Source organism: Nucisporomicrobium flavum (assembly GCF_016464385.1).
In the GTDB taxonomy this organism is placed as follows: Bacteria; Actinomycetota; Actinomycetes; order Mycobacteriales; family Micromonosporaceae; genus Actinoplanes; species Actinoplanes flavus_A.
The window spans coordinates 113006-228348 of sequence record NZ_JADMLH010000002.1; the positions used below are offsets into that span (position 1 = coordinate 113006).

The following is a 115343-nucleotide window of genomic DNA, read 5'->3' on the forward strand; positions in this document are numbered from 1 at the left end:
GCGCGACGCCCGAGACGCTGGCGACCCGGTACGTGGGGCGCGCCGCGACGCCGGAGACGGTCAACCTCATCGCCCACAAGCTGGGCTTCTACGACCCGATCTGGGTGCAGTACGGCCGCTGGGTCAAGGGCATCTTCCTCGGCTCCGAGTACGACTACGGCAGCGGTACGGAGCACTGCCCGGCGCCCTGCTTCGGCTACTCGTTCATCACCCGCCAGCCGGTGTGGCCGGACCTGCTCGACCGGCTGCCGGTGACGCTGTCGCTCGCCGTGGGCGCCGCGCTGCTGTGGGCGTTCTTCGGCGTCTCGACCGGCGTGATCTCCGCGCTGCGCCGGGGCTCCCTGCTGGACCGCGCCGCGATGACCGTCTCGCTCGCCGGCGTCTCCATGCCGATCTTCTTCACCGGCCTGATCGGCCTGCTCGTCTTCAGCTACAAGCTGGGATGGACGGCCTCGGGCGGTTCCTACACCCCGTTCACCGAGAATCCCGCCGACTGGTTCTATGCGCTGTTGCTGCCGTGGATCGTGCTCGCCTTCCAGTTCTCCGCCCAGTACGCCCGGCTCACCCGGGCCGGCATGCTGGAGACGCTCGGCGAGGACTACATCCGTACGGCGCGCGCCAAGGGCCTGCCGGAGAGTGCCGTGAACGTGCGGCACGGCCTGCGGGCCGCGCTGACCCCGCTGCTGACCATCTTCGGTCTCGACTTCGGTCTGCTGCTCGGCGGCGCCGTCCTCACCGAGCAGGTCTTCTCCCTGCCGGGGCTGGGCAAGTACGCGGTCGACGCGATCACCAACAACGACCTGCCGAAGGTGCTCGGCGTGACGATGATGGCCGCGCTCTTCGTGGTCGTCGCCAACCTGATCGTCGACCTGCTCTACGCAGTCGTGGACCCGCGAGTGAGGATCAGCTAGTGGCAGCCGAACCCTTCCTCGAGGTCAAGGACCTGAAGATCTCGTTCCCGACCGACGACGGCCTGGTCAAGAGCGTCGACGGGCTGTCGTTCCGGCTGGAGCGCGGCAAGACGCTGGGCATCGTCGGCGAGTCGGGTTCCGGCAAGTCGGTCACCAGCCTGGGCATCCTGGGCCTGCACAACAAGCGCAACGCGCAGGTCTCCGGCCAGATCTGGCTGGACGGCGAGGAGCTCGTCAGCGCGGCGCCGGAGACCGTACGGGCCCTGCGCGGCGCCAAGATGGCGATGATCTTCCAGGACCCGCTGTCCTCGATGCACCCGTTCTACTCGATCGGGCACCAGATCATCGAGGCGTACCGGGTGCACCACCGGGTCTCCAAGCAGGTGGCCCGCAAGCACGCGATCGACATGCTGGGCCGGGTCGGCATCCCGCAGCCCGCACGCCGCGTCGACGACTACCCGCACCAGTTCTCCGGCGGTATGCGCCAGCGCGCGATGATCGCCATGGCGCTGGTGAACGACCCGCAGCTGCTCATCGCCGACGAGCCGACGACCGCGCTGGACGTGACGGTCCAGGCGCAGATCCTCGACCTCATGCACAACCTGCAGGAGGAGTTCAACTCGGCGCTCATCGTGATCACGCACGACCTGGGCGTGGTGGCCGAGCTCGCCGACGAGGTGCTGGTCATGTACGGCGGCCGCTGCATCGAGTACGGCACCGCCCGGACGATCTTCGAGGAGCCGGAGCACCCGTACACGTGGGGTCTGCTGGGTTCGATGCCCCGCATCGACCGGCCCAACCTGGACCGGCTCGTGCCCATCCCGGGTCTCCCGCCGTCACTGATCAACCTGCCGTCCGGGTGCGCGTTCCATCCGCGCTGCGCCTACGAGCCGCGCACCGGCGGCCTGGGCACGACCTTGACGCCGGAGCTCACGGTCGCCGGCCGGCCCGGGCACCTGGTCCGCTGCCACTTGCCCACCGCCGAGCGTCAGCGGATCTGGCGTGAAGAGGTCAAGCCGAAGCTGGAGGCGCAGTGAACGACGAGAGCGGCGCGGCGGCGATCCCGGCCGACCCGACCGGGCGCACGGCGGTGCCGGCGGACCCCATGGCCGGCGCTGCGGCCTCGGCGGAGGCGGCGGGACCGACGGAGGCCGTGCGGTTGAGCGACCCCGTGCCGGCCGAGGTGATGCGGGAGGAGCGGGCCGTCAAGGGCGAGCCGCTGCTGTCCGTCAAGGGCCTCGAGAAGCACTTCCCGATCACCAAGGGCCTCCTGCGCCGCCAGGTCGGCGCGGTGCGTGCGGTCGACGGCGTGACGTTCGACGTCTACAAGGGTGAGACGCTCGGCCTGGTCGGCGAGTCCGGCTGCGGCAAGACCACCACCGGCCGCCTGCTGACCCGGTTGGTCGAGCCCACCGGCGGCTCGATCGAGTTCGACGGCCGGGACATCGCCCATCTGCGTCAGGGCAAGCTGCGCCCGATGCGGCGGGACATGCAGATGATCTTCCAGGACCCGTTCTCGTCGCTGAACCCGCGGCACACCGTCGGCACGATCGTCGGGGCGCCGTTCCGGATCCAGGGCGTCAAGACCGAGCACGGCGTCAAGCGCGCGGTGCAGGACCTGCTCAAGCTGGTCGGGCTCAACCCTGAGCACTACAACCGCTACCCGCACGAGTTCTCCGGCGGCCAGCGCCAGCGCATCGGCATCGCCCGGACGCTCGCGCTGCGACCGAAGCTGATCATCGCGGACGAGCCGGTGTCGGCGCTCGACGTGTCGATCCAGGCGCAGGTCGTCAACCTCCTCGACGACCTGCAGAACGAGTTCGACCTGACGTACGTGTTCATCGCGCACGACCTGTCGGTGGTCCGGCACATCTCCGACCGCGTCGCCGTCATGTACCTCGGGAAGATCGTCGAGATCGCCGAGCGGGAGAAGCTGTACACCAGCCCGCGGCACCCGTACACGGTCGCCCTGATGTCGGCCGTCCCCGTCCCGGACCCGGCGCGCCGCGACCGGGCCCAGCGCGAGCGGGTCCTGCTCACCGGCGACGTGCCGAGCCCGATCAACCCGCCGTCGGGTTGCCGGTTCCGGACCCGCTGCTGGAAGGCGCAGGACATCTGCGCCAAGGAGGAACCGCCGCTGATCCCGCGCCTCGGCGACGCGGCCTCGCACCAGACGGCCTGCCACTTCCCGATCGTCGAGGGCGAGACGGTCGAGGGCCGGCGCCCGGTGAGCGCGCCGACCCCCTGAAAGATCAAGAACAAATCGATGTCGTAGCTCGGTGGGTGGCGCGGACCGTCGCTCCCGCCGAGGCCGGGGCCGGGGCCCAGCATTCGCTGGCCCTGGCCCCTTCATTCTGCGTGAGTGGGGAAGATCAACCCCAATTGATCTGCGGGGACGGGTAGAAGTTGACACCCTGCAGCGTCCACCGCGGACCGTACGCGCCCAGCCGGGCCGAGAATGACGTCCAGTCGTGCGTCGACGCCGGGGACCAGCCGAGCTCGGCGATGGCGGGCAGGCGGGGGAACGCCATGAACTCGATGTCGTCCAGGCTGCGCAGGGTCTCCGACCACAGTGGCGCCTCGACGCCGAGGATCGCGTTCTCGCCGACGCCGGTCACGCGGGTCGCCGGGTCCCAGCCGTACGCGTCGGCGACCTCGATGTAGGCGGCCCAGTCCAGGCCCAGCGGGGTGCTCGGGTCGTACTTCATGTCCAGGTACGCCTTGTTCGCCGGCGACATCACGACCTTGGTGCCCCGGGTGACCGCCGCCGCCACGGTCGGGTTCGTGGTGGCGGTGTCCCAGAACTGCGCGACTGCCTTGTTCGAGGCGGGGGCCTTGGTGATCTCGTTCCAGCCGTACGCGGTCTTGCCGTACTTGGCGACCAGCGGCAGCACCCGCTGCTGGAACGCCACGTAGTCCGCCTCGGGCGTGGCGTGCGCCTCGTCACCGCCGATGTGCAGGTACGGCCCCGGCGTCATGGCGGCCAGCTCGCGGATCACGTCCTCGACGAAGCGGTACGTCGTCTCCGAGCCGATGCACAGCGAGCTGTACCCCACCTCGGTGTCGGTCCGCGGCGGCGGCGCCACCCCGTCGCAGGTCAACTCCGGGTACGCGACCTGCGCCGCGTTCACGTGCCCCGGCATGTCGATCTCCGGCACGATGGTCACGTAACGCTTCGCGGCGTACGCGACGATGTCCTTGTACTGGGCCTTCGTGAGAAATCCGGGACCCTCGCCGTCGACTCCGGTCCCCGCGCCGCCGCTGACCGCGGTGAGCTTCGGCCAGCTGTCGATCTGGATACGCCAGCCCTGGTCGTCGGAGAGGTGCAGGTGCAGGTGGTTCACCTTGAACCGGCTGATCTCGTCGACGTACGCCTTGATCTCGTCCGGGGTGTGGAAGTGCCGCGCCTCGTCCAGCATCGCCCCCCGGTACGCGAACCGCGGGTAGTCGAGAATGCTGCCACCGGACACGGTCCACGACCGCCGGACCACGGTCGGCGAGTCGATTTCGACGGGCAGCAGTTGACGCAACGTCTGCGCGCCGGCGAAGAGGCCGGCGGGGTTGTTTGCCCGGATCGTGACGGCCTGCCGGGTCACGTCGAGGCGGTAGCCCTCGCTGCCCAGGCGGCTTTCGCGAGCACCCAGCAGCAGCGAGATGCTCGGCAGCCGCCGGGGCGCGACCGGCAGGACGGGAAGCGCATAGCCCGTCGCCGGCCGCAGGTCCCGGGCCAGCTGTTCGCCGACCGCGCGGGCTGCGGGCGAGCCGGGCTGCGTGCGGATCACAGTGAGCGGGCCGAGGTGAAACGTGGCGCCCGCGTCGGGGCTGACCTGGACCGGTGCCGGGAGGACGCTGGAAAGGGCCGGGGTGGCGGACGATGCGGCCGCTTTCGGGGCGGCTTGGGCGGCGGCTGCCGGTGCGGCTTGGGCGGCGAGCAGCGGGAGGCTCACCGCCGCCGCGGTGAGCAGGCGAGACAGAGCGGATTTGGCCATGCCCGACGCTACATAGGCCGCTCTCGATCTGTAAAGGTTGTTGCGGATCAGCCCTCGGGCCGGTTGAGGATGCCCACCGCGACGGCATGCACCGCGTCCAGGTCGGCCGGATCCTTGAGCTGCGCCTTCGCGCCGGTGACGGTGTACCACTCGTCGGCGTCCTTGTACTGGGCCCGGACGACGACCTGGCCGCCGGAGAGCTCGGTACGCAGGGTGAGGTCGCCGGTGACGACGCCGACCTCGTCGGTCATGACGCCGCCCTGACCGGCGACGATGTCGGTGGTCCGGCTGTCGGCGCCCGCCCCACCCGGCGCGGCGCCCGCCCCACCCGCCGCGGCATCCGCCGTGCCCGCCGCCTGCGTCGCGTCCGCCGCGGGTGTCGCGGGCTGCGTCGCGTCGGCGTCGGTCGCGGTGGGCTCGGGTGCGCTCGCCTGGGCCGTGGCCGGCTGGGCCGGCGTCTCTGCGGCGGCCGGGCGGTCGGCAGAGCCCTGCGGCGACTCGCTCCCCGCGGCCGGCGTGGCCGCGGGCGGCGTGGCCGCGGCCGGTTGGGCCGGTGTCTCCGCGGCCTCGGGACGGGCGGCGGCTGCCGGCTGGGGCGCCGCGGGCTGGGTCGCGGCAGGTTGCGGTGCGGCGGGCTCGGTCATCAGCAGTTCCTCAGCATGTCGGTGAGGGCCTTCTTCTCGGCGGTCGTCACTGTGAGCTTCCACTGCGACTTCACCTCGATCCAGTCCTCGGCGTACTGGCACCAGGCGGCGGTCCGCTGGGGCTTCCAGGTCGACGGGTCCTGATCACCCTTTGACCGGTTGGACGCCGCCGAAACCGCGATGAGCTGCGGATCGTCGACATCGTTGGCGAAGTCTCCGCGCTTGTCGTCGGTCCACGAGCTGGCACCGGAGCGCCACGCGTTGGCCAGCGGCACCATGTGGTCGATGTCGACCTTCGCCGGGTCGGTGATCCGCAGGCCGTCGTACGCGCTGATCCACGTACCCGCGACCACGTTGCAGCCGGACACCTTCACCTTGGTGCCGTCGCGCTTGAGCACAGTGTCGCGGACGTCGCAGTTGTCGCCGGTGCTGCGCCAGTGCGGGAACCTGTCCCGGCTGTACCGGGCCATCGAACCGGACCTGGCAACGGTGAGCTTGTCCAGCGCTGCCTGGGCGGTCTTGGCGTCCCGAGTGGAATTGGTCGTCTTGCCGCCCGGTTTCGAGCCGGGTTGGTCGGTGACGGTCACCTCGCACCCGGCGGCGGTGACGGCAGTGAGGGCTAGCAGGGCGACGGTGACGCGCACCGTCCGGCGGGGGGTGGGGCGAGGGGGCACGAAGCAAGCGTATGCAACGAACGCCCGCTTCGCCCCGCCCATCACCCCCGCCCGAATCGTCCCGCGTGCCGCCGGCTCGTGACCGGCGCGTCAGGGCCGCCGGCTCGTGGCCGACCACCGTCTCAGGGCCGCCGGCTCGTGGCCGGCCACCGCGTCGGGGCTGCCGGCCGATGGCCGGCTCCTCCGTGGGACGTCACCGGCTCGTGGCCGGCCGTCCGATGTGTCCGTGGTATCCGCGCTCCGCGCCTGCTCCCGCTTGTGGCCGGCGGCTGCGGTATGGGTCCGGCTCGTGGCCGGCTTCTGCGTCGGGGGTCCGGCTCGTGACCGGGCTCGGCGCGCCGCCGGCTCGTGGCCGGCGGCGTACCAGGAAAGGCTCCGTGGATGGCGCCCGCTCAGCGGACGCGGTTCACCGCGCTGGTCACGGCCTTGATCGAGGCCGTGACGATGTTCGCGTCGAGGCCTACGCCCCACACCGTGCGGTCGTTGATCTCGCACTCCACGTACGCGGCGGCCTGCGCGTCCTCACCGGACGTCAGGGCGTGCTCGGCGTAGTCGAGGACGCGGACCTTGATGCCCAGCGGCTCGAGGGCCTGCACGTACGCGTCGATCGGGCCGTTGCCGAGGCCCACGACCGGGCGGCGGGTGTTGCGGTGCCGCACCTCCGCGTCGATCTCGACCTTGCCGTCCACGGTGGCCGTCGTGTAGCGCTCCAGCTCGATGATGCCGAACTGCTGGTGGTCGACGAGGTACTCGCTCGCGAAGATGTCCCACATCTGCTGCGGGCCGACCTCGCCGCCCTCGGCGTCGGTCACGTGCTGCACCACGCCGGAGAACTCGATCTGCAGCCGGCGCGGCAGGTCGAGCTTGTGCTCCTCCTTCATGATGTACGCCACGCCGCCCTTGCCGGACTGCGAGTTGACCCGGATGACGGCCTCGTACGTGCGCCCCAGGTCCTTCGGGTCGATCGGCAGGTACGGCACGCCCCAGGCGTACTTGTCCACGTCGACACCGGCCGCCGCGGCGTCCTCCTGCAGCGCCGCCAGGCCCTTCTTGATCGCGTCCTGGTGCGAGCCGGAGAACGCGGTGTAGACGAGGTCGCCGACGTAGGGGTGCCGTTCGTGCACCGGCAGCTGGTTGCAGTACTCCACCGCGCGCTTGATCTCGTCGATGTCCGAGAAGTCGATCATCGGGTCGATGCCCTGCGAGAACAGGTTGAGGCCCAGCGTGACCAGGTCCACGTTGCCCGTGCGCTCGCCGTTGCCGAACAGGCAGCCCTCGACGCGGTCCGCGCCGGCCAGCACGCCCAGCTCGGCGGCGGCCACGGCCGTACCGCGGTCGTTGTGCGGGTGCAGGCTGAGGATGATGCTCTCGCGGCGCGGCAGGTGGCGGTCCATCCACTCGATGCTGTCCGCGTACACGTTGGGCGTGGCCATCTCGACGGTCGCCGGCAGGTTGATGATCAGCGGGCGGTCCGGCGTGGGGTCGATGACGTCGATGACCGCCGAGCAGATCTCCAGCGCGTAGTCCAGCTCGGTGCCCGTGTACGACTCCGGCGAGTACTCGTAGAAGATCTCGGTGTCCGGGGTGTGGATCTCCGCGTACTTCTGGCAGAGCCGGGCCCCGGTCGTCGCGATGTCGGTGATGCCGGCCTTGTCCAGGCCGAAGACGACGCGGCGCTGCAGCGTCGAGGTCGAGTTGTAGAAGTGCACGATGGCGCGCTTGGCGCCGCGGATCGACTCGAACGTGCGGTCGATCAGGTGCTCGCGGCACTGGACCAGCACCTGGATCGTCACATCGTCCGGGATCAGGTCCTGCTCGATGAGCTGGCGGACGAAGTCGAAGTCGGTCTGGCTGGCGGCCGGGAAGCCGACCTCGATCTCCTTGTAGCCCATCGCGACGAGCAGGCTGAACATGCGCCGCTTGCGCTCGGGGGACATCGGGTCGATCAGGGCCTGGTTGCCGTCGCGCAGGTCGACCGCGCACCAGCGCGGGGCGGCCTCGACGCGCCGCGACGGCCATCGGCGGTCGGGCAGGTCGACGGCGAACTGTTGCTGATACGGGGTGTAGCGCTCGAACGGCATCCGGCTGGGACTCTGCCGGGCGATCGGATCGGCGTTCACGTCGCTGGACATGCGGGCTCCTGTGCAGGTTGGTCAGTTCACGAGGACCGACCGGCGCGCGTCAACTCCGCGACGAGGTGCCGGCCTCAGATGGGGCCTCGTCGCGGCAGCGAAGGAGAAGCGCGTTCCACATGTCAAAAGTCACCCTAGGCGGTCGGCTCGCCCGGCGCTAACTCTACGCCCGGATCGTGAGAAACCCCCGCTCAGCTCACCCGGCCGAGGGAGCGGTCGATGGCTGCTGGGAGGTCGCGGACGAGGTCACGGGCGGGGTGGTGGGCGGCGGGGACGACATGCCCATCGGCTCGCCGCCGGCCACCGGGCCCGGCAGGTCGACCGTCGGGGGCGCGGCTGCGGGCGTACCCGAAATCGTCAATGTCCCGAAATCCACCCGCGCGGCCGTCAGCAGGCCGTCGTCGCTGTAGCAGTAGATGCCGACGTCGACGGGCGCGGCGAGCGACGCGGAGATGCCGTCGACCGAATAGCACTCGCCGGACGAGCCGGGCAGCGGCTGCGCGCCGGTCACGGAGAGCGCGGCCTGACGGTCGGTGAAGACGGACAGCCACTGCCGGAACACCCGCTGCACCTTGGGGTCGTACCGCTTGGGGAGCTGCTTGCCCTTGTCGGCGACGTGGATGCAGTACGGCGCGACCGGGTTCGTGGCGGACGGGATGGCGCACTGGAAGACGCCCGCCTCGGTCTGCACCACGGAGACGTCGGCCGTACCGCCGAGGGCGCCGCCCGGGATGTCGACCCGCCAGCTTCCGTCCGTGGCGACCGTGGCCATGACCGACCTCTGCGCCTGACCGGCCACGTCGAGCGTGTAGACGGCCGTGTACTGGCGATCGATGGCCAGCGCCGCGTGGGCGGCGAGGCCGATGCGCGCGTCGTCGTCCTCGGGAGGCGCCGAGGCGGTCGTCGGGGCGGGTTTCACCGCGGGCGCCGCGTCTGAGCACGCGGCGACGCCGGCGATCAGCAGGGCGGCGGCCAACGCGGACAAAGCACGCGAGGCGGGACGGGAGCGCATCGCGACATTCTCGCCTCCGGACCCCGCGTACGAGTCGATGCAAGGACCCGAACCTTCCCGGCGTGTCGTGGGGTGGTGTGCCGCACAGGCCGGAATCTGGGATCGCGTGTCAGCGATGCCGGCCTGCGCCGCTAGGCTGGTCTGCGATTGACGCGACCGACGCCGCCGGCCGGATGAGCCCGGCGGCGTCGGCACGTACAGGCTGGTACGGCGTTGGGAAGGGAGTCGGCTGCCGTGGCTCTGGTGGTGCAGAAGTACGGCGGTTCGTCCGTGGCCGATGCCGAGCGCATCAAGCGCGTGGCGGAACGCATCGTGGACGCCCGCAAGGCCGGTGACGACGTCGTCGTGGTGGTGTCCGCGATGGGCGACACCACCGACAACCTCCTCGACCTGGCCAACCAGGTGAGCCCGCTGCCACCCGGCCGCGAGCTGGACATGCTGCTGACCGCCGGCGAGCGCATCTCGATGGCGCTGCTCGCGATGGCGATCCACAACCTCGGCTACGAGGCCCGGTCCTACACGGGCTCCCAGGCCGGCGTGCTGACCACCTCGGTGCACGGCAAGGCGCGGATCATCGACGTGACGCCCGGCCGGCTGCGGACCGCGCTCGACGAGGGCGCGATCGCGATCGTCGCCGGCTTCCAGGGCGTCTCCCAGGACACCAAGGACATCACCACGCTGGGCCGCGGCGGTTCCGACACCACGGCGGTCGCGCTCGCCGCGGCGCTCAACGCCGACGTCTGCGAGATCTACACCGACGTGGACGGCGTCTTCACCGCCGACCCGCGGATCGTCCCGAACGCGCGCCACATCAAGCAGATCACGTACGAGGAGATGCTCGAGCTGGCGGCCGGCGGGGCCAAGGTGCTGATGTTGAGATGCGTGGAGTACGCGCGCCGGTTCAAGGTGCCGATCCACGTACGCTCGTCGTACTCGAACAAGCCCGGCACTGTCGTCACCGGATCGATGGAGGACCCGAACGTGGAACAAGCGCTGATCACCGGGGTCGCCCACGACCGGAGCGAGGCCAAGATCACGATCGTCGGCGTGCCGGACGAGCCGGGCGCCGCCGGGCGCATCTTCGAGACGGTCGCCCAGGCCGAGATCAACATCGACATGATCGTGCAGAACGTGTCGACCGAGGGCACCGGCCGCACCGACATCTCGTTCACGCTGCCCAAGGCCGATGGCCCCACCGCCATGGCCGCGCTGGACAAGATCAAGGAACAGATCAAGTTCAAGAGCCTGCTCTTCGACGACCACGTGGGCAAGGTGTCGCTGATCGGCGCCGGCATGCGCTCGCACCCGGGCGTCGCCGCGCAGTTCTTCGCCTGCATCGGCGAGGCCGGCGTCAACATCGAGATGATCTCCACCTCGGAGATCCGGGTCTCGGTGGTCTGCCGCGACAGCGACCTCGACACCGCGGTCCGCGCGGTCCACGACACCTTCGAGCTGGGCGGCACCGAGACCGCCGTCGTGTACGCGGGGACCGGCCGGTAGCGGCGCATGGGGTCGCCGCAGCCCACGCTCGCGGTCGTCGGAGCCACCGGTTCCGTCGGCACGGTGATGCGTGAGCTGCTCACCTCCCGCCGCAACGTCTGGGGCGAGATCCGCCTCGTCGCGTCGGCCCGCTCGGCCGGCAAGGAGCTCGCCTGCCGCGGCGAGCAGCTGACCGTCCGCGAGCTCACCCCGGAGGTCTTCGACGGCGTCGACGTGGCGATGTTCGACGTGCCCGACGACGTCTCGCTCGAGTGGGCGCCCGTGGCCGTCGCCCGCGGCGTGACGGTGGTCGACAACTCGTCGGCGTACCGCATGGAGCCCGACGTCCCGCTGGTCGTGCCCGAGGTCAACCGCGAGGCGCTGCGCCGGCGCCCGCGCGGCATCGTCGCCAACGCCAACTGCACCACGATGGCCATGATCATGGCGATCGCCCCGCTGCACCACGAGTACGGGCTGCGCGAGCTGGTGCTGGCCTCGTACCAGGCGGTCTCCGGCGCGGGCCAGATCGGCGTGGACGTCCTGCACGACCAGCTCAGCAAGGTGGCCGGCGACCGTACGCTCGGCTCCCGCCCGGGCAACGTCCGCCAGGCCGTCGGCGACGACCTCGGCCCGTTCCCGGCCCCGCTCGCCCTCAACGTCGTGCCCTGGTCGGGCGCCCTCGCCGCCGACGGCTGGTCCTCCGAGGAGCTCAAGCTCCGCAACGAGTCCCGCAAGATCCTCGGCCTGCCCGACCTCAAGGTCTCCGCCACCTGCGTCCGCGTCCCGGTCGTGACCGGCCACTCCATCGCGGTGCACGCGGTCTTCGCCTCCGAGCTGAACGCCGAGGAGGCCCGCCAGGTCCTCCGCAACGCCCCGGGCGTCATCCTGGTCGACGACCCGGAAGCCGGCGAATTCCCCATGCCCATCGACGCGGTCGGCACCGACCCCTCCTGGGTGGGCCGCATCCGCCGCGCCATGGACGACCCCCGAGCCCTCGACCTCTTCATCACAGGCGACAACATGAGAAAAGGCGCGGCGCTCAACACGGTGCAGATCGCGGAGCTGCTCGCCGAGGAATTCAGCAAAGCCTGACACTGTGGCGAGTCAGCTGAGCTCGGGCGTTGCTATGGCCTGTCGCAACGCCCAGCCGGCCCTATCGAGGTAGTTCTTCCACGCTGTCTGGCTGCGAGCCTCTTGTGGCGCGGGAAACGGAATTTGGACGGCCAATAGGTCACACGGTTCGGCCGCATTGCCGCGGCCGCGTCGCCACCCCTTCGTCTTGCCCAATCCCGGGTAGACCAGCGCCGCTCGGGTAGCGGCCTCTCCCCGGTGCTGGACGAGATGGGTGTACGCGAAGATCTGGTACTGGTCATCGCGTGAGGGCCAGGCGCCATCGGGCGGCGTCTTGTACTTGGCATCGACAACCCAGAGGTGGCCGCCGAGCCGCGCAACGTTATCGGGTCGACTGCCGGTTCCCTTGCCGGTACTTGTCAGCCAAGGATCGCTCGTGAGGCCGACCGGCTGCACTGAATGGTGAAACAACTCGGTGAAGCCGGCGCGGCGCATCGCCTCCGTAACGATGCGCTCCCAGAGCCGGTGGGTCGGTACGGCCAACTCGATAGCGTCGGTGAGTCTGGCGTCGGCGTATTGCGGACTGTGCTCCTTCTCGTCGAGCAGGGTCAGCGACATCTGCAGCGCCGGCAACCACGGTTGGTCCAGGCGCGAAAGCCGAAGCCGATGTCCCAGCAGTCGGGCCTTGGCGCTGGGCAGAGCGGTCACCTCACTGAAGGCTCGGCGTAGCGATACGGCGTCTTGCTCGAGCGCGGCGGCCGAATATTCGCCGTCGAAGGGGGACCGGAGGGCGAACCCGTCGGCTATCTGCTCGAGGGCCGCCGTAATGATGCCCAAGAGCACCGTTGATTCGGTGAGCTCGTTGTACGAGACCGTGAGGCGGGGATCGCCCGTCGCGACGTGCTGGGCGATGGAGGTGGGGGAAATCCTGCCGCGGATGGTCCCGCCGACACTCGTGACGCTTCGGTATCCCCGTCGGGCCGAGTGGGCTAGTTCGAGCACCTCCTTCAGCAGCCGCCGGCATAACAGAGGCCGGTGCAGCGGTGAGTGCGTCAATGCCCCGTCAAGCTCGTCGGACTCGGGAAACAGCACCTTCAGCCGGTCAAAAAGCATCACCAAGTCCGTCACGGAGGCGTCGCCTGCCGTATCCACCGGCACAGCTGCGCTAAGCCGAGCAGGGCTAGGCAGTATGTCCATGGTGAGGAGGGCGCTGTCGCCCCAGGACGAGTCAGGGTCCCTATCCTGGCTGACCTGAAGGCACCTCATCAGCAGCCGGTCGAGACCGCTGTCCGAGGTGGCGACATGCCACCGATCCGTTTCGTAGAGCGCGACGCTTTGGTGGCCGCCGGCCGGCCATTCGCTCGACTGGACTACCTTGCTCCGCCCCGCTGGGCGCCATGCTTTCGGCAACACACCGATGGTGAGCTGCCGATCCCGGTCACCCACCGTCGTGAAACCGATGGTGCCGCCCCGAGGCGCCGCCGCGAGGGTGATGGTCATGCGGGCGATTCGTCGTCGTCGGCTACGACCTCGTCGGGAGCCACGACGGCGACGCGCTCCTCGATGCGCGCTCCTCGCGACAAGCCGACGCCCTCCACCGCAATTCGGAGGTCGAGAGCGCTCATCAGAAACTCGTCTAGCTGGTCCAAGGCGACGACCGCGGTTGCGGCCGGCGTCTGGTCGGCATGGCGGGCGAGCCAAGCGTCCCTCGTTCGAACGCTCAGGAGGTCCTCCCCGCCGAACGAGCGTACGGAGTCGATGAGTTGCGGAAGGATGGCGTAACGCCATTGCGTTTTGAGCTCCTCGATGCCCGCGTTGAGGTCGGCGGAGGCCGTGAGGTTCGCCGCTAGCGCATAGAGGTAGGAGTGGCCAATCATGGCGTCGGGCCCGAGGCAGGGGCGAAGCGCGTTCTGGTTAAGGTCCGTAAGAACCTGGGCAGACCTGGCGAACAATTCCCGAGTAGCCGCCGGCTGGGTCTCCGTCAGGATGTTGGCCTCCGGCATCTGCGGCTCCAGGCGATGGAAGGCGAACCGCCGGCGGATCGCGGCATCCAGCGGAGCGACGGACCGGTCGGTCGTGTTCATCGTCGCGATGACGTAGACGTTGTCCGGGACGAAGAACTTCCGGCCTGAGTACGGCAGGGTCACCGGCGTCGCGGCCTGCCAGTCGCGAGCCTCACGCGGGAACGCTCGTGCCTCCGGACCAAACGCCACATGAGTCCCTCGGCGTGACTTATCCAAGGAGAGGAGAAGATCGCCGAACACGCTGGGTACGTTGCAGCGATTGAGCTCGTCCAGGAGAACAAGCACATCCTTGTGGGGCGTTTCCACCGCTCGAGCGCACACCGAGAGGAAGAACCCATCTCGGATACCAAAGCCGCCCGTCCCTTCGGGCTTCTCGTCGAAGTACAGCTGGGTCGCATCCCCGCTGTGCTTTACCTCGGGGCGAAGGCCTTCGACGAAGTCTTCGTACGAGCTGCTGGGGTGGAGCACCGTGGCGCAGAACGGGACGCCGTCGAAGTCGATCAGGTCCCGACCTGTCATGTGCTTCCAGTCGTCGGCGACCTGCTCGACGGCGTACGTCTTGCCGGTGCCGGGCACGCCCTCCAGGACCACATTCTTGAACGATCGGAGCGCGCTAACGATGGGGTTGCTGGGCTCCCGTTCGCCCATGACCCCGCTCTGCTCCTCGGCGACGTAGTGCTCGTGGGTGACGATGTTGTCGAAAAAGTCGGGGATCCGCTGGTTGAGGAACTCGAGCAGGGTGAACAGGTACTCCGGCTTGACCGAGTACACGTAGCCCAACTTCACGTTGCCGTTGGTGGCGAAAATTCCCGAATCAACATCATTGTGCCGTCCCGGAATGTCATCCCGGGCGATGCGCTGCTCCAGCTCTCGGTAGTCGACTGCGCAGAGGTAACCGTCGTTGATCCAGGTGTCGCGGCTGAGCGCTTTCGGTTGCGGAGCGACGGTGGGAGCGGCGGCGACCGTGCCAACGGCTCGGATCCAGCCATTGACATAGTGGATGGTCCGTTGGCCGACGCGGAGGTTATTGACGTTCTTGTGGTGGCCGAGCTCGCGGCCCACCTTGTCGGTGAGCGGCGCCCAGACGAAGCCACCGTCCCGTTCGATGCTGTAGCTTTCGCCCTGGTTGACCCACCAGATGCCGTTGAAGGGAAGCACCTCAAAGCCCAGCCGGCCAAGCCGCGAGATGGCTTCCGTTGCATCGAACTCGTGCGGCTTCAGGGCGACGCCATGCTCGGTTCTCCGATAAGCGACGCCGAGCACGGCCTTGGGATCGTAGAAGCGGCCCTCGTGACGGAGCAGGTAGGTTGTGGCGACCCCGTACCCGTATCGGTCGAGAAACTGCATCCTGCCGAGCTCGTCGAACTCCTGCAGGGTGGCTAGAACGGCAGCGTCGTCGATGTCGGGTAGCGCCATGGATACAGCCTAGGGGCCGCTCATCGAACCGCCGGGAAACCTGCCGAGGTGAAGACCTGTAGGTTCGATAATCGCGGTTGTGTCCTGGGTCACACTGTATGGGACAGCGGTGAGATTGACGATCTTCTAGTGTGCTGCTCCTGACTTCTAGGAGCACCGTGAAACTCGTACGCATCGTCGCGGCCGTTGTTGCCGCATCGGCGGCCTCCGCCACTTTCCTCGCGATGACTCCGGCGGATGCCGGGCAGCGTCCCGTGCCCCCGGCCGGCGACCCCTCCGCGCGCCCCTGGTCCCCCAAGGTCAAGGCCCACGCGGCCCGGGCCCGGGCCGGCGCCGCCAACCCCGGCGCCGCCCAGGCCGGCGCCGCGGACGCCGGAGCCGCCCAGGCCGGTGCCGCGAACGCCGGAGCCGCCCAGGCCGGCGGCGCGGACGCCCACGCCATGTCGTCCGAGCTGCCCGGCGCCGCCGAGATCGTCCGGGACGGGATCACGCTGCTGCACCTGCGCACGTCCGTGACCCGGACGCCGGTGACCGGCAGCGGCGCCACGCGGTCCGATTTCGACGGTGACGGGCGGGATGACATCGCCGCGTTCAGCACCGGTGGCGTGATCGTCACGTACTCGTCGGCTCCCGCGGTGGACCGGCTCGTCACCGAGATCCCGGGCGGGACCGGCTGCGGGTGCTTCGGCGTCGAGCTGGTGACCGGGAACTTCAACGGCGACAAGTACGACGACCTGGCGATCGCCGACCCGAGCGAGGCCGACCTGCGCGCGATGGGGTATTTCGCGGGCGCTGTGTGGGTTTTCCCGGGCGGGCCGTCGGGATTGAAGGTCGACGCGGTCAAGCATTTCAACCAGAGCACCTCGGGGGTTCCAGGCGCCTCGGCGACGTCGGACTGGTTCGCCGATTCGCTGGCGGCCGGGGACGTGACCGGTGACGGCCGGGACGAGCTGCTGATCGGCATCCCGGGCAAGAAGGTGGGCGGCAAGAAGGAGGCCGGCGCCGCCGTCGTGCTCAAGGGCAGCACGAGCGGGGTCGTCGCGACCGGCGCGAAGTGGATCGACCAGAACAGCTCGGGCGTGCCGGGCGGTGCCGAGACCAATGACCACTTCGGTGGTGGCCTCGCCATCGGGAAGATCAACAAGGACAAGTACCGGGACGTGGTGATCGGCGCGCCGCAGGAGGACGACGGTCAGGCGTGGATGGGCAGCGGTTCCGTCACGCAGTTCTGGGGGAGCAGCGCCGGCGTCTCGTCGAACAAGGTCACGGTCGTGAGCGGCTCGTCGACCGGCGCGGTGGCCGAGGCCAAGGACGCCGTGGTCTGGTACCTCGGCGGCGTCCTCGCCATCGGGGACACCAACGGTGACGGGTACGGCGAGGTCGTCGTGGGTGACTCGGCGGCGCAGGCGAACTGGGAGATCAACGGCGGCGTGGTCGTGACGCTGAAGGTCGGCGGCTCCGGCATCACCACCAAGGGCATGGTTCTGCTGTCGCAGCACGACCGGAGCATCGCGGGCTCCTCCGAGGGGGACGACTACTTCGGCGATGCGATCGCCGTCGGCGACGTGACCCAGGACGGCATCGCCGACGTGCTGGTCGGGGTGCCGGGCGAGGACATCGGCGGCACCACGGACGCCGGCGAGGTGGTGCTGCTGCGCGGCTCGCGCAACGGGCTGACCGGTTCCGGCTCGTGGTCGCTGTCGCAGTCCTCGGGGGGTGTCCCGGACGGCCCGGAGAAGGGCGACGCCTTCGGCGCCGCGGTCTCGCTGCTCAACCTCAACGGCAAGAACGGGCTCGACGCCGCCGTCGGCGCGCCGGGCGAGAGCGTCTCGGGCGACGCCGCGGGCTGGGCGTCCGGCACGGTGACGAAGTTGTACGGCGGCAGCAACGGCCTCGGCGGCGGCTCCGTCGTCAGCGGCCGCTCGCTGGGCGTCGTGGAAGCCTCCTACGGTTACGTGGCCCACCAGTGAGGAACGTACGCATGCGCATCGCGCTGTCCGCCGCCGTGGCGGGACTTCTGACCGCCGGCGGCACCCTGATCGCCGGCCCGGCGTCGGCCGCGTCCTCCGGCGTCGCTAAGGTCGTCGGCGACACGAAGGTCCAGTACTCCGCCGCGAGCGGCAAGGCCAACAAGGTCGTGGTGACCCGGTCCGGCCGGACGTTCACGATCGACGACGTCGTCACCGTCAAGGCGGGCGCCGGCTGCAAGGCCGTCTCCGGCGACACCACGAAGGTCCGCTGCACGACGCCGAAGAACCCGACCTGGTTCTTCGTGTACACCGGCGACAAGAACGACTCGATCAAGAACAGCACCGACCTCGGCATGACCGCGCGGGCCGGCTCCGGCAACAACTGGATCACCGGTGGGCCGAAGCACGACGACCTGTACGCGGACGACGGCGCGGACACGATCTGGGGTGCCGGCGGCGACGACTACATCTACTCGGCCGGCGGCAAGGACACCATCTACGGCGGTACGGGCAGCAACGAGCTGATCGGCGGCCCGGGCAACGACACGATCTACGGCGGCCCGGACTTCGACCGCATCCGGCCGGATTCGGGCAACGACGTCGCGCACGGCGGCGCCGGGGACGACTACTTCGAGGAGAGCTCCGGCAGCGACGTCCTGTACGGCGACGACGGCATGGACGAGTTCTTCCAGAACGAGAGCGACGGCCGGGGCGCCCAGGACATGCACGGCGGGCCGGGCTGGGACCGGGTCAACTACTACTTCCGCAAGGGCGGCGTCGTGGTGGACGCCGACGGCAAGAAGAAGGACGACGGGGCCCGGAACGAGGGCGACTCCGTCGGCGCCGACATCGAGGGGATCGACGGCAGCCAGGGCAACGACTGGCTGGCCGGGAACACCGGTGACGGCTGGATCTTCGGCAACGAGGGCAACGACAAGCTGTACGGCTACAGCGGCACGGACGACCTCAACGGCGGTACGGGCAACGACCGGATCGACGGCGGCAACGGCAACGACAACCTGCACGGCGACTTCGGCAGCGACGTCATGCTGGGCGGTCCGGGCGTGGACACCGTCGACTACTACGACCGGCTGGTCACGGTGGTCGCCGATCTCGACGGCACGACCGGCGACGACGGCTCCTCCGGCGAGAAGGACACCATCGGCGCCGACGTCGAGAACCTCGTGGGCGGCTGGGGCAACGACACGCTGACCGGCAGCGCCGCCGCCAACCGCATCGACGGCGGCCACGGGTCGGACGTCATCCGCGGCGGCGCCGGCAACGACACGCTGGACGGCGGCGAGGGCATCGCCGGCGGCGTCGACAAGGTCTACGGCGAGGCGGGCGACGACGTCCTCACCGGCGGCGACTACGACGAGCACGACCGGTACGTGCTGGACGGCGGCGCCAACACCGAGGTGGGCGACGCCTGCGTGCCCGGCCGGTTCGGCACCGGCGAGTTCGTGAACTGCGAGCGCAGCGAGGCGTGAGCCTCAGGGCGTGATGCCCGCGGTGGAGTGGGCCACCTCGCCGGCCGCGCTCGTGACCAGTTCACGGGTCTGGCCGGCGAGCGTGACCTGCTCGCCCATCACGGACGAGGCGAGCCGCTGGGCGTCGGCCACCGAGCTCAGCCGGCTCGTCATCTCCGACACGGCCTTGCCGACCGCCGCGGCGCCCGTGGTGACCTCGTGCACGGTGGCCTCGATGCGGGCCGTCGCCTCGGCGGTCTGACCCGCGAGTTGCTTCACCTCGCCTGCCACCACCGCGAAGCCCTTGCCGACCTCGCCCGCGCGGGCGGCCTCGATCGTCGCGTTGAGCGCGAGCAGGTTGGTCTGGTCGGCGACCGACTGGATCATGCCGGCGATCGTGGCGATGTCCGCCACCGAGACCCGCAGCTCCTCGAGAGACGTCAGCGCCGCGTCGGCGTCCGAGAGGGTGGTGCCGACCTGCGCACTGGCGTGCTCGACGGTACGGGCCACGTCCGACAGCGCCGACTCGAAGCCGCCCAGGGCCTCGTCGGCGTCGGTGCGCAGCCGGGCGCCGGTCTCGCTGGTGCGCTGCAGGACGTGCTCGAGGCGTACGGCCATCTGCTCCGCGCGGGCCAGCTGGGCCGCCGCCTCGTCGCGGGCGTTCTCCTCCCGCCGGGTGGCCTCCTCGGCGGCCTCGCGCAGCCGGGTGGCCGTCTCCTCGGCGAGCTGGGCCTGCCGGGCGTCGTTCTCGCGCCGGGCGGCCGCGTCGAACTGCCAGTACGCGATCTGCGCCGCCGACATCGCCAGGACGAACCCGGCGTGCAGGAGGGCGCGCCAGAACAGCGCGGACGTGGAGTGGTCGGCGTGGGCGAACACGAGCTCGGGGGCGAGCAGGCCTACCCCGAAGTGGTGCGTGGCCACCAGGGCGACGGCCACCGCGAAGGCGGTCCATTCCTGGTAGAGGCCGATGAGCACGATCACCACGAAGAAGTGGAAGTGCAGGTCGATCGAGCCGCCGCCGGCGTGGACGAGCGCGTCCGTGGCGAGCAGGAAGCCCACGCTGGTGGAGATCGCGCGGCCGCGCTGGCTCGTGGCGGTGCCGGCGATGACCCCGCAGGCGAGGACGCCACCGATCACGGCGAGCAGCAGCGTGGAGTGGTGGCCCGGGCTGAGCTCGCCGGTGAAGTACCCGAGCACGAGCACCACGGGTACGTGCAGCCAGAGCAGGAACCGCAGCACCCGGTGCCGGGCGGCGAAAGCCTGCTCCGAAAGGGCGGCGTCCGGTACGAAGCGGCCGAGCATCGTCATCGCTGCACCTTTCGGGTGGGGTCGCGATCCCTGTCGGTTCGTCCGGGCGCAAGCGGGAGCAATCGGGCGGTGGCAGGTCGGTTTCAGATTAATCCCTGAAGTTTCTTTACAGATATTGACGCGACCGCTGTCGATCTAGTTGAGTCGATCCATCCCCCTTGATCCTCCCGATGTGAAAACGGTGAACCATGCCCAGAAAACGGCTTTTGGCGATCATGGCGACCGTGGGTGTCGCCGTCGCCGGCGCGGCCGCCGCGGTCATCCCCATGACGTCCTCCAACGCGGCCGAGGCCTGCGTCGCGGCGTACAGCAGCAGCGCCGTCTACACGGGCGGCATGAAGGCGTCGTACGGCAGCCACAACTGGACCGCGAAGTGGTGGACCCAGGGCGAGGCGCCGAGCACCGGCGGCTCCGGGGTGTGGCAGGACAACGGCTCGTGCGGCGGCGGCACCACGCCCCCGCCCAACACCGGCGGCAGCTGCAACTACCCCAACTGGGCCGCGGGCACGTTCTACCCGGCCGGTTCGATCGTGAAGTACACCAACGGCAACCACTACCGCGCCAAGTACGAGAACCCCGGCTACGACCCGGTCATCAGCACCTGGTTCTGGGAGCCGTACAGCTGCACCGGGGGTGGAGGCACGACGAACCCGCCGCCGCCGAGCACCGGATCGGGCTTCCCGGTCAGTGAGGCGCAGTTCAACCAGATGTTCCCGAACCGGATCCCGTTCTACTCGTACGCCGGCCTGCTCGACGCCGTGAAGAAGTTCCCGGCGTTCACCACGGCCGGCAGCGACACGGTCCGCAAGCAGGAGGCCGCGGCGTTCCTGGCGAACGTCAACCACGAGTCCGGCGGGCTGGTCTACGTCGAGGAGATCAACCAGGCGAACTGGCCGCTGTACTGCGACCGCAACCAGCCGTACGGGTGCCCGGCCGGGCAGTCCGCGTACCACGGTCGCGGGCCGATCCAGCTGAGCTGGAACTTCAACTACAAGGCGGCCGGCGACGCGCTCGGCATCGACCTGCTGAACGACCCGGACCGGGTCAAGAACGAGGCGTCGGTGGCCTACCAGACCGCCGTCTGGTACTGGATGACCCAGCGCGGCCCGGGTTCCATGACCCCGCACGACGCCATGGTGAACAGCCGTGGCTTCGGCGAGACGATCCGCAGCATCAACGGCTCGCTCGAGTGCAACGGCGGTAACCCCGCGCAGGTGCAGAGCCGCGTGGACGCGTACAACCGTTTCACCGCGATCCTCGGCGTCAGCCCCGGCAGCAACCTCTACTGCTGAGCTGCGCGAAGGGGGGTGCGGCCGTTGTGGCCGTACCCCCCTTCTTCGTTGTGCCGGTCAGAGCGCGAGCTGCGGACGGGCCGGGATGCCCACCACGGCCGGCGCGGCGGTGCGCACCGGCATCGGCTGCTGCGGGACGGAGCTCGGCACCAGGATCGCCTCGACGGCCGGGGCGATGGACCGGCGGTCGCTGAGCTGCATCAGCCGGGCGGCGCGGGCCAGCGAGCCGGTCTCGCCGTCCCGGAAGCCCTCCCGGTAGCCCTTCTCGTAGCGTTCCCCACGGCCGAGAGCGCGGCCGATGGCGAAGCACGACGAACCGGCGAGGGCGAGCAGGAAAAGGAACGCGAAGGGTGTCACGACAGGCCTTTCACAAGGGTCGAGGTTGTAACCCGCAAAGTAGACGAAACCAGACAAACCCTTACCCCCGCCCACAAGCAATTACGCGTACGGGTGAACGGGCCGGACACCCGCGCTGCCGGGCCGGACGGCGAGGTGGAAGGCTGTGTCCTCGTGACTGACTCTGACCTTGCGCGGCAGGTCCGCGACGTGAGCCGCCTGACCGGCGAGTTCGTCCTGCGCTCCGGCCGGACCGCCACCGAATACTTCGACAAGTACCAGTTCGAGGCCGACCCGGTGCTGCTCGACCAGCTCGCCGAGCAGATGGCCGTGCTCATCCCCGAGGGCACCGAGGTGCTCGCCGGCCTCGAGATGGGCGGCATCGCCGTGGTGACCGCGCTGGGCCGGCACGCCAAGCTGCCCTGCGCGTTCGTCCGCAAGCAGGCCAAGCAGTACGGCACCGCCCGGCTCTCCGAGGGTGCCGAGGTGGCGGGCCGGCGCGTGCTCGTCGTCGAGGACGTGGTCACCTCCGGCGGCCAGGTGGTCATCTCGACGAACGAGCTGCGCAAGCTCGGCGCGCACGTGGACCACGCGCTCTGCGTGATCGACCGCCAGGAGGGCGGCGCGGAGGCGCTGTCCGCGGAGGGCATCAAGCTGCGGGCGCTGCTGACCCGGGCGGACCTCGAGGCCGCCGCCTAGGACGGCTCCTTCGTCTCGGCGACCACCCACGCCAGGTAGGCCGGGTTGCCCCCGGCCACCGGCAGGGCGAGCACGCACGGCACGTCGTACGGATGCTCGGCGTCGGCCCGCGCAACGATCTCCGGGACCAGCGAGGCGCGGGTGTGCAGGGCGACCCGCGCCTCGGGGTCGTCGTGCACGGCCCCCTCCCACCGGTAGACCGACCGGATCGCGGCGATCTGATGCCCGCAGGCGGCCAGCCGCTCCTCCACCAGCCGCCGGGTGAACCCGGCCAGCCACTCCGCATCGGCCGCGGTGACCACGACCTCGACCACGTCCTCGCTCACAACCCGGCCTCCTCGCCTACATTCGACACCATGGCGGTGACGGGGACGATCCGGGAGTGGCACGACGACGAGGGCTGGGGTGTCATCGACTCCTCCGATACCCCGGGCGGCTGCTGGGCGCATTTCAGTGCGGCGGCCGTCGAGGGCTACGCCGCGTTCCGCCCGGGAGAGGCGGTGTGGCTCGAGGGGGAGACGCCGGGCCAGGACGGCTACGCGTGGCGGGCGGCGAGATTCTGGCCGCGGGACGCGGAACCGGTGGATCGCCGGTCGCGGCCGGATGAGGGTGCGGCCTACCGCAGCACTCTGACGCTGACCTTCGACGACGACGCTGACTTTCGACGACGACGCTGACTTTCGACGACGAGGATCGCCCCGGGTGATCCCGGAAAAGCACTAGGGCCACTTCCCTGGTGGAAAGTGGCCCTGACCTCTGTCGGGGTGGCCGGATTTGAACCGACGGCCTCTTCGTCCCGAACGAAGCGCGCTACCAAGCTGCGCCACACCCCGAGGCGTGCTGAGCAATAGTATCCGACCGTCCCGCGCACGCGAAATCGGTATCCCCGTACCCGTAAAAGCGCAGGTCAGGGGCGGTGAAGAAGGGTGGATCCGATGAAGTTCCTGCTCACATCGTCCGGCATCTGCAACCCGAGCATCTCCGACGCGCTCGCCGATCTGCTGGGCAAGCCGATCGCCGAGTCCACGGCCCTGTTCGTCCCCACCGGTGTCCATCCCTTCCCCGGCGGGGCTGCGAGGGCGTGGAAGGCGGTTCAGGGCCAGGCTGCGATCCCGCTGTCCCAGCTCGGGTGGAAATCCGTGGGGCTGTTGGAACTCACCGCGCTCCCGACCATCCGGGAGGAGAACTGGGTCCCGGCGGTCCGGGAGGCCGACGCCCTTCTCGTCTGGGGCGGCGATGTGCTGTACCTGACCTACTGGATGCGCCGGTCGGGCCTCGCCGAGCTCCTGCCGTCGCTGACCGACACGGTCTACGTCGGGGTCAGCGCCGGGAGCATCGCGGTCACCCCGTACAACTGCGACGCCGAATTCGACCTTCCCTTCGTCCCGGACGGCAGCGACATGGCGGAGGGCGCCGACCGGGCTCTGGGGCTGGTGGACTTCACGCTGTACCCCCACCTCAATCATCCGGACATGGCGGACACCGAGCTGTCCGCCATCCGGAAGTGGGCATCCGGCATCCCGGTCCCGACCTACGCCATCGACGACAACACCGCCATCAAGGTGGTCGATGGCGGTGTCGAGATCGTCTCCGAAGGAGAGTGGGAACTGATCGACCCCTGACGGGGCCGGCTGGGGATGGTCAGCGGGGGATCAGCGTGAGGATCGTCGCCTCCGGGCGGCAGGCGAATCGGATGGGCGCCGTCGGGTGGGTGCCCAGTCCCGCGGAGACGTGCAGCCACGCCTCCGAGCCCGGCCACCGGTGCAGCCCCTTCGCCATGGCGTGGGGCAGGTCGCAGTTGGTGGTCAGGGCGCCGTAGCCCGGTACGCAGACCTGGCCGCCGTGGGTGTGTCCGGCGAGCAGCAGCGCGAAGCCGTCGGCCGCCATCGCGTCCAGGACCCGGGACGCCGGGGTGTGCGTGACGCCGAGGTGCAGGTCGGCGTCCGGGGAGACGACGCCCGCCACCGACGGGTAGTCGTCGCGGTCGACGTGCGGGTCGTCCACGCCCACGAGTTCCACCGAGCGGCCGCCGGCCTTGAGCACCGTACGGGCGTTGTTGAGGTCAGCCCAGCCGGCGCCGGTGAACGCCGAACGCAGGTCCTCGAACGGCAGCTCGGCGCCCTGGACGTACTCGCGTTCCGGCAGCAGGTACTGCAGCGGGTTCTTCCAGACCGGGCCGCGGTAGTCGTTGGAGCCGAACACGAAGGCGCCGGGCAGATCCAGCAGCGGCCGGAGCGCCCGCAGCACACCCGGTACGGCGTCCGGCGAGGCCATGTTGTCGCCGGTGACCACGACGACGTCCGGGTCCGTGCCGGCCAGCGCCGCGACCCACGCCTGCTTGCGGTGCTGGCCGGGCATCATGTGCAGGTCCGACAGGTGCAGGATGCGGAACGGCTCGGCGTCGGGCTCCAGCACCGGGACGGTGAAGCGGCGCAGCGTGAACAGGTTGCGTTCGATCAGGGAGGCGTACGCGAACGTGGCGCCGCCGGCGGCGGTCACCGAGGCGGCCAGGGCGATAAAGGGACGCTTGCGCATGAGGGCAAGGGTAGTTTGACCGTCCATGGGAACGCTGAAGGACCGCCTGAACGACGACCTGCACTCCGCCATGAAGGGCCGCGACGAGCTGACCACGTCGACGCTGCGCATGGCGCTCTCCGCCGTCCGCACCGCCGAGGTCTCCGGCGACGCCGCGCGCGAGCTCTCGGACGACGAGGTGCTCGCCGTGCTGACCAAGGAGGCGAAGAAGCGGCGCGAGGCCGCGACCGCCTTCCGGGACGCCGGCCGCGCGGACCAGGCCGGTAAGGAGACCGCCGAGGGCGAGATCCTCGACCGCTACCTGCCGGCCCAGCTGAGCGATGAGGAGATCGCCGAGCTGGTCGCGGGGGCGCTGCGGGACGGCGGCTTCACCGGGAAGGCCCAGATGGGCCCGGCCATGCGGGCGGCTCAGGCCGCGGTGGCGGGGCGCGCCGAGGGAGGCCGCGTGGCGGCGGAGGTACGCCGGCAGCTCGGCTGACACGCGTACGGGATGAAAAGCGGGCGGGCCACCTCAGGGTGACCCGCCCGTCCTCGCTCTAGCGCCGCCCGGGTCTCGGCGGGAAGGCCGGGCCGCGGGTGTCGGGCTTGTCCGGTTTCTTGTCCTCTTTGCCCTTGCTGACGAGGATGCTGACGAAGCCACCCTTGATGGTCCGGCCGTCGGGGCTGGTGCCGGCCGCGGTGCCCTTGGGGCAGTTCGACTCGACCTCCTGCCCGACGGAGGCGCTGAAGCCGGCGCTGCGCAGCCGGGCCTTGGCGCCGTCCACGGTCGCGCAGGTCACGTCGGGGATCGACCGCTGGTCGCCGATCGAGATCTTCCGATCGCCCGGCTTCTTGAACTGGACCTTCGGTTTGCCCTTCATGTAGTCGCGCATCGTGTCCCACACCGCGGGGTTGACGATCCCGTGTGACATGCGGTCCGAGTGGTCGGCGTAGTCCGGGTTGACCAGGTAGCCCGCCACGGTCAGCGAGTTGCTGCTGATGATCAGCGCGGCGGTCTTGTCGTGGTCGGTGGTGCCGGTCTTGCCGTAGATCGGGTGCCGGATGATGCCGTGCGCCTGCGGCGCCGTCCGGCCCTTGCAGCTGCCGAGCTGGGCGCTGTCGCCGACCGGGCAGCGGGCCGCATCGATCGCCGCGCGCGCCACGTCCGGTGAGGTGGCGCGGGTGCAGTGCGGCTTGCCGACGTCGATCTTCTCGCCGTCCTGCGCGGTGATCTGCTCGACCGGGGTCGGCGTGCAGTACATGCCGTCCCCGGCCAGCGTGGCGTACGCGTTGGCCATGTCCAGCGGGGTGGAGGAGGAGACGCCGAGGGTGAAGGCGCCCCACTGGTGCGCGGACTGCTCCGTGGCGGCGAAGTCGGCGTCGTTCTTGGCGCGGAACTGCACCCCGAAGCGTTTCGCCACGTCGACGACCTTCTCCGCGCCGACCCGTTCCTGCAGCGGTACGAAGTACGTGTTGACCGACGCGCCGAAGCCGGTCCACATGTTGAAGACGCCGGCCTCGTTCTTCGCCGCGTTCGACGGGCAGTAGTACTTGCCGTTACACGTCGAGGGGCCGGGCGCGATGATGTACTTCGACACGTACCGGGGCGGGGCGTTGATCGGGTAGGCGAGCGGGTAGCCGTTCTCCAGGGCCGCCACCACCGTGAAGATCTTGAACACCGAGCCGGCCTGGTAGCCGGTGATGTCCCCGCCGCCGCTGAGCAGCGGGTTCGTGGTGTTCGGGTACGTGCCGCGGATCTTCTTGCGCGCCTTACGCGGGTCCGAGGAGATCTTGTTCTGCGGGTGGTCCTGGTCGTCCAGCTTGAAGCGGCGGTTGGCGGCGAGCGCGCGGACCTTGCCCGTACCGGGCTGGACGCCGGCCAGGAGAAGCGCGTTCTTGTTCTTCTCCTTGATGTGGTCCCCGATGTTCTCCCGCGCCGCGTTCTGCGCGGTGATGTCCATCGAGGTCTGGATGCGGTAGCCGCCGCTCTTGAGCCGCCGCTCGCGGTCGTACGTGGTGGCGCCGAACTCGTTGCGGCTCAGCCACCAGCGGTAGAAGTAGTCGCAGAAGAAGCCCCAGTGGTTCTTCGCCACCGAGACGCAGCCGTTGCCGCTCCGCTTGACCGTCTTGCTGATCTTGGTGTTGGTCGCCTTCTTGGCCTCGTCCGGAGTGATGAAGCCGAGCTCGAGCATGTCGTTGACCACGTAGTTGCGCCGCGCCAGCGCCTGCGGGTAGCCGCTGGCCGTGGTCGGGTTGAACGCGGTGGGGGCCTTCACCATGCTGGCGAGCAGGGCGGCCTCGGCGACGCTGAGGTCCTTCGGCTTCTTCTGGAAGTACACCTGGCTGGCGGCGTAGACGCCGTACGCGCCGTTGCCGAAGGGTGCCGCGTTGAGGTAGCGCTCGAGAATCTGCTCCTTGGTGAGCTCCTTCTCGACCTGCATCGCGTACTTCATCTCGGTGACTTTGCGCTTGGGGCTGTCCTTGGTGGCGTCGACGACTTCCTGCGGGTTCGTCGCCGAATAGGCCAGGGACATGCGCACGTACTGCATCGTGAGGGTCGAGGCACCCTGCGTGGACGACTTGCCGCTGTTGTTGTTCACGAATGCGCGGGCGACGCCTTTGAGGTCGACGCCGTTGTGCTTGTAGAACTCGTGGTCCTCGGCGGCGATGATCGCGTGCTGCATGTTGACCGAGATGGCCTTCAACGGCGCGTCACTGCGGAACTCGTCGTAGAAGAGCGAGATCTGCGTTTTGTTGTCGGACGCGAAGATCCGGCTGATCTGGGGCGCGCTGGCCTGCTTGAGTTCGCTGGGCAGGCTCGCGAAGGTCTCCCCGCCGGCCTTGGCGGCCAGGCCGGACATCGCGACGGCGGGAAATGCGGCGGCGGCCACGACGACGCCGGCCAGTAGGCCGCAGATCAGCAGCGAGGTCGCATTGGCGAAGATGTTGTGATCGCGTCTGCGCATCCAGGAGCTCACGTGAGCAGGGTACGCGAAAGTAGCGCCCGGCCAAGTGTCGAGATGGCCACGGTTCGCCCAGAATCATCCTGCCCTTACGGTCGGCAGAGCGCGGCGCTTTCTTCGAATTTCGCGCAACTTTTTGCCTGTCCGGTCTGGGCGTGATGGCCGTAACTCCCGAGAGATACGTATTTGAGGGACAACGTTGCGTAATCGCCCGACTACGGAGCATGATGGTCCGGCGAGACATCGCACGACGTCTGCACGGCTTGGGGGACATGAGCCCGCAGACGTCAGGGGGTTATGGCAAGGGGGGACGTATACAGATGGGGATGATCAGCGACTGGCCCAGCATGGCGGCGTGTCAGAGTGGCGACCCTGACGCGCTGTTCGTGCAGGGCGCCGAGCAGAACGTGGCGAAGAGGATCTGCCGCAGCTGCCCGGTCCGCTACGAATGCCTCGCCGACGCGCTGGACAACCGGATCGAATTCGGGGTCTGGGGAGGCATGACCGAGCGGGAGCGCCGCGCGCTGCTGCGCCGGCACCCGCACGTGGCGAGCTGGCGGAAGATGTTCGAAGCCGCGCTGCGCGAGAAGGGCGCCGACAAGGTGCTCGTCTCGACCCGCTGACTGCAGGTGATTCACGCGGTCAGCGCATCGCCGATCGTTCGCAGCCCGTCGACGTCGTGGACGTCGGCGGGCTGCGCCGTCACCGCCACCGCCGGCACCCGGGGGAACGCGTCGGTGAACCGGGCGGCGACCCGCACCTCCCGCTCGATCAGCCGCAGCAGCCCGGCGTGCACCCGCAGCGCATCCGCGGTCGTCTGCTGGTCACCCGCCGCGTCGAGCGCGGCGGCGGCCGCCTCGGCCTCGGCGGCCGGCACCGAGTCCAGGGCCGCCTGGTGGGTGCGGTTGAGCACCAGCCCGGCGAGCGGCATCCGCTCCGCGACCAGCCGCTCCGCGAAATACGCGGCCTCGCGGACCGCGTCGCGCTCCGGAGCCGCGACCACCAGGAACGCGGTCTGCGGGTCCTGCAGGATCCGGTACGTCTCGTCCGCGCGCTGCCGGAAGCCGCCGAACATCGAGTCCAGGGCGGCGACGAAGCCGGACAGGTCGGTCAGCAGCTGAGCGCCGAGAATCTTCTGCACCGCGCGCGAGAAGATCCCGAACGAGGCCGTGACCAGGCTGAACATGCTGCGCCCGCCGCGCGCCGGCGCCATCAGCATGCGCAGCATCCGGCCGTCGAGGAAGCGCGACAGGCGCGCCGGGGCGTCCAGGAAGTCGAGCGCGGAGCGCGACGGCGGGGTGTCCACCACGATCAGGTCCCACTCGTCACGGGACCGCAGCTGACCCAGCTTCTCCATCGCCATGTACTCCTGCGTGCCGGAGAACGTCGAGCTCATGGCCTGGTAGAAGGGGTTGGCGAAGATCTCCGCGGCGCGCTGCGGCGAGGTGTGCGCCTGGACGACCTCGTCGAACGTGCGCTTCATGTCGAGCATCATGGCGTGCAGCTGGCCGCCGGTCGCCTCGGTGTCGATGCCCTTGACCTGCCGCGGCGTGTTGTCCAGCTCGTTGAGGCCCATGGACTGGGCCAGCCGGCGGGCCGGGTCGATGGTGAGCACGACGGTGCGCCGGCCGTGCTGTTCGGCGGCCCGGAGCCCCAGGGCGGCCGCCGTGGTCGTCTTGCCCACGCCGCCCGCGCCGCAGCACACGATGATGCGGATGGCCGGGTCGGCGAGCAGGGCGTCGACGTCCAGGCGCGGAGCGGTCTGATCAGCCACGCTTCGAGCGTACTGACTCGTGGGGTGCGGCGCGGGTGGAGCACAGCGGTGTGTGGGGGGTCAGACACTCATCTGACAGACATGAGCACCGCGGCGAGGCGGTGCAACCCGTCGAGGTCGACGCCCTCCTCCAGCATCGGCAGCTCCACCATCGGATGGTCCGTCTCGGCGAGGTCGGCCCGCAGCGACTCCTCCAGCTCCCGCCGGGTGAGGTGCGCCTTGGCCTCGGCCTGCAGCCCGGCGACCGTCGCCGGGTCGGTGGGCAGGCCGGCCGCCGCCAGCCCGCGCTTCAGCTCGGTCTTGGTGACCTTGGCGCCGGCCAGCAACGGGGGCCGGGCGCCGTTGACGATGATCCGGCCCACCGGGATGTGCAGGGTGCCCAGCTCGGCGATGGCGTCCAGGCTCTCCTGCACCGGCATCTCCTCGAGCAGCGTGACCACGTGCACGGAGGTCATCGGCGAGCGCAGCAGGGAGGCGACGCCCTCGCTCTGGGTCTTGATGGGCCCCATCTTCGCCAGCTTGGCGGTCTCCGCCGTGACGTTCAGGAAGCGGCCGATCCGGCCGGTCGGCGGCGCGTCCAGCACCACAGCGTCGTACGCGCGCCGGCCGTCCGCCGAGCGCGTGGTCGCCTCCTTCACCTTGCCGGTGAGCAGCACGTCCCGAAGGCCGGGGGCGATGGTGGTGGCGAAGTCGATCGCGCCGATCTTGCGCAGGGCGCGGCCGGCGGCGCCCAGCTTGTAGAACATGTCGAGGTACTCCAGCAGAGCCTCCTCGGGATCCACCGCCAGCGCGCGCACCTCCCCGTCGGCCTCGGCCGGGGTGGCGATCCGCAGCTCCTCGTACGGCAGGGGCTCGGTGCCGAAGAGCTGGGCGATGCCCTGCCGCCCCTCGACCTCGACGAGCAGCGTGCGGTGCCCGCCGGCCGCGAGTCCCAGAGCCAGCGCCGCCGCCACCGTGGTCTTGCCCGTCCCGCCCTTGCCCGTCACCACGTGCAGACGGGCGGGCCAACTGTTCCTACCCACGCTGTCGAGCGTACGTGTCATCTCTCAGCCGTTGATGTCGCAGACGAGCCAGCCGGTCTTGCGGATCACGGTGAACGTCAGCTGCTGCTGCGCGGCCTTCTCGTCGTCCGTGGTCATCGTGAGCTGCACGGCCACCACGGCCTTCTTCTCGCTCTGCCCCGAGACGGCGGGCTCGGTCCACCGGAAGACCGGGGCCTGGTACTCGTTCGCGTACCCCCTGATCCGGTTGATCCTCTCCTGGAGCTGGTCCTGGTCGCGGGCCTCGCGGCAGACGAGGTCGCCGGCCGCGCCCGCGTCCTGCTGGGTGTAGGCGGCGGTGAGGAACCGGTCGACGGCCGTGGCCGGGTCCGGCGAGCCCTTGCCGCTGTCGGCGTTGCGCAGCAGCATCAGCGCGGAGAGCGTGCCGCCGCCGAAGAGCAGCAGCGTCAGGACCAGGGCGAGCGCGACCCACAGCGCGGTACGCCGCCGCCTCGGCGGGTCGGCCACCACGGTCTCGGTGCCGTGCGGGTCGAACGGCACCTCCCACGGCTGCGGCAGCATCCTCAGCGGGATGGCCTCGGTGGGCTGGTCGTGCTGGATGCCGGGCTGGACCTCGGCGGGCGGGGAGTGCTCGAAGGCCAGGTGCTCGGGCGGGTGCGTACGCCACTCGCCCGGCTTCTCGTGCTTGGCGTGCCACGGCCCGGCCGGCGGCTCCTGGTGCCAGACGACCTCGCCCTCGACGGTCTCCGCCCCGGCCACGGGCGCGGGCGGCCCGGCGGGGTGCGGATGACCGGGCTCGCCGGGATACGCCCCCAGCGGCGGCCACTGTGGTGCGCCCGGTACCTGCGCGTCGGTGAGGTCCGACGCCGGCGCCTCCTCGGCGGCGATGGAGGACGCCCGCGGGGTCCGCCCCGGCGGCTGTTCCGTCATCGAACCCCCTGATCAACGCCCGTTGCGGCTCACCTGAAGGTTAGTGGAATCCGGTCGGGCGCGAGGCAGCTCCGGGCGTGACTAGGCTGTCGCGCAGGCATCCGATCTACCGCAGGGAGCTGGGCGAGCAATGCAGAAGTGGGAGTACGTGACCGTGCCGCTGCTGGTCCACGCGACCAAGCAGATCCTCGACAACTGGGGTGAGGACGGCTGGGAGCTGGTGCAGGTCGTGCCCGGCCCCAACCAGGAGCAGCTGGTCGCGTACATGAAGCGGGCGAAGCAGTGACGGCTCCGACTCCCGTGAGCGGCGACGGTGGCGCGGACGCGTACGCGAAGCTGGCCGAGCTGGGCCTGACGCTCCCGACCGTGGTGCCGCCGCTGGCGTCGTACGTGCCGGCCGTGCAGTCGGGCAACTACGTCTACGTCTCCGGGCAGCTGCCGATGGTGGACGGGAAGCTGCCGTACACCGGGAAGGTCGGCGCGGACGTCACCCCCGAGCAGGGCACCGAGCTGGCCCGTTACTGCGCGCTGAACGCGCTCGCGGCGATCGACGCGCTGGTCGGCCTGGGCCGGGTCGTGAAGATCGTCAAGGTGACCGGGTTCGTGGCGTCGGCCGAGGGCTTCACCGGCCAGCCGGCCGTGGTAAACGGGGCGTCGAACCTGTTCGGCGACGTGCTCGGCGAGCTGGGCCGGCACGCGCGCAGCGCGGTGGGCGTCTCGGAGCTCCCCCTCGGCGCGCCGGTCGAGGTCGAGGTCATCGCGGAGATCGCCTGAATCGGGCGTCTCCACTCCAAGGAGTGACCGTGGGTTGACCGGGTCGCACAATGCGTGCTCGGTCCCCCGGTCCCCGGCGACGTACCATGCGCTGGGGGGTGTATCTGTGTCGTCGCAGGTGGAGCGGTTGCCGGAGTGGGTCACGCCGCTGCGCGCACCCAATGCGGGCCCGATGACGCTTGACGGCACCAACAGCTGGGTGCTTCGCGCGCCGGGCGCCCGGGACGCCGTGGTGATCGACCCCGGGCCGGACGACGCCGGGCATCTCGCCTCGCTGGCCGAGCACCGGCCGCTGAGCGCCATCCTGGTCACGCACGGCCACCACGATCACGTCGAGGGCACCGAGACGCTGTCGCGGATGCTCGGCGGCGTGCCGATCCTCGCGGCCGACCCCCGGCACGGGGACCCGCTGCCGCCCCGGATGCGCCTCGCGGGCCTCGACATCGAGGTCGTCGCCACGCCCGGGCACACCGCCGACTCGGTCTGTTTCGTGGCCGAGGACGCGATCTTCACCGGCGACACCGTGCTGGGCCGGGGCACCGCCGTGGTGGCGTGGCCCGACGGCGACCTCGGCGCGTACCTGGACAGCCTCGCGGCGCTGCGGGCGTACCCGATGCTCATGCTGCCCGGCCACGGCCCGGTGCGGGCCGACTGCGCCGAGCTGGCCCGGGCCTATCTCGCCCACCGGCATGAACGACTCGAGCAGGTGCGCGCCGCGATGGCCGCCGGTGCTGACACACCGGAGGCGGTCGTTGACGCGGTGTATCCCGACGTCGACCCGAAGGTGCGCTTCGCGGCCGAATGGTCCGCCCGGGCGCAACTCGACTTCCTGAGGCGGGAATCACAGCCGGGCCCGCAAGAGTTGGACCCGCTGTGACCTGTCCTGTGTGTGGAACCGTGGCCGTTCCCGGCGCCCGTTTCTGCCACAACTGCGGCGCGGCGCTGCCCGCGGCCGCCACGCTCCCGGCGGCGGAACGACGGATCGTCACCGTGCTGTTCGGTGACCTCTCCGACTTCACGTCGTGGTCGGAGGATCTCGACCCGGAGCGGGTCGGCGCGGTCACCGACCGCGTTCTCGCCGCGCTGGCCGGGGCGGTCAAGACCTTCGGCGGGCACGTCGACAAGCTCACCGGCGACGGCATCATGGCGGTCTTCGGCGCGCCCGTCGCCCACGAGGACGACGCCGAGCGGGCGGTACGCGCGGCCCTGAGCATGCAGCGCGCGGTCCGGCGGGTGCTGGACGACGAGCGCGGCGGCGGTGCGCCGCTCGGGCTGCGCGTCGGCCTGAACACCGGCGAGGTCGTCGCGGGCATCCAGGCCGCGATCGAGTACACGGTCATCGGCGACACCGTGAACACAGCCGCCCGGCTGGCCGACGCCGCCGCGGTGGGCGCGGTGTACGCGGGCTCCCGGACCGCCGCGGGCACCCGGCACGTCGCCTCGTGGCGGCAGCTGCGGGCGCTGCGGCTCAAGGGCAAGCGGGAGCCGGTGCCGGCGTACGAGCTGCTTGGCCTGCACGACGCACCCGGCACGCGCTCCGGGCTCGGCGACGAGGCGCCGTTCGTGGGCCGCGAGACCGAGCTGGGCCGGGTCGCGGGGCGGCTCGCCGAGGTGATCGACTCCGGCGCCCCGCGGGTCATGGTGATGACCGCGGAGGCCGGCATCGGCAAGACCCGGTTCGCCGGCGAGGTGAAGCGCCTGGCGGCCGGCTACGACGTCGGCGCCGGACGGTTCGCCGCGCACACCGGCGCGCGGGTGCTGCGGGCGCGCTGCCGGGCCTTCGGCGAGCGGCGCCGCTTCGCCCCGCTGGCCGACCTCGTGCGCAAGGCCGCGGGCCTGCCCAAGGACGTGGCCGCCACGATGACCCGCACGGTCGTCGAGGAGCGGCTGCGCAAGGTCGTCAGCCGGCTGGCCCGCGACGGCGAGACCCCGGACGTCGACCTCGACCGGCTGCTCGCGCTGCTCGGGTACGGCGAGGCGCCCGGCAACGCGGTGGGGCCGGCGGCGGTGGCCGAGTGGCAGCCCACCGGTGGCGCCCGGCCGGAGACCGAGACCATCCCGATCGCGGTCGCCGGGCTGCTCACCGCGCTGTCCCGGGAGGCGCCGCTGGTCGTGATCGTGGACGACCTGCACGACGCCACCGCGGAGACGATCGACGCGCTCGGCGGCGTGCTGTCCCGCCTCGAGGGCCCGGTGGTGATGCTGCTGCTCGGCCGCCCCGAGCTGGTCCGTACGGCCGGCGCGCTGACCCGCCTCGCGGACGCCGAGATCCACAGCCTGCCCCCGCTGCGTGGCGCGGACGCGTCCCGGCTGCTGACGTCGTACCTGAACGGCGGGAAGCTGCCGCAGCAGGACGCGGACCGCCTGCTGGCCACCGCTCAGGGCAACCCGTTCTATCTCGCTGAGCTGGTCACGCTGCTGATGGAACGCGGTGCGCTGATGCCCGCGGTGGGCGCCAACGCGGCCGGCAAGTGGCAGCTCGCCGCCGGATCGCTGGGCAGCCAGCTGCTCTCCCGCGACCTCGCCGCCGTGCTCGCGGCCCGCATCGACGCGCTGCCCACCGAGCCGCGGTCGGTCCTGCGCGACGCCGCGGTGGTCGGAGACACCGTTCCCACCGGCGCGATCGAGGCGCTGCGCGACCGCCGGTCCGCCGGTGACGCCCGTCCCGGCGCGGTCGCCGCGGTGGAGCTGGAACGCGCGGTCGACGAGCTGCTGCAGCGCCGCATGCTGCACCGGGTCCGCGGCGGCTACGCGTTCGCCACCCCGCTCATGCGCGAGGCCGCGTACGCCGGCATCGGCAAGGCGGACCTCGCGGAGCGGCACGCGTACCTGGCGCGCTGGGCGGCGCCGGAGTCGATCACGACGCTCGGGTACGACGCCGCCTCCCGGCTGAGCATGGGCGAGAACGAGCGCGACGCGTTCGTGGCCGCTCACGTGGAGTGCGCGGTGGAGCTCGCCGACCAGGTGCGGCTCCGTCCCGAGGCGAGCGTCCGCGACGTCGCGCCGCTCGGCGTGGCCGCGCTCGGCCGGATGGCCCGGCGTGCCCTCGCCAACATCGAGCCCGCCGCCTCGATCGCGTACGCCGAACGCGCCACCGGGCTCACCAAGGACGGCCTGCCCCTCTCCGACCAGCTCGTGCACGCCCGCGCGCTGCTGCGCCTGGGCCGGGCGACCGAGGCGCTGACCCACGGCGAGAAGATCGCCGAGTCGGCCGAGAACGAGCCGGTGTGCCGCGCCGAGGCCCTGCTCGTGGTCGGACGGGCGCAGGAGGCGCTGGGCGACGTGCCGAAGGCGGTCGTCGCCTGGCAGGAGGCGCTCGAAGTGGCCACCGAGGCCGAGCTCGCCCCGGAACGCGCCAACGCGATGCGGCGGCTCGGCATGGCCGACTTCCTCGCCGGCCGGCTCAGCCAGGCCAGCAGCCGGTTCGCCTCCGCGTACCAGGTGACGCTGGCCGCGGGCGACCGGCACGGGCAGGCCTGGGCGCTGCAGAACCTGGCCTGGGTCACCACCACGCGCGGGGACTTTGCGGGCACCGACGCCGTCCTCGGGCGGGCCGCGCGGCTGTTCGCCGAGCTCGGTGACCCGGTCGGCCGCTCCTGGCTGCGCGGCACCACGGCGTTCGCCCGGCTGCTCGCCGGGCGGCTGCAGGAGTCGCGGCGGCTGGCCCGGATCTTCCTCCCGTTCGGTGACCGGGTCGGTGAGGGCTGGGCGGTGGGCACGCTGCGGGCGGTCGAGGCGTACGCGGCCGCCGAGCTGGGTGACCTGGCCGAGGCGGACGGCGAGGCGCGGCGGGCGTACCGGGACTTCGACGTGGTCTCCGACGACTGGGGACGTGGCCTGGCGCTCGTGGTCCGCGGCGTCATCGCCCGCGGCGTGGGTGAGTTCGATCACGCCCACGATCTGCTCACCGACGCGCTCGGGTACGCCGATCGCACCGGCCACCCGCTGCTGCTCGGCATGGCGGGTACGCTGCGCGGTTTCGTGGCGCTGCAACGTGGTGACGGCGAGGCCGCCGAGGACGACGCGCGCCGCGTGATGACGTCGGTGGAGCCGCACAATCCGCTCGCGCCCGCGCAGGTGGGGCCGCGGGTGCTGCTCGCCGAGGCGCGGATGCGGGCGGGCGATCCCGGTACGGCGGTCGGCCTGCTCGCTCCGATCGCCAGCGACACCGGCGGCTCGCTGTTGTTCTCCCGGCGGCACGCGCTGGCGTCGTACGCCTCGGCGCTGCTGGCCGAGGGCCGGGTGGAGGCGGCGGCCACGTGGATCCGCCGGGCCCGCGAGGTGCGCGCGGAGGACGTACGCAGCGGTGTCGTCGCGGCGATGGTGCAGGCCCGGGTGCACGCGGCGGCCGGAAATATGCCCGCGGCACGGGACGCGGCGGAGGAAGGGGTGCTGCTCGCGTACTCCACCGAGCAGGCCAGCGAACGGGTGGCGGCGGAGGAGTTGCGGGACGCTCTGGGACTTTCCATCGTGGAACCGGCGGAATCTGTCGCGTACGCGTCTGACGTGCCGGGATGATCGACGCCGCACTTCGCGTATTTTCTAAGCCGTGACGGAAACCCCGCCTGGTCGCCTGCCCGTGCCCTACGTGCCAGGCATGTCCGGCTTGTCCGTCATGGCTCGCGGAGGGTACGCGACCGTGTACCGAGCGACACAGGATTCGGTCGGCCGCGAGGTCGCGATCAAGGTCGAGAACCGGACCCTCGAGAGTCCACGGGACCAGGCCCGGTTCCTGCGCGAGGCGAAGGCCGCCGGGCGGATGTCGTCGCACCCGCACGTGGTCGACCTCTTCGACGTCGGCGTGACGGTGGACCAGCACCCGTACCTGATCATGGAGCTGTGCGACGGCTCGTACCTGGACCGCATGCGGGTCTCGCCGCTCGGCGCGGTCGAGGCCCGCGACCTCGGGGTGAAGATCGCCGACGCGCTGGTGCACTCGCACGCCAACGGCGTGCTGCACCGCGACGTGAAGCCGGCCAACATCCTGTACTCGCACTTCAACCCGGCCGTGCTCGCCGACTTCGGCCTCGCCGTGCTGGGCGAGATGCGCGACTCGTCGGTGACCCTCGAGGTGCTCACCCCGGCGTATGCGCCGCCCGAGATGTTCTCGCACGCCGACCCCTCGGGCGCCGTCGACGTGTACGCGCTCAGCGCCACCCTCTACGCGGTGATGCGCGGCCGCCCGCCACGCTGGGACGGCGACCGCAGCCCGAGCCTCATCACGCTGATGGACATGTTCACCAAGCCGATCCCCGACCTCCCCGGGGTCCCGCGCTCGCTGACCGACGTCCTGCGCTACGGCATGGCCAACGACCCGCGGGACCGTCCCACCGCCGAGCAGCTGCGGGACATGCTCGCGGAGCTGCACCTCAGCCCCGCCGGGCACAATTCCGCCGGCGTGTACCGGTCGTCCACGTTCGTGCCGCCCGCCCCGCGGCCGCACCACACCGCCCCGCCGCCCCGGCCGGTACCGCCGGTGACCCCGACCCGGGACGCGGCCGACGAGACGCCGACCGTGCACACCGACAACCCCAAGCGGGGCAAGCGGAAGTGGCTGTTCGGCGGCTTCGGCGTGGCGCTGCTGCTCGCGGCGTCGATCGGCGGCTCGTGGCTGGCCGCGTCGCAGGGACCGACGGCTCGCTCGATCGCCGCCAAGCTCGCCGCGCCGACGGCCTCCACGCTGCCGGCCACGATGGTGCAGCTGCCCGGCTGCCCGGGGCGCTCGTACTGCCCCGGTGAGCTGGAGTGCTTCACCCTGCGGGCCGGCATGGGACCGGTGGCTCGCAAGGTGTCCTGCGCGAAGCGGCACAGCTGGGAGGTCTTCGCCGTCGGGTCGCTGCCCTCCGATGTGGACCCGCGGGACCGGGACGCGGTGACCACCGAGCCGGCCGTGCTGCGGGTGTGCAGCCGCACCGTGTTCCGGCGGACGACCGCGCGTGCCGACGCGGCCGAATGGGCGCTGTCCGTGCTGCCGCCCACTTCCGAGGATCGGACGTTCCGGTGCCTGGCCGGTCAGGGCGCGGGCCGCCTGCACGGCCCGGTGCTGAGCCGGGGCTGACCCACCGGGGTTTCGCCTCCTCCGCTGCGTCACTCCGGGTCGAGCACCGCCAGCAGCTCGCCCGTGTCGACCTCGGCGCCCGGGTGCACCGGCAGCGAAGCCACCACCCCGGCCGACGGGGCGTGCACGGGGTGCTCGAGCTTCATCGCCTCCAGGGTCAGCAGCAGCTCGCCGGCGCGAACCCGCTGGCCCGGCACGACGAGCACGCGGCGTACGGCCCCGGGCAGCGGCGCGATCAGCGAACCCTCGGTGGCCTCCGGCGCCGGCAGCGGGAAGCGGGACAGCTCGCGGAGCGTGACCGAGCCCTCGGGGCTGTCCACGTAGGAGACGTCGCCGACCCGGTGCACCTTGAGGCTGAGCCGGATGCCGTTGACGTCGAGGTCCACCCGCGAGCCGTCGGCGTGCACCACGGTCGTGGGCGGGTGGTCGTCCAGCGTCGGCGCCTGACCGAGGCCGGCGAGGTCCAGCTCCTCCGGGTCCACCGCGCGCACCCACCAGCCCGCCAGCTCGCCGTGCCGGTTCATCCGGTAGCCCACCTCGACCGGGCCGGCCGGGCCGTCGTACACGGCGGTCTGCGAGCCGGACGGCACGTTGCGCCACCCCGACGGCAGCGAGCGCAGCACCGGGGCGTTCGACCGCCGGGCGGCGGCACCGGCCAGGGCGGCGGCGAGGCAGGAGATGCGAACCGCGTCCACGCTGGACAGCAGCGGGGCGAACACCTCGGGGTGCCGGTCCAGGAAGCCGGTGTCGACGTCCCCGGCCCGGAACGCCCCGTGCCGCAGCACGCGGACGAGCAGGTCGCGGTTCGAGACCACCCCGTGCAGTTCCGTACGGGTCAGCGCCGACGCGAGCATCCGCGCGGCCTCCTGCCGGGTGGGCGCCCACGCGACGAGCTTGGCGAGCATCGAGTCGTGCTGCCCGCCCACCACCGAGCCGTCCACCACCCCGGCGTCCAGGCGCAGGCCGGGCTGGGGCAGGGGGCGGAACGAGCCCGCCACATCCGGCACCTTGAAGCGGTGCAGGGTGCCGGCCGCGGGCAGCCACGCGTACGCGGGATCCTCGGCGCAGATGCGTACCTCGATGGCGTGCCCGCGGATCGGCGGCGGGCCGGGCATCGGCAGGCTTCCGCCCTCGGCGATCAGCAGCTGCAGACGGACGAGGTCGTACCCGGACACGCACTCGGTGACGGCGTGCTCCACCTGCAGGCTCGGCGTGAGCTCCACGAACCAGAAGGAGCCGTCCTCCTCCAGCAGGAATTCGACCGCGCCGGCGCCCACGTACCCGATGGACCGGACGGCGAGGATCGCGGCCCGGCACAGCTGCTCGCGGAGCGCGGGGTCCACCGCCGGTGACGGCGTCTCCTCGATGATCTTCTGGTAGCGGCGCTGCACCGAGCACTCGCGCTCGCCGAAGGGCACTACGGCCCCGTGCGAGTCGGCCACGATCGGCACCTCGATGTGCCGCACGTTCTCCAGGTACGGCTCGCAGAAGACGTCGTCGCCGGTCTCCTGGCGGGTGGTGGCCACCGCCTCGGCCAGCGTGACCGGGTCGCGGACCACCCGCATGCCGGCGCCGCCGGTGCCGCCGGCCGGCTTGATCAGCACCGGGAAGTCGGTGACCGTCGCGGGGTCGGTCAGTGTCTGCAGCACCGGCACGCCGGCCTCCGCGACGATGCCCTTGGTGTCGATCTTGCTGTGCAGCGTGCCGAGCGTCTTGGCCGGCGCGCCGACCCAGATCATGCCCGAGTCGGCCACCTCGGCGGCGAACTCCGGGTCCTCGGCCAGCGCCCCGTTGCCGGGATGGATCGCGTTGGCGCCGGCCCGTTTCGCCGCCGCGATGATCAGGTCGCCCCGCAGGTACGTCGACGACGGCGTGCCGCCGGTGAGACGGACCGCGTAGTCCGCCTCCGTCACGTGCGGCGCGTCGGAGTCGGCATCGGAGTAGACGGCGACCGTCTCGATGCCGACCAGGCGGCACGTGGCGAAGACCCGGCGGGCGATCTCCCCACGGTCGGCCACCAGAAGACGTCGGATCACTGCTCTGCTCTACCTTTCGGGGTCCTCGCGGCCTTTGTGGCTGGCCTCAGGGTCGGAACACGCCGATGTGCTCGGCGCCCTCGACGGTTGCGCTGTGCACGGCGGAAAGGCAGAGGCCGAGGACGGTACGGGTGTCCCGCGGGTCGATGATCCCGTCGTCCGGGAGCTTCCCGCGCGGTACCGAGTCGCCTGCCGGGCCCACCGGCCAGCTGAACAGGAACCGTGGCTCGTACGCGCGGCCGTAGATCCCCCCGGCCTCCTCCGCCGGGGTGCCGCCGATCATCAGGGTCAGGTGCGGGACGGTCGACTTGGCGACCGCGTGCACCAGGGGGGCGCCGTGGCGTACGTCGGCCGCCTCGTGCTGCTCGGCCGACGGCATCCCGGTGTACTGCACGAACAGCAGGGTCGTCGCGGTCGCGTTGGCGAGCTGGATGAAGTGCACCGCCTTCTGCGTGTCCGCCGGTGAGAACGGGGCGCCCAGGTTCGCCAGCACGCCCACCGGGTAGCCGTGCAGTTCACCCCAGCCGGTCACCAGCGCGGTGCCCTGGGCGGGCTTGAACTCGTCGAAGTCGCTGCCGTCGAGGATCCGGGCCAGCACCTCGCGCGGCTCGAACGTCGACGACGGGTCCGCGCCGGCCATGGCGAGCAGATCCTCGGCGTCGTACTTGGGCGGCTCGGGCGGGAACGAGCGCGGCGCCGGACCGCGCTTGCGCCAGTTGAAGCGGCGTACGCACTGCCGGGCCAGCCGCAGCCCGTCCCGCTCGTCCTCGGCGAGCTGGTCCGCCGGGCCGGTCACTCCCGCCGGCACCGTCGGCGCGCTGCGTACCTCGGGGGCGGGACGGCCGTTGGCGGTGGCGGAGCGTACCGGCTGCGGGTGGATCGTCAGCATCTTCGCGTGCCCGCGCACCATGATCGTGTAGTCGGAGAGCGCCGGCAGGTACGCCGCGTCCCCGGTCGTCGCCCCGAACACCACGCACACCGTCGGCACCCGGTCGGCGGTGAGCTGGCTGAGGTCGCGGGCGATCGCGCCGCCCGGCGGCGGGCCCGCCGGGGCGGCCGCGCCGGTCGACTCCACGAGGTTCACCAGCGGCAGGCGGTTCACCGACGCGATCCGGGCGGCCCGGCGGATCTTCTCCACCGTGTACGGGTTCACCGCGCCGCCCTCGACCGTCGGGTCGTTGGCGATGACCACGCACTCGACACCCTCGACGACGCCGATGCCGGTGACCACGCTCGCGCCGATCGGGAACTCCGAGCCCCACGCCGCGACCGGCGACAGCTCCAGGAACGGGCTGTCCTGGTCCAGCAGCATCTCCACGCGTTCGCGGGGCAGCAGCTTGCCGCGGGCGTGGTGCCGGGTGACCGACTTCTCCCCGCCGCCGGCCCGGGCCGCCTCCAGCGCCGTCTCCAGCTCGGTCAGCCGTTCCAGCATCGCGCTGCGGCTCGCCAGGTACGCGGGGGTGCGCGGGTCGATCGCGGTGTCCAGCACCGTCACGTCGTCACCCCGCTGCGCTGCACGCCCGCCACCTCGTTCAAAGCCCGCGCCCTCTCGACCGTCGTGGTGCCTCTCGACCACCTCGGTAACGAGCGGCTGACCGGGTGCGACACGGATCTTGTGGGGGCGGCTTTGTCGCCTGATCAGGTGGACGAACGGGCATCAAGCACGACAAAAGGCCGCCCCAGCGGGGCGGCCTCTCGTGATGTGTCGCAGATCAGACGCGGGCGCGGCGCGCCAGGCGCTCCGGGTCCAGGATGATCACGCTCTTGCCGTCGAGGCGCAGCCAGGCCCGCGAGGCGAAGTCGGCGAGGGCCTTGTTGACCGTCTCCCGGGAGGCGCCGACGAGCTGGGCGAGCTCCTCCTGGGTGAGGTCGTGCGTCACCCGCAGCACGCCGCCGTCGCGGGTGCCGAAGCGGCCGGCCATCTGCAGCAGGTTCTTCGCCACGCGGCCCGGTACGTCCGTGAAGATCAGGTCGGCGAGCGCGTCGTTCGTCCGGCGCAGCCTGCGCGCGAGCACCCGGAGCAGCTGCTCCGCGATCTCCGGGCGGTTGTTCAGCCAGGGCCGCAGCGACGACTTCTTCAGCCGGGCCAGGCGGGTGTCCGTCACCGCCGTGGCCGTTGCCGTGCGCGGGCCCGGGTCGAACAGCGACAGCTCGCCGAGCATGTCCGACGGGCCCATGATCGAGACAAGGTTCTGCCGGCCGTCCGCGGCCCGCCGACCGAGCTTGATCTTGCCGGAGAGAACGATGTAGAGGCTGTCACCCGCCTCGCCCTCGTTGAAGACGATGTCGCCCTTGCGGAACTCGATCGTCTCCATCTCCTTGGCGAGCGCCTCGGCCGCCTCCGGGTCCACACCCTGGAAGATCCCGCTGCGAGCCAGTACCTCATCCATCGCTGTACCTCCGAATACGCGCTTCGCCGCGCACGATCAGTCTAGGCGCACGCGGGCCGGAAACGGGCGGCACCCCTCGATCCAGATCTCGCAGCGTAACCACCACGGCCGCCAAGCCGGCCGAAATCCGTCGCTCTCGGTGAGCAGCGGTCGGCCGTTCGACGGTCGCGACGACTTGTCGCCCGACGGTATCGTCCGGATCGATGAATTCCCAGCCCTCGCCCCAGCGACCCGGTCTGTTCGGCCGGCCGATCCTGACCGTCACGCTCGTCGTGGCGGTCCTCGCCGGAGCTGGCCTCGGTGGCGTCGCGCTCGCCGACCGCGGCCCCGAGCGCGCCCCGGCCACCTGGCACGCCGCCCCCACGTCGGCGCGCGCCTCGGCGACGACCCCCGCGGCCGGCGACGTCCAGGACACCGCCGCGGAGGAGCCGGACACCATCACGTTCTCGGCCACGGGCGACATCATCATGGGCAGCGCGCCGAACAAGCTGCCCGCGAACAACGGCGAGGGCTTCTTCGACTCGGTCAAGCCCGGGCTCAAGTCCGACCTGGTCATGGGCAACCTCGAACAGCCACTCACCGGGGACACCGGCACGTCCAAGTGCGGCACGCCGCCGCGCGCCAACTGCTTCGCGTTCCGTTCGCCGCCCTCGTACGCCGGGCACCTCAAGGACGCCGGTTTCGAGCTGCTGAACACCGCGAACAACCACTCCAAGGACTTCGGTACGCAGGGCTACCGCAACACCGTGAAGGCGCTCGAGGGCGCGGGGCTCAAGCACACCGGGGCCGAGGGGCAGATCACGGTCGTCGAGGTCAAGGGCGTGAAGGTCGCGGTCGTGGGCTTCTCGCCGTACGCCGGTGCGAACAACCTGAACGACATCCCGGCGGCGAAGGCCGTGATCCAGGAGGCGACCGGGCAGGCCGACGTCGTGGTGGTGCAGGTGCACATGGGCGCCGAAGGCTCCGACAAGGGCCACGTGAAGCCCGGCAACGAGCTGTTCTTCGGGGAGAACCGGGGCGACCCGATCAAGTTCAGTCACGCGGTCGTCGACGCCGGCGCTGACGTGGTGGTCGGGCACGGGCCGCACGTGCTGCGGGGCATGCAGTTCTACAAGGGCAAGCTCATCGCGTACAGCCTGGGCAACTTCGCCGGCGGCGGGCGCACGCTCAGCCGCGGCGGCGTCCTCGGGTACGGCGGCATCCTGCGCGTCACGGTCACCAGGGACGGCACGTTCAAGAGCGGCAAGTTCCTGTCCACGGCGATGAACTCGGCAGGGCGTCCGACCCGGGACTCCGCGAACGAGCGGGGTCGCGCGCGCGTACGGGAGCTCTCCGCGGCCGACTTCGGGGACACCGCCGCCGAGATCGACGACAACGGGCTGATCTCCGCGCCGGCCTGATCCGCGTAGCGCCTGGTCATCGGGGCGGCATGCGGCGCGAGGCCTTCCGCGGCCGGGAATGTCGGTGGTGCGACGTACTCTTGCTCGCGTGAGTCGTCCCCTCGTCGCCGCACCCGCCGGTGCGGCCGTCCTCGCCCGGTCGGCCAAGCGATTCGCGGGGGAGACCCCCATCGGCCGCAAACGCCGGGCCCGCAAGATGGCCAAGGTGCTGGCCGAGACCCACCCCGACGCGCACTGCGAGCTCGACTTCACGACGCCGCTGCAGCTCGCCGTCGCCACGATCCTCTCGGCGCAGTGCACCGACAAGAAGGTCAACGAGGTCACCCCGACCGTCTTCGCCCGCTACCGGACGGCGGCCGACTACGCCGCCGCCGACCGGGCCGAGCTGGAGACGATTCTCAAGCCCACCGGCTTCTTCCGTGCCAAGACGGACTCGCTGATCAAGCTCGGCCAGGCCCTCATCGACCGGCACGACGGCGTCCTGCCCGGCACGCTCGACGAGCTCGTCGCGCTGCCCGGCATCGGCCGCAAGACCGCCAACGTGATCCTCGGCAACGCCTTCGACGTCCCCGGCATCACCGTCGACACCCACTTCCGCCGCCTGGTCAACCGCTTCGGCTGGGTCCAGGAGGAGGACCCGGTGAAGATCGAGTTCCAGGTGGCCGAGCTCATCGAGAAGCGCGACTGGACCATGCTGTCGCACCGCATCATCTTCCACGGCCGGCGCGTCTGCCACGCCCGCAAGCCGGCCTGCGGCGCCTGCACCCTCGCCACGATGTGCCCGTCGTACGGCACCGGACCCACCGAGGCGGCCCCGGCGGCCAAGCTGCTCAAGGGCCCCCGCGCCCGGGACCTGGCAGCGCAGGCGGGCGTCGACCCCGACCTCGTCCCGGCGGCCGCGGTCGTGGCACCGGAGGCCCCATGAGCCGTGACCTCGCGAGCCGCCCGGCGCCCCGACCGGCACTGGCCCGGTGGCTGACCCCACCGCTGGTGCTGCTCCTGGCCGCCTGCACGGCGACCGAGGTCACACCCGGCCCGGACGAGTCACCCGCGCCGTTCGCCGACTGCGCGTCGCTGACCGCTTCTTCCTCCGAGCCGGCGTCCGGGGGCGTGCCGGATCTGCCGGATCTCTCGCTGCCGTGCTTCACGGGCGGGGCTCCCGTGCGCCTCGCCGCCCTGCGCGGTCCGGCCGTCATCAACCTGTGGGGCTCCTGGTGCGCCCCCTGCCGCGAGGAACTCCCCCTCATCCAGGAGCTCGCCGACGCCACCGCCGGCCGGCTGCGGGTCATCGGGGTCGACACCCGGGACGACCGCGATGCCGGCGCTTCGTTCGCGTCCGACCACGGCGTCACCATGCCGACGCTCTACGACCGCGACCAGAAGCTGCTGACCGCGCTCGAGAAACTCCAGCTGCCGGTCACCGTGTTCCTCCGCGGGGACGGCAAACGCTTCGTCTACACCGGCGAGGCGCTCGACAAGCCGACCCTGGGCACCCTGGTGCGCGACCACACCGGCGTGACGGTGGCCGGGTGAGCGCGCCCGAGGGGCTGCCGGGCCCGCGTGATGTCGGCCGGGCGAGCGCGCCCGAGGGGCTGCCCGGGTGGTGGGAGCCGTTGCTGACCCGGGCCGCCTCCGCGCGGACCGAGGACTTCACCAGCCTGCGGACCCCGGCGAGCGGCGGGCGGGCGAGTGCTGTGCTCGTACTGCTGGGGGAGGAGCGTCCCGGCGAGCCGGACCTGCTCGTCCTGCAGCGCGCCGCGACCATGCGCAACCACGCGGGTCAGGCGGCCTTTCCCGGGGGTGCGGCCGATCCGGAGGATCGCGACGCGGCGGACACGGCGCTGCGCGAGGCGCGCGAGGAGGTCGGCCTGGACCCGGCAAGCGCGACCGTGCTGGCCACCCTGCCCGACCTGTACATCCCGGTCAGCCGGTTCGTGGTCACCCCCGTCCTGGCCTGGTGGCACGCCCCGCACCCGGTCCGGCCGATGGACCGGGCCGAGGTCGCCCACGTCGCCCGGCTGCCGGTGGCCGAGCTGGTCGACCCCGCCAACCGCATCCGGGTACGCCACCCCAGCGGCTGGGTCGGCCCGGCGTTCCAGGTCCGCGGGATGCTGGTGTGGGGATTCACCGCCGGGGTGATCTCCGCGCTGCTCGACATGGCCGGCTGGACCCGCCCCTGGCGCCCGGGGCCCATGATGGAGTTGCCCGACCCGCTGCTGCCCCACGGTTCCGTCCCGGCGTCCTCCGCGCCGGCCACCTCCGACGAGGTGGTGTCGTGACCGTCCCTTCTACCTTGAGCGAGTGCTTGTGGTCGATGGAATCCTGATCCTGCTCATGCTGGTCTTCGCGATCAGCGGATACCGGCAGGGTTTCGTCATCGGGGCGCTGTCCTTCGGCGGCTTCTTCAGCGGCGTGCTGATCGGCCTGCAGATCGGCCCGCTGATCGCCAACCAGTTCGCCGACGGCACGGTGCGGCTGGTCGTCTCGCTGGTCACCATCTTCGCGCTGGCGGTGCTCGGGCAGACCCTGGCCGGGTGGCTCGGCACCAAGCTGCGGCGCGCCATCGAGAGCCGCCCGATGCAGCGCCTCGACGACGCGGGCGGGGCGGTCGTGTCGCTGGTCGCCGTGCTGCTGGTGGCCTGGCTCATCGCCGTACCCCTCGGCTCGACGCCGTTCCCGGAGATCAACCGCCAGGTCCGCAGCAGCGCGATCCTCAACGGCATCAACACGCTCATGCCGGACGAGGCGCAGGCGCTGTCGGCCGGCCTGCGCGAGTCGCTCAACACCAACGGCTTCCCGGACGTCTTCGGCGGCCTGACCCGCACCAACGCCCGCGAGGTGGCCGCGCCCGACCCGGCGCTGGCGAAGAGCCAGGTCGTCATCAACTCCCGCAAGTCGGTCATCAAGGTCCTGGGTACGGCCCCGAGCTGCTCGCGGCGCATCGAAGGCTCGGGTTTCGTGTACGCCAACGAGCGGGTGATGACCAACGCGCACGTGGTCGCCGGCACCCGCCAGATCGAGGTGGAAACCCAGAACGCCGGCCGCCTCCAGGGCAAAGTCGTCGTGTACGACCCCCAGCGCGACCTCGCGGTCCTCTACGTACCGGGCCTGCGGGCGCCCACCATGCCGTTCGTCAGGAAGCCGGCGGGCACCGGCGCCAACGCGATCGTGCTGGGCTTCCCGCTCGACGGCCCGTACAACGCCCAGGGCGCCCGCGTCCGCGACGTCAGCAACATCACCGGCCCGGACATCTACGACTCGGGCAACGTGACCCGCGAGATCTACACGATCCGCGCGCTGGTGCAGAGCGGCAACAGCGGCGGCCCGCTCATCGCCCCGAACGGCGACGTCCTCGGCGTGATCTTCGCAGCGGCGGCGGACGACCGGAACGTGGGATTCGCACTGACGGCGGCGGAAGCGGCAAGCACGGCGCGGCTCGGCGTAGAACGCACGCGCGGCGTGAAGACGGGCGACTGCGCCTGACCGGGTCGGGCTGAGCGCGCTCGGCCCACACCCACCGCGGCCGTGATCGTGCGCTGACCGCGCCCGACTTCGCTCATGCGCGGTGGTCTGGCTCGCGCGTTGGTCTGGCTCGCGCGTTGGTCTGGCTCGCGCGTTGGTCTGGCTCGCGCGTTGGTCTGGCTCGCGCGTTGGTCTGGCTCGCGCGTTGGTCTGGCTCGCGCGTTGGTCTGGCTCGCACGTTGGTCTGGCTCGCACGTTGGTCCGGCTCGCGGGTTGCCGGGCTCGACTGCTGGTCTGGTCGGCGTGCCGGACCGGCGCGCTCTCCCGATCCGCTCGGCAGGTGCCGTCCTGCGCGACCACGCTGCTGGCCCGCCGGTCGACTGGTTCGGCTCAGCCGATTGCGGTGGACCGCCCGAGCCGGCCGGCTGCGCTCGCTTGGCAGAAGTTCGCAGGACGGGTCGCGTTGGCCGGCTGGGCCTGGCTTGGCCGATTTCGCTGGACCGGTCGCGTTGACCGGCCGGCCCGGCTGACCTGGCCGACTGCGCTTGGCGGGCCGCCGGCGCTGCCCGGCTCCCGGTCGAGGTGGCGGATGGCGGGCAGGCGGACGCGGTCCGTGACTCCGGATGCCGGCAGCTGCCGCGGGCGTCAGGTGATGTGGGCGAAGCGGCGGATCGTCAGGATCGTTGCCAGCACCGACACCAGGAACAACGCAGCCGCCGCCCACCAGCCGTGCGAGGACTCCGCCGCGCCCGCGTCGCCGTTGGTTATGGCCGCTCCGGCGTTGGAGCCCGGCACCTGCGGTACGCGGTTCCTGCCGGTCGTGTTCGGGGCCGACTGCGCCTGGCCCGAGGTCGGGGCGCTGCCGAAGCGGGAGATGCCCGGGGAGGCCGTGGTGTCCAGCGGGTTGCGGAGGACCGTGGGGACCTCGGCGGTCAGCGCGCCGGTCGGGTCGATCATGCCGAAGCCGTACTCGCTGTCGCGGCCGGCCGGGCCCCGGTCCTTGGCGGTACGGATGATCCGGTTGACCACTTCGCCCGCCGACATCGTGGGCCAGCGGGAGCGGATCAGGGCTGCCGTGGCGGAGACCATCGGGGCCGCGAAACTGGTGCCCTGGACGCGCCAGTAGCCGTCCGGGCTGGCGCCGTACAGCTCGGTGGCCGGCGCCGTGACGACCGTTTCCTTGCCCGTGATCGAGCCGGACCAGAGGACGTCGCCGTCCTTCTCCATGCCGGCGACGGCGATCACGCCCGGTTCGCGGGCCGGGTACCAGACCCCCGACGACGTGGAGGAGCCGGCGTTGCCGGTGCAGGCGACCACGACCACGTCCTTGGCGAACGCGTAGTCGAGGGCGGCCGCGAGGGCCGGGCTGCTGCCGTTGCCGCCGAGGGACAGGTTGATCACCCGGGCGCCCTTGTCGACCGCCCAGCGGACGCCACGGGCGACGATCATCGCGTCGTCGTACTTGTTCTCGCGGTCCAGCACGCGCACCGGGAGGATCTTCGCCTTGGGGGCGATGCCGACGACGCCGTCGGTGTCGTCGTTGCGCCCGGCGATGATCGCGGAGACCGTGGTGCCGTGCCCGACGAGGTCGGTGTCGCCGTCGCCCTGGGGGTCGACCAGGTCGAGGCCCTTGAGCACCTGGCCGCGCAGGTCGGGGTGGTCGGAGTCGACGCCGGAATCGATGACGGCGACGGTGACGCCCTCGCCGGTCGAGTAGGTCCAGGCGCCGGCGACGTTGAGCGTCTTGAGGTGCCACTGCTCGGAGCGGACCGAGTCGCCGAGCAGAGGCTCGGGCGCGGTGACCGGCCCGGCCAGCGCCCCCACCCCAGCCGAAGAGGCCGCGGAAGACGCCGAGTGAGCAGCGGAGGCAGGGAAGGTGAAAGCCGGAGCGGCGGTCAGGCCGACGGCAACGCATGCCGCAGTGACTCGTACGGCAAGTCTCACCAACGCGCACCACCGCGGACCGGGCACGGCGCGAGGAGGCCGCGCCGGGGTCGGCGGGACACGGGCGGTGCTTCGCTCTCAGCTCTCACGGACGGCCAGCTCTCACGAACACGGTGCCATTGGCGATGCGGGACGGTCGATGGTGGGAGATTACTCCGAATAGGGTCCTCGATGCTCGGGTCTGTGGATGCCGATCGCACGGCCGGTACGTCTGTGCTGGTGGCGCCTCAGAACGGGGGCAGATGTGACAGCTGGATGAGCCGTACGCCCTCACGGCGCGTGACGAGGCGGCCACGTCCCGGCGGCATGAGGGTCGGGCGGACGGGGCCGATGAGCGCTCCCTCGTCCGACGGGCCGCTCATCACCAGGCCCGGCGAGGACAGCTCGCGCAGCCGCTGGATCACCGGGTCGTACATGGCCCGGCTGGCACCACCGGCGCGACGCGTGACGATCAGGTGCAGGCCCACGTCACGGGCCTGCGGGAGGTACTCGAGGATCGGCTGCAGCGGGTTCGTCGGCGCGGACGCGATCAGGTCGTAGTCGTCGACCAGCACGAACAGCTCGGGGCCGTTCCACCACGAGCGTTCCCGCAGCTGCTGCGCGGTCACGTCGGGGCCGGGCAGGCGGCGTTCCATGTACCCGGCGACGGATTCCATCAGCTCCAGCGTCTTCTGGGCCTGGATGCCGTACCCGATGCGGTGGTCGGTCTCCGGCAGGTCCATGAGGCTGCGCCGGTAGTCGACCAGGATGATCCGCGCCTCGGTGGGCTGGAACCGGTGGGTGATCGTCGTGGCCAGGGCCCGCAGGAACGACGACTTGCCGCACTCGGCGTCGCCGAAGAGCAGGAAGTGCGGGTCGCTCGCGAAGTCGATCTCGACGGGCTGCAGGTCGGACTCGGCGATGCCGATCGGCAGGCGCAGGCCGGTGGAGCGGTCCAGGTCGATGTCCGCGTACGGCAGCGACGGCGGCAGCAACCGCACCCGCGGCGCGACCGGTCCGCTCCAGTTGGTCGCGATCATCTTGACGAGCTCGGCGGACTCGGCGTTGGTCAGCTCCGGCCGTACGGTCAGGAAGTGCAGGGCCTTGTTCTTGTCGGTCGGGTGCTCGACGAGGCCGCGGCCGGGCTTCTCCGGCACGTTGATCGCCTGCCGCCGGTTGATCGAGGAGTCGGTGGGGTCGCCGAGGCGCAGCTCCACCTTGGAGCCGAAGAGGTCGCGGATCGCCGGCCGGTAGTCCATCCAGCGCGGGGCGCTGGTGACGACGTGGATGCCGTACGACAGGCCCCGGGTCGCGATGTCGGTGACCACGCCCTCGAGCTCCTCGTAGTCCTTGCGCAGCGTGGTCCAGCCGTCGATCACGAGGAACACGTCGCCGAACGGGTCGCTGTCCGCGCCGGTGCCGAGACCCGCCTGGGCCGCGCGCCGCCGCCGATAAGAGCCCATGGAGTCGACGCCGAGCTCGCCGAAGAGCCGTTCCCGCTCGGCGAGCAGCGTGGAGACCTCGCCGACCGTGCGCCGGACGCCCACCGCGTCGAGGCGCTGGTACACGCCGCCGACGTGCGGCAGGTCCCGTAGCGTGGTGAGCGAGCCGCCGCCGAAGTCGAGGCAGTAGACCTGCACCTCGGCGGGGGTGTGGGTCAGCGCGAGCCCGCAGACGAGCGACCGCAGCGCCGTCGACTTGCCGGACTGGGCGCCGCCGACGACCGCCACGTGGCCCGCGCTGCCGCCGAGCTGCAGCCACATGACGTCGCGCAGCTGCTCGCGCGGCTTGTCGATCAGCGCGATCGGCACCTGCAGCGCGCCGTGCAGCTCGGGGTTGGCGAACGCCAGGCCGCGGACCGGGTCGGCGGTGACCGGGCCGAGCAGCTCGTCGAGGGACGCCGACGTGTTCAGCGGCGGCAGCCACACCTGGTGCGCGGGCGGGCCCTGGCCGTTGAGCCGGTCGACCATCACGTCGAGCAGGCTGTCGCCGGTCTGGGTGTCCTCCGGCTTGGGCTGCACGGGCTTGACCGGCTTGGGCGCCGGCACGTAGTGCGTCGAGTAGGACAGGATCTGCGGTGCGGCGCCGTCGCGGGTCGCGCCGGGACCGCCGATGCCGGCTTTCCGGAAGACCCCCGACACGTACGCGGCCTTGAAGCGTACGAGCGGCTCGGTGCCGAACTTGAGGTAGCCGTGACCGGGCGAGCGGGGCAGCTCGTACGCGTCCGGCACGCCCAGCACCGCGCGCGACTCCAGGGCGGAGAAGGTTCGCAGGCCGATCCGGTACGACAGGTGGGTGTCGAGCCCGCGCAGCCGCCCCTCCTCGAGCCGCTGGCTGGCGAGCAGCAGGTGCACGCCGAGCGAGCGGCCCAGCCGTCCGATCTGGACGAACAGGTCGATGAAGTCAGGCTTGGCGGACAGCAGCTCGGAGAACTCGTCGCAGACCACCAGCAGCGACGGCAGCGGCGGCAGGGCGGCACCGCCCGCCCGGGCCTTCTCGTAGTCGCGCAGGCTCGCGTAGTTGCCCGCCTTGCGCAGCAGCTCCTGGCGGCGGATCAGCTCGCCGTCGATCGCGTCCACCATGCGGTCGACGAGGGGGAGCTCGTCGGCGAGGTTGGTGATGACGGCGGCGGTGTGCGGCAGCCGGTCGAGCGAGGAGAACGTCGCGCCGCCCTTGAAGTCGACGAGGACGAAGTTGAGCATCTCCGACGAGTGCGTGGCGGCGAGGGCGAGCACGAGCGTGCGTAGCAGTTCCGACTTGCCGGAGCCGGTGGCGCCGATCAGCAGGCCGTGCGGGCCCATGCCGTCCTGCGCGGACTCCTTGAGGTCGAGCTCGATCGCGGAGCCGTCGGCGCCCAGGCCGATCGGCACGCGGAGCTTGTCCCGGTTGGGCCGGGGCAGCCAGGCCCGGCTGACGCTGAACGACTCCGGGTCGCCGAGGTTGAGCAGCTCGGCCAGGCCCATCTCGGTGGCCAGCGGGGTGTCGGCCGACTTCGACATCGCGGCGAGCCGCAGCGGCGCGAGGCGGCGCGCGACCGCCTCGGCCTCCGCCTCGCTGAGCCGGTCGGGGGTGCCGACCTCGGCGGCGTGGTCCATCGCGTACGTGTGCAGCTCGCGCCGGACGCCGGTGGCCTTCACCTCCAGCACCAGCAGCGACCTGTCGAGCAGCCGCGGCGGTACGTCGTCGAGGTCGAGCACGGTGACACCGTCGATGCCGTCGTCGAGCTGCGTGGCGCCCTTGAGGTCGGCGCCGTCGAGCACGATCACGACGTGTGGGCCGCTGGTGCTCACGCCGGCCGGGTTGAACCGCGGCCGGTTGCCGATCACGTCCTCGAGCAGCTTCTCCAGGTCGGGGCCGGCGCTGGCGACCAGGCGCACCTGGCCGAGGCGGTCGGTGCGGGACGGGTGCAGGTTGTGCGGGAGCCACTTGACCCACTCCCAGGCGGCCCGGCGTTCCGGTCCCGCGCAGACGGCGATGATCAGGTCGTCCGGGGCGTGGAAGACGGCGAGCTGGGCCAGCACCGCGCGGGTCAGGGCGCGGGCGTCGGCCTCCGCGCCGGCGCCGTTGCCGCGCATGAACACCCGGGCGAATCCGCGCAGCGACACGGCGACCGGCAGATCCGGCACCACCGAGTACGCATCCAGGAACCGGCGCAGGGCCCCGGCGGTCATCGGCTCGAGGTCCTCGAGCGGCCGGGTCACCGGCGGGATCAGGGGCGTGGCCAGCGTCTGCGGCCCGACGGCGAGGCGTACGACGCCGAAGTCGGGGTCGGCGGACCGGCGCTCCCACACGCGGTAGCTGCCCGCGGTGGACCACAGCTGGGTGGGGTCGGGGTGCCGGTAGTAGAGGCCGGTGCGTTGCCTGGTGGCGGTGTCGCGGACCCGGCGGCGCAGGCTGGCGAGGTGCCGCAGGTATTCGCGCCGGGCCGCCATCATCTCGGCCTTCTTGGGTGAGCCGCCGCTGCCGAACGAGGTGGCGAGCATCGCCAGGGACGAGACGCCGAACAGGCCACCGATCACATAGGACATGGAGCCGCCGCTGCCGCGGCCCATCATCATGGCCATGGCGACGGAGCCGCCGAGCATGGGCAGCACCATGAAGGCCTGCTGCCAGCGGCCGCCGACCGCCTGCGGGATCTCGGGCGGCGGATCGACCGCGAGCTCGCCGGTCGGGATCTCGGGCGCCGGGCGACGCGCGGCCCGCTTGATCACCACCGTGCTCATGAAGAACTGTCCCTTTCCTCACCCGCTATGACCTTTGCTCAGTTTGTCCACTGAGGCCTTCGCGGCTCCCCCGTCCGCGGTCCGACCGACCGGTCACCGCGCGAGGCCCAGGATAGGTAAAGTCCCCTGCGTTCCGCAGCCTCCCGTCCGACCGCCCCGCCCTCCACCCTAAGGTCGGACTGAAGGCTCACCCCTGTCGATGGGAAATACGGCATGAGCGTCGGGTTGGCCCGGGTCACCATCAGCGCGCCCTCGCGCCGCGTCGATGTGGCGCTGCCCGAGCACGTCCCGCTCGCCGAGTTGCTGCCCGAGGTTCTGCGGCACGCGGGCGAAGGGCTGGCCGACGACGGCGAGAAGCACGGCGGCTGGGTGCTGCGCCGCACCGACGGCGTGGCGCTGGCCACTGCGCAGGGTCTCTTCTCGCAGGGCGTTCGCGACGGCGAGGTGCTGCACCTCGTCCCGGCCCGCGAGCAGTGGCCGGAGCTGGAGTACGACGACGTCGTCGAGGCGATCGCCGAGGGCGCACGGCGGCGCGGCACGATCTGGTCACCGGCGTCCACCCGCACGGCGACGCTGTCCGGCGCGGCGGTGCTGCTCTCGCTGGGGCTGATCGCCGTGCTCATGGCCGGTCCCGGGTGGGACGGCGCGGCCTACGTCGGCCTCGGCGTGGGACTGCTGCTGTCGCTCGCGGGCATCACCGCCTCCCGGGCGTACGGGGACGCGCGCGCCGGAGCGGCCCTGGGCGGCCTCGCCCTGCCGTACGCGTTCGCCGGCGGCGCCGTGCTGGTGAGTTCCGGTGCGGCGGACCGGGCCGGCGTCTTCCCGCTGCTGCCGTGGCTGGGCGGTCCGGAGCTCCTGGCCGGCTCGGTGGCGTTGCTGCTGCTCGCGGCCCTGGGTGGCGTCGGTGTGGCCGCCTCGCTGCGGATCTTCGCCGCGGGCGTGACGGCCGGCCTGCTCGGCGCGCTCACGGCGCTGGTCGGCTTCCTGACCTCGGCCGCGGGCGCCGCCGCAGTGCTCATCTCGGCCCTCGTGTGCGGCATCGGGATCATCCCGCTGCTGGCCATCCGGTTCGGCAAGATGCCCACCCCGCCGGTGAGCCTGCCCACGGGCAGCGACGCCGAGCAGGGCTTCACCGGCGCCCGTAACACGGCCCTCGACGCGGCCCGTGAGCTCCCCGACCGGGCGCGGGTCTTCGCCGCCGTGAGCCGTACGGAGGAGCTGCTCACCGGCATGCTGATCGGGCACGCCGCGCTGGCGGGGGTCGCGTTCGTGGTGCTGGCCTCGTCCGGCGGCCTCGCGGCCCGGATCCTCATGGGGCTGGCGATCGCCGCGCTGCTGCTGCGGTCGCGGCTGTTCGTCACGCTGCGCCAGCGCCTTCCGCTGATCACCGCGGGCCTGTTCGGCCTGTTCACGCTCGGCGTCGACCTGCTGTGGGGCGCGGGCGCGACGATGCTGCTCGGCCTCAGCGTGGTGGGCCTGCTGCTGGCGATGGCCACGGTGGCCGCCGGTGCCACCTGGTCGCGGCGGGCCCCATCGCCGTACCTGGGGCGTGCGGCGGATCTGCTGGACAGCCTGGCGGTGATCTCGGTGATCCCGGTGGCGTGCTCGGTGGTCGGCCTCTACGGCCTCGTGAGCAACATCAGCATCTGACCCGCCCGCGGCGGCGCGGCTGCCGGAAAAGCACGACGGCCGAGCAAAAGCTCGGCCGTCGGTGAGTGTCGGAATGCCGTCAGTGGCCTTCGTCGTGGTGCTCGGCGGCCTCGGCCCGCTTGAAGGAGGCCCGGATCTCGTCCTCGGCCTCCACCCGGCCGACCCACGTCGCGCCCTCGACCGACTTGCCCGGCTCCAGGTCCTTGTAGACCGTGAAGAAGTGCTGGATCTCCATCCGGTCGAACTCGCCCAGGTGGTGGATGTCGCGCAGGTGCTCCTGCCGCGGGTCCTCGTAGGGCACGCAGAGGACCTTGTCGTCACGGCCCTTCTCGTCGGTCATCCGGTACATGCCGATCGCGCGGGCCCGCACGAGGCAGCCCGGGAACGTCGGCTCCTGGATGAGCACGAGCGCGTCCAGCGGGTCGCCGTCCTGCCCGAGGGTGCCCTCGATGTACCCGTAGTCGGCCGGGTACTGCGTCGCGGTGAAGAGCGTCCGGTCGAGCCGGATGCGGCCGGTCTTGTGATCGACCTCGTACTTGTTCCGCTGGCCCTTCGGGATCTCAACCAAAACGTCGAAATCCATCGTTCGCTCCCTTGTTCGCCCCGGCTGAAGACCGGCTGTGCCGGCGACGGAGCGGGGGCTGCCCCTCGAGCCCCACAGGATCCGTGCGCGCCGGTGTGCCGGATGTCAGTAGTCTCCCCTAAGTCTGACGCCATGTACGGAGGAGGGGCGCGTGGGGAGGCAAGATTCACAGAACACTCCTGAGTACGACGGCGTGTCGCAGCACCAGGACGACGGTTTTGCGGTAGGGCGACCTGATCAGGCACCCAGTGTGCCGATTGCCCCCCGCCCGACCGGTCACACGTACGGCCGGGCGTCCGTTCCCGTGAATGACGCACAACGACCCCAGCCTTCCCCGCCGCCCCAGCCCCCGGCCGGACCCGCGGATGAGCCCGGCGGCCCCGTCCGCGGCGTCGCGGAACCGCAGAGCGGGGGTGCGCCAGCGGCGGAGCCGGCAACCCGGCGCTCGCGGCGTACCTTCCTTCTTTCCGGTCTGTCGGTCCTGGTTCTGGCCGTGCTGCTGGCGGTGACGCTGGTCGTGCGGCCGGGGCCGGTGGACGGCTGGCTGTCGTCCGCTCCGACGACCCCGCCCCCGAGCATTCCGGCGCCCGACCCCACGCCGACGCCCGTGCTGCTCGCCGCGCCCACCGACGGCACCGCCCCGACGGCCGAGGGGGTCAAGGCGGCGATCGGGCCGCTGGTGACCGCGCCCGCGCTGGGCCCGCAGGTGAACGTCTCGGTGGTGGACGCGGCGACCGGCACCTCCCTGTACGAGCGCAACGCCGACACGATGACCACGCCCGCCTCCACCACGAAGGTCCTGACCGCCGCGACCGTGCTGGCCGCGCGCGGTCCCGCCTACCGGCTCACCACCCGGGCCGTGGCCGGGAACGCGCCGGGCGAGGTCGTGCTCGTGGGCGGCGGCGATCCCACGCTGTCGGTCGACGCCGACGGCCAGTTCCCGGGCGCGGCCCGGCTCGACAAGCTCGCCGCGCAGGTCAAGAAGGCCCTCGGTGGCGCCGAACCGGCCAAGGTCGTGATCGACACCTCCCTGTACGCGGGCAAGGAAACGGCGGTCGGCTGGGACGGCGACGTCATCGGCGGGGGCCAGGTCGCCCGGATCCAGGCGCTGATGACCAACGCGGGCCGCATCGAGCCCGTGCACCACGAGTTCGGCGGCGACCCGCGGTTCAGCGACCCGGCGCTGGCCGCCGGCAAGGCGTTCGCCCGGCGGCTGGGCGTCCCGACCGGCACAGTCACCCGTGGCAAGGCGCCGGCCGCTCCGGCGCCGACGGCCTCCTCCGCGCCCACCACCACGGTCGTTCCGGGGGCCGAGCTGGGCAAGGTGCAGTCGCCGCCGCTCGTGCACGTCATCGACTGGATGCTGCAGCAGAGCGACAACGTGATCGCCGAGGCCATGGGCCGGCAGGTCGCGCTCGCCGCGGGCGGGGAAGCGTCGTTCGACGGCGCCGCCAAGGCCATGGTCGCCAAGCTTGCCGAGCTCGGGCTGCCGGCCGACGAGGCCAACCTGTACGACGCCAGCGGCCTGTCCCGCCACAACGGCATCAGCCCGAAGCTGCTCACCGACGTGCTCACGCTGGCCGCCGGCGGCAAGCACCCCGAGCTGAGCAGCCTCTTCGGCGGCCTGCCGGTGGCCGGCTGGTCGGGCACGCTGCGCACGCGGTTCGCCACGCCCGCGCCCAACCGGGTGGGCCAGGGGCTGGTCCGCGCCAAGACCGGCTCGCTCACCGGCGTCAACACGATCTCGGGCCAGGTGGTCACCCGGGACGGCCGGCTGCTGGTCTTCGCGATCATGGCGGATGCCACAGGCGCGTCCGGCGCGGCCCGCCAGGCCCTCGACAAGATCGCGGCCAAGCTGGTCACCTGCGGCTGCCAGTAGGGGATTTCTCAGGGTGGGTGGCTGGTCATCCGCGGGTACGGTGGTCAGCATGGCGCAGTTCGTTGACTGGGATCTGGCCGCCGCCACCGCGGGCGCGCTGTCGAAATCCGGCCCCGCGGTGTCCTACGAGGAAGCCATGCAGGTGGTCGCCCAGCTGCGCGAGCTCACCGACGAGGCGCGCAGCCACGTCGCCGCGTACACCGGGCTGACCCCGCAGGTCGAGGGCCCGCCGGTGCGGGTCGTGGACCGCAAGGACTGGGCCGCGGTGAACATCGCCGGCCTCAAGGAAGTCATCATCCCGCTGGTCAGCCGCCTCTCCGGGGACCGGCAGCCCGGCGCGCTCACCGACGCGATCGGCTCCCGGGTCACCGGCGTGCAGGCCGGCACGGTGCTGGCGTACCTGTCCGGCCGGGTCCTCGGTCAGTACGAGGTCTTCTCCGCCGAGCCGGGCCAGCTGCTGCTCAACGCCCCGAACATCGTCGAGGTGGAGCGCAAGCTGGGCGCCGACCCGCGTGACTTCCGGCTCTGGGTGTGCCTGCACGAGGTCACCCACCTCACCCAGTTCCAGGCGGTGCCGTGGATGCGCGGCTACTTCCTCGGCGAGGTCCAGGCGTTCGTCGACGCCTCGCAGAGCGGCGAGCACATCCTGGAGCGCCTGCGCCGCGGCGTGGCCACGCTGTCCGACGCGCTGCGTGACCCCGACAGCCGCTCCTCGGTGCTCGACATCGTGCAGACCCCGGCGCAGAAGGCCGTGCTCGACCGCCTCACGGCCCTGATGACGCTGCTGGAGGGGCACGCCGAGTTCGTCATGGACGGCGTGGGACCCGAGGTCATCCCGTCCGTGGACGCCATCCGCGCCAAGTTCAACCAGCGCCGCGAGAGCGGCAACCCGCTCGAGAAGGCCATCCGCCGGCTGCTCGGCATCGAGGTCAAGATGCGCCAGTACGCGGAGGGCCGCAAGTTCGTGCACGGCGTCGTGGAGCGGGTCGGTATGACCGGCTTCAACAAGATCTTCAGCTCGCCGCTGACCCTGCCCCGGCTCGAGGAGCTGGGCGACCCCGACGCGTGGGTGGCCCGGGTGCACGGCCCGGTCGGTCTCGCCTCGTAACGAGCGTCGTGGCGCGCATCCCGCCGCCGGTGGCGACCGTCCGCGCGGCGGTCCGCGCGGCGCTGACGGGTCTCCCGGGACCGGTTCTGGTCGCGTGCTCCGGCGGCGCCGACTCGCTCGCGCTGGCAGCCGCAGCGGCGTTCACGGGTCCGCGCGTGGGCGTGCCGGTCGGCCTTGTCACGGTCGATCACCAGCTCCAGGAAGGCTCGGCCGCACGGGCTCTCGCCGTGGCCGAGTGGGCGCGGTCGGCGGGCATGGCGCCGGTGGAGGTGGCGACCGTGGCGGTCGGCGGGCGGACCGGTGGACCGGAGGCCGCGGCGCGCGAGGCCAGATACGAGGCCCTTTGCTCCGTGGCGGAGCAAACCGGTGCGGCGGCCGTGCTGCTCGGTCACACCCGCGACGACCAGGCCGAGACCGTGCTGCTGGCGCTGGCCCGGGGCGCCGGGCCGCGGGGAGTGGCGGGGATGCCGTACCGCCGGGGGATCTTCGTCCGCCCGCTCCTGGACGTCGCGCGGGCCGACACCCGCAAGGCCTGCGCCGCGCTGGGCCTCGCGACCTGGGACGACCCGCACAACACCGATGACGCGTACGCCCGTTCGCGGGTGCGCGCCGCCGCGTTGCCGGCCCTGGTGACCGCCCTCGGCCCGGCGGTGGTGGCCAATCTCGCCCGTACGGCGTCCCTGGTCGCCGCCGACGTCGCCTACCTGGATGCCATCGCCGCCGAGGCCCTGAGTTCGGTCCGCTCGGACCACGGGCTGTCGGTGGCGGCCCTGCGCGAGCTGCCGGAGGCGATCCGCGGCCGGGTGCTGCACGCCTGGGTCCGGGAGCTGGGGGCGCCGGGAACGGCGCTGTCCCACCGGCACGTGGCGGCGCTCGACGCGCTCGTCACCGGCTGGCACGGTCAGGGACCGGCCGCGTTGCCGGGCGGGATCCACGTGGCCCGCCGAGCGGGTGACCTTGTGCGGACCGATCTGTGACAGTTGTCACTGAGTGTGCCGGTGACCCGGTCGTCCGGGGCGAATTTGCCCCATAACCAGCGCTTGTCCGGGCACCGACCGCTGCCCCCGGGGGCGGATCGCTGCTCGCATACGGCAGGCTAGGCGCATGGCAGACGGCTCCTGGTACGACGCCGACATCGACCGCGTGATCATCTCCGAGGAGCAGATCCGCGAGAAGACCGAAGAGCTGGCCAAGCAGGTCGCCGCCGACTACGCGGACGCCGAGGGCGGCGTGCTGCTGGTCTGCGTGCTCAAGGGCGCGGTCATGTTCATGGCGGACTTCGCGCGTGCGCTGGGCCGGCAGGGTCCCCCTTGCGAGATGGAGTTCATGGCCGTCTCGTCGTACGGCTCCGGCACCACGTCCTCCGGGGTGGTGCGCATCCTGAAGGACCTGGACCGCGACATCGCCGGCCGGCACGTGGTCATCGTCGAGGACATCGTCGACTCCGGCCTGACGCTGTCCTGGCTGATGAAGTACCTGCGGTCCCGCTCGCCGGAGAGCGTCGAGGTGGTGGCGCTGTTCCGCAAGCCGGACGCCATCAAGGTGCCCGTGCCGACCAAGTACGTCGGCTTCGACATCCCGAGCGAATTCGTGGTCGGCTACGGCCTCGACTTCTCGGAGCGCTACCGCGAGGTGCCCTACGTGGGAGTGCTCAAGCCCGAGGTGTACGCCCGTAGCTGAACGGTCTCCCAGCCGACTCTCAGGAATCGGGTGAACGGCCCGGTTGCGAGGAGTATTGTCCGACTTTGCGGCGATTCTCGGCCACCGGAAACGTGAACTGCCGGCGACGACAGGGTTCCGGCGGGCCGGGCTGACGCATTCGGAACACGCACCCACGGTGTACCGTCGAGTGACCGATGGCGCAGTGTCACGAGCGCCGGAGGGGTCGGGTCGGTGACGCAAGGGCCCACGGGGTTTACCCCCGTCCCTTGAGGTTATCGATCCGGCAGTGTTCCCGTGACCCGGGCGCCCAGCCGGCGACCGGTGGCGGGGACCACGTCAACCCAGGTGACCAGGACGCCGATCAGGAGGGTCCGGGCGCATCGGCGCCCGACAAAAGTATGGAACGTACGCGTTTCTTCCGCCGCCCGGTGGTCTGGATCATTCTGGTGATCATCGGTGCTATTGCGCTGAGCTCATTCTTCACCAGTGGTCCGAGCTACCAGCGAGTCGATACTTCCGTCGTCCTCGAGCGACTCAACCAGCCCGGCATCAAGAAGGTCGTCCAGGAGGACAAGGAGCAGACGCTCCAGCTCGAACTGGCGGCCCCCGAGCGGTTCGACGGCAAGACCACGGACAAGATCGAGACCCAGTATCCGTACGAGCTGACGGACGAGATCTGGAACGACGTCCAGCAGGCGAAGACCCAGGGCCGGATCACCGGCACGGTCGACGCCACGGTCTCCGGCGACAGCATTCTGCTGAGCCTGCTCGTCAACCTGCTGCCGATCGCGATCCTCGTGATCCTGCTGCTGCTGTTCATGTCGCAGATGCAGGGCGGCGGCTCCCGCGTCCTCAACTTCGGCAAGTCCAAGGCCAAGATGCTGACCAAGGACATGCCCAAGACGACGTTCGCCGATGTGGCGGGCGCCGACGAGGCCGTCGAGGAGCTCCAGGAGATCAAGGACTTCCTGCAGAACCCGGCGAAGTACCAGGCCCTCGGCGCCAAGATCCCGAAGGGCGTGCTGCTGTTCGGCCAGCCCGGTACGGGTAAGACGCTGCTGGCCCGCGCGGTCGCCGGCGAGGCCGGGGTGCCGTTCTACTCGATCTCGGGTTCGGACTTCGTCGAGATGTTCGTCGGTGTCGGCGCGAGCCGCGTCCGCGACCTCTTCGAGCAGGCCAAGGCGAACGCGCCGGCCATCGTCTTCGTCGACGAGATCGACGCCGTCGGCCGCCACCGCGGCGCCGGCATGGGCGGCGGTCACGACGAGCGCGAGCAGACGCTGAACCAGCTCCTCGTCGAGATGGACGGCTTCGACACCAAGGGCGGCGTCATCCTCATCGCCGCCACGAACCGCCCCGACATCCTCGACCCGGCGCTGCTGCGTCCCGGCCGCTTCGACCGGCAGATCCCGGTCGACAACCCGGACATGGAGGGCCGCCGCGCCATCCTGCGGGTGCACGCCAAGGGCAAACCGTTCACGCCGGACGTCGACCTCGACTCGGTGGCCCGGCGCACGCCCGGCTTCTCCGGCGCTGACTTGGCCAACGTCATCAACGAGGCTGCGCTGCTGACCGCCCGCAACGACAAGCGGGCGATCTCCAACTACTACCTCGAAGAGGCGATCGACCGGGTCATCGCCGGCCCCGAGCGGCGCTCCCGGGCGATGAGCGACAACGAGAAGAAGATCACCGCGTACCACGAGGGTGGGCATGCGCTGGTGGCGTACGCGCTGCCGCACTCGGCCCCGGTGCACAAGGTGACGATCCTGCCGCGTGGCCGCTCGCTCGGGCACACGCTGGTCCTGCCGACCGAGGACAAGTACACCCAGACCCGCGCCGAGATGATCGACACCCTGGCGTACGCGCTGGGCGGCCGGGCCGCGGAGGAGCTCGTCTTCCACGAGCCCACCACGGGCGCCGGCAACGACATCGAGAAGGCGTCCGGCCTGGCCCGCGCCATGGTCACCCAGTACGGCATGAGCTCCAAGCTGGGTGCGGTCAAGTACGGCTCGAACAACGACGAGCCGTTCCTGGGCCGCTCGATGGGCCACGAACGCGACTACTCCGACGCGGTCGCCGCCGAGATCGACTCCGAGGTGCGCGCGCTCATCGAACTGGCGCACGACGAGGCCTGGGAGATCCTGGTCGAGTACCGCGAGGTGCTCGATGCCATGGTCCTGGAGCTGATGGAGAAGGAAACCATCACCCAGCAGGACATGGACCGCATCTGCGCCCGGGTGCAGAAGCGCGCGCCGATGTCGCCGTTCAACGGCTTCGGCAAGCGGCTGCCCTCCGAGGCACCCCCGGTCCTCACCCCGGCCGAGCGCGAGAAGCTCAAGGCGCAGGCCGAGGCCGACGGGCAGATCGCGGTCGGCGGCGGGAGCGCCACCGCGTCGGACATGAACCCGAACGGCAACGTGGAGGGGCACTGATCACCGACGCCAGCTCGACGGAGCCAGCAGACTCCGACGACGAGCTCGACTACCTCGCCGCGCGTCTGGTCGACGGCAAGCTCACCGGCTCCCCGGTCGAGCAGGCCGTCGACCTGGCCCGCATCGAGAAAGCGGTCCGGGAGATCCTCCTCGCCATCGGTGAGGACCCGGACCGCGACGGTCTCCAGCGCACCCCGTCCCGGGTGGCCCGGGCGTACGCCGAACTCTTCGCCGGCCTGCGCGTCGACCCGGCCAAGGTCCTCACCACGACGTTCGAGGCCAACCACGAGGAGCTCGTGCTGGTCCGCGACATCGAGGTGATGAGCCTCTGCGAGCACCACCTCCTGCCCTTCCGCGGCGTGGCCCACATCGGCTACATCCCGGGCGTCGACGGCCGCATCACCGGCCTGTCGAAACTGGCCCGCCTCGTCGAGGTCTTCGCCCGCCGCCCCCAGGTCCAGGAACGTCTCACCTCCCAGATCGCCGACCTCCTCATGGCCAAACTCGACCCACGCGGCGCGATCGTCGTCCTGGAGTGCGAGCACATGTGCATGGAGATGCGCGGCATCCGCAAAGCGGGCGCGCGCACGGTGACGTCGGCGGTCCGGGGAGCGTTCCAGAGCGACGGCAAGGTACGCGCCGAGGCGATGGCTTTGATAAACGCCCGCTGAGGCCCTCCCGGCCGGGTAGCTTGGGCCGGGCCTGGTGTCTCGGGCGGAGCGCGGGCGGAGCCTGGCAGGCGCGACCTGTCCTGGCGGGGCTGAGCCTGGCGTGGCCCGAGCTTGGCGGGGGCTGAGCCTGGCAGGGCCTGGTTTGGCGGGGGCCGAGCCTGACGGGCCGGGCCTGGCGGGGACCGCCGGCGGTCGCCCCGAATCTCGGTGTCCGTCGCCGGCACCCGCCGACATACTGGCGGCGTGATCGAGAAGCTCAACCCGCCGACCGTCCACGACCCGGCCGGCTACAGCCACATCACCATCTCCACCGCCGGGCGGCTGGCCCACCTCGCCGGCCAATGCCCGCTCGACCTCGCCGGCACCGTCGTCGGTGCCCCCGGCGACTACGCCGCGCAGACCGACCAGGTCGTCGCCAACTGCCTCGCGGTCCTGGCCGCGGCCGGCGCCCGCCCGGCCGACGTCGTCCGTTCCATCGTGTACGTCGTCAGCCCCGACAGCGGCGTACTCGGCAGCGTGTGGCAGCGGCTGGCCGAATCCGAGCTGGCCCCGGCGTTCACCACGGCCAGCACGCTGCTCGGCGTGGCGGCGCTGGGCTACGAGGGGCAGCTGGTCGAGATCGACCTGACGGCCGCCCTGCCGGACTGAGCGCCGCCACCCGGTGCGCGCGTTCCAGCTCATCGCCGCCGGCCGGGTCCGCCATCGGGTGACGACGGGCGCTTGACCTCCGCCGATCGATGACGGGAGCGGGCGGTCGCCCGCCGGTCAGACGATCATCCGGTACGTGTCGGCGCTGTCCATGGCCGCGCGGGCCAGCGTCGCCGCCTCGTCGAGCCGGGTGCGGGCCTGTTCCAGTTGCGCGATCGCCGCCGCGATGGACGGGTGCATCGAGCCGATCGCGGTGATCCGCAGCCGGGCGAGCGCGTCGTCGAGCTGGTCGTTGACCTGCTGGATGCCCGACACGGCCCGTTGCGCGCCGTCCACCGACGCCGCCACGTTCGCCTTGATCTCCTCGACGCTGGCCATGAACCCTCCTCAGCGGATGAACGCGAGCAACCCCACGCCCATGCACGTCAACAGCACCGGCGTGAGGCAGGTGATGGCGCCGACCAGGGGCGTACGGTCCACCTTCTCGGAACCACCCCCGTACACGAAGCCGATGGTCAGCCAGCCCAGCCCGTACGCCAGCACCGGCAGGCTCAGCCCGCACAGCAGCGCGTACGTCGGCAGCGAGCCGGACGGCGCGATCAGGTAGAGGACGATCTGCACGATGAGCACGGCCGCCGCGAACGGTCCGTACACGAGAAGGTTGCGGGCCCAGGGGCGGAGCGGGAGTGCCGCTGCCGGGGCGGCGCCCAGCATGCCCGCGTCGGCCGCGTCGGCGGTGGCCCGGGCCTGACGCAGCGCGCCGAGGATCGCCGCCGGGCCCGCGGCCACCGTCTGGGCGGCCATCGCCTGCTCGGCCGGCTGAGGCATCAGGGCCGTCTCGGGTACGCCGAAGTCCTGGAGCAGCCGCGCACGCTGGGGCGCCAGCCGCGCGCGTACCGCGGAAAGTTCCTGCTGGGCGGCCTGCAAGGTCGCCGCCTGCTCACCTGCGGCCGTGCTCGCGGCCCGGCGCACCGCGTCCAGCTGCTGGGCGGCCGCAAGGTAGTCGCCCCACGGGCCCACGGGCTGATCGCCGACGACGGCCTCCCCGCCGGCCGGCGCGCCCGTGTCCGGCACGCTCATCGGTCCACCTCGGGCTGCACGAACGGCACGAACGTCACCGTACGGCCGGCGTGCCGGTCATGCAGCAACGCCCTGTTCTCCCGCGGCTGCCAGTCGATGGGCTGGCCCAGCATCAGCGTGACGTCCTGCTGCGGCACGTTGAGGAACACCAGGCCGGCGACGTCCTCCCGGCCTGTGCTGCCGCCGGTCTCCTCGCTGAACCGGCGCAGCCCGCGCCACCACGACAGCAGGTGCACGCCGCGGCTCGGCCCCTCCCGCAGCAGTTGACGCAGCGTAGGCAGCGTGCCCGGGCTTGCGGCATCCATGCCGAACACCACGCGGTAGCCGGGGCGTTCCAGGTCCAGCTCGGCGCCGAGGCCGGCGGCGTCGACCACCACGACCTCCTGCCGGTGCGCGATCTCCGCGGCGAGAGCCTCGGCGAGGCCGTCACCCTCGGCGACGAGGGACGAAATCACAAATCTTGTCGTACGGGGTGCGTGGTGGGCGGCAACGCTCCGGGCCGCCGCCTCCAGGACGTCCGCCCCCGTCGCGTGCGAGCCGAAGATCGCCAGGTGGCGGCCGGGGGACGCGTCGAGCGGGAACGCCGCCGTGGACAGGTTCACGTCGATGACCCGCCCGACCAGGGCCGCCGGACGTCCCGCCCGCCCCGCGAGCGCCGCCCGGTACGTCGGGTCGTCGGCGAGGTGCTGGTGGGCGTACCCGGCGAAGATCCGCGGTGGGGTCGCCTCCGGATCGCGGGCACCCCACAGCTTGTGCCGCAGGTCGCTGAGCACGTCGCGGTCGGCGTGCGGGTCCGGGAATCGGACGATCCGCTCATGCCCGCGGGTGGCGCCGCGCGGGCCGCCCAGCCCGCCCGCCGTGTTGACGACCGCGGTGCCCAGCGGCAGCCCGGCGGCCGAGTCGTTGGTGGGCTCCAGCACGTCGCCGCCGCCGGGCAGCGCGATCCGGACCGGGAACTGGCCGAAGATCGAGTCGCGTTTGGCGTACAGGGCCTCGACGCCGAGGACGGTCTGGCTGGCGAGCACCAGGTGGATGCCGTACGAGCGACCCTTGCGCGCCAGCGACTCCAGCAGCTGCACGGCCTCGGTGGCCATCGGGTCGTTGCCGGCCAGCAGCACCTGGAACTCGTCGATGACGCAGAGCACCCGGGGCATTCCCTTGCCGCGCCCCTCCTCGGCCGCCGCGGCGCGCAGCTCGGCGAACCGGGTCACGCCCGCCCGCTTGTACGCCACCGACCGGCGCGTCATCTCGGCGTCGAGCTCACGCAGCACGGCGAGCCCGTACTCCCGGTCGGACTCGACGCCGACAGCCCGTGCGTGCGGCAACCACGTCCGGTCCCGCACGGTCGGCACGAACTCGGCGAACGAGACGCCCTCCTTGAAGTCGAGCAGGTACAGGTTGAGCTCGTCGGGGCTGTACCGGGCGCCCAGCCCGTACAGAACGTTGATGAGGAAGGCCGTCTTGCCGGCGCCGGACCGCCCACCGACCATCCAATGCGGAGTGAGGTCGTTGAACTGCAGGACGACCGGGGTGTCCCCGTCGTGGCCGACCGTGGTGCCCAGCCCGTCGGCGGCGTCCCCGGTCCACAGCTCGTCCGACGGCTCCGGCAACAGGTCGGAGAGCGTCACCTGCGAGGCGGCGACCGAATGCGCGGTCAGCTCCCGGCACACGGCGTCGACGAGGTGCGGCGGCGGATCCTCGTCGAGGAAGACGGGCGCGTTGAGCCACACCGCCTCCGGCATCGACCCGAACGTCGCCCCGGGCGGATTGCCCACGACCGCGTACGGATTACGCAACGACACCTGAGTCGTACGCGGCAACGGCGGCTGCATGGTGTCCGGGGTGAGCGGCGGAGGCGGCCACCCGGCCACGATCAGGTGCAGGCCGGACTCGGGGCCCTGCTGCGCCAGCCAGGCGATCCGGTTGAGCTCACCACCCTCGGTGAGCTGCGGCAGGCACGCGATGACCAGCAGCATCACCCGATCCCGCCGGTTCCGCCGCACCGCACCGCCCCGCGCCGGGCGCAACCACTTCTCCGCCTCGCTGAGCACCTCCCGCAGCCCGCCCAGATCCTCGGCGGGCGGCGCCATCAGCCCGGCGTCGGCCAGCATCGCAAACGGCGCAAAAATTGCCCCCCGCGACGCATCCACCCCGCGTACCAGCAACGACCCGGCGGGCGCGGCGGCCAGCAGGCGTACGAGAAGGCAGCGGAGCAGCCCCGCCACCCGAGGATCCCGCGCATCGGCGTCGATCGTGAGATGCCCGCTGCCGAGCAACGGCACAATCGCCGGAAAACGAGCATCGTCCAGAGGCTGGGCGACCCCGAGGCGCACGAACTGCGGAAGCTCCGTCCCGCCCAGCGGCGCAACCGCGGAAGCCGCATCCAGCGGCGACCCCAACCACCCGGGCACGAGAGCGTTGGCGGCGGCCCGCAACTCCTCGGCCAGCCGGTGCTGCTCCAACGAATCAGCGGCGGGCGGCGCCTGCCCGTCCAACGCGGCGGCAGCGGCCGCAACGGTGGCCTCCGCCTGGCGGTGCAGGGCAGCGGCCTGCTCGATCCGCCCCGTCGACGCCACCGCCTCACCTCCGTGTGTGCGTTTGAACCGTACCCTGCAAAGGTCACCCGGGCCCGCACCGCGCAGCCACGGTCAATCTTCCCAGCCCAGGCGGACAGGGGTGACGCCCGGGCCCGCGCTTTCCCGCCCGGGCCGCGCTTCCCGGCCTGGGCCCGCGGATTCCTGGCCTGGGCCCGCGCTTTCCCCGCCCGGCGCGCTTTCCCCGCCCGGGCCTTGCTTCCCCGCCCGGGCCGCTCTTTCCCGGCCTGGGCCGGCGGGCTCGCAGTGCGTGTGGCGCTTCTCGAGACGTTTCCCCTGCGGCGGCCGGCGTCAGGCGACGGCTTGAGCGACGAGCCGGCCGTCGACGAACGCGTACACCGGCTGCGGCCGGAACCCGGCGAACAGCAGCTCCCGATGCTTCTCGATGCGCACGTGATGCCGCTCCTGAGACCCGACGACGAACTCGTACCGCTTCACCCGGTCCACGGAAGCCAGCCGTACGGTCCGCACCACGTCGACGCCGTCCACCTTGATGGACAACCGCCCCCAGAACTTGTTGAACGAAAACTCCACCCGGTGCCGCTCGCCGACCCCGACATCGAAACCCATCTGCACGCCGAGCACTGTACGGTTCGCCGACCGGTCCACAGCGGAGCCCACTAACCTGATAGACGTGCAGCCCATCGACCCACCCACCCAGCCGGCGCTCCCACCCCCGACGCCGGCCGCTGCGCCCCCGAAGCCGAGGAACCGGCGGACGCGGCTGATTCTGGCGATGGTGGGGGGGATTATGGCGCTGCTCTGCCTGGGGGGAGTAGGAGTCTTCATCTCCTTTTACGACGAAGCCACCAAGATCGAAAGAAAAGCCCCGGACGCGGTGGTGGACAGCTTCCTCCGCGCCTACCTGGTCAATCGGGACGACAAAGAGGCCTCCCTCTTCACCTGCAAGTCCGGCCCGGACTTGAGCCGGTTGGACGCCTTCCGGACGGATATCCAAAGCCGAGAGCAGCGGTTCTCGATCGGCATTCGGGTTGACTGGACAAGCCTTCAAGTGTCGACCGACAGCGGCAAGACCACCGTGAGCACTGATATCCGACGCGCAATCGCCGATGGAAGCGAACGGACGACCGACGGTTGGCGGTTTCCTATGGTGGATGACGACGGCTGGAGAGTCTGCGGCGCCGAACCCGTCTCCTGAGCTACTCCACCCAGAGAAGGTGTACCGGCACTGCCAGAGTGGGTGGGGTTTTTCCGCTCCAGGCCCAGCGATACCAGTCGAGCTCCGTTGCCACGCGGGCGCAGATGTCGCCGTCGTCGCCTGTGTGGAGTTCCGTCACCGCCCTCAGGTCGCGGCGCTCCCCGCCGTCCTCCAGGAGTTCGATGACCCGCCGCCCCGTGAGGCCGTCGGCGTCCAGTGCCGCCACCGGGTTGCGGCGGGGCGGTTCGTCCATGGAGACGAGGCGGGACATTACGTCGGCCGGCCGGGTCGCCGTACCCGTCATGCCCAGCTCTTCCACCCACACCCGCTCGACCGGGACCAGCGGGGCGAAGACTTCCGTCTGCTCCGCCTCGGCGCGGTACCACTCGGCTTCCGGCATGACCGGTACGTAGGTCCGGCTGCCCTGCACCACTTTCTCGTCGGCGCGCAGGTCGGCCCGCCAGCCGTGGCCGGGGAGGCCGATCAGGACCCGGCGGCCCCGGAGGCGGCCGCCCATCGTGGCCGGCGTGGGCACGATCGGGCGAGGCGGATCGGGCGCCCAGTCGGATCGGCCCGTGAACGGGTCGGGCATCGAGCCACCCGTCACTGCGAGCCGCCCAGCGGCGCGCCGTGCTGGGCCATGAACTGCACCGGGTCGACCGCGCTGCGGCTCGAGCGGTCGTTGTTCAGGTGTACCTCGAAGTGCAGGTGCGGGCCGGACGAGTTACCGCTCGTACCGCTCAGGCCGACGACCTGGCCGGCGGCGACCCGCTGACCTACCCGCAGACTCGGCCTTTGCACCAGGTGACAGTAGCGGGTCATGACGTTGCCGGCGTGCCGCAGCTCGAGCATCCAGCCGCAACCACCCTTCCCGGGGTAGCCGGGCCGGTCGCAGTCCTTCTTCCCGCTGAACGTCTCGTCGCACTTGATCCGGGACACGACGCCGCTGGCCACGGACCGCACCGGCGTGCGGAGGCCGACGATGAGGTCGACGCCCTGGTGCTTGGGGCGGCTCGCCGTACGGAATCCGGACCCGACGGTCCACTGCCCACTTCGCGGCGCCCTCGCCGCGAGCGGGTTCGTCCATCCCGAAGCGGCGACGTCCGCCGCCGACGCGCAGACCATGGAGAGCGAATTACCGACCGCGTTGGCCGCGCCGTCGGCGAGAAGGTTCACGATCTGCGTCGCAATAGGTTCATGCTTCGCGTACGCGTCGGGATAGGCGCTGATCTGCACGCGCTGCGCCGCACGCGTCAGCGACATCGACTCCCAGCCGTCGATCGTCTTGAGCTTCTCGTAGAACTTCGTGGCGGCGTACTTGGGGTCGGTGACCTCGGCGGGAGTGCCCCAGCCGCTGCTCGGCCGCTGCTGGAAGAGCCCGAGCGAGTCGTGGTCGTTGCGCTTGCCCAGGTTGCCGAGGTTCGTCAGGCGGGACTCCTGCATTGCCGTGGCGACCGCGATGACCCAGGCACGCGGCGGCATCTTCAGCTCCGCGCCGACGTTGATGATGATCGCCGCGTTCCGGATCTGCGCGGGCCCGTACGGCCGTACCCGCGGCAGCCGCGAATCGGGGTCGACCGGGCCGCCGGTGCCGCAGCCGGAGCTGAACAGGGAGAGGTCGTCCTCCTTGTCGGTGAAGGCGCCGAACACCAGCGCGCTCACGGCTCCACCGCAGCAGAGCAGGGCGAACGTCGCGACCAGGGCCACCAGCAGCGCGACCCGCCGAGGCCGCGGCAACGTCGTCACGAAGCCTCCCAGTCGACGCCGTCCACCAGCCACTTCCCGTCCGGGCCCACCAGTTGCAACGTCAACTTGCCGGAGTCCACGGTCACCACGGCGTTGGCCAGCCCATCCCCGACTGGCACCAGCGTGGGCCGCCCGATGACCCGGTCGGCCGGCACGTCCGCGGGGTCCACCCCGTCCAGCTCCTCGGCTAGGTTCTTCGTCGCGTTGGGCAGGATCCCGTCGTGCCAGGTCTTCGCGGACACGTTCTTGTGGTCGACCCAGGCCGACGCGAACGCGTACGCGACAGCCTCGGGCGATGCGCTCCCCGGCTTCGCGGTGGGCTTCGGCGCCGGGGCATCGTCCACGATGACGCCGTCGTCGTCGTGACTCGGGTCGACGCTCACCGTGGGCGCCGGCGACACCGGGTCAAGCAGCTGCTGCCTGCCGTCCCCGCCGCCGGAGAACAACCGGCCGATGCCGACGACCGCCAGCACCAGCACGGCGATCACCACGGCGACGCCCCAGCGTGACCGGAACAGCCCGGTGAGGCCGCGTTCGAGGACCCTCGGCACGGCTGATCACCGGGCCTCGGTGCGCACGCGGGGCGGTACCTGCTCGCGGGTGGTGTTCCCGGTCTCCGGCCGGTAGATCGCGTACGAGGACGACGATTCGGCCACGTCCGGCTCGGTCCACGTCGACGTCCGCCGCTGCCGGGCTGCGGGCGCGCCGCCGGCCGCCGGCAGCGGGATGGGACGCCGCTCGGTCGCCGGGGCGTCGTCCCGCACCGACTCCGAACCGTCGGGCCGCGTGGCCGGCGATGTGCCGCCCCGCGTCCCCGCCGGACCGGACGCCACCGCCGGACGGGAGGCCGCGGCGTGCGCCGGGTCCTCCAGCCGTGCCTCGGGCCGCAGATTGCCCTGCTCGACGTACACGGTGCGGCCCTTGCCGATCTGCGGCTCGTTCGTCCCACCGGCGTCGGCGACGTCCAGCTTCGCGGCCTCCCGCATGTCCCGGAAGAACCGCCGATGCCAGGACCCGGCGGACGTGATCGCCGCGGTGCCGTCCTTGCCGCCGAGCTGCGTGATCCGCCGGTACGGCCGCAGCAGCAGCCAGCCCACCACGCCGCAGAGCCACACCAGGACCACCTGCAGCCACCCGGGAAGGCTGGCGGTGTTCATGATCAGGTCAACGGCGAACAGGTAGATCGCCGCCCCCGTACCGAAGATCGCAATGTTGAAGATCGCCGCGACGACCGCATTGCCGAGCCGCCGGATACCGGCACTGGCCGGCCGCAGCAACCCAACGGTGCCAAGAATCGGCGCGGCGATGACCGCCCACCGGAAGATCAGGAAGCCGAGCAGAACGAGCAGCGAGGCGGTGAGATCGAACATGGCGAACATGACGGCGGCGAGCACGGCAATGAACCCGGCCCCGATCCGATCCATCCCATTCACACCCTGCAAATACTCGTACGCCTCCGGATCCTCCGTCTCGATCTGCGCGGCGACCTTCTTCCACTGCGCCTTCTTGGCGTCGATCGTGGCCGTCCGCGTGTCCGGGTTGTCGCGCATCTTCTGCGCCTCGTCCCAGGTGAAGGAGCGAGCGTCGTACAGCGCCCGGCCATACTTCTGCGCGGTGACACTGTCGGCCGAGCCGAGCACGCCCCGCAGCCAGTTCCGGTACAGCATGGTGTCGGTCGCGGTATCGCTGGCCCGGACGGCAGGCGGCCGGTTGTCCTGGCAGGCGTCCGCCTTTCCAAGCTTGCAGCTGGCCGTGATGTCACCGTTCTGCGCGCGTGGTCCCACGGCGTCGTGGACGATGCCGAGTGTGGTGATGAGGCTCTGGTCGGCGATGTTCGCCGACCGGACAGGCCAGGCCGCGATGGCTGTCACGGCGACCATGATGAGGATCGCCCATCCCGCGGTCGTCGTCGCGGCCCCCATGTCGGCCTGACGCGAACGCCAGATCAAATAGAGGCCGACGACGGCGAGAGTGATGACGCCGAAGACGCTGAAGACCTTCTCGTACACGGCCTTCGTGGCCTGCTCGACCAGTGGGTCCGCCCAGCCCCACAGCGTCGCCGGGTCCCAGGCGCGCTCCCGCAGCGCGTTGGAAGCACCGATGACCGCCGTCGCGATCATGAACTCGCCGTTCGCGACCGTCGTCTCGAGTTTCGTGTCAGGCGCCGTGATGGTGGAGGCGCAGCCGCCGTCCAGGTTGTACGTGGTGAAACCGTAGCCTGCGTACCCGTATTGGCTGTAGATGCCCTGCGGGCCCGGCTTCGTCGACGAGGCGGGGCGCTCCGCGAACCAGCCCGCGAGGCCGGAGTCGGGCGTGCTGGGGGTCGGCGGATCCAGGCAATCGACGCGATCACTTGTCGCGTCGGCCAGGCGGGAGACGCAGGATTTGAAGTCTTGTTTCCATTCGTCCGTGCTGCATGCTCCGCCCGGTGCCTGCAGCGGACCCGCCATCGCCGGCGCCGGCGATGCCACTGCCCAGGCGATGCTGGCCACCACCGCCACCGCCCATGTCATGACCATCGCGCAGACCCGGCGGAGCATGTCAGACCTCCAGGTCCGAAAGGCTGGGGATGGCCGTCGGCGCAGCTTTGGCCGCTGCCGGGGTGGTGTCGAGGTGTTCGAGGAGGCCGTCGACGTACGAGACGTCGACCCGGACCTTCTGGACGCGGCCGTCCACGTCGCGCATCACGAACTCGCGGAAGCCGAGGCGGGCCGATGACGACGTGTCCGCCTGGGACAGGGACGCCAGCGTGGCCTCGTAGCCGTCGTGGACCGGGACGCGGAGCAGGCGTAGCGCCTCGGAGGCGATCTCCTGGTCCTCGGCGATGCGGCCGACGAAGACCGTCGACACGAGGTTCTGCACGTCGAGGCCGAGGATGTCGCGGGGGTTCTGGGAGGCGACCAGCGCGGCGAGGTTCCACTTTCGGGAGTCGCGGGCGAGGCGGACCAGGAACGAGCGGCCCGAGCGCCAGCCTTCCATGAAGTGCGCCTCGTCCAGGCCGACCATCTTGCGGGACGACATGGAGCCGCCGTAGCAGCGGCGGACCGCGAGGCGGTGGGCCGTGTGCAGCATCGGCAGCGCCAGGGATTCCTCCGCCGACCAGTACTCGCGTTCGATCTTCAGGTCGGGCAGGCGCAGGCCGGCCATCGTGATGACCGTCAGCGCGGAGTCCGCGCCGAGCAGGTGCTGCGGAGGACGGCCGAAGAAGAGCAACGCCAGCGGCATCTCCGCCGTGTCGAGCAGGAGGTTGGCCAGTTCCTTGCCCTCGTCGTTGTCCAGGCCTTGCAGGGTGGCGACCACGTCGTCGAGCGTCGAGGTCTCCTCGGCGGGCACCTGGCGTACGGCGTGGCGCAGCAGGGTGGCCGTCGACGCCTCCTTCGCCACCTGCGGCGGGACCAGCATGGAGCAGATGTCCTGGACCAGCATGCGGCGTTCGGCGCGGGCGTTGGAGACGGCGATCTCGTACTCGCGGTCGCCGCCCGGCCCGGTGGCGAACTCGGTGCGGACCGGGGTGGGGATCAGCGCGTACGGAGCCAGCGTCCCCTGCTCGGAGCCGGTCAGGTTCAGGACCCTGGAGTACGGCCGCAGCTCCGGCATCTGGCACAGCCGGGCGAGCGGGCCGGACGGGTCCAGCAGCGTCACCTGGACACCGCGGCGGGCGTTGAGGTAGCCGAGCGCGCCCATGAGGGTCGACTTGCCACCGCCGGGTTCCGCGACGAAGACGCCGAGGCCGGAGCGCTCCCGGACCTCCATGGGGAAGTGCAGGTCGAGGAAGACCGGCCGGCGGCACGTTCCCGCCGTACGCCCGATCAGGTCTCCCCGGCGGTCGCCGACGGTCGACGCGGCCTGCGGCAGCGCGGCCGCGAGCAGCTTGACCGGCATGCGTCGCACGTAGCCGGTGTTCGCGATCGGCTCGCCCGGGATGAACTCGCGGGCCAGCTGGTCCTGGTTCTTCGGATGCTGCAGGGAGATCCGCAGCTCGCGTGAGTACAGCTGGATGAGCCGGCGGGCACGCTCGAGGCATTCCTCACGGGTACGCCCGCCCACCGCGATCCGATGCCAGCCGTGCGCACGTGCGGACTCGACCGGCAGGCCCGTGGTCATCTCGTCGCCGATCACGAGCGCGCGCTTCGCGAGGCGTTCCAGCTCGGGCGGGGCGTCGATGCCGTGCTCGGCGTAGTCCAGCTGCTGGGAGCGGATCATCCGGAGCCGGTGCTCGAGGTTCTTGAACGAGCTGTTCGGCCCGAGGATGTCGATCCGCGAGGAGAGCTCCATCGGCCACGGCAGCCGCTCGTGGAAGTGCATCCACGGCTCGTGCTTCTCGGGGATCTCCAGCGGCTCCATGCGCCCGACGGACAGGACGGCGACGTGCCGCTCCTCGCCGGTCATGCGGTTGACCAGCTTGACCGTTGAACCGTACGGGGTCCGGTACCGCTCGACCTGCTCGGTCAGCGCGAGCAGGTCACCGCGTTCCCAGTGTCCGTTGGAGACCGGCGAGAGGGGCCCGGGCGGCGCCATGCAGAGCGCGACCGAGCGGAACAGCAGCCACTCCAGCTCCTGCGGGGTGACCCGCCGCCCGCGCATGCCGAACGCGTTGAGGACCTCGTCGAACTGCTCGACCGTGCGGCCGAGCTTGCGTCGTTCCCCGTCGCTGGTCCCCTTGCCGAACAGCCGCAGGATCCGCTCGGAGAAGGTGTCCCCGAGCGACCGCCGCGCGAACGTCACCCCCAGGTACGTCTGCCCCTCGGCGTGGTTGACCGACAGCAGGTGCCGCTGGGCGGCGACCAGGTGGTCCGACCACGAGGTCCCGCCGGTGACGTCGGGCAGCGGCTTCGCGGTGAACGAGTCGACCGTGCGGGCCCACTCGTCCGCGGGGAACGGCCGGTTGGTGCGGCGCAGGTGCAGCCGGAAGCCGGCGAGGCCCGCGTACTGCTCGGAGATCGCCGAGAGCAGCGCCTCCCGCTCGGCGTCGGGCCGGAACGCCCACCGGACCTCGGGCAGGTAGTACCAGGCCGTGACCGTGCTCTGGGTGAACGTCAGGTGCCCGGCGATCTCACTGATCTCCAGCTCGATGGCCGGATCCCGGTCGCTGAACTTGAGCTTGTGCGGACGAAGCACCGCGGGCTTGGCGTCCTTCTTGTCCCGCACGGCGGGCAGATTGTCCGGCTCATCCCGCTTCTTGCGGCGCTTCTTCACCGCCTTCTCGGCACGCTGCGCGGGGGCCTTCTCCGGCATCGGCGCCAGGTCGGCATGGTGGTCCGGCTCCGAGTCATTCACGTACGGCGTCAGCGGAGCGACCGGGTGAACGCCGGGCGCGGGGCCGGCCGCCTGCTGCCAGAGCGGCTGGGCGGGCACGGGCGCCGGGGTGATCAGGTCCGGCATGACGGGCTGGACCGGCGTGGCGACACCGGGGCGCGCCTGCTCGGGCCAGTCGGCGAAGTCGAGGTCGTCGTCGTCCTGGTGCCCCTCGTAGAAGTCGGCCTGAGGTCCGACGGGAGCTCGCATGAACGGCGAGACCGGCGCGTCAGGGAAGCCCGAGGCGGCGGCCGGGCCGAGCGGCATTGCTGGACCCAGCGGAACGGCCGGACTGGCAGGCGCGGTCGGGCCGAGCGGCATTGCCGGACCCAGCGGAACGGCCGGACCGGCGGGCGCGACGGGGGCAGGCGGCACGGCCGGGCCAGCCGCGGGAGCAGGCGGCACGGCCGGACCTGAGGAAACAGGCGGCACCGCCGGGCCGAGCGGCAGCACGGGGCCGCCGGGCGCGTCGAACCCCGAAGGCGGAGCCACGACAGGCGGCGCGGAAGTCGGCCTGACGAAGGCCGGCCCCCCGGACGTGGGCTGCGCCGGAGCGGGCGGCCCGGAGGTGGGCTGCGCCGGGGCCGGCGGCCCGGAAGTGGGCTGCGACAGAGCGGGCTGCCCGGACCTGGGCTGCGCCGGGGCCGGCGGCCCGGAAGCCGGGCGTGCGGAGGCAGGGCCGCCGAGGTCAGGCTGCCCGGAGATGGGCCGCTCGAAGGGAGCCTCCGCAGGCGGCGGCGCGGGTGACACCGGGGGGACCGGCCGGGTGCCGGTCGCCAGCGGCACCGTGGGCCGCGTGTCGGACGGCGGCATACCGGCCGGGTGACCGTTGGCCTCCGGACCCGGCGCGGGCGGCGACACCGGCCGCGCGGATGGCTGGGGCGGTGGTGCGGCGGCGGGTGACACCGGCCGGGCGCTCGGCACGGCAGGCCCGGTGCCGGGTGCCCCCGGCGCACCGGTCGCGGCCGGTGGTGGGGCGGGCGTTCCGGCGGCCCGACGGGCGTCCTCGCCCTCGAAGTCGAACCCGAAATCGAAGTCGGCGTCCGGGTCGTCCGGCGGCGCGGCGGCCGGCTGGTGCTGCGGTGCCGGGCTGCCGAACAGGTCGAGGAACGGCGAGTCGATGTCCATCGGGTCCACCGGCGGCGGCGTGCCGTTGGCGCGGGGGCGTACCGGCTGGGGGGACTGGAAGACGGCGACTGCCCCGTGGCCGGGGCCGGCTACCTGCTCGGGTGACTCCTCCGGAGAGTAATCGTTCGATCGCCCAGAGTTACCCTGCCTGCCCTGGGGGGACGACTCCGCTCGGGAATGGCCCGGCGGTGGGGTAGCGGTCATGCGAGGGCCCCGTTCGGGCATGCAGCGAGAGTGGCGAACCTGGTCATACCAACTCCTCCCGTACCCGGATGCGCGTGGCGACGAGTCTCGGGTCCCGTTGCTCGACGGCCGGCTCCCTCGTCCGCTTCCAGTCGGTGAGGGCGGTGCGGATGACCATTCTCGCGGGCCGGTCGGGGTCGACGTGCCGGAAGACATAGGAGGTCGTCACCATGGCGAGGGCGATCTCCCAAGCGGGGAAAGCGTCGAACTGCCAGGTGATGAGGTAGTGCAGGAAGACGAAGACCGGGACGAGGACGACGAACATCCCGTACTGCGCGTACGGCAGGTGCATCGGCAGGGTGTATCCGGGCGGGCCGAGGTAGACCAGGCGTGCCCGGTAGATGTCGTCATCGGTGCGCAGCCGCATGGGTCTTCGGGCCTCAGCTGAAGATGAGGTCGATGAGGTAGTCGCCGACGAAGAAGAGCGTCGCGGCGCCGGCGATGAACGCGAGGCCGACGATGGCGATCGCGCTGCTGGTCAGCACCTTGGAGATCTCACCGCGGCTGGCCCGGCCGATGAAGATGATGCCGAGCACGGCCAGCAGGATCGGTGCGATGTTGCTCGCGAAGAAGGTGACGACGCCTTCGGTGTTGATGCCCTTGGGCTCGGGGGCGGCAAGGGTGGCGCCGTGCTGGATCGCCGTCGCGACCTGCGCGGCGAGTTCGGTGGCGATCATCGGTAAACCTCCCGGGTGACCGGCGTGAGGGCGCCGGACACGCTGCAGTTGTGAAGCCTGACGGCAACGCCCATATGGTGCTACTTCCCGCTCACCGCGTCGAGTGCGCGGTCACGATCCTGAAGGGCTCTGCTGTCCTACCCACGCCCGTCTGCTCTCTTCGGTTCAATAATGATGCCTAGCTCCGAAGCGTACGGGCCGTACTTCTTACCTACAAGCTGCCTGATTCGTTACCCAAGGTAAAGGCGTGACTGAACTTGAGTCACGCCGGATCGTACACGTGTGCGAAGATCGTCCGCCGGTAGCGTCGTCGGGGTGAGTGAGCCGACCGGAAGCGCAACGACCGGGCAGATCGCGGGCGACCTGCTGCTTCAGCAAGATCACCCGGTCGTGATGGGCGTGCTGAATGTGACGCCTGACTCCTTCTCCGACGGCGGCCGGTACGCCGATCTGGACGCCGCCGTCGCCCACGGGGTGGCCCTGCGGTCCGCGGGTGCCGACATCGTCGACATCGGCGGCGAATCCACCCGTCCGGGCGCCGAGCGGGTCGATGCGGCCACCGAGACCGCCCGCGTGCTCCCGGTGATCGAGGAACTGGTGGCGGCCGGGGTGCCGCTGAGCATCGACACGACCCGCGCCGAGGTGGCCGCCGCCGCGCTGGCGGCCGGCGCCGCAGTGGTGAACGACGTCTCGGGCGGTCTCGCCGACCCGGGCATGGCCGCCGTCGTGGCCGACGCGGGCTGCCCCTGGGTCCTCATGCACTGGCGCGGGCACTCCCGCCGCATGATCGACCTCGCCGTCTACGACGACGTCGTGGCGGAGGTACGCGACGAGCTGCGGCAGCGCGTGGACGCCGCGGTGGCCGCCGGAGTGGACCCGGGCCGCCTCATCCTCGACCCGGGCCTCGGCTTCGCGAAGAAGGCGGAGCACAACTGGGCGCTCAGTGCCCACCTGGACGAGCTCACAGCGCTGGGCTATCCGGTCCTGTTCGCCTCGTCGCGGAAGACGTACCTGGGCCGGTTGCTGGCGGACGCGAACGGCGAGCCGCGACCGGTGGGCGGCCGGGAAGCCGCGACGATTGCCACCTCGGTGCTCGCCGTCGCCGCCGGCGCGTGGGGCGTCCGGGTGCACGACGTGCGAGCCACGGTGGACGCGCTGGCCGTCTGGCGCGCCACCGGGAGCCCACGCCTGCAGAGGAGAGAGTCATGACGGACCGCATTTCGCTGCGCGGGCTTCGCGTACGCGGGAACCACGGCGTATTCGATTTCGAGCGTCGAGACGGGCAGGACTTCGTCGTCGACGTGGACCTGGAACTGGACCTCGCCCCGGCCGCCGCCTCCGACCATGTCGACGACACCGTGCACTACGGCGAGCTGGCCGGACGCCTCGCCGAGGTGATCGCGGGCGAGCCGGTGAACCTGATCGAGACGCTCGCCGACCGCCTCGCCGCGGTGTGCCTGGACGACAACCGCGTGAGTGCCGCCACCGTGACGGTGCACAAACCGCAGGCGCCGATCCCGCACGAGTTCGCCGACGTCGCCGTCACCCTGCGGCGCACCCGATGAGCCGCGCGCTGCTCTCGATCGGCAGCAATCTCGGAGACCGGTTCGCCCACCTCAGGGCCGCGGTCCAGGGGCTCGGCGACAGCGTCCTCCTCGTCTCGGGCGTGTACGAGACCCCGCCCTGGGGTGACACCGAACAGCCGCCGTACCTGAACGCGGTCGTGCTGGCGCTGGAGCCGGCGGCGGACCCGCGCGCCTGGCTGGACCGGTGCCGTTCGCTGGAGCAGGCCGCCGGCCGGGTACGCGACCCCGAGCGCCGCTTCGGCCCGCGCACCCTGGACGTCGACGTGATCGTGGTCTGGGGCGACGACGATCAGCCGGTGCTCAGCGACGACCCGGAGCTGACCCTGCCGCACCCGCGGGCGCACGAGCGGGCGTTCGTGCTCAAGCCGTGGCTCGATCTGCAGCCGTACGCGCAGCTGCCCGGCCATGGTTGGGTGACCGACCTGCTCAACTCTCCCGGCCTCACCGCCGACGCCAACGCCATGACCCCGCGTCCGGATCTGCCACTAGAGTCAGAGGAGTGAGCAACAACCCCGGCGGCGCGGGCCCTGACCCGTCGCTGCGGCCGACCAGCTTCTCGGCGCTCGTCGTTGCCGCACTGGCAGCGGCGGCGGTCGGGTGGCTGCTGCTCAGCTCCTTCTACTCCGAGATGCCGCGGTTGCCGTGGCTGCCGATCATCGTGCTGGCGGCGCTGGCCGTGGCCGAGGCGTTCCTGGCCCAGAACACGGCCGCCCGGATTCAGCGCAAGCCCGGCGCCCCGCGGGTCGACCCGCTCGCCGTCGCGCGGTACGTGGTCCTCGCGAAGGCGTCCTCGCTGGCCGGTGCGCTGTTCGCCGGCTTCTCCGCAGGACTGCTCTCCTGGCTCGCCCTGGAACCGACCAAGGCCGCACGGGGCGACATACCGGCCGCGATCGGCGGGGTGGTGGCCGCCCTCGCGCTGACCGCCGCGGCGCTGTGGCTGGAGCGGGCGTGCCGGGTGCCGAAGGAGCCGGATCAGAAGGACGGGGACGACTCGGGCAGGCGCGCCGGACGGTCCTGATTTCCCCGGGTTTCTGCACTTGAACTGTAGGCCCCTCACTTCCGTATGCTGAGCCGCGCGAAGGAGGTGGACGACATGGCCTACGACGAGACCACGTACCGCCGGAACACCGGTGACGAGCAGGCGGAGAGCAATCCCGCCGCGTACCGGGCGGGACTGGCGGCCACCGACTTCCGCAACCGCCGGCGCGACCTCGACGCGGACGACTCCGGAGCCCGCGTCACCGAGCCGATCGCCGAGTCCCCCGCCCGCGACGACGGCCGGGACCGCCTCGGCGTCCACATCGGGTGGGAGATCGTGCTGCTGCTCGCCGTGGCGGCCGTCGCCTACCTGCTCTACCGGCTCGATCCGGCGGCGCTGCGCCGTCCCGCCCTCGACACCCTGCTGATCTCCGGCGCCACGATCGGCCTGCTCACCCTCGGGGCGGGCCTGACGCTGCGGGCCGGCGTACCCAATCTCGCGGTCGGTCCGATCGCCCTCGCCGCCGCGCTGCACTACGCGGAGAACGGTGACAAGGGCCTCGTCCAGTCGATGGTGCCGGCGCTGGCCATCGCGGCCGGTGGCGGCCTGGTGGTGGCACTGATCGTGCTGCTGCTGCACGTGCCGGGCTGGGTGGCCTCGCTGGGCGCCGCCATGGGCGTCATCGTGTACGACCAGCTGCGCACTGCGCCCGTGGCCGTGCAGGGCACCTACGATCCGGCCAACCAGGCGTTCTACCTGTTCGGCGGCTTCGCGCTCCTGGCTGTCATCGGCGGCGCGCTCGGCACGGTCGGCCCGATCCGTCGCATGGTCGGCCGGCTGCGTCCGGTCGGGGACCCGGCGATCCGGCGCGGCGGTGCCGTGGCGTTTCCGGTGATCGCCTCGCTGGTCCTGTCGTCGGTCTTCGCGGTCGGCGCCGGCACCCTCATGGCCGCGCAGTCCACCACGCCCATCGTGCCTGGCACCGGCCTGGAGTGGACGGGCATCGCGCTGGGCGCGGCTCTGCTTGCGGGCACGAGCGCGTACGGCCGCCGCGGCGGCATCTTCGGCACGCTGCTGGCGGTCGCGGGGGTCGCGCTGTTCCTCGACTACGCCGACCGTCGCAACTTCGACATCGCGCTGTTCGCCATCGCGGCCGCCCTCGTCGGCGCGGGCCTACTGGTCACGCGGCTGGTCGAGACGTACGGTCGCCCGCTGCCGGCGCCGGGTGTGGGCGACGACTGGGTGCCCACCGGGAACGGCGCGACGTGGTCGCCGGACCTGCCCGAGACCTGGTCCCCGTCGACCACCGCGGCGCAGGGCCGCCCGGGCGAGCAGTGGGATTCCGGGCCGTGGGGCAGCGGGCGCTGACCGCATCCCCGGCCGGCGCAACCCCGCTGGGTAACCGCCCTATGCTGGCTGCATGACCGACGCGACCTTCGCCGAGCTGGACGCCCTGCCGACCGAGGAGCTGCGCGAGCGCGCCTTCGCGAAGGCGAAGGAGCGCCGCGACCTGGGCTTCTTCTGGTCGGTGTTCAAGCACCTGCCGGATTCGGACGACGCCGCCACGCTCGACGGCGCCCCCAACACCGTCGGCCCGACCGTCGACGAGGCCGTCGCGCTGTGGCGTGAACTGACCGGACACGGGTACGGGGAGCAGGAGCCGCTGCTGCGGGCCGCCTTCATCGACTACCTGCAGAAGCACTGACGCCCGGTCTGAGGGCATTTATGCTCGTCGTTTGAAACTGAGCGCTCGCTGGGAATTAGCGGGCCATGGCTCTCACCAACCGCTACAAATCCGCGCCGGGTGCGGGCACTCTCGCCGCGCTCATACTCGTCCTGGTCTTCGGCAGCCCCTGGTACGCCGACTGGGTCACGGACAACACGAACCCGGAGACCGCCGGTGGCTGGTGGCTGCGCCTGCTGGCGTGGCCGCACTGGCAGTTCGACTCCGACGACTCCCTGCGTTCGATCATCATCGGCGACCTCAAGGCGATCCTGGTCGTCGTGCTGACGCTGCTCTTCCTCTACCTGCTGCCCGGCTCCCAGCTGGCCCGGGCCCGCGGCACTGTCAGCCAGTTCTTCGCGGGCTGGGCGGCGTACATCTTCGCCGGTGGCTTCGCCGCGCTGCTCACCACGCTGTTCCTGGCCAACCCGTCGCTGCTGGGCGCCTTCCGCGCGGCCGGTGACGGGGCCGAGTACGGCCTGTTCGTCGGCTGGATCATCGGTCTGGCCACCCTCGGCGGCCGCCGAGGTACCCGTTAGTCCACCTCCCGCCGGGACGGGTGCATGCCCCCGCCATCCGAACCCGGCACCCACAGGCGCGGAGGTGTCCCGAGCCCCCGTCAGGCACCTCGCGTCGCGCCGAACCGCAGCCCGGACCATCCCCCGGTCCGGGCTGCGGTGTGTCTCACGCCGGCGCGGCGGCCCGTTCATCGGGTACGCCGAACAGCGCCGAGCGGGCGATCGTGCCCACCGGAGCCCCGTCCTCGACCACGACCACGTTCAGCGCGTCGCTCGTGAGCATCACGCCGAGTGCGTCGTACAGCGTGCCGCCGACGTCGACGGTCGGGAGCCGTTCGATCTCCTCGATCTGGCCGACGGGGCGCATGGTGTCGCGCACCCTGGTGACCGCGAGCCGCCGGATGCCCCGATCCTCGCCGACGAACTGGCTGACCGCGTCGGAGGCCGGGTTGCTGAGCAGGTCGGCCGGGGTGGCGTACTGCTGCAGCCGGCCGCCCTCGCCGAGAACCGCGATCCGGTCGCCGAGGCGTACGGCTTCGTCGATGTCATGGGTGACCAGCACGATGGTCTTGCGGACCGCGGCCTGCAGCCGGAGGAACTCCTCCTGCAGGCGGGACCGGACGATCGGGTCCACCGCCGAGAACGGCTCGTCCATGAGCAGCACCAGCGGATCCGCGGCGAGCGCCCGGGCCACCCCGACCCGTTGGCGCTGACCGCCGGAGAGCTCGTGCGGATAGCGGCTGCCGTACCGCGCGGGGTCGAGGCCGACGAGCTCCAGCAACTCCTCCGCGCGGGCGCGCGTTTTCTTCTTGTTCCACCCGAGCAGCCGCGGGACCGTGCCGACGTTCGTACGGATCGTCTGGTGCGGGAACAGGCCGACGTTCTGGATCACGTACCCGATGTGCCGGCGCAGCTCGACCGGGTCCTGCCGGGACACGTCCTCGCCGTCGATGAGGATGCGGCCCTTCGACGGCTCGATCAGCCGGTTCAGCATGCGCAGGATCGTCGACTTGCCACAGCCGGACGGGCCGATGAGGACGACGAGCTCGCCGGCGCCGACGTCCAGACTGATGTCACCGACGGCCACGGTGCCGTCGGGATAGACCTTGCCCACGTTCTCGAGCGTGATAGACGCCGCGCTCCGGCCAGCGCCGGAGTCGTTGATCGCGGTAGCGTCCACGTATGTCCTTCCTGTCGAGGGCCCCGGCGCCTGCGTGGCCCCTGGCCGCCCCCGCTGATGACGGGCCGGGAAATCCGTGGTTCTCCTGGCGCTATGTCCACGACAACGCCGGCGAGATCCTCTCCGCCCTGCAGTTCCACGCGGGTCTCACCGCGCGCGCGGTGATCATCGCGCTCGTCGTCGCCGTGCCGCTCGCGGTCGTCGCCTACTGGTGGCGCCCGCTGACCGGCCCGATTCTTGCACTCTCCGGCGTCCTGTACACGATTCCGTCGCTGGCGCTTCTCGCGCTCGTCGCGCCGGCGGTGGGCACGACGAGCGACACGTCGGTCCTGATCGCGCTCGTCCTGTACGCCCTGCTCGTCCTGGTACGCAACGCGCTCGCCGGCCTCACCCAGGTCCCCAGCGAGGTGCGCGACGCGGCCGCGGGCATGGGGTACGGGCGCCTCGGCCGCCTGTTGCGCATCGAGCTGCCGCTCGCGCTGCCCGGCATCCTCACCGGCCTGCGGCTGGCCACGGTGTCGACGGTGGCGCTGGTGACCGTCGGCTCGCTGATCGGCAAGGGCGGCCTCGGCGAGATGATCCTCGGCGGGTTCCGCAACAACTTCTACAAGGCCGAGATCATGACCGGCACGATCCTGTGCGTGGGCCTCGCGCTCGTGCTGGACCTCGTGCTCGCCGGCCTCGGCCGGCTGGTGACCCCCTGGGCCCGGGAGCGGCGATCGTGAACTACTTCCGCGAGGGTTTCGTCTGGCTGAACGACCCCCTGAACTGGACGAACCCCGGTGGCCTGCTGGACCGGCTGGGCGAGCACCTGCTGATCAGCCTGTGGGCGGTCCTGCTGGGCTGCGCGATCGGCTGGCCGCTGGGCATCTGGCTGGGGCACCGCGGCCGGGGCGGCGGCGCGATCGTCACCATCGCCAACCTGACGCTGGCGATCCCCACGCTCGCCCTGCTCACCATCCTGCCGCTCACGCCGCTCGGCTTCGGCAAGCCGCCGGTCGTGGTGGCGCTCGCGGTGTTCGCGGTGCCGCCGCTGCTGGCGAACGCGTACACCGGGCTGCGGCAGATCGACCCGGAGACCCGCGACGCCGCGAAAGGCATGGGCCTCTCCGGAGGGCAGTTGCTGCGGCAGGTCGAGCTCCCGCTCTCGGTGCCCTATCTCGCTGCCGGATTGCGTACGGCGGCAGTGCAGGTGGTGGCGACGGCCGCGCTGGCGGCGTTCGTCAACGGCGGCGGCCTGGGCGAGATCATCTCGGCGGGCTTCGGCGTCGGCATGAGCAACGGCGGTGGCGGCCAGATCGTCGCGGGCGGCATCGTGGTGGCCCTGCTGGCGCTGCTCGTCGAGGCGCTGCTGGCGGCGGTGCAACGGCTCGTGACGCCGCCCGCACTGCGGGGTGCGCGTCGCCGGCCCACGACAGCAGCCGCGCCGGCGGGCTGACCCGTATTCCGCGTTTCGCCGGGATTCGCCCATCGGCTGGGTAACGAATCCGCATCGCCGATCCGGGCTGCGGCATTAGTTGTCGTACCCCCAGGTTAGGAACGACGGTGCCGCTCCTTATCCGGGCGCGGTGCGACAACCGAAGAGTGCGGGCATCGGATCTTCGACTGCCCGTCGGACACGCGGCACGGCCTGCAAGCCGTACCGGGACACAGAAGGCGGCAGTATGCGTCGAAACCTGCTCCTGACGGCCGGCACCCTCATGACCGCCGCCGTCATCCTCGCCGGCTGCGGCGAGTCCGGCTCCTCCGGCACCGAGGCCCCGGCCAGCTCCGCCTCGGGCGCCGGCTGCGCGCCCGTCGCCGGTGACAAGCTCGTCGTGCTCACCGACGACAAGAACCTGCAGAACACCGACAACATCGTCCCGGCCATCAACAAGACGGCCTCGACCCCGCAGATCGTCGCGGCGCTCGACAAGGTCTCCGCCGCGCTCGACACGGCCAAGCTCATCGAGCTCAACAAGGCCGTCGACATCGACCGCAAGTCGTCCAAGGCGGCGGCCCAGGAGTTCGCGAGCGCCAACAACCTCACCGCGGGCATCCAGAAGGGCTCCGGTGGCAAGCTGACCGTCGGCGCCGCCAACTTCAGCGAGAACGCCACGCTGGGCGAGCTCTACAACATCGTCCTCACCGCCGCGGGCTACACCGTGAAGGTGCAGCAGATCGGCAACCGCGAGCTGTACGAACCCGCCCTCGAGAAGGGCGAGATCGACGTGGTCCCCGAGTACGCGGCCACCCTCGCCACGTTCCTGTCGGGCAAGGTCGACGGCAAGGGCGCCAAGGACCCGTCCTCGTCCGACCTGAACACGACGATGGCCAACCTCAAGGCCCTCGGCGAGAAGGCCGGCCTCGTGTTCGGCACCCCGTCCAGCGCCCAGGACCAGAACGCCTTCGCCGCCACCCAGGCGTTCGCCGACAAGTACGGCGTGAAGACGCTCTCCGACCTGGCCGCGAAGTGCTCCGGGGCGGCCACGGTGCTCGGCGGCCCGCCGGAGTGCCCGCAGCGCCCGAAGTGCCAGCAGGGGCTCGTGGACACGTACTCGTTCCAGGCCGGCAAGTTCACCTCGCTGGACGCGGGCGGCCCGCTGACCAAGACGGGCCTGAAGCAGGGCACGATCAGCGTCGGCCTGGTCTTCAGCTCGGACGGCGCGCTGGCGGCCGGCTGACCCTGCCGGCCCCCGAGCCGCGAGGGGTCGGCGGGTCAGCCGACTCCCGTGTGGCGGGACCGTGCCCCGGTCGTTCACCCGGCCGGGGCCGGCCCTCCGCGTTAGACAAGTTTTTCTCCGATGCATCGATGCGGCCGTCACCTGCCGTTACGCTCCGTCCGGCCGCCCCTGCCCGTTCCCTGCCCGTTTCGTAACCGCTGCGACTCTCGGTAGCATCTGCGGCCATGTCTGACCGGGACCCCGAGCAGCAGAGCGCCCGCCTCCTGCGGGCGCTGATCTGGGGCGGCCTCGGCCTCGCCCCGATCGCTGCGATCATCGTGCTCGCGGGCAGCAGCGGCGGCGCCGTACGGTTCGCGGTGCTGCTGATGGCCGTCTGTGTGGTCCTGCTGGGCGCCGCGATGCTGATCCGCAACGATCCGGTGCTGCAGCGGATGGACGTCGAGGACCGTGTCGCCACGGAGGTCGACGTGCTGCGCGGGGATCTGCGCGGCGAGATCGCCTCGGCCGCCCGGGCCACCGGGCACCGGGTCCAGGCGCTCGAGGACGAGATGGCGCAGCTGCGGGTGGCCGGCGCGCCGGGCCGCTCCGGGGCCGGCCAGTTCGTGCCTTCCCAGACCGGCTGGCCGGAAGCGCAGCCTCAGACCGGTTGGGCGGAAGCGCAACCCCAGCCCGGCTGGGCGGAAGCGCAACCCCAGACAGGCTGGTCCGACGTTCAGCCGCAGGCCGGCAGCGCGGCAGTGCTGGGGAGCGCGGCCGTGGCCGGTAGTGCGGCGGTGGCTCCGGTGTCCGGCACCGTTTCGGCACCCCGGGGAGCGGCCTCCGCATCCGCGCCGCGCACAAGCGGGTCGGCCTCCGCGCCACGCTCGGCGGCGGCGGCGTCCGCGCCGCGCTCGGGCGCCGTGGCGTCCGCGCCGCGCGCGAGTGCCTCGGCTTCCGCACCGCGTCCGGGCGCGGCGACTCCCGCCCCGCGCGCGTCGGCCTCGGTCTCCCCACCCCGGGCGCCGGCGCCGGGGCCCGCTCCGCGGCCGGCGGCGTCCGCTCCGCGGCCCGCGGCGTCGGGTGCTCGGCCCGCGGTGGCGGGGCCTGCTCCGCGGCCCGCGGCGTCCGTCTCCGGCCCTCGGGCAACTGCATCTGTCTCCGCCCCGCGCGCGACCGCGTCCGTTTCAAGCCCCCGCGCGACGCCCCCCATCTCCTCCTCAGGCTTCCCCCGGCAACGCGGCGCTGCGTTCCCCGGATCGGAGACCCCGGACCACGGCTGGGACCAGAGCCAGGACATCCCGATCCCGGAACCGCGCCCGTCCCGCCGCCACGCCGCGCCGGACACCGGCACGGACATCGCCCGCTTCGGCGCCTACGACGCCCCGGACGCCGTTGACGGCGGCGGCTTCGACACCCCGGACGCCGGTCACGTCGGCGGCTATGACGCTGCGGACGCCGGTCACGCAGGGGGCTACGACGCTGCGGACGCCGATCACGGGTACGGCCTCACCACCGGCGGCATCGCGCGGCCGTCCGGCGCGGGCGGGACGTACGGCTCGGCGTCCAGCGCTTATGGCGGCGGGGACGACTACCAGCAGAACGTCTACGGGCAGAGCACCTACAGCCCCGGCACCTACGGGACCAGCGACTACGACCAGGGCGCGGACGACTACGGGTACGACGCCACCGGTTTCGCCTCGGCCGGGAGTTATGACTACGGCGGTGAGAGCGGGTTCGGCTACGACCGTGACGGGGTGGACGAGGCGCCCGGCACGTACCGGTCGGGGACCACGTACGGTGCCGGCCGCGAAAGCCGCGAAAGCCGCGACGGCCGGTACGACGGTGCGGACGCGTACGGGCCGGATCCGCTGGCCGTGCCGAACCGCGACCGGGCCGAGCACCACCGCTGGTAGCGCGCGCGGCGGCTACTTGTCGATGTCGCCGACCACGAAGAACATCGAGCCCAGGATGGCGATGAGGTCCGGCACGAGGCAGCCCGGCAGCAGCGTCGCCAGCGCCTGGACGTTCGCGTACGAGGCCGTGCGCATCTTCATCCGCCACGGGGTCTTCTCGCCGCGCGACACCAGGTAGTAGCCGTTGATGCCGAGCGGGTTCTCGGTCCACGCGTACGTGTGGCCCTCCGGCGCCTTGACCACCTTGGGCAGCCGCACGTTGACCGGCCCGCCGATGGTGTCGACCTTGTCGAGGCACTGCTCGGCCAGGTCGAGCGACACGTACACCTGCTCCAGGAGCACCTCGAAGCGCGAGTGGCAGTCCCCGGCCGTCCGGGTCACCACGGGCACGTCGAGCTGGTCGTACGCCAGGTAGGGCTCGTCGCGGCGCAGGTCCATGTCGAGGCCGCTGGCGCGGGCGACCGGGCCGGACGCGCCGTACGCGGCGGCCTGTTCGGCGGTGAGCACGCCGACGCCGACCGTGCGGGCCATGAAGATCTCGTTGCGACGGATGAGGTTGTCGATGTCCGGCATCCGCTTGCGGACCTGGGCGATCGCCTCCCGGGCGCGCCCGGTCCAGCCGGCCGGGACCTCCTCCTTGAGGCCGCCGACCCGGTTGAACATGTAGTGGATGCGGCCGCCGGAGACCTCCTCCATGACCGCCTGGAGGGTCTCGCGCTCGCGGAACGCGTAGAACATCGGCGTGATCGCGCCGATCTCCAGCGGGTACGAGCCGAGGAACATCAGGTGGTTGAGCACCCGGTTCAGCTCGGCGAGCACCATGCGCAGCCAGGTGGCGCGCTCGGGCACCTCCATGCCCATGAGGCGTTCGACGGCGAGCACCACGCCCAGCTCGTTGGAGAAGGCGGAGAGCCAGTCGTGCCGGTTGGAGAGCACGATGATCTGCCGGTAGTCGCGCACCTCGAACAGCTTCTCGGCGCCGCGGTGCATGTAGCCGACGATCGGCTCGCACTCGACGACCCGTTCGCCGTCGAGCTTCAGCTTGAGCCGCAGCACGCCGTGCGTGGAGGGGTGCTGCGGACCGATGTTGAGCACCATGTCGGCGGTGTCGAGCCCGGCGCCGGTCCCGACCGTCATCTCCCGCAAGTCACTCACGGACTAGATGCTCCCACGAAGGTCGATCCCCACCTCGTGCAGCAGCCACCAGTGCGCGCCGAGCCCGCCGGGATCGGTCAGTTCGGCGGCCGCCCCCGCCATGCTCAGCGCGCGCAGATAGCCCGCCGGGTCGCTGCGGGCCAGATCCAGGGCGGGTCGCGCGCCGTCGACACCGAGCGCTTTCAGCGCCTCCCGCTGGGTGATCATTCGGTACGGCTGACCGACACTGACCGCGACCGCGTCGACTGCCACGTGCGCCGTGACATCGCAGCTCCCGTCGGGCACGGGCAGCACCTGCCGACCGCCCCGGAACCCGGTGAGCGTCCCGAGCGGCGGCCGGGCGTCGCGCAGGTGCCCGTAGTCCACGGTCAGCGCGCATCCCCGGCGTACCGATGACACCGCGTCCGCCCACGCCACATCCCGCGGCCACCCGATCTCGGCCCGGTCGCCGGGCGCGGCGCCGGGCCACCACCGTGCGAGCCAGAGCCGGTCCGCCGCGTCGATGTCGCCGCCCAGAGTCTCGCTGCCGTCGGCCGGGTCGACCAGCACCCGCCGGATCCGCCCGGCCGGATCGACCTCGGCGACGTCGAGGGGCACGTTGTCCAGCCATTCCGTCGCCAGCAGCACCCCCACGACCTCGCCGGGAACGTTCCGCTGCCAGCCGACGTCCGCGGGCAGGCCGGGCGGGCGGGGCGCGACCTCGACCCCGGTGAACTGCAGCCGGCCGGCAAGGTCCGTCCCGGCGGACCTGGCCCGTAGCGTGGCGAGCAGCTCACCGCGCCCGGCGCCCACGTCGACAACCTGCAGGACGCGGGGCCGGCCGAGCGCGGCGTCGACCGCCTCGATCAGGCGCAGCAGCGCGCCGGCGAAGAGCGGCGAGGCGTGCACACTCGTCCGGAAGTGGTCCGCCGGACCGTCGTTCGCGCTGGTGAAGAAGCCTTCCGGCCCGTACAGCGCGCGTTGCATGGCGACCCGCCAACCGACCCTCGTCACACCGGCCAATCTAGGCGGTGCCGTTGTTCACACGCTCTTGTCACGAGCGTGTTACATCGGCGCATACTGGCCTCGACCGGTACCCCTTCACGAGGACTGGATCCACACATGAGCGCAGGCACGCGCGCGAAATCCCTGGTCGTCGGCGTGGTCGGCGCGGGCAGGGTCGGAGCCGTCCTCGGCGCCGTCCTCGACGCGGCCGGGCATCACGTCGTCGCCACCGCGGCCGTCTCGGCCGCTTCCCGCGAACGGGCCAGGCGGCTGCTGCCGCGGGCTGAGATCCTCCCCGCCGACGAGGTGGCCCGGGCCGCCTCCGATCTGCTGCTCCTGGCCGTCCCCGACGACGCGCTCGGCGGCGTCGTGGCCGGCCTCTCCGCGACCGGCGCGCTTTCCGCGGGTACGGTCGTCGCGCACACCTCCGGAGCCCACGGCCTGGCGGTTCTCGGCGAGGTCGACGGGCTCGCCCTGCACCCCGCGATGACTTTCACCGGGGCGGACGCCGATCTCGACCGGCTCCCCGGCATCGCCTGGGGCGTGACCGCGCGGGACCGGGCCTTCGCCGCCCGCCTGGTCGCCGACCTCGGCGGCATCCCCGAGTGGGTCGCCGAAGACGCGCGGCCGCTCTACCACGCGGCCCTCGCGCACGGCGCCAACCACCTGGTCACGCTGGTCAACGAGGCCGCCGACCTGCTGCGCGCCGCGGGCGTACGGGATCCGGCCGCCGTCCTGTCGCCCCTGCTCAACGCCGCCCTGAGCAACGCGCTGAGCCTCGGCGACGCCGCCCTCACCGGTCCGGTGTCACGGGGCGACGCGGGCACCGTACGCAAGCATCTCGACCGCCTGACGCCGGCGTCCGCGCCGGCCTATCTGGCCCTGGCGCGGCGCACCGCCGACCGGGCGATCGCCGCGGGGCGCCTGCGCCCGCAGGACGCGGCTCTGCTGTTGGACGTCCTTGCCGATGCGACCGTGGGGAGCCCGTCATGACGAAGTTGATCCACACCAGGGCCGAGCTGGCCGCGGCCCGCGCGGCCGCACCGGGCCGCGTCGCGGTCGTGATGACCATGGGAGCCCTGCACGAGGGGCACCGGCAGCTCATGCGCGAGGCGCGCGAGCGGGCCGACTTCGTGATCGTCACGGTGTTCGTGAACCCGCTGCAGTTCGGCCCGAACGAGGACTTCGACAAGTACCCCCGCACGCTCGCGGCCGACGTCGAGGCGTGCACGGCCGAGGGCGTCGACCTGGTGTTCGCGCCGGACCGCGACGAGATGTATCCGGGCGGCACGCCGTCGGTCACGCTCGCCGCGGGGCCGATGGGGGAGATCCTCGAGGGAGCCAGCCGGCCCGGCCACTTCTCCGGCATGCTCACGGTCGTCGCCAAGCTGCTCCAGCTCACCCGCGCCGACGTCGCGTTCTTCGGCGAGAAGGACTACCAGCAGCTGGCCCTGATCAAGCGCATGGTGGCCGACCTGGAGATGGGAGTGGAGATCGTCGGCGTACCGACGGTCCGCGAGGCCGACGGGCTGGCGCTGTCCAGCCGCAACCGCTACCTCTCCGCCGAGCAGCGACAGGCGGCGCTCGCCCTGTCGCATGCCCTGCGCGAGGGCGCGCTGCAGACCGACGGCGAGCGGGTGCTGGAGGCGGCCACGAAGATCCTGCGGGACGAGCCCGGCGTCCAGGTCGACTACCTCGCGCTCACCGACCCGCTGCTCGGCCCCGCGCCCGCCACCGGCCCGGCCCGCCTGCTCGTGGCCGCCAAGGTCGGCACCACCCGGCTCATCGACAACGTTCCGCTGCTCCTGGGAGAGGCCGCCTGATGCTCCGTACCATGCTCAAGTCGAAGATCCACCGGGCCACGGTGACCCAGGCGGACCTGCACTACGTGGGCTCCGTGACGGTGGACCTGGACCTGATGGAGGCGGCGGACCTGCTCCCCGGCGAGCAGGTCGCGATCGTGGACGTCACCAACGGCGCCCGGCTCGAGACGTACGTGATCCCGGGCGAGCGCGGCAGCGGCGTCATCGGCATCAACGGCGCGGCGGCCCACCTCGTGCACCCGGGTGACCTGGTCATCCTGATCTCGTACGGGCAGATGGAGTCGGCCGAGGCGCGCTCCTATCAGCCCCGGATCGTGCACGTGGACGCGCGGAACTCGATCATCGAGCTGGGCGCGGACCCGGCGGCGGCCGTCGCGGGCATGGCCGACGACCTGGTACGGGGGGACCTGACGCTCTCCGCCGGCTGACGGGTCCTCGCGCTCCCGCCCTCGCCGCCGACTCCGAAGCGGCCGGTCAGACCCGACTATTGCCATATGATCGGCAAATCGGACGGCTGGCGGCGCTTCGGAGGCTCGGGACCATGGGTGAGTTCGCCGTGCGGAGACGCCGGTGGGGGCTCGCCGCCGCGCTGAGCCTCGTGCTGCTGGCCGCCGGGTGCGGCAATCCGGGCGGGGTCGACGGAAACCTCACGAACGGGTGGGCGGCGATCGGCGTACCCACCGGGTTCACCCCTGCCGCCGGGACGTGCCACCTCGCGAACTTCTCCACGTTCGGGCCCCGGGCCTCGTACGAGGAGGTCGACTGCGACGTCAAGCACCGTACGGAGACCGTCTTCGTCGGCACGTACCCGAGCCCTGCTTCCGCGGCGCCCACCCCGCCCGCCGACGACTCGGCCGGTGCGCGGGCCGCGTACGCCGTCTGCGACCAGAAGACCAGCGCGTACGTGGGCGGTCCGTGGCGGGTGGCCCGGCTGTGGATCGGGGTGACCCAGCCGACCCGGGCAGCCTGGGCCGGCGGCGCCCGCTGGTTCCGGTGCGAGGTGGTGGAGAGCAGTTCGGTCGAGGACGACGGCGGCCTGGTCCAGCGGCTCGGCAGCCTCCGCAACGCCCTGAAGGAGCGCGGCTCGTCGCTGCTGCTGACCTGCTACGCCGTGCAGCTGGACGCGCAAGGCAAGATCGACACGATGCCCGCCGCGCCCTGCGCGTCACGGCACAACGCCGAGTTCGCGGGGGTGTGGAACGCCGGCAAGCGGGCGTACCCGAAGACCGACGAGCAGTGGAACGACTTCCACGACGGCTGTCGCCGGCTCATCGCCGCGTACGTGGGCGTACCCGACGACGCGGACCTGCAGTACCGGGCGGGAGTGATCTCGCTGCCGGCCGGCGACGACGTCTGGGCGCTGGGTGAGCGGGGCGTGCGCTGCTACCTGTGGGTGGACACCACGACGCTCACCTCCTCGCTGCGGGGCAAGGGCAAGAAGGCGCTCCCTGTCCAGTACCAGTAACGTCTGGCACTTCTTGCCTCCCCGGCCGTGATTTCGTCGCACCCGCGAGGTTGACTGAGCCCATGTCGCATCTCGCCGATCTGCCGGCGCTTCCCCGCCGCCTGGCCGCCCCCGAGCCGGGCTGGACCGAGACGACCGACGTGCTGGTGGTCGGTTCCGGCGTGGCGGGCCTGACCGCCGCGCTGCACCTGCGGGAGCAGGGCCTGCACGTCACCGTCGTCACCAAGGTCAACATCGACGACGGGTCGACTCGCTGGGCCCAGGGCGGCATCGCGGCCGTGCTCGACCCGCTGGACAGCCCCGAGGCGCACGCCTTCGACACCGAGATCGCCGGCGTCGGGCTCTGCGACCCGGCCGCCGTGCGCGTGCTCGTCGAGGAGGGCCCGGCGCGGATCCGGGAGCTCATGCGCATCGGCGCCGAGTTCGACCGCAACGCGGACGGGTCGCTCATGCTGACCCGCGAGGGCGGGCACCGCGCCGACCGGATCGTGCACGCGGGCGGCGACGCGACCGGCGCGGAGGTGCAGCGAGCCCTGCACGATGCGGTCCACCGGGACCCCTGGATCCGCCTCGTGGAGCACGCGCTCGTGCTCGACCTGCTGCGGACGTCCGACGGCCGGGCCTGCGGCCTGACCCTGCACGTCCTGGGCGAGGGCAGCGAGGATGGCGTCGGCGCGATCCTGGCCCGCGCGGTCGTGCTGGCCACGGGTGGGATGGGCCAGGTCTTCGCGTCCACCACCAACCCGGCCGTCTCCACCGGCGACGGCGTCGCGCTCGCGCTGCGCGCCGGCGCCACCGTCACCGACGTGGAGTTCGTCCAGTTCCACCCCACCTCGTTCGTCACCGCGAGCGTCACCTCGGTGCAGCGGCCGCTGATCTCCGAGGCGCTGCGCGGCGAGGGGGCACACCTGGTCGACGAGTCCGGCAAGCGGTTCATGGTCGGCCAGCACGAGCTCGCCGAGCTGGCCCCGCGCGACGTGGTCGCCAAGGGCATCCACCGGGTCCTGCGGGCCACCGGCGCCGACCACGTCTACCTCGACGCGCGGCACCTCGGCCGGGAGTTCCTCGAGAAGCGGTTCCCGACGATCGTCGCCTCGACGCGCGGCGCGGGCGTCGACCCGGCCACCGACCTGATCCCGGTCGCGCCCGCCGCCCACTACGCCTCCGGCGGCGTCCGCACCGACCTGCGCGGCCGCACCTCGATCCGAGGCCTGTACGCATGCGGCGAGGTCGCCTGCACGGGCGTGCACGGCGCCAACCGGCTGGCCAGCAACTCGCTGCTGGAAGGCCTGGTCTTCGCCCGCCGCATCGCCGACGACATCGCCCGCGAGTTGCCCCCGCAGGCCGACCCGGCACCGGCCACGGGCGAGGCCGGCTGGGTGACGGTCCCGGAGATCCGCGGCGAGCTGCAGCGCTCGATGACCCGCGGCGCCGGCGTGCTCCGCTCGGCCGACTCGCTCACGGCCACGGCCAAGGAGCTGTCCCGCCTCGGCCAGCAGCACGGCCGGCCGCACAACGCGGCCTGGGAATCCACCAACCTGCTCACGGTGGCGACGGCGCTGGTGGCGTCGGCGTACGAGCGCCGCGAGACCCGGGGCTGCCACTGGCGCGAGGACTACCCCAACGCCGCGGACGAGTGGCGCGGGCACCTGCTCGACTCGATCGACGCCAAGGGCACGCTGACCCAGACCTTCGAGGAGATGGCATGACCAACCGGCTGATGAGGGGATCGCGATGATCGAAGGCCTGGATCTGGCGGAGGTCGAGCGGGTCGTCTACACGGCGCTGGCCGAGGACCTCGGCGATCCGCCCCGTGACGTGACGAGCGAGGCGACGATCCCGGCCGCGCAGGCCGACACCGCCGAGCTGGTCGCCCGGGCGCCCGGCGTGGTGGCAGGGCTGCCCGTCGCCGCCCAGGTCTTCGCGGTCACCTCCGGCGGGACGGCGTCGTTCGACCAGCTGGTCGAGGAGGGTGCGCGGGTGGTCCGCGGGGACGTGCTCGCCGTGGTCGGCGGCCCCACCCGGTCGCTGCTGACGGCCGAGCGTACGGCCCTGAACCTGCTGTGCCGCATGTCCGGCGTGGCGACCCACACCCGCAAGTGGGCCGACGAGCTCGCCGGCACCAAGGCGACCGTGCTCGACACCCGCAAGACCACGCCCGGCCTGCGCGCCCTCGAGAAGTACGCGGTCCGGGTCGGCGGCGGCACGAACAAGCGCATGGGCCTGTACGACGTCGCGATGATCAAGGACAACCACAAACTGGCCGCGGGCAGCATCGCGGCCGCGTACCGGCTGGTCCGCGAGCGGTTCCCGGACGTGCCCGTGCAGGTCGAGGTGACCACCCTGGCCGAGGCCCAGGAGGCGGTCGAGGCGGGCGCCGACTTCCTGCTGTGCGACAACATGCCGCCGGAGCTGCTGCGCTCGGTGGTGGAGAAGGTGGGCGACCGCGCGGAACTCGAGGCCACGGGCAACCTGACCCTCGACACAGCGGCCGCGTACGCCGCGACGGGCGTGGACTACCTGTCGGTCGGCGGCCTGACCCACTCGTCACCGATCCTCGACATCGCCATGGACCTGCGGGTGAGCTGACCTCTCCCCCCGGACGGGCGCACTTTCACCGGTGGCGGGGCCCCAGGTTCTCGCCTCTGTGCCGGTCGGCGACGGTGTTGCGGTTGCTGACGCCAACGGCCGTACCCTCGGCGGTTAAGGTTTTGATCGTGCTTCTGTGCATCGACATCGGCAATACGAACACCGTTCTGGCGACCTTCGACGGCGACAAGATCGTGCACAGCTGGCGGATCAAGACCGATGCCCGGTCGACCGCCGACGAGCTGGGCCTGATGTTCCGTGGCCTGCTCGCGGGCGACGCCGTCGAGATCACCGGGGTGGCCGCGTGCTCCACAGTGCCGGCTGCGCTGCGCTCGCTGCGGACGATGCTGGCGCGCTACTACGGTGACCTGCCCAACGTCATCGTGGAACCGGGCGTGAAGACCGGGGTGCAGCTGGCGATCGACAATCCGAAGGAGGTCGGCGCCGACCGGGTGGTCAACACCCTGGCCGCGCACGCCCTGTACGGCGGCCCGTCGATCGTCGTGGACTTCGGGACGACCACCAACTTCGACGTGATCAGCGCCCGGGGGGAATTCCTCGGCGGGGCGTTCGCGCCCGGAATCGAGATCTCGTTCGACGCACTCGCCGCGCGGGCCGCGCAGTTGCGCAAGGTGGAACCGGCCAAGCCGCGCTCGGTCATCGGGAAGAACACGGTCGAATGCCTGCAGTCCGGTCTCTATTTCGGCGTCGCCGGTCAGGTCGACCGCATCGTCGAGCTGATGGCCGCCGAGCTGGGTTCACCCATCCGGTCGGTCATCGCGACCGGCGGCCTCGCCTGGCTGGTCAAGGATGAATGCCGCACCATCACCGCGCACGAGCCGATGATCACGCTGATCGGGCTGCGCATGGTGTATGAGCGGAATGTGGCTTGATGCCCGACTAGCGCAGTACGGCTCGCGCATCGTTGTTCCGCAATTGGGAATGCCGGCCGGCGGTGGCGCACCCGTCGTTTGTGACGCACAGCGACGCGCTCGATATAGATCTCTATCGGCGTATCTCCGCCCGGTGCTATTTCGACGGGCCGGCCGAAGCGCGGGCGGCGCCGGTGTTTTGCGCCGGCGCCCGGACCGATTTCCTGCCCTCGCCGCAACCACCGGATCACTCCTGGTCACCTGCTTCGATGGGGGTCGAGAGGACCGGCGAGCGGAAGTGACAATCCGTCACCGGCTTTGTTCGGGGCCGCCGTGGGCCGGCGAAAGGCTGGACCTTTCCCGGCGCCGGCGGTCGTGGCCGGTGGGTGACGTGGCCGTTCACGGGCCGGTCGCGCCGTCGTTTCCCGGGACGGCACAACGAATCCGGCCGCCCGGCGGGCCTTTTGCAATCCGCTCGGCGATGTCCGGTGTTGGCCCGGCGGGGCATTCGCGAAACGGCGCGGTTGTGCTTCGGGGCGCGGATATCGGGCCCGCATTGACGCAACGCGCGGGCATAGCGTTATTGTTCTCGGCAGAGGATTGCCTGACGAGAGAACCTGTGTTCGGGAGGATAACGGCCCGTGGCCAAGCAGATCATTCACAAGCTGGTCGACGACCTCGACGGCGGTGACGCCGACGAGACCGTCAAGTTCGCCCTCGACGGCATTCAGTATGAGATCGACCTGTCCGACAAGAACGCGGCGAAATTGCGCGACGTCTTCGCGCCGTACGTCGCCGCCGGGTCGAAGGTCGCCCGCGGCGGGGTGGTCGTGGGGGGCCGTGCGGCCCGCGGACGCGGCGGCGCCACCGCCGACCGCGAGCAGAACAAGGCCATCCGCGAGTGGGCGAAGAAGAACGGCAAGGAGATCTCCGACCGGGGCCGCATCCCGCAGGAGATCGTCGACGAGTTCCACGCCAAGGGTCCCGGCCGCTGAGCCGCACCCACCGCTCTCCACAGGGTCCGCTGCGCTCCGGCGCGGCGGACCCTGCTGCTTTCCGCTCGTCCCGCGCTCGGCTTGCGTAAGTTATCCACAGGGGTGGACGACGTTGTCCACAGGCTGTGGACGGCGCCGGGAAGGCCGGTGAGGGTGCCGACGATTTCGCTGTGCGCGTACTCCGCAGGGGTGGGGAACAGCCCCTGAGCGTGCGAAGTTGGGGAAATCATCGGCGCAGGACCTCCCGAGAGGGCTCGAGGGCCCAGCAGAGTCCTCCGGCGGCGATAGAGTTACAGCACGGGTATCACCGATGCCCGTGCGCTGGCCCCGCCAGCTGTTGAGACAGGCTCAGCATTGGCGCACGGCACGTGAGGAGCACGAGGGCATGTTCGAGCGGTTCACCGACCGAGCGCGACGGGTTGTCGTCCTGGCCCAAGAAGAGGCCCGGATGCTCAACCACAACTACATCGGGACAGAGCACATCCTGCTCGGCCTGATCCACGAGGGCGAAGGTGTTGCCGCGAAGGCTCTGGAGAGCCTCGGCATCTCCCTCGAGGGGGTCCGGCAGCAGGTTGAGGAGATCATCGGCCAGGGCCAGCAGGCGCCGAGCGGGCACATCCCGTTCACGCCGCGGGCCAAGAAGGTGCTGGAGCTCTCGCTGCGCGAGGCCCTGCAGCTGGGCCACAACTACATCGGCACGGAGCACATCCTGCTCGGGCTGATCCGCGAGGGTGAGGGCGTCGCCGCCCAGGTGCTGGTCAAGCTCGGCGCCGACCTCAACCGGGTCCGCCAGCAGGTCATCCAGCTGCTCTCGGGCTACCAGGGCAAGGAGCCGGCCGCGGCCGGCGCCGCGGCGGGCGAGGCCGCGCCGTCGACGTCGCTGGTGCTCGACCAGTTCGGTCGCAACCTGACCCAGGCCGCCCGCGAGGGCAAGCTCGACCCGGTCATCGGCCGGGAGAAGGAAATCGAGCGGGTCATGCAGGTGCTCTCCCGCCGTACCAAGAACAACCCGGTGCTGATCGGCGAGCCGGGCGTCGGCAAGACCGCCGTCGTCGAGGGCCTGTCGCAGTCCATCGTCAAGGGTGAGGTGCCCGAGACGCTCAAGGACAAGCAGCTCTACACCCTCGACCTGGGTGCGCTGGTCGCCGGATCCCGCTACCGCGGTGACTTCGAGGAGCGCCTCAAGAAGGTGCTCAAGGAGATCCGTACGCGCGGCGACATCATCCTGTTCATCGACGAGATCCACACCCTGGTCGGTGCGGGTGCCGCCGAGGGCGCGATCGACGCCGCCTCCATCCTCAAGCCCATGCTGGCTCGTGGCGAGCTGCAGACCATCGGCGCCACGACCCTTGACGAATACCGCAAGCACCTCGAGAAGGACGCCGCCCTCGAGCGCCGTTTCCAGCCGATCCAGGTGGGTGAGCCGTCGCTGGCGCACACCATCGAGATCCTCAAGGGCCTGCGCGACCGCTACGAGGCCCACCACCGGATCAGCATCACCGACGCCGCGCTCGTGGCGGCGGCGACGCTGGCCGACCGGTACATCTCCGACCGGTTCCTGCCGGACAAGGCGATCGACCTGATCGACGAGGCCGGCGCCCGGATGCGCATCCGCCGGATGACCGCGCCGCCGGACCTGCGTGACTTCGACGAGCGCATCGCCCAGGTGCGCCGCGACAAGGAGTCCGCGATCGACGCGCAGGACTTCGAACGGGCCGCGCAGCTGCGCGACAAGGAGAAGCAGCTGCTGGGCCAGAAGGCGCAGCGGGAGAAGGAGTGGAAGGCCGGCGACCTCGACGTCGTGTCCGAGGTCGACGACGAGCAGATCGCCGAGGTCCTCGGCAACTGGACCGGCATCCCGGTCTACAAGCTGACCGAGGAGGAGACCTCCCGCCTGCTGCGCATGGAGGACGAGCTGCACAAGCGCGTCATCGGCCAGGAGGACGCGGTCAAGGCCGTCTCGAAGGCCATCCGGCGTACGCGGGCCGGCCTCAAGGACCCCAAGCGCCCCTCGGGCTCGTTCATCTTCGCCGGCCCCTCGGGTGTCGGTAAGACCGAGCTCTCCAAGGCGCTGGCGGAGTTCCTGTTCGGCTCCGAGGACGCCCTGATCCAGCTCGACATGTCGGAGTTCCACGACCGGTACACGGTGTCCCGCCTCGTCGGTGCGCCCCCCGGATACGTCGGCTACGACGAGGGCGGCCAGCTGACCGAGAAGGTGCGCCGCAAGCCGTTCTCCGTGGTCCTCTTCGACGAGATCGAGAAGGCCCACCCGGACGTCTTCAACACGCTCCTGCAGATCCTCGAGGACGGCCGCCTGACCGACGGTCAGGGCCGCATCGTGGACTTCAAGAACACGGTCATCATCCTGACCACGAACCTGGGCACCCGGGACGTGGCCAAGGCGGTGTCGCTGGGCTTCCAGGCCTCCGAGGCCGAGGAGTCCAACTACGAGCGGATGAAGGTCAAGGTCAACGACGAGCTGAAGCAGCACTTCCGCCCGGAGTTCCTCAACCGCATCGACGACACGATCGTCTTCCACCAGCTCCGCCAGAACGAGATCCTCGAGATCGTCGACATCTTCACCGCGCGCATCGAGGGCCAGCTCAAGAACAAGGACATGGGTCTCGAGCTGACCGACAACGCGAAGAAGTACCTGGCGAAGAAGGGCTTCGACCCGGTCCTGGGCGCTCGGCCGCTGCGCCGGACGATCCAGCGGGACCTGGAAGACTCGCTGTCCGAGCAGATCCTCTTCAACGAGCTGCGCCCCGGCCAGATCGTCGTGGTGGACTGCGAGGGCGACCCGGAGAACATCGACAAGTCCAAGCTGGTCTTCAAGGGCGCCGACCGGGGTTCCGTGGTCCCCGACGCGGTGCCGGCGGACCTCGGCGCGGCCGCGGCCGACGAGTGACCTCCGCCTGACCGGTAAGACTGGGAAACGGCCCGGCGCTTCGGCGCCGGGCCGTTTCGCGTCCCTGCCCTCCCCGGGGTCTGGCGGCTGACCGGCCGGGCGGGCTGACTCCGGAGAGCCGGCGGCATCCCCGGCTGGGCTGGGGGCACCCGCGGCGTCCGCGAGCCGGCATGCGCGGGTTAAGGGCGTGTACAGGCTGGGGCGTGTGCGGCCTTGGGGCGTGTGTGCGGGGTGACGGCGCATGCGCGCGTTGGCGGCATGTGCGCGAGTTGGCGGCACGTGCGCGGGCTGGGGGCGCCTTCGCGCCCCGGCAGCGTGTGCGCGCGCCCCGGCGGCGTGTGCGGGCGGGCTGGCGGCGTGTGCGGGCGGGCTGGCGGCGTGTGCGGGCGGGCTGGCGGCGTGTGCGGGCGGGCTGGCCGCGCGTGTGCGCGCGCCCCCGGCGGCGTGTGCGGGCGGCCGGCCGGCGTGCGTGCGCGGCTGGGGAAGTGGGCGCGGGCTGGCGGCGTGTGCGTGGCCCGGCGGCGTGTGCGCGGCCCGGCGGCGTGTGCGCTGCCCGGCAGCGCGTGCGCGGGCCGGCGGGTTGTCGGCGTCCGGTACGCATGGACGGCATGACCGACTGGCGTGACGACCGCATCGGCTCCGCGCACCGGGGCCGGAACCCGACCGTGCTCGGCCGGCTGCCCGAGAGCTTCGCCGTCATCGGGGACGTCCAGTGGCTGCCCGGGTACTGCGTCCTGCTCACCGACGACCCGGCGGTGTCGCGGCTCAGCGACCTGCCGCGTGGACGGCGGCTGGCGTACCTGGAGAGCATGGACCGTCTCGGGGCTGCCGTGGAGCGCGCCTGCGCGGAGCTCGACCCGGGGTTTCGCCGGATCAACTTGGAGATCCTCGGCAACGCGGACCCGTACCTGCACGCGCATGTCTGGCCCCGGTACGACTGGGAGCCACCGGAGCTGCGGCGGTGGCCGGTCTGGCTGTACCCGAGGGACCGCTGGCGGGACCCGGCTCACGCGCTCGGACCGGCGCACGACGCGATCCGGGCCGCTGTGACGCGCCACCTGGAGACGTGAGCCACGCGTCGCCGGCGGAAGAGCGGTACTGCCGGAAGGGGCGCGGACCGGCGCTACTCCCGGGCGCCCAGCAGCACGACCGGCCGCTCCCGCGTAGCCGACCAGGACGTCACCACGCTGGTCGTCCCCGTCACCACCAGGATTGCCGCCACCACCGCTCCCGCCAACCCCCACGGCACCTGCAGCGTCCCCGCCCCGGTCACCGCCGACGTCGTTCCCAGCACCGCCACGTACGCTGCCCCGGCCGCGACGAAGCCCAGGATCACGCCCGCCACGGTCACCGCGGTCGACTCTGCAAGCGCCGCGCGGACGACCTGGCGCCGGGACAGCCCCGTCACCCGTGCCTCTGCGAACTCTCGCCGGCGGGCTGCGGCGCCGATGACCACCGAGTTCACGGTGCCGATGAGGGCGTACAGGGCTCCGAGGCCCAGGACCACCACCATGATCTTGTTGTTGGTGGAAGCTCTCGCCTCGGCGTCCGCGGTCAGCCAGGCGTCCACGTCCGAGACCTGGCCGACGTGCGAGAGGGCCGCGGCGACCTCCGCTGCCGGGACGCCCGGGGCGAGCCGGACGAAGGCGCGGCTGGGCGCCGACGTCAGCTGGTCCGGCGGGACCAGGCCGGCGGGTACGAGCACCGTCGCCCCACCGGCGAGCGTGGCCGGTACCGCGCCCGCCACCCGAAGGTCGCCGAGGGTCGTTTCCGGGAGCTCCACCCGTACGGTGCCTTCCGAAGGAATGTCCCCACCCGGACCGACCATGATCGCCCGGCCCGTCAGGTTGCGCAGCGTCTCGCTGCCCGGGTGAGCCGCCGCGTAGGCGGCAGGGTCGACGGCGAGCGCGTCGCCGTTCTCGGTCTCCGCCGATTCGCCGGCGCCGTACGCGATCCGGGCCGGGAGCTGGATCTCCGTGGAGGCCGACGCGACGCCGGGCACCGCGGTGACCTTGGAGCCGATCGGACCGGTCGATTCCACGACGAGGTCCGCGGTGAGCGCCCGGTGCTGCTCCTCGATGCCGGCCGTGGTGAACGACATCGCCGCGCCCGCCTGGCCGAGCACGAGCCCCACCAGGACGATGACCGGCGCCGCGACGGAGGCGCTGCGCCGGCGTCCGTCACGCAGGTTGGCGCGGGCGAGCATGCCCAGCGGACCTCCCGCGCCGGTGGGGACCAGCCGGGCGACCGCCGGCACCAGCAGCGGCCCGAACGCCGCCACGGCCGCCGCCGCGCACATCGGGACGTTGAGCGAGATCGCCTGGCCGCCCGCGGGACCGCCGTGCGGGGCGACGATGACCATCGCGATCGTTCCGGCGAGGAAGATCAGACCGACGACCCAGCGGCCGGCGGTCATGACGCGAGCCGCCTCACCGGAATCCCGCAGCGCTTCGAGCGGTCGTACGCGGGAGGCGCGCCGCGCCGCCAGCAGGACCCCCGCCACGGCCAGCACGATGCCGGTGCCCAGCGAGACGCCGAGGATCCACGTACGCCACTGTCCGCGGAAACCGTCCGGGACGAAGCCCATGGTCCGCATGAGCCACGACTGGACCGCCATCACGCCGAGCCCCGCCGGGACGCCCAGCGCCGCACCCGCCCCGCCGAGCAGCACCGCCTCGCCCAGCAGCAGCCGGCGCAGCTGACCGCGGCTGCCACCGACGAGCCGGAGCAACGCGAGGTCGCGCCGGCGCTGCGCCACGGTGAAGCCGAAGGTCGAGCTGATGATGAAGACCGCGAGGAAGGTCGCCGTGCCGAGCAGCACGCCGAGCATGGCGACCGACGCGTCCGCGTTCTCGGCGAAGCGCAGCCGCTCGGCCGCGGGCAGCCCGGGCGGCGGGTCCAGGGTCGCCGCCGAGATGATCAGCAGCAGCGACGACTGCACCAGCGCCACGCCCAGGCAGACGGAGAGGGCGGCGCCGGCGAACAGCGTCCAGCGTTCGGCCAGGCCGGCCCGGCTGATCCGGAACATCTCAGCGCTCCCACGCCGCGAGCCGGTCGGCGATGGTGTCCGCCTTCAGTCCGTTTTGGGTGGCGGTGGGGTGTTTGGATGGGGCGTCGGCGCCGGTCAGGTGGTCCACGACCCGGCCGTCGCGGAGGAAGACCACCGCGTCGGCCCGGGCCGCCGCGCCCGGGTCGTGGGTCACCATCACGATGCTCTGTCCGGCATCCGCCATGGCCCGCAACAGATCCAATACCGTACGCGCCGCAGCCGAGTCCAGAGCTCCGGTCGGCTCATCGGCGAAGAGCACCTCCGGCCGGGTCACGATGGCCCGGGCCAGGGCGACGCGTTGCTGCTGCCCACCGGACATCTCCCGGGGCCGGTGCTTCACCCGGTCGCCGAGCCCCACGGAGGCGAGCACCTCACGTACCTCCGATCGGCTGGGCCGCCGCCCGCCGAGCCGCAGCGGCAACGCCACGTTCTGCTCCGCGGTCAGCGAACCGATCAGGTTGAAGCTCTGGAAGACGAACCCGATGCGCGTACGCCGCAGGTCGGTGAGTTCCCGGTCGCCGGCGTCGGTGATGTCCGTGCCGCCGATCAGCACCCGGCCTGCGTCGGCGTGCTCGAGGCCCGCGGCCAGGTGCAGCAGCGTGGACTTGCCCGAGCCGGAGGGTCCCATCACCGCGGTCCAGCCACCCCGCGGCAGGTCGAGGTCGACGGCGTCGACGGCTCGTACGGCCGCCGCCCCCTTGCCGTACACCTTGGTGACACCGCGCAGGGAGACGGCGGTGGCGGTCGCAGCAGTCGTCGTGGTCACGTCACGACGCTATGGCCGCGTACGGGTGGAAGTCGTTGCGGCGAACCCCCCGGCCGAGGGTAGGGATACCCCCCTTACGGCAGATCTTCCTTACTGCAGTGCCGGGTAGCGGGGCGGGTGGTCGCCGGCGAGGACGAACCGGTCCGCGTCGAAGTCGAGCGGCTCGACGAGGCCGTCCGTGACCAGCCCCGCGAGCGCCCGGGCCCGTTGCACGTCGTCCGCCCACACCGCGTCGAGGCGTTGCCGCGGCACCGGGCCGGTGGCGTGCCGGAGAACCTCCAGGAGCAGGCCGCGGACGTGCCGGTCGGTGCCCGCGTACTTCTGGGGGCGCCGCGTCGGGCCGGTCGGCGCCGGAGCTCCGCTGAGCCGCCAGGCGCACACGCTCTCCAGCGGGCACTCCGGGCAACGCGGGGACCGTGCCGTGCAGACGATCGCGCCGAGCTCCATGAACGCGATGCTGGCCTTCGCCGCGCGGGCAGGCTCCTCGGGCAGCAGCTCGGCCGTGGCGGTGAGGTCGGCCGCCGTCGTGGTGGGTCCGGCGTCCGGATCACCGGCCACCGCGCGGGCCACGACCCGGCGCACGTTCGTGTCCACGACCGGGTGCCGCTGGCCGTACGCGAAGGTCGCCACAGCCCGCGCCGTGTACGTCCCCACGCCCGGCAGCGCCAGCAGCTGGTCGAGGTCGTCCGGCACCCGCCCGCCGTGCCGCTCCACGATCGCCACGGCACACGCGTGCAGCCGCATCGCCCGGCGGGGATAGCCGAGCCGGCCCCACATCCGGATGGCCTCGGACGGGGGATCTTCCGCCAGGTCGGCGGGGGTCGGCCAGCGGGTCATCCACGCGTGCCAGGCCGGCTCCACGCGGACGACCGGGGTCTGCTGGAGCATCACCTCGCTGACCAGCACGGCCCAGGGGGTGGTTCCGGGCACCCGCCAGGGCAGGTCGCGGGCGTTGTCGTCGTACCACTGAATGGCTGAGTCGGCGAGCGTCATAACCGGGCAAGCTTAAGATGCCGGGGTGAACGAGCTCGCCATCACCGTCATCGGCCCGGACCGGACCGGCATCATCGCGGACGTCTCGGCGGCCCTCGCCGGCGTCGGCGCCAACCTCTCGGACTCGACGATGACCCGGCTGCGCGGGCACTTCGCGATGACCCTGATCTGCACCGGCCCCGCCGCCGAGGACGTCGAGAAGGCACTCGAGCCGCTCAGCGACCTGCTCGCCACGGTGCGCGCGGTCGAGCCCGAGGCGGACGGCGCGGCGCGCGGGGAGCCGTACCTGGTGAGCGTGCACGGCGCGGACCGGCTCGGCATCGTCGCCGCGGTCACCCGGGTCGTCGCCGAGGCCGGCGGCAACATCACCGACCTGACCACCCGGCTCACCGGCCCGCTGTACGTCCTCATCGCCGAGGTGGACCTGCCGCGGGGCACCGCCGACGACCTCGCCGTACGCCTCGCCGAGGCGGCCGGGGAGCTGGGCGTCGAGGTCACCCTGCGGCGCGCCGAATCGGACGTGCTGTGAGCGACGCGCTGGCCGACTGGAAACCCGACGTCCTCGGCGTCGAGGGCCGGGTCCTGCCGGTGGTGACGGCCCCGGCGGCGGTGCTGAGCCGCGAGGGCGCCGAGGTCGACCCGGCGGACCCGGAGATCGTGCAGCTCGCGGCCGACCTGGTGGCCACGATGCGGGTGTCGCCCGGCTGCGTGGGGCTCGCCGCACCGCAGGTGGGCGTGGGCGCGCAGGTCTTCGTCGTGGACGTCACCCAGCACCCGAAGACCGCCACGTCGCACGGCACGTTCGTGCTCTGCAACGCCCGGGTGGTGGAGGCCAGCCGGTGGCGGCCCGGCCGGGAAGGCTGCATGTCCGTTCCGGACCTGACCGGAGACGTGAAACGCGCCGGCCGCGTCGTGGTCGAGGGAGTGCTCCCGGGTACGGGCGAAGCCGTGCGCCTGACCACCGACGCCTTCGAGGCGCGCGCCCTGCAACACGAGATCGACCACTGCGCGGGGAAACTTTTTCTCGACCGGGTCGCCGGCGCGCACGCCGTGTACCAGCGCAAGGTCTATCTCTAACGATCAGTAAACGAGCCGGTGTCGCATAACCGGCGCGTCGCGCCCACTTCCGTGCAGTTACGGCGATACGGTGCTCCCACTATGCGTACGACGGTCGGTCCCCTTCCCTCCGCCGTGTACTGGCGGCGTCGCGCAGTGGTGCTCGGTGCGCTCCTGCTCGGCGTCATCGTGCTGTTCGTCTCCTGCTCCGGTGGCGGCGACGACGACAAGAAGCGGGGTACGGGTGCGTCCACCCCGGCCCCCGTGTCCGCGCCTGCCAGCGCCACCCCGGAGGACGAGCCGTCCTTCGTCGACCCCGCCCCGGGTGCCGGCAACCCGTCCCTGCCCGACCCGGAGGACCTGCAGTCCGACGGCGTACCGGCGGGCACGGACGTCGAGGACGACCCGGACGGCACCAACGGGGGCACGAACGGCGGCTCGAACACCAACGTGAACGTACCGGCCGACGGCTCCTGCACGGACGCCGAGATCTCGGTGACCCCCATCCCGGCCGGCACCACGGTCCGCCGCGGTGTCCCGCTCGAGATCCGCCTGAAGATCAAGAACGTCTCGGCCCGTACGTGCTCCCGCGACGTGGGCGCCGACCTGCAGGAGCTCTACATCGAGACGGGCGCCCAGAAGATCTGGTCCTCGGACACCTGCAGCAACGCCAAGGGCTCGGACCTTCGCCCGTTCGCCCCGAACGGCGAACGCGAGTACAAGGTCACCTGGAACGGCCGCCAGTCCAACCGCTGCTCGGCCGGCCTGGCCGCGGGCACGGCGCCGCCGGCGGGTCAGTACCAGATCCGCGCGCGGCTCGGCGCCAAGGTGAGCGACCCGGTCGCCATCACCGTCATCCCCTGACCAGCCGCACCGACCCAACCCCGCCGCTCGCGGGAAGCCGCCGGACGCGCTCGTGGGAAGTCGCCGGTCGCGCTTGCGGGAAGTCGCCGGTTGGGCTCGCGGGAAGTCCCCGGTTGCGCTCGCCGTCGTAGGTCAGCCGCGCCCCGGCGCCCCCGAGCATCGGCCGCGACGGTGAGCCGGCGGAGGTCACATCGCCGCCGCGGACCGGAGCTGGCCGCTGAAGGTCGCCGGCCGTTGAAGGTCGCCGGCCGCTGAAGGTCGCCGGCCGCGGTTGCGCAAGCGGCGGCCGAGCGGTGACCCCGCTGGGGCCCAGGCCGAGCTCCCGATCGGCGACCCGCGGGGGCCGAGTTGCAGCGAGCCGCCCTCGGGTCAGACGTAGCGTTCCAGGATGGAGGCCTCGGCCAGCCGGGACAGCCCCTCCCGCACTCCGCGCGCCCGGGCGTCGCCCACGCCGTCGACCGCCTGGAGGTCCTCGACCGTCGCGCCGAGGAGGCGTTGCAGGCTGCCGAAGTGGTCGACCAGGCGTTCCACGATCTGGGCCGGGAGGCGGGGGACCTTGGCGAGCAGGCGGAAGCCACGCGGGCTCACCGCCGCGTCGAGGGCGTCCGAGGCACCGCCGTAGCCGATGGCCTTGGCGACCGCGACCAGGTCGATCATCTCGGTGGCGGTGAGCAGGTCCAGCTCGACGAGGGCCTCGTCGAGGGTGCGCGCCTTGCGGCCGGTCGGCAGGTAGTCGCGGATCACCAGGGTGCGGTCGGCGTCGACGCCGGCCATCAGCTCGTCGAGCTGCAGGGCGAGGAGGCGGCCGTCGGTGCCGAGCTCGACCACGTAGCCGGAGATCTCGTCGGCGATGCGGCGGACCATCTCGAGGCGCTGCACCACGGCGACGGCGTCACGGACCGTGACCAGGTCTTCGATCTCCAGCGCCGACAGGGTGCCGGAGACCTCGTCGAGGCGCAGCTTGTAGCGCTCGAGGGTGGCGAGGGCCTGGTTGGCGCGGGAGAGGATGGCCGCGGAGTCGTCGAGGACGTGGCGCTGGCCGTTCACATACAGGCCGATGATGCGCATGGACTGGCTGACCGAGATGACCGGGAAGCCGGACTGCTTGGCGACGCGCTCGGCGGTGCGGTGCCGGGTGCCCGACTCCTCCGACGGGATGCCCGGGTCGGGCATGAGGTGGACGGCCGCGCGCACGATGCGGGTGCCGTCGCTGGAGAGCACGACCGCGCCGTCCATCTTGCACAGCTCGCGCAGGCGGGTCGCGGAGAACTCGACGTCGAGCGGGAAGCCGCCGGTGCAGATGCGTTCCACCACGTCGTCGTGGCCGAGGACGATGAGCGCGCCGGTGCGCCCGCGCAGGATCCGCTCGAGGCCGTCGCGCAGCGCGGTGCCGGGGGCCATCAGGGCGAGGTTGGCGCGCAGCGGGTCGCCGCTGACCCCGCCGCCGGTCAGGCCGGGCGTCGTGGGGGTCATGGGGCGGGCCGCCGATCCGTTGATGCCGGGGGCAGCACCGTGGGCGTGACGGTTGGCGGAGGCATCGCGGTCGAGCGGCACCTGTACATTCTACGGACTGTCATCCAGGTCAACGAGCCGCGGTGCAGCGAATGCTCCGTAGCGTGATCGTCGATCACGCTGCGTGCGCGGCGGGCGGGGGTGGCCATCATTCGGCCGACGCCCGGGCGGCCCACTGCACCGCCGACTGGAGGTCGCCGACCTCGACCACGCGCATCCCCTTGGGAGCGCTGTCACCCTCGCCGGGTCCGCAGCCGGGCGGTACGAGCGCGAACCGGAATCCCAGCCGCGCCGCCTCCGCGAGCCGCCGGCCGGCCGCACCGACCCGCCGCACCTCGCCGGTGAGCCCCACCTCGCCGATCGCCACCAGGTGCGGTGCCATCGCCAGGTTCAGCGCACCGGACGCGACGGCCAGGGCCATGGCCAGGTCGGCGGAGGGTTCGGTGACGCGGATGCCGCCGACCGTGGCCGCGAAGACCTCGCGGTCGTGCAGCTTGATCTTCTCCATCCGGCGCTGGAGGACGGCCAGGACCATCGCCAGGCGGGCGCTGTCGAGCCCGGAGACCGTACGCCGCGGCGACCCCTGCACCTGCGCCCCGATCAGCGCCTGCACCTCGGTGACCATCGCCCGCCGGCCCTCCATGGCGACCGTGACGCAGGTGCCGGGTACCGGTTCGTTGTACCGGGTCAGGAACAGTCCGGAGGGGTCGGCGAGGCTGACGATGCCGGTCTCGTGCATCTCGAAGCAGCCCACCTCGTCGGCGGCGCCGTACCGGTTCTTGACGCCACGCACGAGCCGCAACGACGAGTGCTTGTCGCCCTCGAAGTGCAGCACCACGTCGACCAGGTGCTCCAGCACGCGCGGCCCCGCGACCGAGCCGTCCTTGGTGACGTGGCCGACCAGGACGGTGGCGATGCCGCGTTCCTTGGCGACGCTGACCAGGGCGGCCGTCACCGCTCGCACCTGGGTCACGCCGCCGGGGACGCCCTCGGTGCCCGGGGCGGAGATCGTCTGCACCGAGTCGATGATGAGCAGCCCGGGCTTGACCGCGTCGAGGTGCCCGATGACCGCGCCGAGGTCGCTCTCGGAGGCCAGGTAGAGCCGGTCGTGCAGGGCACCGAGGCGTTCGGCGCGGAGCCGGACCTGGCTGACCGACTCCTCGCCGCTGACGACGAGCGACGGCGAGCCCGCTCCCGCCGCCCACTGCTGGGCGACGTCGAGCAGCAGGGTGGACTTGCCGACGCCGGGCTCACCGGCGAGCAGCACCACCGCACCGGGCACGAGGCCGCCGCCGAGGACCCGGTCGAGCTCGCTGACGCCGCTGGGCACCGCCCGGGCCGGCGCCGCGCTGATCGTCGCGATGGGACGGGCGGGCTCGGACGGCAACCGGGAGCTGACGACCCGGCCGGAGACCACGGGGCCGCTCACGGTGGACTCGACGATCGAGCCCCACTCGTGGCACTCCGGACAGCGCCCCAGCCACTTGGGCGGCTGGTGGCCGCAGGCGTCGCACTGATAGGCGGGGCGGGGTTCCGCCCGGGTCCGCGATGTCGTCACACCGCAACGCTAGCCGGGCGGTATGACAAAGCGGGGTCTCCTACTCGTGGTCCTCGCCGAGGTTTTCGTTGGCGGGGTTGCCCGGGGCCCGCGACGCCGGCGACTGCGGGACGCTGACCGGCGCCTGCAGGGTGAGCGGCGCGGCGTTGTTGCTGAACTCGAAGACGAGGTTGAGCGAGCTGCCCGGCACGAGCTTGCCGGTGAGGCCGACGGCGATCAGCTGCTCCGCGTCGCCCGGCTGGAAGGTGGCGGAGCCCAGCGGTCCGATCTCGATCCGCGCGGGGCGGATCGACGCCCCGGGCGCGGTGGACGGCGCGGCCGCCGACTCGCCGGGGGAGGGGTTGGTGCTCGGGTCCGGCGTGGGGAGCTGGTCGCTGTTCTGGTCGTCCTCGGTGTCGGACGGCCGGCTGCCGGACGGCTCCGGGATGGCCGAGCCGGGCGCGGAGGGGGTCGCCGGGCCGGCGCCGGACAGGCCGATCTGCCGGGCGGACACGACGCCGGGGCTCGTGCTCGGTCCCGCGTACGGCTGGCTGCTGATCAGGACCGTGATCGGTTCCCTGGTCTGGTTGTAGATGCCCAGCTCCAGCGGCGCGTCCTCGCCGGACGCGTACCCCTCGACGCCCGGATACTGCACCGAGAGGTTGCGGATGAAGACGCTGCCGTCGGCGTTGTCGGCGTTGACGCCCGCGTTGGAGGGCCTCTTGAGGGCTGTCTCAGCGACCTGCCCGGCGCTGCAGGCGGCGAGCGCGATCGCGGCCACCGCGGCGACACCCGTGCCCAGAACGGCGCGGCGGGTTCCCAGCGAGCGCATCACAGTCCTCCAAGTGAATCGAGAATCCTCCGCCGATCAGCCTAGAGGTCCGGGATCCGGCGCGTGCGCCGACCCGGCCATCCAGCGCCTGTCCTGGCCGTCGGCTCAGACCACGCGCCCGCTGAAGACCAGCAATGCGACGTCGATCAGCGCCACGACGATGACCGAACGGAACATGGCCACCTGCCTCGTACCCCGTTTCAGCGCTTTCCTGCCTGCATACCAGCCGGCGGGAAGGACCACGGCGGCGGCCGCGGCGGCGGCGACACCGGGCCAGGTCGGCGGGCCGGCCGGCCCGAAGACGAGCGTGAGCGTCGCGGCGAGCAGGAGGCCACCGGCGGCGACCTGGGACCAGGCCGCGCCGAGCCGGTGCGGGAGGCCGACGACGCCGGTCGCGGCGTCGTCGGCGAGGTCGGGCAGGACGTTGGCGAAGTGGGCGCCGCCGCCGAGCAGCGCACCGGCCGCGACCAGCCACGCGGGCGGCCACGGGTGGCCCGGCAGGGCCAGGACCACGAACGCGGGCATCAGCCCGAACGCCACGAGGTACGGCAGGACCGACAGCGGCGTCGATTTGAGCGGCCAGTCGTAGAGCAGGGCGAAGACACCGACGACCGTGATGCACACCGTCGCGGCGGCGCCGAAGGGCAGCCCGAGCAGCGGCACGGCCAGCGAGGCGATCAGACCCGAGATGCCGACCGTACGCCGGGAGACCGCCCCCGACGCGATGGGCTTGTCCGCCCGTCCCGTGGCCCGGTCCCGGTCGGCGTCGAGCCAGTCGTTCACCCAGCCCACCGACAGCTGGGTCGCACCGATCGCGGCCGCCACCCCGACGACGCCCCAGGCGCTGTGGCCCACGCCGATGGCGAGCAGAGCCATGGCGAGCGTCACCGCAGCACCGGGTTCCGGGTGCGAGGCCTTGAGGAGTGCGACGGGACGGAACATGGAAGCAGTGTGGTGGTTGGGGCCCGCGCGTGCCACGCTCGATCACATGCCGTCGCTCCCGCGTAACGATCCGCGTCAGTACGACGACCTGGCCGGCGAATGGTGGCGCCCGGGCGGCGAGTTCGAGATGCTGCACTGGCTCGCCGAGGCCCGCGCCGCCCTCGTGCCGCCGGCGCCCTTCCCCGGCGCGGTCCTGGTGGACGCGGGATGCGGCGGCGGCCTGCTCACCCCGCACGTGGAGTCCCTCGGGTACCGCCACGTCGGCATCGACCTGCGCCGCTCCGGCCTGGAGCAGGCGGCGTCGCGCGGGGTCGCCGCGGTGGCCGCCGACGTCGCCGCGCTGCCGCTGGCGACCGAGTCGGCGGACGTGGTGGTTGCGGGGGAGATCCTCGAGCACGTGCCGGACATGCCGGCCACGGTCGCGGAGCTGTGCCGGGTGCTGCGTCCGGGCGGCCTGCTCGTCCTGGACACCATCAACGCGACCCGGATGGGCCGCTTCGTGTCGATCACACTCGGCGAACGGTTCGGGGCCGCGCCGACGGGCATCCATGATCCGGAGCTGTTCGTCGATCCCGGGGAGCTGACGGCCCACTGCGCCAAGAACGGCGTACGCCTGCGGGTCCGCGGGGTCCGGCCGAGCGTCCCGGGCCTGATCCGCTGGCTGTTCCTGCCGGCGGGCCCGCGGCCGAGCCGGCTGGGCCGGATGGTGCCGACCCGCTCCACACAGGTGCTCTACCAGGGCATGGGCCGCAAATCAGGGTGAGGGAGACGCCATGACAGTCGACGAGGCCAGGCGGTTGGCACCCCGGTTCGCGGCCCGGGCCGCCGCGCACGACCGGGACGGCTCCTTTCCCGCCGACGACTTCGCCGACCTGCGCCGTTCGGGGTTGTTCGGGCTGATGGCGCCGGAGCGGCTGGGCGGCAGGGGCGCGGGCTTCGCCGACTACGCCGCGGTCGCGTACGAGCTGGCGCGCGGCAACGGCGCCACGGCCCTCATCTTCAACATGCACGCCTCGGTCACCGGCGCGCTCAGCGGCGTGACGGACGAGCTCGCCGACGCGCTCGGGTTGCCGGCGGGGGCGCTCGAGGCCCGCGACCGCTACCTGCGCGACGCCGCCGACGGCAAGTGGTACGCCGTGGCGATGAGCGAGCGCGGCTCCGGCTCCCGGCTCTCGCAGATGTCGACCACGTACGAGCGCACGCCCGAGGGCTTCCACATCAAGGGCGCGAAGACGTTCTGCTCGGGCGCCGGCCACGCGGATGCGTACCTGGTGGCGGCGCGCAGCGCGGCGGATCCGTCGCAGGTCTCGCAGTTCCTGGTGCCGGCCGGGGAAGGGCTGACCGTCGAGCCGACCTGGGACGCCCTGGGCATGCGTGCGACCGGCTCGCACGACGTGCACGTCGACGTGACCGTGCCCGAGGGCGCGCTGCTGGGCGGCGTCGAGGGCCTGGCGCTCGTCGTGGCGCAGCTGGCTCCCCATTGGATGGTGGCCAGTTACGCGGCCGTGTACGTCGGGGTAGCCCGCGCGGCCGTGGACGCTGCCGTCGAGCACGTCAACGCGCGCAAGCTCGGGCATCTGCCGGCCGTACGGGCCCGCATCGGGCGCGCCGACGCGGCCGTGGCCGCCGCCCACCTGACCGTCATGGAAGCCGCGCGCCGGGTGGACGAGCAGCCCGGCGACACCGAGACCAACCGTTGGGTGTGGCGCGCGAAGCTGACGGCCGGTACGACCGCAGCCGAGGTCGCCGCGTCCATGCTGGAGGCGGCGGGCACCTCGGCGATGCGCCGCGGCCATCCCCTGGAACGGCTCTACCGCGACGCGCGGGCCGGCTCCCTGCAGCCCGCCACCTCGGATGTGTGCGCGGACTGGCTCGGGGTGGAGGCGCTCGGCGGCGACCCGGATTCGGAAGGCACCGCCCCACGTTGGTGATCGGCCTGCGCGGGTATCAAGGGGGTCGGCCTGGGGAGGCACAAGTGCACAAGAACGGTCAGGCGGTGATCGCCGGTCTCGGCGTCGCGTTGCCGCCGGC

At 71.8% G+C, this 115343-nt stretch carries 100 protein-coding genes, 1 tRNA gene and 1 pseudogene (2 of these 102 running past the window's edge); 59 read left to right on the plus strand and 43 right to left on the minus strand.

Translation table 11 applies throughout. The features are described from left to right. The 3 genes from IT780_RS04735 to IT780_RS04745 form a co-directional block, all read left to right on the plus strand. Positions 1 to 911, plus strand: the 3' portion of a protein-coding gene (locus IT780_RS04735; protein ID WP_199510169.1) for an ABC transporter permease. The gene continues 103 nt to the left of window position 1, outside the view; the window shows 911 of its 1014 coding nt (coding positions 104-1014); the start codon falls outside the window, past its left edge; its stop codon occupies positions 909 to 911. Next, the gene (locus tag IT780_RS04740; protein WP_199510170.1) at positions 911 to 1948 is read left to right on the plus strand and encodes an ABC transporter ATP-binding protein; all 1038 of its coding nucleotides are present in this window, start codon (positions 911 to 913) and stop codon (positions 1946 to 1948) included. The genes IT780_RS04735 and IT780_RS04740 overlap by 1 nt, the downstream gene beginning before the upstream one ends. Before the next feature lie 149 nt (positions 1949 to 2097). Next, positions 2098 to 3159 (plus strand): ABC transporter ATP-binding protein, encoded by a 1062-nt coding sequence (locus tag IT780_RS04745; RefSeq protein WP_199510768.1) that lies wholly within the window; start codon positions 2098 to 2100, stop codon positions 3157 to 3159. A 124-nt stretch (positions 3160 to 3283) separates the two neighbouring features. Here IT780_RS04745 and IT780_RS04750 read toward each other — a convergent pair whose 3' ends face one another. From IT780_RS04750 to IT780_RS04770, 5 genes and pseudogenes are all read right to left on the minus strand, one after another. Further along, positions 3284 to 4900: a beta-N-acetylhexosaminidase gene (locus IT780_RS04750; RefSeq protein ID WP_199510171.1), complete on the minus strand. Its 1617-nt coding sequence runs from the start codon at positions 4898 to 4900 to the stop codon at positions 3284 to 3286. 47 nt (positions 4901 to 4947) lie between these two features. Beyond that, positions 4948 to 5346 (minus strand): annotated as a pseudogene (locus IT780_RS41590) (hypothetical protein); the annotation flags it as partial. Between the two features lie 197 nt (positions 5347 to 5543). Beyond that, entirely contained in the window at positions 5544 to 6218 is a 675-nt protein-coding gene (locus IT780_RS04760) for an HNH endonuclease family protein (protein WP_307831041.1), read from the minus strand. Positions 6219 to 6610: 392 nt separating this feature from the next. Continuing rightward, complete coding sequence (leuA, locus tag IT780_RS04765) at positions 6611 to 8350, minus strand: 2-isopropylmalate synthase (RefSeq protein ID WP_199510173.1); 1740 nt, start codon at positions 8348 to 8350, stop codon at positions 6611 to 6613. Positions 8351 to 8546: 196 nt separating this feature from the next. Continuing rightward, positions 8547 to 9362, minus strand: a complete 816-nt coding sequence (locus IT780_RS04770; RefSeq protein WP_199510174.1) for a hypothetical protein — start codon at positions 9360 to 9362, stop codon at positions 8547 to 8549. Positions 9363 to 9596: 234 nt separating this feature from the next. Between IT780_RS04770 and IT780_RS04775 the strand changes: the two genes are divergently transcribed. After that, a complete protein-coding gene (locus IT780_RS04775) occupies positions 9597 to 10862 on the plus strand; it encodes an aspartate kinase (RefSeq protein WP_199510175.1) in 1266 nt (421 codons plus the stop codon). 6 nt (positions 10863 to 10868) lie between these two features. Further along, the gene (locus tag IT780_RS04780) at positions 10869 to 11933 is read left to right on the plus strand and encodes an aspartate-semialdehyde dehydrogenase (RefSeq protein ID WP_199510176.1); all 1065 of its coding nucleotides are present in this window, start codon (positions 10869 to 10871) and stop codon (positions 11931 to 11933) included. Between the two features lie 12 nt (positions 11934 to 11945). On the opposite strand, the gene IT780_RS04785 is transcribed toward IT780_RS04780, so the two are convergent. Together IT780_RS04785 and IT780_RS04790 are read right to left on the minus strand one after the other, a co-directional pair. Next, on the minus strand, positions 11946 to 13412 hold the full coding sequence (locus IT780_RS04785; protein ID WP_199510177.1) for a 5-methylcytosine restriction system specificity protein McrC: 1467 nt from the start codon (positions 13410 to 13412) through the stop codon (positions 11946 to 11948). Continuing rightward, a complete protein-coding gene (locus tag IT780_RS04790) occupies positions 13409 to 15352 on the minus strand; it encodes an McrB family protein (RefSeq protein ID WP_199510178.1) in 1944 nt (647 codons plus the stop codon). The genes IT780_RS04785 and IT780_RS04790 overlap by 4 nt, the downstream gene beginning before the upstream one ends. 158 nt (positions 15353 to 15510) lie before the next feature. Here IT780_RS04790 and IT780_RS04795 point away from each other — a divergent pair, with 158 nt between their 5' ends. Beyond that, entirely contained in the window at positions 15511 to 17322 is a 1812-nt protein-coding gene (locus IT780_RS04795) for an FG-GAP and VCBS repeat-containing protein (RefSeq protein ID WP_199510179.1), read from the plus strand. 11 nt (positions 17323 to 17333) lie between these two features. Next, positions 17334 to 18812, plus strand: a complete 1479-nt coding sequence (locus IT780_RS04800; RefSeq protein ID WP_199510180.1) for a calcium-binding protein — start codon at positions 17334 to 17336, stop codon at positions 18810 to 18812. A 3-nt stretch (positions 18813 to 18815) separates the two neighbouring features. On the opposite strand, the gene IT780_RS42990 is transcribed toward IT780_RS04800, so the two are convergent. Beyond that, positions 18816 to 20099 (minus strand): methyl-accepting chemotaxis protein, encoded by a 1284-nt coding sequence (locus tag IT780_RS42990; protein ID WP_199510181.1) that lies wholly within the window; start codon positions 20097 to 20099, stop codon positions 18816 to 18818. Positions 20100 to 20314: 215 nt separating this feature from the next. Here IT780_RS42990 and IT780_RS04810 point away from each other — a divergent pair, with 215 nt between their 5' ends. After that, the gene (locus tag IT780_RS04810) at positions 20315 to 21391 is read left to right on the plus strand and encodes a glycoside hydrolase family 19 protein (protein WP_372443631.1); all 1077 of its coding nucleotides are present in this window, start codon (positions 20315 to 20317) and stop codon (positions 21389 to 21391) included. A gap of 57 nt (positions 21392 to 21448) precedes the next feature. On the opposite strand, the gene IT780_RS04815 is transcribed toward IT780_RS04810, so the two are convergent. Beyond that, complete coding sequence (locus tag IT780_RS04815) at positions 21449 to 21748, minus strand: hypothetical protein (protein ID WP_199510183.1); 300 nt, start codon at positions 21746 to 21748, stop codon at positions 21449 to 21451. Positions 21749 to 21901: 153 nt separating this feature from the next. Here IT780_RS04815 and pyrE point away from each other — a divergent pair, with 153 nt between their 5' ends. After that, positions 21902 to 22426, plus strand: coding sequence for an orotate phosphoribosyltransferase (pyrE, locus tag IT780_RS04820; RefSeq protein WP_199510184.1), 525 nt, complete (start codon positions 21902 to 21904; stop codon positions 22424 to 22426). On the opposite strand, the gene cutA is transcribed toward pyrE, so the two are convergent. Beyond that, positions 22423 to 22752: a divalent-cation tolerance protein CutA gene (gene cutA / locus IT780_RS42550; protein WP_199510185.1), complete on the minus strand. Its 330-nt coding sequence runs from the start codon at positions 22750 to 22752 to the stop codon at positions 22423 to 22425. The two genes, pyrE and cutA, sit on opposite strands and share 4 nt — an antisense overlap. 30 nt (positions 22753 to 22782) lie before the next feature. Here cutA and IT780_RS04830 point away from each other — a divergent pair, with 30 nt between their 5' ends. Continuing rightward, a complete protein-coding gene (locus IT780_RS04830) occupies positions 22783 to 23103 on the plus strand; it encodes a cold-shock protein (RefSeq protein ID WP_199510186.1) in 321 nt (106 codons plus the stop codon). Positions 23104 to 23185: 82 nt separating this feature from the next. Here the strand turns inward: IT780_RS04830 and IT780_RS04835 are convergent. Next, positions 23186 to 23259 (minus strand) — tRNA-Pro (locus tag IT780_RS04835). Positions 23260 to 23361: 102 nt separating this feature from the next. On the opposite strand from IT780_RS04835, the gene IT780_RS04840 reads away from it, so the two are divergent. Then, on the plus strand, positions 23362 to 24048 hold the full coding sequence (locus tag IT780_RS04840) for a Type 1 glutamine amidotransferase-like domain-containing protein (protein WP_199510187.1): 687 nt from the start codon (positions 23362 to 23364) through the stop codon (positions 24046 to 24048). Positions 24049 to 24067: 19 nt separating this feature from the next. Here IT780_RS04840 and IT780_RS04845 read toward each other — a convergent pair whose 3' ends face one another. Then, positions 24068 to 24961 carry a metallophosphoesterase gene (locus tag IT780_RS04845; protein ID WP_199510188.1) on the minus strand — a complete coding sequence of 298 codons (894 nt, stop codon included), beginning with the start codon at positions 24959 to 24961 and terminating at the stop codon, positions 24068 to 24070. A 25-nt stretch (positions 24962 to 24986) separates the two neighbouring features. Between IT780_RS04845 and IT780_RS04850 the strand changes: the two genes are divergently transcribed. Next, on the plus strand, positions 24987 to 25439 hold the full coding sequence (locus IT780_RS04850; RefSeq protein ID WP_199510189.1) for a GatB/YqeY domain-containing protein: 453 nt from the start codon (positions 24987 to 24989) through the stop codon (positions 25437 to 25439). A 58-nt stretch (positions 25440 to 25497) separates the two neighbouring features. Here the strand turns inward: IT780_RS04850 and IT780_RS04855 are convergent, their stop codons facing one another. Further along, the gene (locus IT780_RS04855) at positions 25498 to 27906 is read right to left on the minus strand and encodes a transglycosylase domain-containing protein (RefSeq protein ID WP_199510770.1); all 2409 of its coding nucleotides are present in this window, start codon (positions 27904 to 27906) and stop codon (positions 25498 to 25500) included. A gap of 317 nt (positions 27907 to 28223) precedes the next feature. Between IT780_RS04855 and IT780_RS04860 the strand changes: the two genes are divergently transcribed. Further along, complete coding sequence (locus IT780_RS04860) at positions 28224 to 28526, plus strand: WhiB family transcriptional regulator (protein ID WP_041832981.1); 303 nt, start codon at positions 28224 to 28226, stop codon at positions 28524 to 28526. A gap of 11 nt (positions 28527 to 28537) precedes the next feature. Here IT780_RS04860 and bagB read toward each other — a convergent pair whose 3' ends face one another. The 3 genes from bagB to IT780_RS04875 all read right to left on the minus strand — a co-directional run bounded on the left by bagB (position 28538) and on the right by IT780_RS04875 (position 31608). Further along, a complete protein-coding gene (bagB, locus tag IT780_RS04865; RefSeq protein WP_199510190.1) occupies positions 28538 to 29677 on the minus strand; it encodes an ArsA family ATPase in 1140 nt (379 codons plus the stop codon). Between the two features lie 68 nt (positions 29678 to 29745). Then, on the minus strand, positions 29746 to 30720 hold the full coding sequence (gene bagA, locus IT780_RS04870; protein WP_199510191.1) for an ATPase BagA: 975 nt from the start codon (positions 30718 to 30720) through the stop codon (positions 29746 to 29748). Positions 30721 to 30723: 3 nt separating this feature from the next. Further along, positions 30724 to 31608, minus strand: a complete 885-nt coding sequence (locus IT780_RS04875) for an Rv0361 family membrane protein (protein ID WP_199510192.1) — start codon at positions 31606 to 31608, stop codon at positions 30724 to 30726. Between the two features lie 130 nt (positions 31609 to 31738). Here IT780_RS04875 and sp36 point away from each other — a divergent pair, with 130 nt between their 5' ends. The 5 genes from sp36 (at position 31739) to IT780_RS04900 (ending at position 38440) form a co-directional block, all read left to right on the plus strand. Continuing rightward, on the plus strand, positions 31739 to 31894 hold the full coding sequence (gene sp36 / locus IT780_RS04880) for a Sp36 family protein (protein ID WP_199510193.1): 156 nt from the start codon (positions 31739 to 31741) through the stop codon (positions 31892 to 31894). Next, positions 31891 to 32382, plus strand: a complete 492-nt coding sequence (locus tag IT780_RS04885) for a RidA family protein (protein WP_199510194.1) — start codon at positions 31891 to 31893, stop codon at positions 32380 to 32382. Before sp36 ends, IT780_RS04885 begins: the two co-directional genes overlap by 4 nt. A 106-nt stretch (positions 32383 to 32488) precedes the next feature. Next, positions 32489 to 33259, plus strand: coding sequence for an MBL fold metallo-hydrolase (locus tag IT780_RS04890; protein ID WP_307831042.1), 771 nt, complete (start codon positions 32489 to 32491; stop codon positions 33257 to 33259). Next, a complete protein-coding gene (locus tag IT780_RS04895) occupies positions 33256 to 36900 on the plus strand; it encodes an adenylate/guanylate cyclase domain-containing protein (protein WP_199510195.1) in 3645 nt (1214 codons plus the stop codon). Before IT780_RS04890 ends, IT780_RS04895 begins: the two co-directional genes overlap by 4 nt. 79 nt (positions 36901 to 36979) lie before the next feature. Beyond that, positions 36980 to 38440 carry a serine/threonine-protein kinase gene (locus tag IT780_RS04900; RefSeq protein WP_233412251.1) on the plus strand — a complete coding sequence of 487 codons (1461 nt, stop codon included), beginning with the start codon at positions 36980 to 36982 and terminating at the stop codon, positions 38438 to 38440. A gap of 29 nt (positions 38441 to 38469) precedes the next feature. Here the strand turns inward: IT780_RS04900 and IT780_RS04905 are convergent, their stop codons facing one another. The 3 genes from IT780_RS04905 to IT780_RS04915 form a co-directional block, all read right to left on the minus strand. Next, the gene (locus IT780_RS04905; protein WP_199510197.1) at positions 38470 to 40476 is read right to left on the minus strand and encodes an ATP-binding protein; all 2007 of its coding nucleotides are present in this window, start codon (positions 40474 to 40476) and stop codon (positions 38470 to 38472) included. A 46-nt stretch (positions 40477 to 40522) separates the two neighbouring features. Next, positions 40523 to 41971 carry a carboxyl transferase domain-containing protein gene (locus tag IT780_RS04910; RefSeq protein ID WP_199510198.1) on the minus strand — a complete coding sequence of 483 codons (1449 nt, stop codon included), beginning with the start codon at positions 41969 to 41971 and terminating at the stop codon, positions 40523 to 40525. 217 nt (positions 41972 to 42188) lie between these two features. Then, positions 42189 to 42866: a Crp/Fnr family transcriptional regulator gene (locus IT780_RS04915; protein WP_023562908.1), complete on the minus strand. Its 678-nt coding sequence runs from the start codon at positions 42864 to 42866 to the stop codon at positions 42189 to 42191. Positions 42867 to 43069: 203 nt separating this feature from the next. Between IT780_RS04915 and IT780_RS04920 the strand changes: the two genes are divergently transcribed. The 5 genes from IT780_RS04920 to IT780_RS04940 all read left to right on the plus strand — a co-directional run bounded on the left by IT780_RS04920 (position 43070) and on the right by IT780_RS04940 (position 47749). Beyond that, positions 43070 to 44266, plus strand: a complete 1197-nt coding sequence (locus tag IT780_RS04920) for a CapA family protein (protein ID WP_199510199.1) — start codon at positions 43070 to 43072, stop codon at positions 44264 to 44266. 88 nt (positions 44267 to 44354) lie between these two features. Beyond that, positions 44355 to 45191, plus strand: a complete 837-nt coding sequence (gene nth / locus IT780_RS04925) for an endonuclease III (protein WP_307831043.1) — start codon at positions 44355 to 44357, stop codon at positions 45189 to 45191. Further along, complete coding sequence (locus IT780_RS04930) at positions 45188 to 45799, plus strand: TlpA family protein disulfide reductase (protein ID WP_199510200.1); 612 nt, start codon at positions 45188 to 45190, stop codon at positions 45797 to 45799. The genes nth and IT780_RS04930 overlap by 4 nt, the downstream gene beginning before the upstream one ends. A gap of 59 nt (positions 45800 to 45858) precedes the next feature. Further along, positions 45859 to 46545, plus strand: coding sequence for an NUDIX hydrolase (locus IT780_RS04935; protein ID WP_199510773.1), 687 nt, complete (start codon positions 45859 to 45861; stop codon positions 46543 to 46545). Positions 46546 to 46567: 22 nt separating this feature from the next. After that, complete coding sequence (locus IT780_RS04940; RefSeq protein ID WP_199510201.1) at positions 46568 to 47749, plus strand: MarP family serine protease; 1182 nt, start codon at positions 46568 to 46570, stop codon at positions 47747 to 47749. A 624-nt stretch (positions 47750 to 48373) separates the two neighbouring features. On the opposite strand, the gene mycP is transcribed toward IT780_RS04940, so the two are convergent. Together mycP and eccCa are read right to left on the minus strand one after the other, a co-directional pair. Beyond that, complete coding sequence (gene mycP / locus IT780_RS04945; protein ID WP_372443603.1) at positions 48374 to 49672, minus strand: type VII secretion-associated serine protease mycosin; 1299 nt, start codon at positions 49670 to 49672, stop codon at positions 48374 to 48376. A gap of 227 nt (positions 49673 to 49899) precedes the next feature. Continuing rightward, positions 49900 to 53874, minus strand: coding sequence for a type VII secretion protein EccCa (eccCa, locus tag IT780_RS04950; RefSeq protein WP_199510203.1), 3975 nt, complete (start codon positions 53872 to 53874; stop codon positions 49900 to 49902). Between the two features lie 213 nt (positions 53875 to 54087). On the opposite strand from eccCa, the gene eccD reads away from it, so the two are divergent. Next, complete coding sequence (eccD, locus tag IT780_RS04955; RefSeq protein ID WP_199510204.1) at positions 54088 to 55524, plus strand: type VII secretion integral membrane protein EccD; 1437 nt, start codon at positions 54088 to 54090, stop codon at positions 55522 to 55524. 79 nt (positions 55525 to 55603) lie between these two features. Here the strand turns inward: eccD and IT780_RS04960 are convergent, their stop codons facing one another. Further along, positions 55604 to 56107: an inorganic diphosphatase gene (locus IT780_RS04960; protein ID WP_199510205.1), complete on the minus strand. Its 504-nt coding sequence runs from the start codon at positions 56105 to 56107 to the stop codon at positions 55604 to 55606. Between the two features lie 151 nt (positions 56108 to 56258). On the opposite strand from IT780_RS04960, the gene dacB reads away from it, so the two are divergent. The 7 genes from dacB to IT780_RS04995 all read left to right on the plus strand — a co-directional run bounded on the left by dacB (position 56259) and on the right by IT780_RS04995 (position 64507). Beyond that, positions 56259 to 57986, plus strand: a complete 1728-nt coding sequence (gene dacB / locus IT780_RS04965; RefSeq protein ID WP_199510206.1) for a D-alanyl-D-alanine carboxypeptidase/D-alanyl-D-alanine endopeptidase — start codon at positions 56259 to 56261, stop codon at positions 57984 to 57986. Positions 57987 to 58035: 49 nt separating this feature from the next. Next, positions 58036 to 59094, plus strand: a complete 1059-nt coding sequence (locus IT780_RS04970; protein WP_199510207.1) for an Rv3626c family coenzyme F420 biosynthesis-associated protein — start codon at positions 58036 to 58038, stop codon at positions 59092 to 59094. An 8-nt stretch (positions 59095 to 59102) separates the two neighbouring features. Beyond that, positions 59103 to 60071, plus strand: coding sequence for a tRNA lysidine(34) synthetase TilS (gene tilS, locus IT780_RS04975; RefSeq protein ID WP_199510208.1), 969 nt, complete (start codon positions 59103 to 59105; stop codon positions 60069 to 60071). Between the two features lie 127 nt (positions 60072 to 60198). Further along, positions 60199 to 60774 (plus strand): hypoxanthine phosphoribosyltransferase, encoded by a 576-nt coding sequence (gene hpt, locus IT780_RS04980; RefSeq protein ID WP_199510209.1) that lies wholly within the window; start codon positions 60199 to 60201, stop codon positions 60772 to 60774. Positions 60775 to 61154: 380 nt separating this feature from the next. Beyond that, positions 61155 to 63188 carry an ATP-dependent zinc metalloprotease FtsH gene (ftsH, locus tag IT780_RS04985; protein ID WP_199510210.1) on the plus strand — a complete coding sequence of 678 codons (2034 nt, stop codon included), beginning with the start codon at positions 61155 to 61157 and terminating at the stop codon, positions 63186 to 63188. Continuing rightward, positions 63185 to 63859: a GTP cyclohydrolase I FolE gene (gene folE / locus IT780_RS04990; RefSeq protein ID WP_233412340.1), complete on the plus strand. Its 675-nt coding sequence runs from the start codon at positions 63185 to 63187 to the stop codon at positions 63857 to 63859. The genes ftsH and folE overlap by 4 nt, the downstream gene beginning before the upstream one ends. A gap of 243 nt (positions 63860 to 64102) precedes the next feature. After that, the gene (locus IT780_RS04995; protein WP_199510211.1) at positions 64103 to 64507 is read left to right on the plus strand and encodes a RidA family protein; all 405 of its coding nucleotides are present in this window, start codon (positions 64103 to 64105) and stop codon (positions 64505 to 64507) included. Positions 64508 to 64624: 117 nt separating this feature from the next. Here IT780_RS04995 and IT780_RS05000 read toward each other — a convergent pair whose 3' ends face one another. From IT780_RS05000 to IT780_RS05015, 4 genes are all read right to left on the minus strand, one after another. Further along, complete coding sequence (locus IT780_RS05000; protein ID WP_199510212.1) at positions 64625 to 64885, minus strand: hypothetical protein; 261 nt, start codon at positions 64883 to 64885, stop codon at positions 64625 to 64627. 9 nt (positions 64886 to 64894) lie between these two features. Then, complete coding sequence (locus IT780_RS05005; protein ID WP_233412252.1) at positions 64895 to 65587, minus strand: hypothetical protein; 693 nt, start codon at positions 65585 to 65587, stop codon at positions 64895 to 64897. After that, positions 65584 to 68163: an FtsK/SpoIIIE domain-containing protein gene (locus IT780_RS05010; protein ID WP_199510213.1), complete on the minus strand. Its 2580-nt coding sequence runs from the start codon at positions 68161 to 68163 to the stop codon at positions 65584 to 65586. Before IT780_RS05010 ends, IT780_RS05005 begins: the two co-directional genes overlap by 4 nt. A gap of 309 nt (positions 68164 to 68472) precedes the next feature. Beyond that, entirely contained in the window at positions 68473 to 68757 is a 285-nt protein-coding gene (locus tag IT780_RS05015; RefSeq protein WP_372443604.1) for a hypothetical protein, read from the minus strand. A gap of 58 nt (positions 68758 to 68815) precedes the next feature. Between IT780_RS05015 and IT780_RS05020 the strand changes: the two genes are divergently transcribed. Next, entirely contained in the window at positions 68816 to 69340 is a 525-nt protein-coding gene (locus IT780_RS05020; protein WP_307831046.1) for a hypothetical protein, read from the plus strand. Position 69341: 1 nt separating this feature from the next. Here IT780_RS05020 and IT780_RS05025 read toward each other — a convergent pair whose 3' ends face one another. The 7 genes from IT780_RS05025 to IT780_RS05055 all read right to left on the minus strand — a co-directional run bounded on the left by IT780_RS05025 (position 69342) and on the right by IT780_RS05055 (position 78429). Beyond that, complete coding sequence (locus IT780_RS05025; protein ID WP_199510215.1) at positions 69342 to 69932, minus strand: hypothetical protein; 591 nt, start codon at positions 69930 to 69932, stop codon at positions 69342 to 69344. Between the two features lie 11 nt (positions 69933 to 69943). Then, entirely contained in the window at positions 69944 to 71086 is a 1143-nt protein-coding gene (locus tag IT780_RS05030) for a M23 family metallopeptidase (RefSeq protein WP_199510216.1), read from the minus strand. Next, complete coding sequence (locus IT780_RS05035; RefSeq protein WP_199510217.1) at positions 71083 to 71637, minus strand: hypothetical protein; 555 nt, start codon at positions 71635 to 71637, stop codon at positions 71083 to 71085. The genes IT780_RS05030 and IT780_RS05035 overlap by 4 nt, the downstream gene beginning before the upstream one ends. 6 nt (positions 71638 to 71643) lie before the next feature. Then, positions 71644 to 73626 (minus strand): MFS transporter, encoded by a 1983-nt coding sequence (locus tag IT780_RS05040; RefSeq protein WP_199510218.1) that lies wholly within the window; start codon positions 73624 to 73626, stop codon positions 71644 to 71646. A 1-nt stretch (position 73627) separates the two neighbouring features. Beyond that, complete coding sequence (locus IT780_RS05045; RefSeq protein WP_443678582.1) at positions 73628 to 76873, minus strand: ATP-binding protein; 3246 nt, start codon at positions 76871 to 76873, stop codon at positions 73628 to 73630. Positions 76874 to 77756: 883 nt separating this feature from the next. Continuing rightward, on the minus strand, positions 77757 to 78119 hold the full coding sequence (locus IT780_RS05050) for a hypothetical protein (protein WP_199510219.1): 363 nt from the start codon (positions 78117 to 78119) through the stop codon (positions 77757 to 77759). A gap of 13 nt (positions 78120 to 78132) precedes the next feature. Beyond that, entirely contained in the window at positions 78133 to 78429 is a 297-nt protein-coding gene (locus tag IT780_RS05055; RefSeq protein ID WP_199510220.1) for a hypothetical protein, read from the minus strand. A gap of 393 nt (positions 78430 to 78822) precedes the next feature. Between IT780_RS05055 and folP the strand changes: the two genes are divergently transcribed. From folP to IT780_RS05090, 7 genes are all read left to right on the plus strand, one after another. Next, positions 78823 to 79638 carry a dihydropteroate synthase gene (gene folP / locus IT780_RS05060; protein ID WP_199510778.1) on the plus strand — a complete coding sequence of 272 codons (816 nt, stop codon included), beginning with the start codon at positions 78823 to 78825 and terminating at the stop codon, positions 79636 to 79638. Then, positions 79635 to 79994, plus strand: coding sequence for a dihydroneopterin aldolase (folB, locus tag IT780_RS05065; protein ID WP_199510221.1), 360 nt, complete (start codon positions 79635 to 79637; stop codon positions 79992 to 79994). The genes folP and folB overlap by 4 nt, the downstream gene beginning before the upstream one ends. Beyond that, the gene (folK, locus tag IT780_RS05070; protein ID WP_199510222.1) at positions 79991 to 80518 is read left to right on the plus strand and encodes a 2-amino-4-hydroxy-6-hydroxymethyldihydropteridine diphosphokinase; all 528 of its coding nucleotides are present in this window, start codon (positions 79991 to 79993) and stop codon (positions 80516 to 80518) included. Before folB ends, folK begins: the two co-directional genes overlap by 4 nt. Further along, complete coding sequence (locus IT780_RS05075) at positions 80515 to 81033, plus strand: DUF3180 domain-containing protein (RefSeq protein ID WP_199510223.1); 519 nt, start codon at positions 80515 to 80517, stop codon at positions 81031 to 81033. The genes folK and IT780_RS05075 overlap by 4 nt, the downstream gene beginning before the upstream one ends. A gap of 75 nt (positions 81034 to 81108) precedes the next feature. Further along, entirely contained in the window at positions 81109 to 82362 is a 1254-nt protein-coding gene (locus tag IT780_RS05080) for an ABC transporter permease (protein WP_199510224.1), read from the plus strand. Positions 82363 to 82414: 52 nt separating this feature from the next. After that, complete coding sequence (locus tag IT780_RS05085) at positions 82415 to 82699, plus strand: hypothetical protein (protein WP_199510225.1); 285 nt, start codon at positions 82415 to 82417, stop codon at positions 82697 to 82699. A gap of 65 nt (positions 82700 to 82764) precedes the next feature. Next, the gene (locus tag IT780_RS05090) at positions 82765 to 83256 is read left to right on the plus strand and encodes a hypothetical protein (protein ID WP_199510226.1); all 492 of its coding nucleotides are present in this window, start codon (positions 82765 to 82767) and stop codon (positions 83254 to 83256) included. A 145-nt stretch (positions 83257 to 83401) separates the two neighbouring features. Here the strand turns inward: IT780_RS05090 and IT780_RS05095 are convergent, their stop codons facing one another. Continuing rightward, positions 83402 to 84415 carry an ABC transporter ATP-binding protein gene (locus tag IT780_RS05095; RefSeq protein ID WP_199510227.1) on the minus strand — a complete coding sequence of 338 codons (1014 nt, stop codon included), beginning with the start codon at positions 84413 to 84415 and terminating at the stop codon, positions 83402 to 83404. A gap of 2 nt (positions 84416 to 84417) precedes the next feature. Between IT780_RS05095 and IT780_RS05100 the strand changes: the two genes are divergently transcribed. From IT780_RS05100 to IT780_RS05115, 4 genes are all read left to right on the plus strand, one after another. Further along, positions 84418 to 85140, plus strand: a complete 723-nt coding sequence (locus IT780_RS05100; protein WP_199510228.1) for an ABC transporter permease — start codon at positions 84418 to 84420, stop codon at positions 85138 to 85140. Beyond that, the gene (locus IT780_RS05105) at positions 85137 to 85853 is read left to right on the plus strand and encodes an ABC transporter permease (protein ID WP_199510229.1); all 717 of its coding nucleotides are present in this window, start codon (positions 85137 to 85139) and stop codon (positions 85851 to 85853) included. The genes IT780_RS05100 and IT780_RS05105 overlap by 4 nt, the downstream gene beginning before the upstream one ends. Positions 85854 to 86079: 226 nt before the next feature. Next, entirely contained in the window at positions 86080 to 87078 is a 999-nt protein-coding gene (locus IT780_RS05110; RefSeq protein ID WP_199510230.1) for a glycine betaine ABC transporter substrate-binding protein, read from the plus strand. A gap of 224 nt (positions 87079 to 87302) precedes the next feature. After that, a complete protein-coding gene (locus tag IT780_RS05115) occupies positions 87303 to 88970 on the plus strand; it encodes a hypothetical protein (protein WP_199510231.1) in 1668 nt (555 codons plus the stop codon). 12 nt (positions 88971 to 88982) lie between these two features. On the opposite strand, the gene IT780_RS05120 is transcribed toward IT780_RS05115, so the two are convergent. Both IT780_RS05120 and IT780_RS05125 read right to left on the minus strand, forming a co-directional pair. After that, positions 88983 to 90107 carry an NADH-quinone oxidoreductase subunit D gene (locus IT780_RS05120; protein ID WP_199510779.1) on the minus strand — a complete coding sequence of 375 codons (1125 nt, stop codon included), beginning with the start codon at positions 90105 to 90107 and terminating at the stop codon, positions 88983 to 88985. Positions 90108 to 90128: 21 nt separating this feature from the next. Further along, positions 90129 to 91091, minus strand: coding sequence for an SAM-dependent methyltransferase (locus IT780_RS05125; RefSeq protein ID WP_199510780.1), 963 nt, complete (start codon positions 91089 to 91091; stop codon positions 90129 to 90131). Positions 91092 to 91226: 135 nt separating this feature from the next. Between IT780_RS05125 and IT780_RS05130 the strand changes: the two genes are divergently transcribed. The 10 genes from IT780_RS05130 (at position 91227) to IT780_RS05175 (ending at position 102831) form a co-directional block, all read left to right on the plus strand. Beyond that, positions 91227 to 92102 (plus strand): Rossmann-like and DUF2520 domain-containing protein, encoded by an 876-nt coding sequence (locus IT780_RS05130; protein ID WP_199510232.1) that lies wholly within the window; start codon positions 91227 to 91229, stop codon positions 92100 to 92102. After that, entirely contained in the window at positions 92099 to 92932 is an 834-nt protein-coding gene (gene panC, locus IT780_RS05135; RefSeq protein WP_199510233.1) for a pantoate--beta-alanine ligase, read from the plus strand. The genes IT780_RS05130 and panC overlap by 4 nt, the downstream gene beginning before the upstream one ends. Beyond that, entirely contained in the window at positions 92932 to 93360 is a 429-nt protein-coding gene (panD, locus tag IT780_RS05140; protein ID WP_199510234.1) for an aspartate 1-decarboxylase, read from the plus strand. Before panC ends, panD begins: the two co-directional genes overlap by 1 nt. A 113-nt stretch (positions 93361 to 93473) precedes the next feature. Beyond that, positions 93474 to 94397 carry a septum formation family protein gene (locus IT780_RS05145; protein ID WP_199510235.1) on the plus strand — a complete coding sequence of 308 codons (924 nt, stop codon included), beginning with the start codon at positions 93474 to 93476 and terminating at the stop codon, positions 94395 to 94397. A 62-nt stretch (positions 94398 to 94459) separates the two neighbouring features. Next, entirely contained in the window at positions 94460 to 96106 is a 1647-nt protein-coding gene (locus IT780_RS05150) for an L-aspartate oxidase (protein ID WP_199510236.1), read from the plus strand. 25 nt (positions 96107 to 96131) lie between these two features. Next, positions 96132 to 96986, plus strand: coding sequence for a carboxylating nicotinate-nucleotide diphosphorylase (gene nadC / locus IT780_RS05155; RefSeq protein WP_199510237.1), 855 nt, complete (start codon positions 96132 to 96134; stop codon positions 96984 to 96986). A 128-nt stretch (positions 96987 to 97114) separates the two neighbouring features. Further along, positions 97115 to 97879 (plus strand): type III pantothenate kinase, encoded by a 765-nt coding sequence (locus IT780_RS05160; RefSeq protein WP_199510238.1) that lies wholly within the window; start codon positions 97115 to 97117, stop codon positions 97877 to 97879. 620 nt (positions 97880 to 98499) lie between these two features. Continuing rightward, positions 98500 to 98853, plus strand: a complete 354-nt coding sequence (locus tag IT780_RS05165) for a histone-like nucleoid-structuring protein Lsr2 (protein ID WP_199510239.1) — start codon at positions 98500 to 98502, stop codon at positions 98851 to 98853. 385 nt (positions 98854 to 99238) lie between these two features. Then, entirely contained in the window at positions 99239 to 101761 is a 2523-nt protein-coding gene (locus IT780_RS05170; protein ID WP_199510240.1) for an ATP-dependent Clp protease ATP-binding subunit, read from the plus strand. A 608-nt stretch (positions 101762 to 102369) separates the two neighbouring features. After that, entirely contained in the window at positions 102370 to 102831 is a 462-nt protein-coding gene (locus IT780_RS05175; protein WP_199510241.1) for an HIT family protein, read from the plus strand. Positions 102832 to 102884: 53 nt separating this feature from the next. Here IT780_RS05175 and IT780_RS05180 read toward each other — a convergent pair whose 3' ends face one another. The 3 genes from IT780_RS05180 to IT780_RS05190 all read right to left on the minus strand — a co-directional run bounded on the left by IT780_RS05180 (position 102885) and on the right by IT780_RS05190 (position 106569). Beyond that, positions 102885 to 104789 carry an FtsX-like permease family protein gene (locus IT780_RS05180; RefSeq protein ID WP_199510242.1) on the minus strand — a complete coding sequence of 635 codons (1905 nt, stop codon included), beginning with the start codon at positions 104787 to 104789 and terminating at the stop codon, positions 102885 to 102887. A gap of 1 nt (position 104790) precedes the next feature. Then, complete coding sequence (locus IT780_RS05185) at positions 104791 to 105576, minus strand: ABC transporter ATP-binding protein (RefSeq protein WP_199510243.1); 786 nt, start codon at positions 105574 to 105576, stop codon at positions 104791 to 104793. Positions 105577 to 105666: 90 nt separating this feature from the next. Next, positions 105667 to 106569 carry an iron-sulfur binding domain-containing protein gene (locus IT780_RS05190; RefSeq protein WP_199510244.1) on the minus strand — a complete coding sequence of 301 codons (903 nt, stop codon included), beginning with the start codon at positions 106567 to 106569 and terminating at the stop codon, positions 105667 to 105669. Between the two features lie 25 nt (positions 106570 to 106594). Here IT780_RS05190 and IT780_RS05195 point away from each other — a divergent pair, with 25 nt between their 5' ends. The 3 genes from IT780_RS05195 to IT780_RS05205 all read left to right on the plus strand — a co-directional run bounded on the left by IT780_RS05195 (position 106595) and on the right by IT780_RS05205 (position 108489). After that, the gene (locus tag IT780_RS05195; protein WP_199510245.1) at positions 106595 to 107098 is read left to right on the plus strand and encodes a glycine cleavage system transcriptional repressor; all 504 of its coding nucleotides are present in this window, start codon (positions 106595 to 106597) and stop codon (positions 107096 to 107098) included. Further along, entirely contained in the window at positions 107095 to 107646 is a 552-nt protein-coding gene (locus IT780_RS05200; protein ID WP_307831048.1) for a peptide deformylase, read from the plus strand. The genes IT780_RS05195 and IT780_RS05200 overlap by 4 nt, the downstream gene beginning before the upstream one ends. A gap of 81 nt (positions 107647 to 107727) precedes the next feature. Next, positions 107728 to 108489, plus strand: a complete 762-nt coding sequence (locus tag IT780_RS05205) for an adhesin (RefSeq protein WP_199510246.1) — start codon at positions 107728 to 107730, stop codon at positions 108487 to 108489. A 369-nt stretch (positions 108490 to 108858) separates the two neighbouring features. Here the strand turns inward: IT780_RS05205 and disA are convergent, their stop codons facing one another. The 4 genes from disA to IT780_RS05225 all read right to left on the minus strand — a co-directional run bounded on the left by disA (position 108859) and on the right by IT780_RS05225 (position 113312). Beyond that, a complete protein-coding gene (disA, locus tag IT780_RS05210; RefSeq protein WP_372443605.1) occupies positions 108859 to 110043 on the minus strand; it encodes a DNA integrity scanning diadenylate cyclase DisA in 1185 nt (394 codons plus the stop codon). A gap of 106 nt (positions 110044 to 110149) precedes the next feature. Then, a complete protein-coding gene (radA, locus tag IT780_RS05215) occupies positions 110150 to 111559 on the minus strand; it encodes a DNA repair protein RadA (RefSeq protein ID WP_199510247.1) in 1410 nt (469 codons plus the stop codon). A 40-nt stretch (positions 111560 to 111599) separates the two neighbouring features. After that, positions 111600 to 112370: a hypothetical protein gene (locus tag IT780_RS05220; RefSeq protein ID WP_199510248.1), complete on the minus strand. Its 771-nt coding sequence runs from the start codon at positions 112368 to 112370 to the stop codon at positions 111600 to 111602. A 105-nt stretch (positions 112371 to 112475) separates the two neighbouring features. After that, positions 112476 to 113312 carry a UbiA family prenyltransferase gene (locus IT780_RS05225; RefSeq protein ID WP_199510249.1) on the minus strand — a complete coding sequence of 279 codons (837 nt, stop codon included), beginning with the start codon at positions 113310 to 113312 and terminating at the stop codon, positions 112476 to 112478. A 46-nt stretch (positions 113313 to 113358) separates the two neighbouring features. Here IT780_RS05225 and IT780_RS05230 point away from each other — a divergent pair, with 46 nt between their 5' ends. The 3 genes in view from IT780_RS05230 to IT780_RS05240 are tightly spaced (at most 44 nt apart) and all read left to right on the plus strand, a layout consistent with a single transcriptional unit that may run on beyond the window. Further along, positions 113359 to 114075 carry a methyltransferase domain-containing protein gene (locus tag IT780_RS05230; RefSeq protein WP_199510250.1) on the plus strand — a complete coding sequence of 239 codons (717 nt, stop codon included), beginning with the start codon at positions 113359 to 113361 and terminating at the stop codon, positions 114073 to 114075. A gap of 10 nt (positions 114076 to 114085) precedes the next feature. Then, positions 114086 to 115243, plus strand: coding sequence for an acyl-CoA dehydrogenase family protein (locus IT780_RS05235; RefSeq protein WP_199510251.1), 1158 nt, complete (start codon positions 114086 to 114088; stop codon positions 115241 to 115243). A gap of 44 nt (positions 115244 to 115287) precedes the next feature. Next, positions 115288 to 115343, plus strand: partial view of a type III polyketide synthase gene (locus tag IT780_RS05240; protein WP_199510252.1) — the 5' portion only. It continues 1006 nt past the right edge of the window; 56 of the gene's 1062 nt are visible here — the first part of the coding sequence; the start codon lies at positions 115288 to 115290; the stop codon falls past the right edge of the window.

Coding starts and splice junctions, on each gene's coding strand:
- sp36 (WP_199510193.1), top strand. CDS start 31,739: ATGCAGAAGTGGGAGTACGTGACCGTGCCGCTGCTGGTCCACGCGACC.
- IT780_RS05220 (WP_199510248.1), bottom strand. CDS start 112,370: ATGCGCTCGCTGGGAACCCGCCGCGCCGTTCTGGGCACGGGTGTCGCC.
- folK (WP_199510222.1), top strand. CDS start 79,991: ATGAGCCGCGCGCTGCTCTCGATCGGCAGCAATCTCGGAGACCGGTTC.
- IT780_RS04750 (WP_199510171.1), bottom strand. CDS start 4,900: ATGGCCAAATCCGCTCTGTCTCGCCTGCTCACCGCGGCGGCGGTGAGC.
- IT780_RS05115 (WP_199510231.1), top strand. CDS start 87,303: ATGTCTGACCGGGACCCCGAGCAGCAGAGCGCCCGCCTCCTGCGGGCG.
- IT780_RS04790 (WP_199510178.1), bottom strand. CDS start 15,352: ATGGCGCTACCCGACATCGACGACGCTGCCGTTCTAGCCACCCTGCAG.
- IT780_RS04915 (WP_023562908.1), bottom strand. CDS start 42,866: ATGGATGAGGTACTGGCTCGCAGCGGGATCTTCCAGGGTGTGGACCCG.
- IT780_RS04785 (WP_199510177.1), bottom strand. CDS start 13,412: ATGACCATCACCCTCGCGGCGGCGCCTCGGGGCGGCACCATCGGTTTC.
- IT780_RS42990 (WP_199510181.1), bottom strand. CDS start 20,099: ATGACGATGCTCGGCCGCTTCGTACCGGACGCCGCCCTTTCGGAGCAG.
- IT780_RS05225 (WP_199510249.1), bottom strand. CDS start 113,312: ATGTTCCGTCCCGTCGCACTCCTCAAGGCCTCGCACCCGGAACCCGGT.
- IT780_RS04970 (WP_199510207.1), top strand. CDS start 58,036: ATGGCGCAGTTCGTTGACTGGGATCTGGCCGCCGCCACCGCGGGCGCG.
- IT780_RS05025 (WP_199510215.1), bottom strand. CDS start 69,932: ATGCCCGACCCGTTCACGGGCCGATCCGACTGGGCGCCCGATCCGCCT.
- IT780_RS05190 (WP_199510244.1), bottom strand. CDS start 106,569: ATGACGCTCGCCGACTCAGCCATTCAGTGGTACGACGACAACGCCCGC.
- IT780_RS05150 (WP_199510236.1), top strand. CDS start 94,460: ATGTCGCATCTCGCCGATCTGCCGGCGCTTCCCCGCCGCCTGGCCGCC.
- IT780_RS05005 (WP_233412252.1), bottom strand. CDS start 65,587: ATGAGCGTGCCGGACACGGGCGCGCCGGCCGGCGGGGAGGCCGTCGTC.
- IT780_RS04875 (WP_199510192.1), bottom strand. CDS start 31,608: ATGACGGAACAGCCGCCGGGGCGGACCCCGCGGGCGTCCTCCATCGCC.
- IT780_RS05170 (WP_199510240.1), top strand. CDS start 99,239: ATGTTCGAGCGGTTCACCGACCGAGCGCGACGGGTTGTCGTCCTGGCC.
- folP (WP_199510778.1), top strand. CDS start 78,823: ATGGGCGTGCTGAATGTGACGCCTGACTCCTTCTCCGACGGCGGCCGG.
- IT780_RS04860 (WP_041832981.1), top strand. CDS start 28,224: ATGGGGATGATCAGCGACTGGCCCAGCATGGCGGCGTGTCAGAGTGGC.
- eccD (WP_199510204.1), top strand. CDS start 54,088: ATGAGCGTCGGGTTGGCCCGGGTCACCATCAGCGCGCCCTCGCGCCGC.
- IT780_RS05085 (WP_199510225.1), top strand. CDS start 82,415: ATGACCGACGCGACCTTCGCCGAGCTGGACGCCCTGCCGACCGAGGAG.
- IT780_RS04855 (WP_199510770.1), bottom strand. CDS start 27,906: ATGCGCAGACGCGATCACAACATCTTCGCCAATGCGACCTCGCTGCTG.
- IT780_RS04920 (WP_199510199.1), top strand. CDS start 43,070: ATGAATTCCCAGCCCTCGCCCCAGCGACCCGGTCTGTTCGGCCGGCCG.
- IT780_RS05230 (WP_199510250.1), top strand. CDS start 113,359: ATGCCGTCGCTCCCGCGTAACGATCCGCGTCAGTACGACGACCTGGCC.
- nadC (WP_199510237.1), top strand. CDS start 96,132: ATGATCGAAGGCCTGGATCTGGCGGAGGTCGAGCGGGTCGTCTACACG.
- panC (WP_199510233.1), top strand. CDS start 92,099: ATGACGAAGTTGATCCACACCAGGGCCGAGCTGGCCGCGGCCCGCGCG.
- IT780_RS04900 (WP_233412251.1), top strand. CDS start 36,980: ATGTCCGGCTTGTCCGTCATGGCTCGCGGAGGGTACGCGACCGTGTAC.
- IT780_RS05180 (WP_199510242.1), bottom strand. CDS start 104,789: ATGTTCCGGATCAGCCGGGCCGGCCTGGCCGAACGCTGGACGCTGTTC.
- IT780_RS05090 (WP_199510226.1), top strand. CDS start 82,765: ATGGCTCTCACCAACCGCTACAAATCCGCGCCGGGTGCGGGCACTCTC.
- IT780_RS05120 (WP_199510779.1), bottom strand. CDS start 90,107: ATGACGGTCGGGACCGGCGCCGGGCTCGACACCGCCGACATGGTGCTC.
- IT780_RS05040 (WP_199510218.1), bottom strand. CDS start 73,626: ATGCTCCGCCGGGTCTGCGCGATGGTCATGACATGGGCGGTGGCGGTG.
- IT780_RS04800 (WP_199510180.1), top strand. CDS start 17,334: ATGCGCATCGCGCTGTCCGCCGCCGTGGCGGGACTTCTGACCGCCGGC.
- IT780_RS05235 (WP_199510251.1), top strand. CDS start 114,086: ATGACAGTCGACGAGGCCAGGCGGTTGGCACCCCGGTTCGCGGCCCGG.
- IT780_RS04780 (WP_199510176.1), top strand. CDS start 10,869: ATGGGGTCGCCGCAGCCCACGCTCGCGGTCGTCGGAGCCACCGGTTCC.
- eccCa (WP_199510203.1), bottom strand. CDS start 53,874: ATGAGCACGGTGGTGATCAAGCGGGCCGCGCGTCGCCCGGCGCCCGAG.
- ftsH (WP_199510210.1), top strand. CDS start 61,155: ATGGAACGTACGCGTTTCTTCCGCCGCCCGGTGGTCTGGATCATTCTG.
- IT780_RS05110 (WP_199510230.1), top strand. CDS start 86,080: ATGCGTCGAAACCTGCTCCTGACGGCCGGCACCCTCATGACCGCCGCC.
- IT780_RS05100 (WP_199510228.1), top strand. CDS start 84,418: ATGTCCTTCCTGTCGAGGGCCCCGGCGCCTGCGTGGCCCCTGGCCGCC.
- IT780_RS05080 (WP_199510224.1), top strand. CDS start 81,109: ATGGCCTACGACGAGACCACGTACCGCCGGAACACCGGTGACGAGCAG.
- IT780_RS04830 (WP_199510186.1), top strand. CDS start 22,783: ATGGCGGTGACGGGGACGATCCGGGAGTGGCACGACGACGAGGGCTGG.
- IT780_RS05055 (WP_199510220.1), bottom strand. CDS start 78,429: ATGATCGCCACCGAACTCGCCGCGCAGGTCGCGACGGCGATCCAGCAC.
- IT780_RS04845 (WP_199510188.1), bottom strand. CDS start 24,961: ATGCGCAAGCGTCCCTTTATCGCCCTGGCCGCCTCGGTGACCGCCGCC.
- IT780_RS05175 (WP_199510241.1), top strand. CDS start 102,370: ATGACCGACTGGCGTGACGACCGCATCGGCTCCGCGCACCGGGGCCGG.
- panD (WP_199510234.1), top strand. CDS start 92,932: ATGCTCCGTACCATGCTCAAGTCGAAGATCCACCGGGCCACGGTGACC.
- folB (WP_199510221.1), top strand. CDS start 79,635: ATGACGGACCGCATTTCGCTGCGCGGGCTTCGCGTACGCGGGAACCAC.
- leuA (WP_199510173.1), bottom strand. CDS start 8,350: ATGTCCAGCGACGTGAACGCCGATCCGATCGCCCGGCAGAGTCCCAGC.
- IT780_RS04840 (WP_199510187.1), top strand. CDS start 23,362: ATGAAGTTCCTGCTCACATCGTCCGGCATCTGCAACCCGAGCATCTCC.
- IT780_RS04930 (WP_199510200.1), top strand. CDS start 45,188: ATGAGCCGTGACCTCGCGAGCCGCCCGGCGCCCCGACCGGCACTGGCC.
- IT780_RS05050 (WP_199510219.1), bottom strand. CDS start 78,119: ATGCGGCTGCGCACCGATGACGACATCTACCGGGCACGCCTGGTCTAC.
- IT780_RS04745 (WP_199510768.1), top strand. CDS start 2,098: ATGCGGGAGGAGCGGGCCGTCAAGGGCGAGCCGCTGCTGTCCGTCAAG.
- IT780_RS04850 (WP_199510189.1), top strand. CDS start 24,987: ATGGGAACGCTGAAGGACCGCCTGAACGACGACCTGCACTCCGCCATG.
- IT780_RS05205 (WP_199510246.1), top strand. CDS start 107,728: ATGCGTACGACGGTCGGTCCCCTTCCCTCCGCCGTGTACTGGCGGCGT.
- IT780_RS04810 (WP_372443631.1), top strand. CDS start 20,315: ATGGCGACCGTGGGTGTCGCCGTCGCCGGCGCGGCCGCCGCGGTCATC.
- IT780_RS04960 (WP_199510205.1), bottom strand. CDS start 56,107: ATGGATTTCGACGTTTTGGTTGAGATCCCGAAGGGCCAGCGGAACAAG.
- hpt (WP_199510209.1), top strand. CDS start 60,199: ATGGCAGACGGCTCCTGGTACGACGCCGACATCGACCGCGTGATCATC.
- IT780_RS04770 (WP_199510174.1), bottom strand. CDS start 9,362: ATGCGCTCCCGTCCCGCCTCGCGTGCTTTGTCCGCGTTGGCCGCCGCC.
- IT780_RS05145 (WP_199510235.1), top strand. CDS start 93,474: ATGGGTGAGTTCGCCGTGCGGAGACGCCGGTGGGGGCTCGCCGCCGCG.
- IT780_RS05125 (WP_199510780.1), bottom strand. CDS start 91,091: ATGCAACGCGCGCTGTACGGGCCGGAAGGCTTCTTCACCAGCGCGAAC.
- IT780_RS05000 (WP_199510212.1), bottom strand. CDS start 64,885: ATGGCCAGCGTCGAGGAGATCAAGGCGAACGTGGCGGCGTCGGTGGAC.
- bagA (WP_199510191.1), bottom strand. CDS start 30,720: ATGACACGTACGCTCGACAGCGTGGGTAGGAACAGTTGGCCCGCCCGT.
- IT780_RS05130 (WP_199510232.1), top strand. CDS start 91,227: ATGAGCGCAGGCACGCGCGCGAAATCCCTGGTCGTCGGCGTGGTCGGC.